Source organism: Cobetia sp. Dlab-2-AX (assembly GCF_024124625.1).
In the GTDB taxonomy this organism is placed as follows: Bacteria; Pseudomonadota; Gammaproteobacteria; order Pseudomonadales; family Halomonadaceae; genus Cobetia.
Window position 1 is genome coordinate 1 of record NZ_JAMXRV010000003.1, and the last position, 115343, is coordinate 115343.

The following is a 115343-nucleotide window of genomic DNA, read 5'->3' on the forward strand; positions in this document are numbered from 1 at the left end:
TTGCCCGTGAGGCTTGACCATATAACACCCAAGGGGTTTGCCCAGGCAAACCGCCGGGATTGCGACAGGATCGACGACATATCGGTCAGCATGATTCATATTGCGAGTCGCGAGGCCACAAGCCTCGTGACTCAGGCATCGCAAGATGCCACCGTTTCGCCTGACGACCATAGCGAGCGTGAACCACCCGATCCCATGCCGAACTCGGAAGTGAAACCGCTTAGCGCCGATGGTAGTGTGGAGTTTCTCCATGTGAGAGTAGGTCATCGTCAGGCACTTATCCCGAACCGCCCCTGTAGCCTTGCTGCAGGGGCGGTTCTCTTTGTGGTGAGAAAAGTTGCGCACAGCAAAGCAAGAGGCTTACGCGCTTCGTGAGGTGCCTGTCGCGCCCATGAACGGCCTGAGCGTTGTCACAGCCCCCATCACGTACATGCACGCTTGTAGAAGGCAGCGGCGAGGGGCTAGACTCCCCAGCCTTCTGTATTGGAGATGATGATGCAACCTCAAGAACTGTTGCTGTATTGCCGCCCTGGCTTCGAGGCCGACCTGGCCGCAGAAGTCAGTGAGAAAGCGGCGTATATCGGCACGCCGGGTTATCCGATTGCGGCACGCGACAGTGGCTTCGTGCGTTATGTGGTGACGGGTGAGGAGCCCGCCAACGCCCTGCATCGTGACATGCCGCTACAGGCGTTGGTCTTCGCTCGTCAGACCCTGGTGGCACTGGAGCCGCTGGTCGGCATGTCGCGGGAGAATCGTGTCTCGCCGATTCTGCAGCAGGTGGTCGACGCCGGCTGGAGCTTCGAGGAGATCCGCCACGAGATGCCGGATACCAATGATGGCAAGGCGCTGTCGGGGCTGGGCAAGGCCGTCGGTCGCCCGCTGGAATCCGCGCTCAAGAAGCGGGGTGCCCTGCGCCGCAAGGCCGGTGGTCGGGCGTTGCATGTCTTCTGGACGGATGGCGATGAAGTCCAGCTGGGCATGAGCTTCCCGGGCAACCGCAGCGAGTATGCCAATGGCATTCGTCACCTGCGTTCGCCGAGCCGTGCGCCCAGCCGCTCCACGCTCAAGCTGGAAGAGGCGTGGCACGAATTCGTGCCGCGCGATCAGTGGGAGCGTCGCATCGCCACTGGCATGCAGGCAGCGGATCTTGGTGCCGCCCCGGGTGGCTGGACCTTCCAGCTGGTCGAGAAGGGCATGTTCGTGTTCGCGATCGACAATGGTCCGATGAACCAGGACCTGATGGCGACAGGTCAGGTCGAGCATCTCAAGGAAGATGGTTTCACCTGGGAGCCGCCGCTGCGCCTGGATTGGCTGGTCTGCGATATCGTCGACAAGCCGATTCGTGTGACCGAGATGGTCGAGCGCTGGCTGAAGAAGCGCTGGTGCAACGAGGCCGTCTTCAATCTCAAGCTGCCGATGAAGCAGCGCTGGAAGGAAGTCTCTCGCTGCCTCGACTATCTGGCCGCCAGTCTCGAGCGCTCCAATGTCGGTGCCGAGATTCGCTGTCGTCATCTGTATCACGATCGTGAAGAGGTCACTGTGCACGTGCGTATCACGCACTGATTGGCTATAGGCTCGATCAGCACGCACGGGCGACATGCCCCATACAAGAACCCCACGGCCTGTACTGGCCGTGGGGTTCTTGTATGGGGAAGGAGGCGCCTGCTGCCTTCGCTCGCCGGAGAGGCGCGTTCAGGTATGCTCCAGCAGGATTATCCGCTCCGGTTGGGATAGCATGGGCGCCAGGCGCGCCATCATGTGATTTCTGGCCGGGCTGACCGACCATTCCTGCCACGCTCGCGCATCGCGCCATGAGGTGATCAGGATGCGGTGGCCCGCGCGGCCGGTTTCCATCAGGTTCTCGCCCGAGATGAAGCCCGGGACATGCGTGGCCTCGCGTACGACTTCACGCGAGGCCTGTTCGTAATCCTGTTCCAGTCCCGGCATGATATGCCGTTCGATCAGAACCTTGATCATGCCTGTCTCCCCTTTTTTGTACGTGCCGCCAGCCAGGGCGGCAGGATTGTCAGGAGTCTTCGATGACCGATATCACATTGCCCGAGGCCGATGCCGAACTGGAAACCAGTGGCCTGTATTGCCCGGAGCCTATCATGATGCTGCACAACAAGGTGCGTGAGCTTGCCTCGGGTGACCTGTTGCGGGTGGTGGCGACCGACCCTGCCACCACCCGTGATGTGCCCAAGTTCTGCGCCTTTCTTGGCCACACCCTGGAACTGAGCCACGAGACACCGGAACAGTTCCTGTATTACATCCGCATCAGTTGAGGCCTGTCCGCACCGCTGAGTCGTGGGTCATGACTGGCCCTCAGGCTTCGCGGTCATGGACCTCGACGCAGACCTGGTCGCTCTCGCCGGTCATCATCAGCGCGAGAGCCTCCAGCGTCGCCGGGTCCTGCTCGCGAATCTGATTGGCGATGGCGCGCTGGAAGAAATAGACCACATCATGCCGACTGCGCCCCGGGTACAGGCAGTCGTCGCCGGCCAGCACCGGTGTCTGGGTGACGCGAGTTTCATCGACCAGCAAGGCCTCGATGTTGCCATCGCTGTAGAGACGCCAACCGAAGACCTGCTTGAGCTGCCACTGTGACTCGCCGTTGGTCATGCACAGCGCATGGGTACCCAGCGTGTCCGGCAGTTGCTGCAGCAGCGTCGTCCTGTCCGAGACTTCATAGTCGTAATAGGCCGCTGCATGTTCGAGCTCGAACACCTTGTGGTCAGGCGCCAGCATGAAGACTTCGTCGGTTTCCGGGTCGCGATAGCCGACGAAATGCCCCTGCTGCGGGTCTTCCAGCTCGTGACAGGGCATCAGGCCCTCCATCCACGGCACCATGCCGACGACTTCACCATCCTCGCGCAGCCCCCAGGCCAGTACCGGAATGCTGTAATAGCTGTCCGGGTCGCTGTCGAGCTGATAGAGCATTTCCAATCCGTCGTGTTCCGGCGCCAGCCGGAGAATACGACGTCGTGCACGCATCCTGTCACGCATGACACTCAGGTCGATGACCTTGGCGGAGCGGGGGGAAGAAACTGGTACGCCCATGACGAACCCTCCTCAGCAGCTTGTCGATCGTCCTCGGCGTGTGCTGGTGCGTTCTCTCGCTTCTGCCATGTGTGTCGTCAGCGAGAGAGCACTGCCTTGAATAACCATTAGCACAGCCAGCGCCTTGACGGTAACCCCTCCTTGGACGAAATGACCGTCTATCGGCTTTGTCGTGTTTAAACGCAAAAGCCCCGCGTCACCCTGTCGGGTGTCGCGGGGCTTTCTCATCAAGGCGTTTCAGGTGGCTGTCAGACCAGCCTCCTGGCTGATATGCGCACGTTATTTGTCAGGCGTCACTGGCTCGCCAATACCTCGTCACGTACGCCACGGCGCGCGATGATCCACAGGCGCCAGCCCAGCAGCAGCGCTGCCACGGTCAGGCCTGCCACCATGCCGATCCAGTAGCCATAGACGCCCATCTGCTCGATGGGCCAGGGCGAGATCGGGAAGGCCTCACTGCCGACACCCAGCAGGTGTCCGCCTCCCAGCCCTACCACCCAGTAGGCGAACATGGTGATCAGCATGATGATGCGTGTGTCCTTGAAGCCGCGCAGTGCGCCTGCCATGGCGACCTGCAGGGAGTCCGAGACCTGATAGAGCATCGCCAGGGTGATCAGCGACATGGCCAGGGCCTGGACCTTGAGGTTGCTGGTATAGAGTGCCACGGCCGGCTCGGCCAGTACCCAGATCACGATGTCATTCACCAGCGCCACCACCAACGAGAAGGCCACGCCATTCCAGGCCACAAAACGTGCTTCACGCATGTCACCACGGCCGATGGTGTGGCCGACGCGCACGGTCAGGGCCATCGCCATCGACAGCGGCAGCATGAACAGCAGCGAGGTGAAGTTGAGCGCGACCTGGTGAGCCGCAACCTTGATCTCGCCGAAGCTGGCCACGAACAGGGCGATGACCGTGAACAGCGTGACCTCGAAGAAGATCGCGATACCGATCGGCAGGCCAACCTTGAGCAGTTCGCCCATCTGCTTGAAATGGGGGGCGCTGGGCTGGCACCACAACGCCACGGCGTGATACGCGCTGCTGTAACGCGTGTAGGCGAACATGCTCAGGCACATGATCCACATCGCAAGGCCGGTGGCGATACCGCAGCCGGCGGCGCCCATGGCCGGAATGTCGCCCAGCAGTCCCGGCAGGGTGATTCCCAGCAGGTCATCCACGCCCGCAGACCCGTAGATCAGCACGTAATTGAGCGGGACGTTCGATATCAGGCCGATCAGACTGATGATCAGTGCCGGGCGGGTATGGTTCATGCCGTCCGAGTAGGCGCGCAGAACCTGATAGAAGGCTGCGCCCGGCATGCCCCAGGCAATGGCCATCAGGTAGAGAGTCGCCTGCTCTGCCACGGCCTCAGGCACTTCCATCAGCGTGAAGATCGGCGCGGCCAGATACCACAGCGCAAGCCCGGACAGGCTGCCGAGCACCAGCGAGATCCACAGCGATTGATGCACGTTGCCACGTACCTCACCGCTGCGATTGCCTCCCATCAATTGCGCGACTACCGGTGTCAGGCCCATCAGGGTGCCCGCCATCAGCAGCAGCAGGGGCACCCACAGGCTGGAGCCCACCGACACGGCTGCCAGGTCCGTGGCCGAGGAACGCCCTGTCATCAGTACGTCCACGGCACTCATGCCTGCCTGAGCCAGCTGCGCGCCACAGATCGGCAGCGCCAGAGTGACCAGGCGTGAGGTTTCCGCTCTGATGCGGGGAATCAGTGGCGGAGGCGGAGAACCGGGGGCCGTCTGAGGCATGGAGGAGGGGGATGGGTCGGCGGGGGGCACGGCAGGCTCCTGCTAGTAATCGAGAATCATTCTTGCTTGGCGCGCCATCCTAGCAGATAAGCAGGTTTCATGAACGCAAGCTGATGAATTATCACGGCTATGAGTGACACTGTCAGCTGAAATGACGCGCTATAGGCTTGCCACGTACAATGAGCCATCCGGCAGAGCAGGTTTTCCTGCCGCCATCGAATGCTCCCACACTGCCAGCGCTTGCCGAGAATTGCCGTGTCGTCCCATGAGTCCCTAACTGCCGTCCATTCCTCTGATTCCGCCTGCGGGAGCCCTCGTCGTGCGCATGACCTCGCCACCTTGATGGCGTTGTTCGACGGCCTGTTCGGTGGCACCTTCAATACCTTGCTGCGTTGTGATCCCGAAGAGCCGCTCTATCTTCCGGCCGGCATGCAGGGAGAAGGCAGGCGAGTCCCGGAATCAGAGCTTGGCTATCACCGTGTCTATCTGGCACGTGGCTTCTTTTCCAGCGCACTGCATGAGATCAGCCATTGGTGCATCGCAGGCGCCAGACGGCGGCTCGAGGAAGATTACGGCTACTGGTATGCCCCGGATGGCCGCGACGCCGAGCAGCAGCGCGCCTTCGAGAGTGTCGAGGTTGCCCCCCAGGCGCTGGAGCTACTTTTCCACCGGGCGGTGGGCAAGCCGTTTCATGTCAGCGTCGACAATCTTGAGCTGGAGGTGGATCGAGACGCCTTCGCGCAACGTGTGATGCGGCGTGCCGCCGATATCGAGCAGCGCGCCCTGCCCGCACGTGCCGCTGCCTTCCGCCACGCGCTCGCCGGTGTCTGGCAGCAGGGGATGCCGCTTGAGCAGGCCATCGCCCATGCCATGCCCCTGTTGCCTACAGTGGGCGAGGACGGCCGACTGGCGTGATGCCTTCCTGCGCATGGCAGGCGGCAGTGTCGTCGCTGGCTGGGCTTGCCTCCCGGAACCCGCCTCCCGAAGCGGGATTGCATTATCTGCAAATCAGCGTTGCACTCACGTTGCAGGCGTCAGGGCTTTGTGATTAGAATGATTCGCATTGACACAATGGTTCCGCTTCTACTGGCCTGCAGGTCTGCCCATGGCAGTCCTCGTCAGGACAGGACACCTTGAACAGGGGTATTCGATGACTGCTGTATCCATGATTTCTGCATCCTCCGCTCGCAAGCTGTTGTTGAGTGCGCTGGTCGGCGTGACGGCTGTCACGGCCATGCCGGCGCAAGCCCAGGAAGAGGTGAACGTCTACTCCTATCGCCAGGCCTATCTGATCGAGCCGTTTCTCAAGGAGTTCACCGAGGAGACCGGCGTCAAGGTCAACGTGGTATTCGCCAAGCAAGGTCTGGCCGAGCGTCTCAAGCGTGAAGGCCGCAACACGCCGGCTGACGTCCTGCTGACGGTGGATATCGGTCGCCTGCAGGAATTGGTCGACGAAGAGCTGGTCAAGAGCGTCAATGACGACGTCATCGAAGCCAACCTGCCTGAGCAGTATCACGGCCCTGACAACCAGTGGTTCGGTATCACCACCCGTGCACGCGTACTCTACACCAGTGTCGATCGCCTCGAGGCCGGTCAGGTTGCAAGCTATGACGACCTGGCGGATCCGAGCCTCAAGGGCCGTGTCTGTTCACGAGCCGGTGATCACCCCTACAACGTGGCATTGATCGCCTCGCGTATCGCTCACAACGGCGAGGAAGCGACCCGCGAATGGCTGGAAGGTTTCAAGGACAACTTGGCGCGCAAGCCGCAGGGCGGGGACCGCGATCAGATCAAGGCGATTCGTGACAACGTCTGTGACGTGGCCATCGGCAACAGCTACTACTACGGCAAGATGCTCGACAATGACGAGCAGCGCCCGTGGGCCGAGAAGGCACGCATCGAATTCCCGGATCAGAACGGTGTCGGTACGCACATGAACATCTCCGGCATGGCGATGACCAAGTACGCGCCGCACGAAGAGAATGCGCTCAAGCTGATGCGCTTCTTGACCGAGAAGACCGCCCAGCACATGTATGCCGAGATCAATTTCGAGTATCCGGCCAACCCGGCTGCCGAAAGCTCGGAGCTGCTGACGTCCTGGGGCGAGTTCAAGCAGGATGACCTCTCGCTGACCGAGGTCGCCAAATATCGCAAGCGTGCTGCTCAGATGGTCAATGAAGTCGGCTTCAACCAGTAACGGCACTCACCGCTGGCATGAGCCATCGGGCGGGATGTCATGAACGAAGAGGGGCTGTCGCGATGCGACAGCCCCTCTTCGTTTGAGTGAACAATGTAAAATAGACGCAATTGCAGTTGGCAGGTCAGTGAGGAAGAACAGATGACGCAAGGCAAGCGGCTGTTGGCAAAGCGAGGTGCGAGTCTTGAAGAGGAAGCCTGCACGGCAACCAGCGCGACGGAGCTCGCCCTGGAGCACGTGACTCACGGCACGTCAGTCAGCGAAGATGCGGCGATAAGACGCCGTCAGCGGCGCCTGGGCACGCACATGGGATGGTTCGCGACGGCCTGGGGGGTCGCCGCGTTGGTGGTGATGCCGGTGCTGGCCGTCATCTGGCTGGCGTTGTTCGGCGATGATGGCAGTGACCAGGCCGGTGACGGCATCTGGCCGCACCTCGTCTCCACCGTGCTGCCTGACTATGTCATGACGAGTCTGGCGCTGGTGGCCGGCGTGGCGGTCCTCAGCGGCAGCATGGGCGTGGTCTCGGCGTGGCTGACCACCATGTATCAGTTCCCGCTGCGGCGTACCTTCGAGTGGTCGTTGCTGCTGCCGTTCGCGATTCCTGCCAACGTCATCGCCTACATCTACACCGATGTCTTCGAGTATGCCGGGCCCTTCCAGGGCGCGCTGCGTGCGCTGTTCGGCTGGGACTCGCCGCAGGATTACTACTTCCCCGAGATACGCAGTCTGGGCGGCGCCATCCTGATGCTGTCGCTGGTGCTGTTTCCGTATGTCTTCATGCTGGCGCGCTCGGCGTTTCTCGATCAATCACCTTCACTGCGCGATGCCAGCCGCACCCTGGGCTGCAATGGCTGGCAGAGCTTCTGGCGCGTGGCGCTGCCCAGTGCACGCCCGGCGATCGCCGTCGGTCTGGCGCTGGCGATGATGGAGGCGCTCAATGACTTCGGCACCGTCGATTACTTCGCGGTGCGTTCGCTGACTGCCGGCATCTTCAATGTGTGGCTCAACATGGGCAGCCTGCGCGGCGCGGCCCAGATCGCGCTGTGTCTGATGATCTTCGTGGTCACGCTGATCTGGCTGGAGCGACATGCCCGGCGCCGGCAGCGTCAGTTCGGCAAGGGCGATCGTTATCGTCGCTATCGTCGCCCGACATTGCATGGCTGGCGCGCCGGACTGGCGACGCTGGCCTGCCTGCTGCCGTTGCTCTTCGGCTTCCTGTTGCCGGTGGGCCTGTTGACGCGGCATGCCATTCGCTATTTCGAGGAGTCGTGGACGCCGGACTTTGCCGGTTACGCGCTCAATAGTCTGATGCTGTCGGTCAGTGCTGCCGTGTTGACGCTGATCATCGGGGTGCTGCTGGCCTACGCCAAGCGGCTGGATCGCACCGCCAGCGTACAGCAGGCGCTCAAGCTCTCGAGTCTCGGTTATGCCATGCCGGGCGCCGTGCTGGGGCTGGGCGTGCTGGTGCCGCTGTCCGGGTTCGACAATGCGCTGGACAGCTTCCTGCGCGCCAACTTCGGGTTCTCCAGCGGTCTGCTGCTGACGGGGACGATGGGCGCGATCATCATCGCCTATGTGGTGCGTTTCCTCGCCATCGCCGCGGGCTCCATCGAATCGAGTCTCGACAAGGTCACGCCCTCGATGGACATGGCGGCGCGCTCGCTGGGCGAGAACACCTTCTCGACACTGCGCCGGGTGCACCTGCCCTTGATCCGTCCCGGCTTGCTGACCGCGGCGCTGGTGGTCTTCGTTGATGCGATGAAGGAGCTGCCGGCCACCTTGCTGCTGCGGCCCTTCAACTTCGACACGCTCGCCACCCACGTCTATCAGTACGCCTCGGATGAAATGCTCGAGCAGGCGGCGTTGCCGGCGCTGGTGATCGTGGTGGTCGGCATCCTGCCGGTGATCGTGATCTCGCGCACCATCGTGGCCTCGCGCAGCGAGTCATGATGGCGACAGCGTCGTCATCAGCTTATTGCCAAACGGGAGTTGTTCCTTGTGTGGAGATCGCCTAGGGTGCAGCGCTCGACACTGACAGGACAATGCCGGAGATGGTTCGCACGATGCTCAAGCCTTACGTAGCCAAGATGCGGGGTGGTCCCCTGAAGCGGGGCAGGCCGCATGTTGCCGATGCCCTGTGGTCATGGCTCGGAGCCTTTCTGGGCATGGCGCTGATCGGCTGGCTGTCCTCGCACTATCTGGCGGTCAGCTCGCTGTTGCTGGTGGGGTCCTTCGGCGCGACCTCGGTGCTGCTCTACGGCGCGCCGCACAGCCCGCTGGCCCAGCCGCGCAATGTGCTGGGCGGCAACATGCTGTCGGCACTGGTCGGTGTCGCCTGCTATCACTGGCTGGGTGATGGCTGGCTGGCAGCGGCCATGGCGGTCTCGGTGTCACTGCTGGTCATGCAGCTGACGCACACCCTGCACCCGCCGGGCGGCGCCACCGCCCTGATCGCGGTGATCGGCGGTCAGCCGCTGCATGAGCTGGGCTACTGGTACGCCCTGTTGCCGGTGGGGCTGGGCTGCTTGGCGATGCTGGTGCTGGCGGTGTTGATCAACAATCTGGCGCGTCATCGCCGCTATCCGCTGCACTGGCATTGAGCCCATCGGATGCGCGCTTCTGCAGGCGATGGCGGAAGATGGTAGACTGGGCTATCGCCTGACGCGAGCGACTGGCAGCAGCCGGATGAGGTTCCTCTGACCGACTCCTTCTTCTCTGCGCCTGATACGCCTCGCTCCCTCTCCCGGCACGTGCCCGGCCAGGCGCCATTCCTTAATGATCGACCAGCACGTGGCCGGTCAGCCGAAGAGATATTGATGACTGAGACTACTGCCAATTCCGTCCCGGCGTTTGCCTCCCTGGGGCTGTCCGCTCCTGTCCTGAAAGCGATCGCCGAGATGGGCTATTCCACGCCGTCTCCCGTCCAGGCAGGTGCGATTCCTGCCGTGCTGGAAGGCCGCGATGTGATGGCTGCTGCGCGCACCGGTACCGGCAAGACCGCCGGTTTCGCTCTGCCGCTGGTCGAGCGCCTCGCGCAGAGCGCTCCCGCGGGTGCCCGCAGGATCAAGGCCCTGATCGTCACGCCTACGCGTGAGCTGGCCGCGCAGATCGACGAGAACGTTACCGCCTATTCCCGTCACCTGAAGCTGCGCAATGCCGTGGTATTCGGTGGCGTGAAGATCAACCCGCAGATCAGCCGCCTGGCCTCTGGCGTCGAGATCCTGACCGCCACGCCGGGCCGCCTGCTGGACCTGCACTCCCAGAAGGCCATCGACTTTTCCGATCTCGAGACGCTGGTGCTGGATGAAGCGGACCGCATGCTGGACATGGGCTTCATCCATGACATCCGTCGTCTGCTCAAGCTGCTGCCGACCAAGCGTCAGACGCTGCTGTTCTCCGCGACCTTCTCCGATGAGATCCGCAGCATGGCCAACAAGCTGCTGAATGACCCGGTGGCGGTGGAAGCCAGCCCGCGCAACACCACGGCCGAGAAGGTCGAGCAGCATATCCACACCGTAGAGAAGAGCCACAAGCCTTCGCTGCTCAAGCACCTGATCATCAAGGAAAACTGGCACCAGGTGCTGGTGTTCACCCGTACCAAGCACGGTGCCAACCGTCTGGCGACCAAGCTCGAGAAGTCCGGCATCAGTGCTGCGGCGATTCACGGCAACAAGAGCCAGAATGCGCGTACCAAGGCACTGGCCGGCTTCAAGAACGGCGAAGTACGAGTGCTGGTCGCGACGGACATCGCGGCGCGTGGTCTGGATATCGAGCAGCTGCCGCAGGTCGTGAACTACGAACTGCCCAACGTGCCGGAAGACTACGTGCACCGTATCGGGCGTACCGGCCGTGCTGGTGCCAGCGGGCGTGCCATCTCGCTGGTTTCCAGCGATGAGCGCAAGGAACTGGGCGGGATTGAGCGTCTGCTCAAGGGCAAGCTCAAGCGTGTCGAAGTGGGAGGTTTCGTGCCGGAAGTCGACGTCGAGCCGGAACGTGAACCGCGTCAGCCGCGTGGCGGCCAGCGCTCTGGCGACAAGCCGGCTGGTAAAGGACGCGGCAATGGCGGCCAGCGCTCTGGCGACAAGCCGGCTGGTAAAGGACGCGGCAATGGCGGCCAGCGCTCTGGCGACAAGTCGGCTGGTAAAGGACGTGGCAATGGCGGCCAGCGCTCTGGCGGTCAGCGCTCTGGCGGTCAGCGTCAGCAGGCCGCACGTGTCGATGATGACAACCGCGGCAACCGCGCACCGGTGCAGCGTGACGTGGATGGTAATCGTCTCGTGCCGCAACCGGAAGTGAACGGCAATCGCGCGCCGAATGCCGAGCGCCCGCGTCGTCGTTCCCGCGGCGGTCGCAATCGCTCAGGCGGCGGCAACGGTGGTAATCGCTCCAACGGTTGAGCCTTGACTGACAGTTTGAGTGTCTGAAGACGTTTGAGTGCGTAAAGAAAGAACGCCCCGACAACTTGCCGTTGTCGGGGCGTTTGCGTGTCGGGCCCTTGTCCGTCCGTCGCGAGACCGGGCGTGTGATCAGACGTCTTCTTGCCAGTCGATCTCGTAATCCGGCCCGGTGCCTTGAATGTCCTCCTCGCCTCGCACCCCGTCGCCGCGCAGGCGGGTATGGATGGCGAGCATCACCAGTACCTCGTTGTCGGGGCGGAACGGCTGCAGGCCCTGTTCGAACAGCATGTTGTTGCGCTCGCGCGCCCAGTCGCCCGGGGCAAGCTCGGGGTAGAGGCTCTCCGCCGGCGCGAACTCGATGAAAGGGTCCATGTTGTAGGCGTCGAACAGGCGGGCCAGTGCCTGCTCGTCATCCATGACGCCGGTGGTATAGAGCGTGGTCTGGTAGTAGTCCTGCTCCAGTTCCTTGAGCACATCGAGGGGGCTGACGCCGAAGCTGCGCAGGTCATCCAGGCTGTAGTCGCCCAGCTCCAGCATCTCGCCATCCAGCCATTCGTCATCCGGTTGAATCAGCACATGCTTCATCTGGCCATCGGGCAGCGCCCAGGCGATGGCCAGCGGCAGACTGGAGTCCTCGCCGGTCTCGACGGCGATGAAGGCGGGGAAGTCCCCTGTTTCGGGTTCATATTCGTGCATGGTGATGTCCAGAGCAGGGATGCGTGCAGGGAAAGTCGTGTATGCCGATTACAGGCGGAAGAAGCGGGTGGCAGTGACGGTGGTGGCCTGTGCGAGTTCTTCCATGTCGATACCGCGCAGCGCCGCGACCTCCGCCATGATCCACACCAGCAGCGAGGGTTCATGACGCCGTCCCTTGAGCTTGGCGGGCAGATTGCGCGGTACCAGATAGGGGCAATCGGTTTCCAGCATCAGGCGTTCGAGGGGAATCTCGCGGCACAGGCTGCGCAGGTGTTCGCCTCGGCGCTCATCACACAGCCAGCCGGTCAGACCGATGTGCAGGTCGAGATCCAGGTAGCCGTAGAGCGTCTCGCGCTCGCCGGTGAAGCAGTGCACGACGGCGTGACTGATATCGTCGCGCCAGTGCTTGAGCATCTCGAGCATCTGGCGACCGGCGTCGCGTTCATGCAGAAACAGCGGCAGGCCCGTCTCGGCGGCCAGCGTCAGCTGCGCTTCGAACGCTCGGGCCTGTTCGGCGGGCGTCGAGAAGTTGCGATTGAAGTCGAGGCCACATTCCCCCACCGCGACGACCTCCGGCTGCGCCAGTAGCTCCCGGATGCCGCGTTCGACGCCGTCGTTCCACTGGCTGGCATCATGCGGATGCACGCCGGCGGTGGCAGAAAGGCCGCGATAGCGTGCCGCCAGTGCCTGGGCCTCACGCGAGCCATCCAGGCTGGTGCCGGTCAGGATCTGCTGGCTGACGCCCGCCGCGCGTGCTCGCAGCAAGGTACCCTCGATGTCGCGCGCGTAGCTCTCATGCGTCAGGTTGACGCCGATGTCGACCAGCGCAGAGGGGCTGGCGAAGCGCAGCTCCGGTGCCAGCAGCGTCAGCGCGGCCGCGATTTCGGCCTCGCCGAGTTCAAGGTCGTCACACAAGGCGGCAAGCGTCTCGTCGGACAGCCGCTCGCTATCATAATAGGGCAGGGAGGCAGGATCGGCATGCGGGGGAAGCGCGGACATCGGACACCCTTGGGATCGCGGGGAGGGAGGAGACACGTGACAGTGCAAGGCCTGACAACAGCCCGTCGGCCTGGCACTAGATAGCGCTGCATGACAGGCGGGCCTTGGTAGCGCACGGCACGTGACGTGATTTCAAGCGGTCGGCCATTCTACCCAAGGCGCCGGCGTCTTTCAGCCCTTGCGGCGTCTTCCATCGCCTGCACGCTGCGCCTCGGGTAGAATGGCAGCATTCTCCAGCGCGCGTCGCTGGCGGCGGCCTGTCCGCCTGACTCCCACTTCCTCCGTGGCCTTCCCGGCCGTGGACCCGTCACGAGTTGCTGCTGCACATGGCATTGTTACGACTGGAAAATCTTCAGCTGGCCTACGGCCATCACGTCCTGCTCAACGGGGCGGATCTTGTCGTCGAGCGCGGCGAGCGTCTGGCGCTCGTCGGCCGCAACGGCACCGGCAAGTCGACCCTGCTCAAGCTGATCACCGGCGAATTCCAGGCAGATGCCGGTGAGCTGTGGAAGGCGCCGGGCCTCAAGATCGGCGTGCTCTCGCAGGACCTGCCGGCCGCCGAAGGTCGCACCATCTTCGATATCGTCGCTGAAGGCCTGCCGAAGGCGGGCGCGCTGCTGGCGGAGTACCATCATCTGATCAGCGACCCGGAGCCGGACCTCAAACGTCTCGAGCACGTGCAGGTCGCGCTGGAGAGCGTCGATGGCTGGCAGTTCCAGCAGCGTATCGATACCGTGCTGACCCGTCTGGGTCTGCCGGAAGACACCATGATGGAAGACCTGTCCGGCGGCTGGCGTCGTCGTGTCGCGCTGGCGCGTGCGCTGGTGTCCGACCCGGACCTGCTGCTGCTCGATGAGCCGACCAACCATCTGGATCTCGATACCATCGCCTGGCTGGAAGAGCAGGTCGCGGCCTTCTCTGGCGCCGTACTGTTCATCACCCACGACAGGGCTTTCCTGAAGCGCCTCGCGACCCAGATTCTGGAGCTGGACCGTGGCCGTCTCGGGCGTTACCCGGGCGATTACGCGGCCTACCAGGCTCAGAAGCAGCATGAGATGGATGTCGAGGCCAAGGAAAACGCCGAATTCGACAAGAAATTGGCTCAGGAAGAGACCTGGATCCGTCAGGGTATCAAGGCGCGCCGTACTCGTAACGAAGGCCGTGTGCGCGCACTGGAGAAGATGCGCCATGAGCGCGGTCAGCGGCGTGAGGTACAGGGGCGTGCGCGTATCGCCGTCGACTCCGCCGAGCGCAGCGGCAAGCGGGTCGTGGAGCTGGAAAACGTCAGCTATCGCTACGATGAGGCGCAGGAGCAGTGGGTCATCCGTGACCTGAGTGTCGAGATCCAGCGTGGCGACAAGGTCGGCCTGCTGGGCCGCAACGGCGCGGGCAAGACCACGCTGCTGCACATTCTGCTCGGTCAGCTGGAAGCCAGCGAAGGCAAGCGCATCGAAGGCACCAAGCTGCAGATCGCCTACTTCGATCAGCTGCGCAAGGGCCTGGACATGGAAGCCACCGTCTACGACAACGTGGCGCGCGGCAGCGATCGTGTCACCGTCGGTGGACGTGACATGCATGTGATGAGCTATCTGCAGAACTTCCTGTTCACGCCGGACCGCGCGCGTCAGCCGGTTCGCTCGCTGTCAGGGGGCGAGTCCAACCGCCTGCTGCTGGCACGTCTGTTCACCATGCCGGCCAACGTGCTGGTGCTCGATGAGCCGACCAACGACCTGGATGTCGAGACGTTGGAGCTGCTCGAGGAACTGTTGCTCGACTTCGACGGCACCGTGCTGCTGGTTTCCCACGACCGTGCCTTCATGGACAACGTGGTCACCAACATCCTCGCCTTCGAGGGCGACGGGGTCGTCAAGCCGTATGTCGGAGGCTACAGCGACTGGATACGTCAGGGCGGGCATCTGCCGCCGGCACCCTGGGAAGTCGAGCGCGAGCGCGAGGAAAAGCACCGTCGTGATGCCCAGGCAGAAGACGAGCGTCGCAAGCGTGAGGCCGCTCAGGCACAGCAGGCACCGAAGAAGGTCAAGCTGCCCTACAAGTTGCAGCGCGAGCTGGACCTGATTCCGACGACCATCGAGAAGCTGGAAGCGGAGGTCGCGACACTGGAAGCCGAGATCGCGGCGCCGGAGTTCTACACCGGGGATGCCAAGTTGGTGAAGAACACGTTGGAGAAGCTCAGCCACAAGCAGCAGGTGCTGGAAGAGACGATGGAACGCTGGATGGAGCTTGAGGCCATGCAGGAAGGCTGAAGCCGCAGGTGACGGTCATGCACGCGTACGGTCATGAACTACAGTCATGAACTACAGTCATGAGTGACGATGCTTGATGACCGTGCCGTGCAGAAAGCCCGTCAGCTGAACACACAAGAGGGCTGCCCATGGGCAGCCCTCTTGTCGTCCCTCACATGTCGTCGACGTGAGGTGTCGTCTGGCAGGAGGTGTCGTCTAGCCGGCCACCATCATTCCTCGCTGTCATCCGCGCCGACGCGCACCGCCAGCACGTCGCACTGGGCGCCGTGCAGGACACCCGTGGAGGTGGAACCCAGCAGCAGCGCAAAGCCATGACGACCATGCGAGCCGACCACGATCAGGTCCACGTCGTGTTCGGCCGCGAAGCGATGAATCTCGCTATCCGGCATGCCGACCACCACGTACTGGTCTTCGGCGGCGATATCATGAGGCGTGGCGATCTCGCTGAGTCGTTCACGGGCGTGGGAATCCAGCTGGTCCTGGATGCTGGTCAGGTCCATCGGGATATCACCGCCATAGGCAAAGCCCAGCGGTTCCAGCGTATGGATGATGGAAATCTTGGCGCCGTTGCGCTTGGCGATCGGCAGGGCCCGCTCCAGCACCAGATGGGAATCCTTGGTCAGGTCGACAGCGACCAGTACATGCTTGTATTCGTTGCTCATCCTGAGATCCTCCCGCAGAGGTTGGCCATTCGAGTGGCGTCGTGCACCTGCTTCCATGCTAGGCTTGCCGCCCCCTTGAACACAATGACTTACATCAACGTAATGGCAGTGCGTGATACGCAACACTGCGGGGTTGCATAGCCTATCCTGCGCTTTCACGCCACGTCCCGCTTGATGAAACCCTTGAATAGACAACCGATGGATAGACGATGACGACTGCGCTGATCATCATTTTTGTCGTGCTGGCGATGCTGTCGCCGCTGACCTGGCTACGCCCCAGCAAACGAGAGACGCGCACGTCACTGGTCCGCAAGGCGGTGATCGCCGATGGCATGCGGGTGGATCTCAAGGCGCCGCCTCTTTCTGACGCGCCCAAGGGCATCGTCGGTTACCGCCGCCCTTGGCCGACCGAACGCGATGTCACGCCCTTCATCCTCGTGCAGGATGAATGGGCCAGTGATGCCCTGCGTGAGGCGGTGCCGGGCTATCGCTGGCGCGAAGAGAGTCGCCTGGCGGACGATCCTGATGTCGCCGCGGCGCTGCAGCGCTTCACGCGCACGCTGCCGGAGGATGCCCTGATGCTGGAGTCGTCGCTCTCCGGTCTGACGCTGTGGTGGGGCGAGAGTCTGGATGTGGAGAGCTGCCACGACTGGCGGCGCGAATTCGAGGCCTTGCATGCGTTGTTGATCGACAAGGCGCCTATCTCGCACAAGCGTCGCCCGCTGGTGGGCACCGAGCCGAAGATGCCGGATGCCTGACACGGGCAGCCCTCCCGCCTGCAGAAAAAAGCCCCCATCGAGTGACTCGATGGGGGCTTTTTCATGTCCCGCTTGCGCTCATGTCATGCTGGCGCGGCCGGCCATTTTCGGTCGGCGTCTAGGCTCAGGCGCTCTCCGGCACCTTCTCGGAGATTTCCAGGCCATTGCGCTCCATGACACGCAGGCATTCGCAGAATTGATCGACCTGCGCTTCACTCAGACCGTTGAGCATCTCGATGCGAGTCTGCTCGGCGATGGCATCGATCTTCTCGATCAATGGCAGCGCCTTGCGGGTCAGGAAGATGCGCTTGGTGCGGCGGTCTTCCTCACAGGCACGGCGCTCGACCAGGCCCTGTTCGGTCAGTTGGTCCAGGGTGCGAACCAGCGACGGGGCTTCGATACCGATGGAGCGAGCCAGATCACATTGGGGCTGACCATCGCCCATGCGCCACAGGTGTACCAGCGTCATCCAGCGAGTCTGGGTCAGCCCTAGTGGGGACAGTCGCTGGTCCAGAATGGCGCGCCACAGGCGCGGCAGGCGGGAAAGCTTGAGTCCGATATCTTCATGCATGGATAGGTCGTCCGCTGAGTGCAAAGGTGAAGGGGCTTTTGTCATTGGCGCGCGCCCAGCATCACTCAAAAGTGAATGAGACTGATTCCTTATCTGCGCCGCCCTTCACATCAGCATGCTAGGCAGTCTGGATAATTACAAGCCTGCGAACGAATTTTACGTCCATGGTCGAGTAACTCAGCGTTCCTGCTTGCGGAGTGACTCGTGGTGGCGACTGTCACAAACCCGGAATCAGGTTGGTGATACGCCAGCCTGGGATGCCGGGGGGCTGGCTGATGGTGCTGTCGGCCAGGGTCGCCAGCTGCGGATCATCGCTGACCACGAAGCGCAGACTGCCGATGCGCTGTCCGTTCATCGTCTCGACATCGATGCGCCACTCGCCCTCGCTGCCCTGCGGGAAGGCCGTCTTGTGGGTCCAGGCGCGGTAGCCTTCGCTGCGCCCGCCGTTGATGTTCAGGGCGATGCGATCGACGACTTCGCCATCATGACGCCAGACGTGATAGACCTTCTCCGACAGGCCGCGCGGCGCACGGATGGCCGTGAAGGCGTAGAGGCCACGGGCGGAGAGTTGCGCAGGCGTCAGCTGCATCTCGCCACGCGGTGCGCGCGCCGCGGTATCGAAGTCCGGCGACAGGCTGCTGGCATTGATCCACAGCGTGGCGGGCGGAATCCAGGCGCGTGCCCCCCATGCGCCTACCCCGAGCATTACGCTGATGCCGATCATCGCCAGACCGCCGACCACCCCACGCGCGATGCGCAGGTTGGCGACGCTGGGCAGCGCGAACAGGCTCATGGCGGCACAGGCGGCCAGCAGGCTCTCACCTGTGGTCAGTTCCAGCAGCAGGGGCAGGGTGACCAGCACCACGACGAACACGCACAGGGCGTGGAAGCCGAAGTACAGCCAGCGATGACGCTCGGCCAGCCGGTAGTAGAAGGGGTCGAGAATCGACAGCAGGGTCGCGCCGCACAGCAGCAGCGTAAAGCCTGCCTGGCCGCTGGCCCAGTCGGTGGTCGCCAGGAAGAACGGCAGTGTGAAACACAGTGTCTCCTGCTGGATCAGCTGGGCCACGAAGGTCGCCAGCTTGCGGGGCAGGGCATTCTGACCGCGATGGCGGCGCAGGCGGCTCCACAGGCCTTCGGCGATCAGGATCAACCAGGCCAGCATCATGCCCAGCGCCAGCAGGCCGCCCAGCCATTGTTGACGGTTGACGAGAAAGAAACTGCAGATGCCGGCGGCGAAGCCGATCGGCGGCCATAGCCAGTGCCAGCGCTTGGTGCGTTCGACAAGGCCGGTCAGGCGTAGATACAGGGCGGTGAGAGTGCTACTCATGAAAGCATGATATCGATGAGGCCTTTGAAAGCCTGCTGGCGCGCGAGGAGGTGTCGCGGTCAGCCTGCGGGTTGGGAAAGCGTTCAGGGTAACGCGGCTGCCTTGTGCGGTGTAGCGTCGATCTTTGCCTACATCGGCTGTCGATAGCGTGCGCCAGTCAGCTCAGGCCAGTATACAGACGCCCTGTGACCTCCGACCTTTCGCTAATGTCCGCAGGCTTGATCTTTGTCCGTCACTGGCCCAAGCTGGCTATATTCAAACGCTTGTATGAAGCGCTGTGATGAGAGATGACTCTCACGCGGTGCCTCAGCCAGCGGCGAGTCCGGCGAGGCCGGTTGCCAGCGCCTTCATGGCCAACGCCCAAATGGCAGTGACCCTCGAGCGCCCGGCAGCCCCTTCACCTCTTTCTCTTGTGGAGATCCGTGGATGATCTATTCAGGCAAAACGCTAACCGTCGAGGCCAATCAGGACGCCATCGCCCTGTTGACCCTCGACCTTGAAGGCGAATCGGTCAACAAGCTGGCCAGCTACGTACTCAAGGAGCTGGGAGAGGCAGTCGAGGCCATCAAGGCGACGGCCGATCTCAAGGGGCTGGTCATCCGCTCCGCCAAGGAAGCGTTCGTGGTCGGTGCCGACATCACCGAGTTCCACCAGATGTTCGAGAAGGATGAAGCCTTCCTCATCGACATGAACATGAACATCCATGGCATCTTCAACGCCATCGAAGACCTGCCGTTCCCCACCGTCACTGCCATCAATGGACTGGCGCTGGGCGGTGGCTGCGAGATTACCCTGACCACCGATTTCCGGGTCATGGCCGACAGCGCCAAGATCGGCCTGCCGGAGACCAAGCTCGGCATCATCCCGGGCTGGGCGGGCTGTGTGCGTCTGCCGCGTCTGATCGGGGCTGACAACGCCATCGAGTGGATCTGTGGTGGCACCGAGAACCGTGCCGACAAGGCGCTGGCAGTGGGCGCCGTCGATGCCGTCCTGCCGGTGGCCGAGCTGGACGCGGCGGCACTCGATATTCTGGCGCGTGCCAATGCAGGCGAGCTGGACTATCAGGCGCGTCGTCTCGAGAAGACCTCGCCGCTCAAGCTCAATGCCATCGAGCAGATGATGGCCTTCGAGACCGCCAAGGGCTTCGTGGCCGGCAAGGCCGGTCCGCACTATCCGGCACCGGTGGAGGCCATCAAGGTCATCCAGAAGGGCGCGGGGGAATCGCGTGAGCGTGCCCAGGCCATCGAGGCCAAGACCTTCGCCAGGATGGCGCTGACCGACGTGGCCTTCAATCTGGTCGGCCTGTTCATGAACGATCAGGTGGTCAAGAAGAAGGCCAAGGGCTACGAGAAGCAGGCCAGTGAGATCAAGCAGGCCGCCGTGCTGGGTGCCGGCATCATGGGTGGCGGCATCGCCTATCAGAGCGCCAGCAAGGGCACGCCGATCCTGATGAAGGACATCAATGGCGAGGCCATCGAACTGGGTCTGAAGGAAGCACGCAAGCTGTTCGGCAAGGGCGTCGAGCGCGGCAAGCTGACCACCGAGAAGATGGCGCAGGGCCTGTCCAACATTCGCCCGACGTTGTCCTACGGTGACTTCGGCAATGTGGACCTGGTCGTCGAGGCGGTGGTCGAGAATCCCAAGGTCAAGGCCTCTGTGCTGGCCGAGCTCGAGGACAACGTCGCCGAAGACGCCATTCTGACCTCCAACACCTCGACCATCTCCATCACGCGACTGGCCGAATCGCTCAAGCGTCCCGAGAACTTCTGCGGCATGCACTTCTTCAACCCGGTGCACCGCATGCCGCTGGTCGAGGTCATCCGTGGCGAGAAGTCCAGCGATGCGGCCATTGCCGCGACCGTCGCCTATGCCCGCCAGATGGGCAAGACGCCGATCGTCGTCAACGACTGCCCGGGCTTTCTGGTCAACCGCGTGCTGTTCCCCTACTTCGGTGGCTTCAGCCTGCTGGTCGAGAAGGGCGCCGACTATCAGCGCGTCGACAAGGTGATGGAAAAGTTCGGCTGGCCGATGGGCCCGGCCTACCTGCTGGATGTGGTCGGCATGGATACCGCGGTGCACGCCAATGCGGTGATGGCGGAAGGCTTCCCGGACCGCATGGCGCGTGACGGCAAGACCGCCATCCAGGTGATGTATGACAACAAGCGCCTCGGCCAGAAGAACGCTCTGGGCTTCTACCGCTACGAGGAAGATCGCAAGGGCAAGCCGAAGAAGCTGGCGGATGATGAGGCTCAGGCGCTGGTGGCACAGGTCGTCAGCGAGACGCGCGAGTTCTCCGATGACGACATCATCGCGCGCATGATGGTGCCGCTGTGCATGGAAACCATCCGCTGCCTGGAAGACGACATCGTCGGCAGCCCGGCCGAGGCCGACATGGCCCTGATCTACGGCATCGGTTTCCCGCCATTCCGTGGTGGCGCACTGCGCTATGTCGATGCCATGGGCGTGGCCGAGTTCGTCGCGCTGGCCGATAGTCTGGCCGAAGAGCTGGGCCCGCTGTATCGCCCGACCGAGGCGCTACGCGAGCGCGCCAAGCGTGGCGACGCCTTCTACTCCTGAGCCTTTGATGGCTGAGCGCCCGAGTGGCCGCCAGCACTATCCGACCAGAATTTTCGGCCCTCGCGACAGCGAGGGCCATGAGGGAGCCAGACAATGAATCTGAATCCGAGAGATGTGGTAATCGTCGATGGCGTGCGTACCGCCATGGCCAAGGCCAAGAATGGCGCCTTCCGACACGTGCGTGCCGAGAACCTGTCCGCCGCGGTAATGCAGGCGCTGTTCGATCGCAATCCCGGCCTGGTGCCGGCCGAGGTCGACGACATCATCTGGGGCTGCGTCAACCAGACCCTGGAGCAGTCAATGAACATCGCGCGCAATGCCGCCATCATGACCGGCATTCCGCGCACCGTACCGGCGCAGACGGTCAACCGCCTGTGTGGTTCCTCGATGAGCGCCCTGCATATCGCCACCGCCAACATCAAGGCCGGCATGGGGGACTTCTATCTCATCGGCGGCGTCGAGCACATGGAGCACGTGCCGATGGCGCATGGGGTCGACGTCAATCCGGCGGCCAGCAAGCATGCGGCCAAGGCGGCAATGATGATGGGCCTGACCGCGGAACTGCTCGGCAAGATGCATGGCGTGAGTCGTGAGCAGCAGGATGAGTTCGGTGTGCGCTCCCACCAGCGAGCCCAGGCTGCCGCCGATGAAGGTCGCTTCGACAATGAGATCATCGGTGTCGAGGGCCATGATGCCGAGGGTCGGCGTGTCCTGGTGACCCGCGATGAGGTCATCCGTGGCGATGCCAGCATGGAGTCCATGGGCAATCTCAAGCCGGTCTTCGATCCCAAGGGCGGTACCGTGACAGCGGGCACCTCTTCCGCGCTGTCGGTGGGCGCCTCGGGCATGGCGGTGATGAGCGCCGAGCGAGCCGAAGCGCTGGGCCTCAAGCCCATCGCGCGAGTGCTGTCCACTGGCGTGGCAGGCTGTGACGCCTCCATCATGGGCTACGGGCCGGTGCCGGCCTCCAAACAGGCGCTCAAGGCAGCAGGCCTGACCATCGAGGACATCCAGACCGTCGAATTGAATGAGGCCTTCGCGGCGCAGTCGATTCCGGTGCTCAAGGACCTTGGCCTGCTGGAGCGCGTCGACACGGCGGTCAACCTCAACGGTGGCGCCATCGCACTGGGTCACCCGCTGGGCTGTTCCGGTTCGCGTATCTGCACCACGCTGCTCAACGTCATGAAGCAGCAGAACACTCGCCTGGGTCTGGCGACCATGTGCATCGGCATGGGCCAGGGCGTCGCGACCGTCTTCGAGCGACTCGACTGAACGTCAGCACCTTCGGTCAGCGTCTTCGATAAGCGATCAGGCCACGCCTGATACCAAAAGCGGCATGTCTTCGGACATGCCGCTTTTTCGTCGGCAGGCTTTTGTCTGGAAACGAGAGGGGCGGCGCAGTATCGTGGCAGTGGGCGATCGAGCGTCACGTCGCCCCGGGCTTGATGATTGAGGTTACGCGAGGGAGTCGCATCGATGGACTGGAATCATGTCGAGCAGGATCTGCCGCGCGCCACGCCGCCCAGACCCTTGCCACACCCCCTGACCTTCCGGTTGCCGGCGGGCAGTATTGATTGTCACCTTCACCTGTTTGGTGACCCGGTGCGTTACCCATTGGCGGCGGACAGAACCTATGACCCGGCGCCTGTGGGGCTCAGTGAAGCACTCGAGATGCATCATGCATTGGGCGCCAGCCACGGCGTGCTGATACAGCCCAGTGTCTATGGCTATGACAATCGCCTGCTGTGCGACAGCCTGCAGAGCTGTCGCGAGCGTGGGCTGGACTATCGTGGCGTGGCGGTTGTCACGCCCGACATCAGTGATGCCGAGCTTGAGCGACTCTCCGAGCTGGGAGTGTGTGGCGTTCGCCTCAACCTGATCTTCGCCGGCGGGTTGCGCTGGCGTGATGTGGTGCTGCTGGCGGACCGCCTGGCACGCTTCAAGTGGCACCTGGAATGTCTGATCGACGTCTCGACCTTCCGTGACATGGAAGCGCGCCTAGGTAGCTTGCCGGTGCCGGTGGTAATCGACCACATGGGCCATCTGGCGGCCACGCGTGGCCCGGAGTGCCCCGGCTTTGCCGCGCTGTGTCGACTGCTCAAGCAAGGGCGCACCTGGGTCAAGCTGTCGGCGCCTTACCGGCTGACCACGCGTGGTCGCTTGCCTTACTCCGATGTCACGGCGCTGGTGCGGGCGCTGGTGGCGGCCAATCCGGAGCGCGTCGTGTGGGGCAGTGACTGGCCGCATCCCTATATCGGCGTCGAGATGCCGGAAGAGGACACCCTGGCCGAGCTGATGCAGCGCTGGTTGCCGGAGCGCGAGATGCGCGAGAGGATATTCCGCGACAATCCGCGCAAGCTCTACGGCTACAAGGCATTCGTGAAGTCCAGGGCGGATACGGCGCACTGAGCGCAGATCGAATGTTCGCTTGAGACCCGCAGGCATGCCCCAATGGCAATGGCCCCCGTCAGTGAACTGGCGGGGGCTTGCGCATGGGATGATAGATGACTACAGCGTCTGGAAGGCCACGCGCGTGCCATGGGCCAGCAGGCTGGCATTGTCGGTCGGCGTCGTGGGCAGGCCGATCATCTCATCTTGCACTTCCGCCCAGGTCTGCACGCCGTGGGTCAGCCCCAGCGGCAACAGCAGGCGGCTGATCCACTGTGTGCCGGTGAAGCGCAGGGACTGGCCGTTGTCATCGACCAGGCGACTGATGCCAGCGGCGTGATGCAGGCGGACCACATGAAGCCCTTGATCCAGCGTCTGCACTTCCACTGTCAGGGTATTGCCTGCGGCGAGCCACCGTCGCAGAGTCTCGATATCGACGGCTTCGTCAAGTGTGCTGAAGGAAGTCTGCATGCGTTCTCCCTGGGGTCTGAATCACACCACCTTGTAGGCATGAGGTAGTTCGGCCAGTGGGCCGCGTCCGCCGGCGAGTGTCAGGGCGAGATCGACCATCCCGTCCCAGATGGGCAGCGTCATCCCGCCCTTGATCGCCATGTCGAGTCGCTGCGAGAACAGCAGCAGCTTGTGCAGGCGCTTGTGGGGCAGGCGGTTGAGTGCCTGTTGATAGAAGGGGCGACGCTTGTCGAAGATCATCGGCTTCTGCGCCTTGCAGGCATGCTCGAAGCTCTGGCCTTGATCGAGGTGCTGGCGCAGCGAGAGCAGGGTGCGCAGCTCGCGGGTCAGTGCCCACAGGATCACCGGCGGCTCGACGCCTTCTCCCCTGAGCCCGAGCACGATGCGGCCACTGCGCTCGACTTCCCCCTTCAGACACGCATCGGCCAGCGTGAAGACATCATAGCGGGCATTGTCCTCGACGCCCTGGACGATGGCATTGCCATCCAGGCGTGCGCCCGGCGGGTGCAGCAGCGCCAGCTTCTGAAGCTCCTGATCCGCGGCCAGCAGATTGCCCTCGATGCGCTCTGCCAGCAGGCGGGCGGCGTCCTGATTCAGCTCGAGGCCGTGACGACGGGCGCGATCGCGAATCCAGAAGCCGAGGCGGGAGTGGTCCACCGGCCAGACTGCGATGAAGACGCCGACCTTCTCCAATGCCTTGAACCACGCCGTCTGCTGCACCTTGCGATCGAGACGCGCTGCGGTGATCAGCAGGATGTCGCCATCCTTCTCGATGCGCTCGGCGTAGGCCTTGAGGACCTTGCTGCCTTCCTGGCCGGCACTCTGGGTGCCCAGGCGCAGCTCGATCAGCTTGCGCGAGGCGAACAGTGACATGCTGGCGGCAGACTCGGTCAAACGGCCCCACTGAAAGCCATTCTCGACATGCAGTACCTCGCGCTCCTCGACACCGGCGGCACGCGCCGCACGCCGGATGGCGTCGCAGCTTTCCTGATGAATCAGCGGCTCGTCACCGGCCACGATATAGACGGGAGACAGGCGCTTGTTGAGCTGCTCGTCGAGCTTGTCGGGATAGACCTTCATGAATGTCCTTCGATATTGCGCAGGCGAGGGCGGTGATGCCGGTGGACGATAGACGAACACGGCTCCGCGATGGTCGGTTGCCCGATGGCGCGGAGCCGTGCTGTCAGTACGCTCTGGCGTTGGACATCGCGCCGATCCAGAGGTGTCAGGGAGTGATCGAGCGCAGGCGCTCCAGCAGCTGACGGCTCAGGTCACGATTGACTTCCCCGGCCGCACGCTCGCGGAGGTCATCGGTGTTGAGCAGGTCATCATCGTTGGTATAGAAGAAGCTGCTGGCCTGCAGCTCCTGCTGGTTGGTCAGATAGGCCCCATCGGACTTGCGCTGCAGCGAGTAGGTCAGGCGATAGGTCAGTTCACGCTTGATGCTGCCGGCATCGCCGTAGGTGATCTGCTGCACGTTCTCACGGACCTTGCCCAGGTTGAGGGTCAGCGGGGCGCTGTCGCTCAACTGGACGTCGGCACGCTCGAGAGCGTCGCGCAGGGCGTCGTGGGTCTTGGTGATCGGTGCCTGGACGTCCAGCTCGGTGATGGCCATCGGCGCATCGTTCACGCCGCGCAGCTGGAAGCCGCAGCCGCTCAGTGTCAGCGCCAGGCCGACGCCGAGGGCGGCCAGCACACGACGGCGGCCGAGGCCGCGGGATGCACGCTCTGATGTGTCTGTTGAAACACTGGAAGACTTCGCTTGCGTCACCGTGACCTCCTGTCATGAACGGGTGTCATGAATATCTTGCGAGAGCGCTGCGTGGTGCCTGTCAGCATCACGCAGCGCACGGAATATGGCCGTCAGAGACCGACATTTTCTACTCGTCTGTCGGCCTCTGATGGGACCGGCGACTCGGGCCGCCGGTATCTTGCTCTGCCTGGTCGGGTTGCTATCAGTTGGCGACGATATTGACCAGCTTGCCCGGCACCACGATCACCTTGCGCACCGTCTTGCCATCGGTGTGCTTGGAGACATTGGCATCTGCCAGCGCAGCGGCTTCGATGGCGTCGCGATCGGCATCGGCGGCGAAGGACAGACGCGCACGCAGCTTGCCGTTGACCTGTACGACCAGCTCGATGCTGTCCTTCTTCATCGCATCAATATCAGCGACCGGCCAGCTGGCATCGATCACGGCTTCGTCGTGGCCCAGTGTCGCCCACAGCGAGTGGCTGGCATGCGGGATGATCGGTGACAGCAGCAGCACGCAGGCCTCGACGGCTTCACGGCTGACGGCCAGGCCCTGCTCGGAGGTGTCCTCGAAGCGGCTGATGGCGTTGACCAGCTCCATCACGGCCGCGATGGCGGTGTTGAAGGTGGTGCGGCGGCCGATGTCGTCGCTGCACTTGGCGATGGTCTCGTGTGTCTTGCGACGCAGCGCCTTCTGATCATCGTTCAGGGCAGTCACGTCCAGCGCGCCCGGAGTGCCGGCGGCGACATGCTCGTGAACCAGACGCCAGACGCGCTTGACGAAGCGGTGTGCGCCCTCGACACCGGAATCGGACCATTCCAGCGACTGCTCCGGCGGCGCGGCGAACATCATGAACAGGCGCACGGTGTCGGCACCGAAGCGGTCGATCATCGACTGCGGGTCCACGCCGTTGTTCTTGGACTTCGACATCTTCTCGGTGCCACCGATTTCCACCGGCAGACCATCGGACTTCAACACGGCCTTGACGGCGCGGCCCTTGCCGTCGGTCTCGACGTCCACGTCCAGCGGGTTGAACCAGTCGCGGCCGCCTTTCTCATTGATGCGGTAGTAGGTATCCGCGACCACCATGCCCTGGGTCAGCAGCTGCTTGAACGGTTCGTCGCTGTCGACCAGGCCGAAGTCACGCATCAGCTTGTGGAAGAAGCGCGAGTAGAGCAGGTGCAGGATGGCATGCTCGATGCCGCCGATGTAGTAGTCGACCGGCAGCCAGTAGTTGGCGCGTTCGTCCAGCATGGCATCGGCGTTGTCCGCACAGCAGAAGCGCGCGTAGTACCAGGAGGACTCCATGAAGGTGTCGAAGGTATCGGTCTCGCGCTGCCAGCCATCGCCCAGGTCACTGAAGGACGGCATCTTCTTGATCGGCGAGCCGCCGGAGGCGTCGAATTCGACTTCCAGCGGCAGAGCGACCGGCAGTTCGTCGTCGGTCAGCGGGATGGATTCTCCGTTGGGGCCATTCTTGACCGGGATCGGCGCGCCCCAGTAGCGCTGACGGGAAACACCCCAGTCGCGCAGGCGGAAGTTGGTCTTGACTTCACCACGGCCCTGTTCGACCAGGCGCGCTGCGATGGCATCGAAGGCACTCTCGAAGTCGAGGCCATCGAAGTCACCGGAGTTGATCAGCACGCCGTGATCGGTGAAGGCGGCGTCGCTGACGTCAGGCGCATTGCCGTCGGCATCGGCGATCACGGCTTCGATCGGCAGGTCGTACTTGGTGGCGAATTCGTGGTCACGCTCGTCGTGGGCCGGCACGGCCATCACGGCACCGGTGCCGTATTCCATCAGCACGAAGTTGGCGACGAAGACCGGCACTTCACGGCCGGTCAGCGGGTGGATGGCCTTGAAGCCGGTATCCATGCCGCGTTTTTCCATGGTCGCCATGTCGGCTTCGCTGGTGCCGCCACGCGCGCACTCGGCGTTGAACTCGGCAAGCTCCGCATTGTGCTCCGCCGCGGCCTTGGCCAGCGGGTGAGCGGCGGCGACGCCGACGTAGGTCACGCCCATCAGGGTGTCCGGACGGGTGGTGAAGACGGTCAGGGATTCCTGTACCTGGCTTGCCCTGGCGTCGAGGCCGAAGCTCAGCTCGACACCGCGCGACTTGCCGATCCAGTTGCGCTGCATGGTCTTGACCTGCTCCGGCCACTCGACCTTGTCGAGGTCGGCCAGCAACTCTTCGGCATAGTCGGTGATGCGCAGGAACCACTGCGGGATTTCCTTGCGCTCGATCAGCGCGCCGGAACGCCAGCCACGGCCGTCGATGACCTGCTCATTGGCGAGCACGGTCTGGTCCGCCGGGTCCCAGTTGACGATGGAACTCTTCTTGTAGACGACACCCTTCTCGACCAGCTTGGCGAAGAACCACTGCTCCCAGCGATAGTATTCCAGGTCGCAGGTGGCGAACTCACGGCTCCAGTCGTAGGCGAAGCCCAGTGCCTTGAGCTGATCGCGCATGTAGGCAATGTTCTCGTGGGTCCACTTGCCCGGCGCGACGTTGTTCTTCATCGCGGCGTTTTCCGCCGGCAGGCCGAAGGCGTCCCAGCCCATCGGCTGCATGACGTTCTTGCCCTGCATGCGCTGGAAGCGCGAGATCACGTCACCGATGGTGTAGTTGCGCACGTGCCCCATGTGCAGCTTGCCGCTGGGGTAGGGGAACATTGACAGGCAGTAGAACTTCTCGCGGTTGGCATCTTCCACCGCCTTGAAACACTGATTTTTCTCCCAGTACTGCTGGGCAGCCTGTTCGATCTGATCGGGAGCGTACTGTTGAGAAGTATCCTGTGAATCCATCGGGTCCGTCACTACCTTGGCATTGGCCGCTACCCGTCACCAGGGACAGGCAGGGCGTGAAGAGGTGGGCGGTCACATCGGGATGGGCCGCCACTGTCTGCGATGGGGTCAAGTCTACCCCAGACGCCAGGCCTCAGGTAGGGGAGGCGAGTGCCGTGGCGCCAGGCGTATGCGCTTCATGCTGCCAGTGCCACGCGCTTGATGCGTGTCAGGGAGTGGAAGCGTGTGGCTTGTGTCGCAACGCCAACACCACCATGCTGAAGGTAGAGCGCCATGCCCTCCCGCAGTACGGGAGAAGGTGAAGACACAAGGAGAGTCCATGAGCCAACCACGTGAACCCCGCGATCCCCATGAGCCGATCAGCGCCACGGAGCGTAATACGGCTGCCACGTCCTCGTACGACAGTGGCTTTGAAGATACGCCGATGCCCTCGCGCTCAGCCTCCAGTCAGTTGCAGGGCGAAGGTGAAGGACGTCTCGGCGATGCCTATGGGCGAATCCTTTCGCGTCTGGAAGACAGCAGTGGTGAGCTGTCGTGGGATGGCCTCAAGGCCGAGCTGGATGAGGCGGTCAAGTTCGAGGCCGAGGTCGAGGAATTCACGCTGGACGAGCTGGCGCTGCTGCGTGCCTGGGTCGAGCGTGACATGCGTGAATTCCGCCGCCACCTGGCGACCGGCGGAGAAGGGATCGCCAGCTGGCTGGGGATCGATCTCTCGGTGTTGTCGCGCAGTGTCAGTTCCGCGCTGATGTCGATCGCGGACCGCACCGTGGTGGACCGCGCCCACTTCGAGGAAGACCTCGAGGCCGCGCGCGCCGACTACACCAGCGGCGAGGTCATCGCGCCGGGGCTATTGCATTGCGTGCACTGTGAGTCGACCACCACGCTCACGCGCCCCAGCGTGCTGGAGCCCTGCCATGCCTGTGGACATCGTTTCTTCTCGCGTGGCGCGCCGCCCGTCACTCGTCAGCCCCCCACGACCGACGAGAGTGATCAGAGCTGATGGCGACACCGTCAGACTGGTTCGCCCCGGCGCATGCCACCTGGATCGCCGGTCAGCGCCACAAGGCATTGCAACAGCTGATCGAGCACTTCAACCAGCGCCCGCGCCCACGTGATGCGGGCCTCTTCAAGCAGATCTCCTATTACCTCTTTCTGCTTGCGGATTATCGCTCGGCCAGCCAGATTCTGGCCCAGGGGCATGTGGAGTGTCCGGCCGATGAAGAGATCGCGCTCAACCAGGTGGTGTGTCTGTCGCGTGCCAATGATGCCGCTGGCTCGCTGGCGGCCGGTGAGGCATTGGCCGCACGGGGCTGTCGCAATCCGGTGCTGTTCGACTCGCTGGCCAGCAGCGCGGCCAGGCTCAAGCGCCACGATGAGGCACGCGAGTATGGCAGTCGCGCCCTGGCGCTGAAGGATGAGCGGCATGGGAGCCTGCCGTTGGCGAAGGGCTGGCGACTGCCCGCTGACCCCCCCTCGGCAGTCGCGGCCGGCAAGACGCGAGTGCTGGCCTTCGGCCTCTGGGGCAAGGGGCCGCGCTACCTGAACGGCATGCTGCATAACCTGCTGTTGGCGCCGGTGCTGTATCCGGGGTGGCAGGTTCGGCTCTATCACGATGACAGCGTGCCCGATGACTTCCTGGCTCTGGCGCGGCAACTGGACGCCGAGCTGATCGAGCGTCCCGCCAGTGACACCCTGAGACAGCGGCTGTGTTGGCGCTTCGCGGTCGCCGATGACCCGACGGTGGGTTACTTCGTGGTCCGCGACTGCGACAGCGTCATCAGCCTGCGCGAAGTGCGCGCGGTGCAGATGTGGCTGACGTCCGGGCGCTTCTTCCATGTCATGCGTGACTGGTGGAGTCATACCGATCTGGTGCTGGCGGGGCTATGGGGCGGGGTGGCCGGAGTCCTGCCGCCACTCGAGACATTGTTGGCCCGGTGGCAGCCACAGCATGTCGAGACGCCGAATATCGATCAGTGGTTCATGAAGGAGTGCGTGTGGCGCTATCTGCGCGAAAGCCTGGTCAGCCACGACCGGTGTTACTCGCTGCAGATCAAGGGTCGTGACAGCCTGAAGTTCCCGGATGACTTGCTGGGAGAAGCGCCTGGCGGCACGGCGCATGTCGGCAGTGACGAGTGGACGCGCGATCGCGCCTTCCAGCGCCGCCAGCTGGGGCCATGGCTCAAGGAGGCCAGCTGGATGCGTGACAGCGACGACTGAGCGTAATCCTGCGATAAGCTCCCGATGAGCGGGTTATATAGACACACGAAGGGCTGCCCATGGGCAGCCCTTCGTGTGTCTTGCCAGCAGTCCTTCGCTTGCCTTGCCAGCAGTGCTGTCGGGTCTAGCGACCCACCAGCCAGCCGATCCATTCATGCAGTGCCCAACGTGACTGGGTCAGCGCGGAGCTGTTGGGGATCCAGGCATCGATGCCCAGTCCCGACACCGTGGTGTAGCCCACCGGCGCCGGGATGATGGTGCGGAAGCCCTGATTTTGGAAGTTGCGCATCGCGCGCGGCATGTGCCAGGCGCTGGTCACCAGCACGATCTTGTTGATGTCGTCCTGCTCGAGCATCTCGCGCGTGAAGAGCGCATTCTGCTGGGTGTTCTCGCTGCGGTTTTCCAGCCAGCGCGCCGGGTAGTCGAATTCATCGATCAGCGAGCGCTGCATCAGCTCGGCGAGGGTGCCGTCATCGGAAGACGATACCTTGCCACCGGTGAGCAGAATCGGCAGCTCCGCGTTGCGTGCCACGCGTACGCCTTCGTCCAGACGGCTGAGCGTCTCGCCATTGATGCGATCGCGACCCTGCAGCTCCGGGGCGTCGTAGTAGCGTCCGCCGGAAAGCACCACCACGGCCTGCGCCTGGATCCACTCTGCCGGTTCACTGGGTTGAATACGCTCCAGCCCTGACATCAGGCGCGTGGAGACGACCGGCGAGGACAGCAGCCACATGCCCAGAATGGCCACGACCATCATGGCGCGTGCCAGGCCCGGCCAGCGCTTGAGCACGAGCATGGCCAGAAACAGCAGCAGGAGAGGCCCGCCGGGCGGCAATACCAGGTCCTTGATGATGCCGAGTAACTCTGTGATGCCCATTGTGGTCTCGCTTGTGCAGAGGCAGTGCCGGGCATCGGCCCGGCAACGGGTAAGGTTGAGCGTTCAAGCGTCTGAGGCCCAGGGGGCGCAGGCGTTCTGGGGCTCAGGCATTATGGGTCTCAGGCGTCCTGCGGATGTTGACGGCGCGCCTTGAGGCATTCGTTGATGCCCAGCACGAGGCCCGGCGCCAGCAGCAGCCCGATCAGGATCCACACCGGCAGCAGGCCGTAGTGCATCCAGGGCGTCATGCCCAGTTGCAGGCGGATATCGCCAGTGACGGTGGCCTCCTCGAACTGGGGGCCTTGGGCGATGATCTCACCCTGCGGCGAGATGATCGCCGTGACGCCATTGCTGGTGGCTCGCAGCAGATAGCGGCCGTTTTCCAGCGCGCGCAGCTGGGCCATCTGCAGGTGCTGCAGCGGGCCGATGGAGTGACCGAACCAGGTGTCGTTGGAGACGGTCAGCAGCACGGTAGAGCTCAAGGCGCGCTGGCGGACCAGCTCCGGATAGACGATCTCGTAGCAGATCGCCACGCCGATACGCAGACCGCTGACCATCAGCGGCGGCTGCTGGCTGTCGCCTGACTGCATGCTCGACATCGGCAGGTCCAGGAAGCCGATGATGCCCCGCAACCAGCTTTCCAGCGGTACATACTCGCCGAAGGGCACCAGGTGCTCCTTGCGATACTGGGCCGAAGGGTCATCGATGGGAATCACGCTGTTGTAGAAGCGATTGTCGGCGTCACGCTCGACGATCCCGGTCATCAGACCGGTCTTGGGCGGCAGAGTGGCCTGGATGCGCTCGAGGAAGGGCTCGGCCTGGTCGCGCAGCATCGGCAGTGCCGTCTCCGGCCAGACGATCAGGTCGGCATCGTCCTGCACGGCGCGCGTCATCGCGGCGTAGGTATTGGCCGCACGGCGCTGACCTTCGGCGCTCCACTTGATCAACTGCGGCAGGTTGCCTTGCAGCAGAGCGACGCGCGCCGGCTGGCCGCCGGACTGTGTCCAGTCGGTCGGCAGCAGCAGCCCCGCGCTCCACAGCACGATCAGTGGCGCGATCGCCCACCAGCGGCGACGCAGGGCCAGATTCCACAGCAGCGCCCCGGACAGCGCGATGATCAGCGAGATACCGTAGACCCCAAGCACTGGCACCCAGCTGGCCAGCGGCGAGCCCACGGCACTGTTGCCCAGCAGCAGCCACGGGAAGCCGGTGAAGGCCCAGGTGCGGAACAGCTCGCTGAGCACGAACACCGCGGCGAATGACAGCACATCGAGCTTGCGTGAGCAGAAGCGCTGCCACAGACCCATCCACAGCATCGGGAACAGCGCCATGCAGGCCACGAACAGCATCGTCAGCAGCACCGCCAGCGGCATGCCGGTATAGCCATAATCATGAATCGAGACATAGACCCAGCTGGCCCCGCTGCCGAACAGGCCGACCCCGAACCACCAGGCGCGCAGGAAGCCACCACCTTCCATGCGCAGCGCCCCGTAGAGCAGGCCTGCGCCGATCGGGCCCAGCCACCACTGCTCGAAGGGGGCAAAGCTCAGGGTGACCAGTACCCCGGCAATGGTCGCCAGTACATTGGCCAGCAACGAGGCGCCCGGGAAGCTCCTCGCGCGGGGGGAATCTGACATGCCGCTCTCCTTGTAAAATGCCAGACACATCGGCGGATGTGTCTGGCATTGTCCTCTATCGGGTCAGCCTGTGGTCAGGCCATGAATCACTCGCCGCTGATGTGCGCACGATGCTCGGCCGAGGGCGGCGCGACACCGGTGGCATCTTCCAGACGGCATACCTGTACCTGACGAATGCGACGATTGTCCGCATTGAGCACCGTGAAACGCCAGCCGGCGAAATCGGTGGATTCCTGACGGCGCGGCATGTGGCCGAAGCGCTGGATCATCAGACCACCGATGGTGTCGAATTCCTCATCGGAGAAGTCGGTATCGAAGTGCTCGTTGAAGTCATCGATGGTGGTCAGCGCGCTGACGGCGAATTGACCATCGCCCAGCTCGCGAATGTCCTCATCCTCATCGGTGTCGTGCTCATCCTCGATATCCCCGACGATCTGCTCGAGGATATCCTCGATGGTGACAAGGCCTGCCGTGCCGCCGTACTCGTCGATGACCACCGCCATGTGGTTGCGGGTCTCGCGGAATTCCTTGAGCAGGCTGTTGAGGCGCTTGGATTCAGGGATGAACATCGCCGGACGGATCGCTTCGCGCAGATCGAAGCGCTTGCGCTCGCTGTCATTTTGCAGAATCAGCGGCAGCAGGTCCTTGGCCAGCAGGATGCCGAGCACCTCGTCGAGGTTCTCGTCGATGACGGGATAGCGGGAGTGAGCCGATTCGAGAATCAGCGGCAGGTACTCCTCCGGGCGCTGATCGACCTGAATGGCCTGCACCTGGGAGCGGGGGATCATCACCTCGCGCACCTGCTGGTCGCTGATTTCCAGCGCGCCTTCGATGATGGCGATGGCGTCCTGATCGAGGTTGAGGCGTGGGCCTACCTCAGCCAGAAACTGGAGCAGCTCGCTACGGGAGCTGGGTTCGTCGGTGTCGCTTGAGAAGGCGCCGAACAGCTTATCGAGCCAGGTTTTCGATTGGCTTCCCGATCGGTCTTCGCTCATGCGTTAGTTTCTCTTTTCCTCGGTGGCGATACCCCATCGTCGTGGCGGTATCGGGGCTGCCGATGCGCAGGGGCGCCGGCATCAGTGATTCTCTTCCCGGTAGGGGTCGGCGATGCCGAGCCCTGCCAGCACATGACGCTCGAGCGCTTCCATGCGTTCGGCTTCATCGTCCTCGATATGGTCATAGCCGAGCAAGTGCAAGGTGCCATGGACCAGCATGTGGGCGAAATGATGTTCCAGCGATTTGCCCTGTTCCCGCGCTTCGCGGGCGACGACATGCACGCTGATGATCAGGTCGCCCAGAAAGCGCTGCTCATCAGGGCTCTGCTCGTCAGCATCGCTCAACGTGTCTGACGCCAGCATGACATCGTCGATGTTGTGGCCGTCGAGATCTTCCTCTTCGCCAGCGTCCAGATCGCCCTCCGGCATGCTCGCAAGCGGCAGGCTGTCGTCCTCGACTTCCTCGGCGAAGCGCGCGGCCAGTTCCGGCGGCAGGGCGAAGTCGTCCAGATCCAGCGGCTCATGCGGGAAGGACAGCACATTGGTCGGGGAATCCTTGCCACGATAATCGCGATTGAGGCCCTGACTCTCGGCTTCTTCCACCAGTCGCACGGTCAGCTCGTACGGCGCCGCGGCGTCGCTGGCCTCGCGCTCGAGTGCGCCATCTTCCGCGGCGGCCAGCAGCGCAGCCGCCACCCAGGCTTCCAGCTGATGGCTGGCCGGCAGCGGCTGACCATCGAATTCACTCTCGCCGATGGCCAGTTGCAGGTCCACCATGACCGCAGGGGCTTCGCTCACTGGCTACCTCCCGGCGGGGTGCTGTCGGCGGGTGGTATGTTGCTCTGGGCATTGAGTGCTGCCATGCGGGCTTCACGCTCGGCTTGACGCTTCTCGCGACGCTCGCCTTCCTGCTGCTCCTCCGCGGCCTCGAAGGTGTCGTAGGCCTCGACGATGCGCTGCACCAGCGGGTGGCGCACGACGTCCTTGGCCAGGAAGCGCGTGATGCTGATCCCCGGGGTGTCCTTGAGCACTTCCAGCACATGGGCAAGGCCGGACTGAGTACCACGCGGCAGATCGACCTGCGAGACGTCACCAGTGATGACGGCGGTGGAGCCGAAACCGATGCGCGTCAAGAACATCTTCATCTGCTCACGCGTGGTGTTCTGGGACTCGTCGAGAATGATGTAGGCGTTGTTGAGCGTCCGGCCGCGCATGTAGGCCAGCGGCGCGATCTCGATGATCTGGCGCTCGATCATCTTGTTGACGTGTTCGAAGCCGAGCATCTCGTACAGGGCGTCGTAGAGCGGGCGCAGGTAGGGGTCGATCTTCTGGGCCAGGTCGCCGGGCAGGAAGCCGAGCTTCTCGCCGGCCTCGACCGCCGGACGCACCAGCAGGATACGTCGCACTTCGTTGTTGTTGAGCGCTTCCACGGCCGCCGCGACGGCAAGGTAGGTCTTGCCGGTACCGGCCGGGCCGATGCCGAAGTTGATGTCGTGATTGCGCATCTCGGTGACATAGCCCTGCTGATTGAAGCCGCGCGGGCGCACGACCACCTTTGGCGTGCGAATCACCACATCGCCGTAGGTGGCGCCCTGGTCTTCGGCGGCTTCGACCAGCGCCTCGACGCCGGATTCCTGCAGGAACAGATGCACGGTCTCGGCATCGACCTCACCGGCCCCTGTCTCGCGGTACAGGTGCTCGAGGACGTTGGCGGTCGCCTTGACGGCCGCGGCAGGACCCGCGATCTGGAAGTCGTTGCCGCGGTTGCGCAGGGTGACACCGAGCCGGGATTCGATCAGCTTGAGATGCTCGTCGCGCTGACCGGTCAGGCTGGCCAGACGCTGCGGGTCTGCCGGCTCAAGCGTCATGTTGAGAATGCGATTGGCTTGCTGTGACTGGTGGCTCAAGGCGTCGAATATCCTGATAGTGATGAGTGGCGAAGAGGCTTGGCGATGAGGGCCGCCACGGCGCATGACGGCGCCATTTCAGTGTCAATGGTGACGCGTTGCCGAAGTCTCAAGAGAGCTTAATGCGCGATGGCCGTACAGGGCAATTGTCCTGTACGGCCAGCGTGGCTATCTGCTTGATAGCGGGGGCTGATGGCGCCTCGTCAATGTCGGGAGTGACGAGCGATCAATAGCGGTAGGGCGAGCTGAGCTCACCGCGCAGCGAGTTGGGGTAGGCCTCGGTGATCTCGACATCCACCAGGTAGCCGATCAGCTCGGTCGGGTTGGCGGCGCGGAAGTTGACCACCCGATTGTTCTCGGTACGCCCTGACAGCAGGCCCGGGTCACGCGGCGAGAAGCCGGAGACCAGGATGCGCTGGGTGGTGCCGACCATCTTGCGACCGATCTGCATCGCCTGCTGGTTGATGCGGTCCTGCAGGATGAGCAGGCGCTCCTTCTTCACCTCTTCCGGGGTGTCGTCTTCCAGATTCGCCGCCGGAGTGCCCGGGCGTGCGGAGTAGATGAAGCTGAAGGAGTGATCGAAGCCGATCTGGCCGATCAGATCCATGGTATCCATGAAGTCCTGATCGGTCTCGCCCGGGAAGCCGACGATGAAGTCGGAGGAGAAGCTGATGTCCGGGCGCAGCGCGCGGATGCGTTCGAGCTTGTCGATGTAGAGGTCACGCTCATGGCCACGCTTCATCGCCGCCAGGATGCGGTTGGAACCCGACTGCACCGGCAGGTGCAGGTGACTGACCAGCTCCGGGATCTCACCGAAGGCCTCGATCAGCGAGTCCTTGAACTCCAGCGGATGCGAGGTGGTGAAGCGGATGCGGTCGATGCCCTCGACCTGCGCCACGCAGCTGATCAGTTCGGCGAGGTCGATCTCCTCACCCAGCTGATTGAGACCGGCGTAGGCGTTGACGTTCTGGCCCAGCAGGTTGATCTCGCGCACGCCCTGTTCGGCCAGGTGGATGACTTCATCCATCACCCTCTCGAAGGGGCGAGAGACTTCCTCGCCGCGGGTGTAGGGCACCACGCAGAAGGTGCAGTACTTGGAGCAGCCCTCCATCACCGAGACGAAGGCGCTGGCGCCGTCGCTCTTGGGCGCGGGCAGATTGTCGAACTTCTCGATCTCGGGGAAGGTCACATCGACGACGGAAATCTGCTTGAGGCTGTCGCGGCGGGTATCGAGCATCTTCGGCACGCGGTGCAGGGTCTGCGGGCCGAACACCATGTCCACATGCGGGGCACGCTTGCGCAGGTTGTCACCTTCCTGACTGGCCACGCAGCCGCCAACGCCGATCACCAGCTCCGGGTTCTTTTCCTTGAGCTTCTTCCAGCGTCCCAGCTGGTGGAACACCTTCTCCTGCGCCTTCTCGCGGATGGAGCAGGTGTTGAGCAGGATGACGTCTGCTTCGGATTCGTCGCTGGTGACTTCCATCTGATGCGATTCGCCGAGCAGATCCGCCATGCGCGCGGAGTCATACTCGTTCATCTGGCAGCCGTGAGTCTTGATGAAGAGTTTCTTCGCCATTGCCTTGTGTGAACGCTCTGAGCTGCGCACCCGGGCTTCGTGCGCCCGCGCCCGGGCACTTGGTGGCGGCGGGCAGCGTCAGCGGTCAGGAGAAGCGGGCGCGACTTGTAATGAATGAGCCCCGGCGCTGATGGCTGGCCGGGAATCGAGGGCACGACGATACCGTGCCAAGCGGCACGCTGATCGGATCGAGGCCAAAATCGGGACGGCACAGTATAGGAGTCTGCCGGCCATGCGGCCAGCCCTGTCGCATCGCTGTCAGCAATGAGGAGGATGCCTGCCAACCACCGGTTCAGCCTGATGGTGGCTGTGGTATCCTCATGAGAAAGCCCGCGCATGCCCTGACGCTACAACAGGGGCTTGGCATGTTTCATAGTTATCAGGCAGGTGTTGCGCGACGCACATCAGGCTGTCAATGGCTTGATTTGTTGAGGTTTTCATGCCGATAGCCCGGCTGCCTGAGCTGGTTAAAATTTGATCGATTTGTTGGCGGGGCAGGCAATTCGCCGTGCGCAGACCTGCCCCTTTGCGGTTGTCCCAAGACTTATCCACAGAAAGTGTGGATCTCTGAAGACACTGAAATGACAGTCTCGGATTTTTCTCGCGGCAATTTCGTTACCGTACGTCCTAGCGCGACAGCGATGCCAGGCAGGATGCCTTGCATTGCGCAACCTGGCAGACACCGCATGGGCAGACAGGGCGAGCCTTCCTTCGCCCAAAAGTGGTCGATCATGTTCGGCATGTGGGGACGCTGGATTCAGCACGTTTGCTCCTCGTGCCCACACGCCTGACACGGTCGGCTTACGCCCTTAGACAGCCATGAAGAACACGATATGACGCGATTCTCCATTACCAGCACCCCTTCATCTTTCGGTCTCCTGTCACCCCGATCGCCGTGTTCGACGCTTGCGCGCTCACTGCGCCGTGTGGTGCTGGGGGCTGGCGTCGCCGGAAGCCTGCTGCTGGGCGCTCCGCTGGCCAATGCAGCCACCGACCGCTGGGTCGCCGATGACCTCACCACCTTCGTGCGCAGTGGCCCTACGGATGGCTACCGCATCGTGGGCACGGTGGAAGCCGGCCAGCCCGTCGAGCTGCTCGAGGTCCAGAATGACTACAGCAAGATCCGCACTGCCAGCGGCGACGTGGTATGGATGCCCTCCGCTGACCTGCAGAACACCCAGAGCGTCAATGCCCGGGTGCCCGAGCTCAGCGCCAGGGTCAAGGAATTGACTGCCAAACTCGATGGCATCAATGAAGAGTGGGAAACCCGTGTCGAGGACATGAAGGCCGGCCTCGAGACGCGTCAGGCGCGTATCGAAGAGCTTGAGCAGGCCAACAACAGCCAGTCAGCCGAGCTTGCCCAGGCGCGCAGCAAGATGCAGGACATGGAAACCAAGCTCGATACCAAGAAGCAGGACCTGCTGATGCGCTACTTCATGTACGGCGGTGGCGTGGCGGGTGTCGGCCTGTTGGTTGGCCTGATCGTGCCGCACCTGCCGCGTCGCAAGAAGAAGCGTCACGGCTTCCTGTAAGGCATCCCGGTAACCGATAGCAGAGGGAGTGCGCCAGCTCATGTCGACACAAGACACGACGATGGACGCGACGCCGGCCAGTGACCCCTGGCTGGCGCGATGGCAGGAAGGGCGGATCGGCTTTCATCTGCCTGCCACACATTCGGCGCTGGAGCGCTGGTGGCCGCGGCTTGAGGTCGCGGCAGGCGCCAAGGTGCTGGTGCCGTTGTGTGGCAAGAGTCTCGACATGCGCTGGCTGGCGGCGCAGGGCTATCCGGTGCTGGGTATCGAGCTTGCCCGCCAGGCCTGCGAGCAGTTCGTCGCCGAAGGCGCTGGGGATGTCTCGCGCTATCGGCTGGAGCACTTCGAATGCTTCCGCCAGGGCATGGTCGAGTTGTGGTGCGGAGACTTCTTCCACTTCCATATCGATCATGTCGATCATCTGGACGCCTTCTATGATCGCGCCGCGCTGATCGCCTTGCCGCCGGCCACCCGGCAGCGCTATGCCTTCCATCTGGCGCAGCTGCTGCCCCCGGGCGCGCGTGGCCTGTTGATCAGTCTCGAGCGGCAGACGGAGCAGCATCAGGGCCCGCCATTCCATGTCGCCGAAGACGAGATTCGTCAGCTGTTGAGTGCCAACTTCACGCTTGAGGTGCTGGAGCGTCGCGCCCCGGATGAGCGCGGCCTGCGCGAGACGGTGTGGAGTCTGGTGCGCAAGGGACCGCGTCGCTGACGCCTCGGGGATGACCTTGTCAGTCAGGTACCGTCCTCTTGAAGGTTCAGTCCTCATGAAAAACGCCACCGCCGCCCAATGGGCGGCGGTGGCGTTTTCGTTGGTGACGAGCTGCTGATTGAGCTTACTGGTCGAGCTGGCGGATCAGCGTGGTGTCCTGGAAGGCGCGAGTCAGCGCATCCCCAATCACCTTTGAAACCATCTCGGTGTTCTTCTCCTGGCTCGGCTTGAGGGCATAGCCCTGGTCACGTGTCGCGGTGTAGCTGCCGGTATAGCGCTGCTTGCCGGACACGGCGACGGCCTTGATCACGCCATTGAGTGTCGCGGTATCGGTGATCAGGCCGCCACGCTTCACGCCATAGGCCAGCTCGGTCAGCGAGATGGTCAGCTCTGCTGCGCCCTGGTTGGCCTGCTCGGCGGATACCGGCACGAAGCCCATGCGGCGCAAGGCGCTGATGGTCTGGGCCTCAAGCTTGGGGGGCAGGTCGCCGGTCGGCACGACCAGATAGCTCGAGGCATTGGTGGCGCCATCGCGAGAACCGATGCGCTCTGACGGACGCTCATCGAGCACATCCACCACCACCTGCTGACCGTGGCCGACCACGCCCATCTCGCCGACCTGCGGATTGACGTACAGGCGCTGCGGGCTGGTGCCGCAAGCGCTGAGAAGTGCCGTCGTGGCGATCAGTGCCACGCTCATGCAGGTGGTGCGCAACTTGTGCATCATCATCGGGGTTCCTGGGCCTGAGGCCGGTTGTCATGGGAGTCATCTCGGCCATCCGTTGCCAATATCTCGCCTGCAGCGCGGGATGGCCGGAGCACAATGGCGCGAGTATAGGGCCAGAATGACGCCTGAGCGTAGTGGAAATTCAGGCTCACGGTTGTCACTTGATGGCGACATTCTCGAGAGTTCATGCGGGATCGACACGGCGCGCCAATGCCAGCAATCCCAGCAGGGGGCCTGGCAGGATGGCAAGCAGCAGCAGGCTGCCCTGTGAGGCGACCAGCGGAGTCAGCAGGGCGATCGAGACCAAAGACAGGCTGAAGCCGATGGCATTCATCACGGCCAATGCACTGGCTTGAAGCTCGACCGGCGTACCGCCTGCCGCGAGTGCCGAGAATTGCGGAGAATCGATCACGGCCATCAGGCTCCAGAGCGCCAGCAGGCCCAGCAGCAGACCATAGCTGGCGTCACCCTGCATGGCCGTGACGAAGAGCAGGGTGAGTATCACCGAGCCCGCCAGCCCCAGGCGAGCCACCCACAGACTACCGCGCGTGCGTGACAGCCAGCCTCCCACCACGCAGCCGGGCCCGCCCACCGCGATCACCAGGAAGCTATGCAGCGCCAGTTGCGTGGCCGATAGCGACAGATCATTGAGTCTGGCCATTGTCGTCAACAGCAGCGGTACCAGCGCCCATAGCGTATAGAGTTCCCACATGTGGCCGAAGTAGCCCAGGGCACCGCGCACGAAGCCGGGATGACGCCAGGCGGCCAGACCACGGGTGGCCCGCGCCAGCAAAGACGTCTTCGTCGAGGTCGTGACCCTTGCGGGAGGCGCGATGGCGGGCAGCAATGCGACCAGCCCGGCCCCTGCCACGGCCAGCAGTGATGCCATGCCGATGGCCGCTCCCCAGGGGAGCGAGAAGTGGCCACTGAGTTGCAGCGCGGCCAGGCCGTGCGGCAGTGCGGTTCCCAGTACCAGCATGCCCACCAGCCAGGCCAGTGCGGCACCGGCGCGGTCAGGCGCCGTGTGCACCATCAGCTTGAGGCCGATGGGGTAGATGCCGGCCAGGGCCAGTCCGGTCAGCACGCGCAGTCCGGAGGCGCTCAGCAGTCCCGGTGCGATCAGCAGAGCCAGATTGGTCAGCGCGCCCAGCACACAGGAGGCCATGAACAGATGGCGCGCCGCGAAGCGGTCTGCCAGTCCTGCCAGTCCCAGCGCCAGCGTACCGACGATGAAGCCGCCCTGTACCGAGGAGGTCAGTTGTCCGAGTGCCGCGGCGCTGTCGCTCGTGAAACTCCAGCTTTCCAGCATGGGGGCGAGTACGGCATTGGGGGTAAACCACAGGCTGGTGCCGAACAGCTGTGCCAGTGCGATCAAGGCGACCGGATAGCGGTTGGCCCATTGCCGCCAGCCAGAGATGGGGGGCGTGAGTGACTTGGTGGAGGACACGAGGGCACCTTGTAGGGCAGAGGGCATGATGGCGCAGCAAGACGCGAACGGGCGACACCGAAGTGTCGCCCGTCACAGATAGCCCGCCCCATCAATGGGGTCAAGGCGTCATTGATGGGGCAGCTCGGCAACGCGGTGCAGAGACTACCCCGTCGCAGCTATCGTCTACAGCCCCATGGCCGAAGAGGTGGAGCGGCGCGGGTCAGCACCGCCGTAGAAGGTGCCGTCGTCGATCATGATCGACTGGATGGCGCCCATGGCGTCCTTGGTCACCACCTTGTGGCCCATCGCCTCGAGCAGGCGGATGGTGTCCTTGCTGATGCCCGCCTCGATACGAATCTCGTCCGGCAGCCACTGGTGGTGGATGCGCGGTGCGCTGACCGCCGACTGGATGTTCATGCCGTGGTCGATCACGTTCATGATCACCTGCAGCGTAGTGGTGATGATGCGCGAGCCGCCGGGGCTACCGGTGACGAGGAAGTTCTTGCCATCCTTCATCACGATGGTCGGGCTCATGGAAGACAGCATGCGCTTGTTCGGCTCGATCTTGTTGGCGACGCCACCGATCAGGCCATAGGCGTTCGGTACGCCCGGCTTGGCGGAGAAGTCATCCATCTCGTTGTTGAGCAGGAAACCTGCGCCATCCACCACGATCCCGGAACCGTAGCTGAAGTTGATGGTGTAGGTGTTGGAAACGACCAGACCATTGCCATCGGCAATCGAGAAGTGGGTGGTCTGATTGGACTCATACGGCTGCGGCTTGCCGGGCTTGACCTCACTGGAGGGCGTTGCCTTGTTCATGTCGAACTGGGCGCGCAATTCCTTGGCGTAGTCCTTGGAGATGATGCCCGACAGCGGCACATCGACGAAGTCGGTGTCGCCAAGATACTCGGAGCGGTCGGCGTAGGCGCGGCGCATCGCCTCGGCCATCACGTGGAGGGTGGCGGCAGAGTTGAAGCCCATTGCCTGGATGTCGTCACCCTCGAGCATGTTGAGAATCTGAACGATGTGCGCGCCGCCGGAGGAGGGCGGGCTCATCGAGAAGATGTCATAGCCACGATAGGTGCCGTGGACCGGCTCGCGGATGGCCGGCTCGTAGGCCTTGAGGTCATCCAGCGTCATGATGCCGTCGTGGCGCTCCATCTCGGCGACGATCAGTCGGGCAGTCTCGCCCTCGTAGAACTCGCGCGCACCATTGGCGGCGATGCGCTTGAGGGTCGCGGCCAGTTCCGGCTGCTTGAACAGCTCACCCGCTTGATAGTTGCTGCCGTCAGGCTTGTAGAACACCTTGGCGGTGCTGTCCCACTTGGCCAGGCGGTCCTTGGCATCGCTCAAGCCCTTGGCGAAGCGCGTCGGAATCACGAAGCCGTCTTCGGCCAGCTTGATCGCCGGGGCGAGGGCCTGCTCGAGGCTCAGGGTGCCGTAGTCTTCCAGCGCCTTGGCAAGGCCTGCGACGGTGCCGGGCACGCCTGCCGCACGGTGGGTGAAGCGTGACCATTCGGAGACCGCCTCGCCATTCTCATCTTGGAACATCGTCTCGCTGGCCGCCGCCGGGGCCTTCTCGCGGTAGTCGATGGCCACCACTTCGCCGGTCTTCTCATCGGACACCAGCATGAAGCCGCCGCCACCGATATTGCCGGAACGCGGCTGGGTCACGGCCAGTGCGAAGCCTGCCACCACGGCAGCGTCGACGGCGTTGCCGCCATTGGCCAGCACATCGCGTGCGACCTGGGAGGCCAGATAGTGGCTGGTCGCGACCATGCCGTGCTTGCCTTCCTGGGGGTGGAAGCGCTCGCCTTCCAGAATCGCGGAAGATTCGGCGAAGGCAGCGGGAATCGCCGTCGGTAGCAGGCCGGCCAGCGGCAACAGTGTGGCGGCGGCGAGGGTCTTCAGCCGCTTGCGTGCGGCAAGGGAGGTGTCAAACATGAGTCGATTATTCCATTTATCGTTATTGGAGTTGCAGCATGGCAATGGTGTCGCGAGTGTCATGTGCTGTCGTGAGTCGTGTCGGCAAGTGTTGCCCTGACGAACTCTTTTACTATCAGTTGCTAATGCAGCAATTTCAACCACCTGATGGCAGGCCTGGTCTTGTCATGGCGAGTGCGAGCGACAGGGGGCTACCCCGAACGGTGTCACACAGCGCCTGTCTTTTGTGAGAGTGTGGCGTAAAATGCCCCTTCCACTTCTCGCTGGCGCCTGATGACATGTCTGAACTACTGCCGAATGACTTCAAGATTGCCCCGTCGATCCTGTCTGCCGACTTCGCCCGCCTGGGGCAGGAGGTCGAGGATGTGCTGGCCTCCGGGGCCGATATCGTCCACTTCGACGTGATGGACAATCATTACGTGCCCAACCTGACCATCGGGCCGATGGTGTGCAAGGCGCTGCGTGACTACGGCATCACCGCCGAGATCGACGCCCATCTGATGGTCACGCCGGTCGACCGCATGATCGGTGACTTCGCCGAGGCCGGTGCCAGCTACATCACCTTCCATCCGGAAGCCTCCGACCACGTCGACCGCTCGCTTCAGCTGATCCGTGATGCGGGCTGCAAGTCCGGTCTGGTATTCAATCCGGCCACGCCGCTGTCCTACCTCGACTACGTGATGGACAAGGTCGACATGATCCTGTTGATGAGCGTCAACCCGGGCTTCGGCGGCCAGTCGTTCATCCCCGGCACCCTCGACAAGCTGCGTGAAGCGCGTCGTCGCATCGATGCCTCCGGCTACAACATCCGTCTCGAGATCGATGGTGGCGTCAAGGTCGACAACATCGCCGAGATCGCGCGTGCCGGTGCCGACACCTTCGTGGCCGGTTCCGCCATCTTCAATGCGCGCAGTGACAGCGATGCCAACCGCTACGACAGCGTCTTGGCGAAGCTGCGTGCCGAGCTTGCCAGCGTGCGCAGCTGATCGCGTGGCGGATGACAGCACGCGGGCTTGCGAAGCAGCCGACAGCTCGGCTCACGCCGGGACGCTCAGCGAGTGGTCGCTGTACGTTCTCGAGACGGCCCAGGGGCGCCTCTACACCGGTATCAGTACCGATGTGGCGCGCCGTGTGAGCGAGCATGAGGGCGGCAAGCGCGGTGCACGAGCGCTGCGCGGCAAGGGGCCTTTGATGCTGTGTTATCAACAGGTGGTCGGCGACCGCTCGCGGGCGCTCAAGCTCGAATATCGCGTCAAGCAGCTGAGTGTGGCGGCCAAGCGCCGGCTGATCGCCGGTGAGATGACACTGGACAGCCTGCTCGACTGACGGTCTGCTGATTGAATGCTTGAAACGAAAACGCCCCCAGCGGTCTCCGCTGGGGGCGTTTTGTTGACTGGCGACCCTGCCGGGCAGGCTGTCCCAGTCTCAGTGCAGTTTCATCTTCGGACGCAGGTAACGGTTCAGGCCATCGACCACCACTGTCATGCCGGTCTTGACCACGCCGTGGATCGCCATCTGGTGCATGCGATACAGCGAGGCGTAGAAGAACTTGGCCAGGCGACCTTCGATGAACAGTGAACGCGCCGAGGCACCGCGCATCAGCGAGCCGACGGCGTCGAAGTGCGCCAGCGAGATCAGCGAGCCGTGGTCCTTGAACACGAAGTCCTTGAGCGGCTTGTTGGCCATCGCGGCGCGCAGATTCTTGACCATCAGGCTGGCCTGCTGGTGAGCGGCCTGGGCACGCGGCGGGACGCGCTTGTCATCCGGCTGCGGGCAGCTGGCGCAGTCACCGAGCGCAAAGATGAACTCATCATCGATGCTCTGCATGGTCTGGTGCACCTTGACCTGGTTGTTGCGCTCGGTGGACAGGCCCAGCTCGGACAGGAAGGCGGGCGCCCGGATACCGGCGGCCCAGACGCTCAGGTCGGCTTCGATCAGGGTGCCATCGGCCGTGGTGATACCGCGTGAGTCGGCGCAGGTCACCCGGGTATCGACGTGGATATCGACGCCCAGCCTGGTCAGCTCCTTGGCAACCGGCTTGCCGATGCGTTCCGGCAGGGCGGGCAGGATGCGCGGTGCGGCCTCGATCAGGTGGACCTTGACCTGGCGGTCTTCCAGCGAGGAGAAGCCGTAGCTGTGCAGCATCTTGGAGGCATCAAACAGCTCGGCGGAGAGTTCGACCCCGGTGGCGCCGGCGCCGATGATGGCGACGTTGAGCTGCTGGCGCTCACATTCCTTGCCGTTGGCGCTGAAGCGCAGGAAGGTGTCGAGCATGTCGCGGCGGAATTTCTCGGCCTGCTGCGGGCTGTCCAGGAAGTGGCAATGCTCGGCGACGCCTTCGGTGCCGAAATCATTGGACACGCTGCCCAGTGACAGTACCAGATAGTCATAGCTGAGCTGGCGGGCAGGCAGCAGCACGTTGCCCTTGGCATCGTGGATGGCGGCCAGGGTCAGCTGCTTCTCTTCACGCTCCAGGCTTTCCAGGGTGCCGCGCTGGAACTTGTAGCCGTGGGCCTTGGAATGGCCCTGGTAGGAGACTTCATCGAGACCGGAATCCAGCACGCCGGTGGCCACTTCGTGCAGCAGCGGTTTCCAGATGTGCGTGGAATTGCGGTCGATCAGAATGATCTCGGCTTTCTTCTTGCGGCCCAGCTTGTGGCCCAGTTTGGTGACGAGTTCCAGACCGCCGGCGCCTCCGCCAACGACTACGATGCGGGGAATGGCCATTGAGTGCTCCTGAGAGTGACAAGGTCGAAAAGGACAAGCAGAAACTGGCTGTCGCCGGAGCGTCGGGTCGCGCATTTTTTCGTTGTCACTGGCGCCACACCCGGAGGGACGGTCGACGGAATGGCGCTATGGTAACGTGGCCACTGGCGTGCTAATAGTGGCAAGGTGAAGGAATGTAATTTTTTTACGGATTTTTCCAACAAAACAGATGAAACCATGCGTTGCGTGGATGAATGACGGACGATTCTCATCCCGTGACAGCCGGATTCAGCGGGTGGTCTCAGGAGGCCAGGTGAGCGAAAAGACGGTGATGCAGACTTTTGAAGAGGCGCCTGTCCAGATGGCGCCTCATTCAGCTTCCACACCTTGCGATACCGCGCATGGCGGGGGGGCTCTCGGGGCCCGGCCCGAGCAGGCACAGGGCCTCGATCACGGACTGGCACATCCGGCGTTGCGGGGCATCGAGATGGTGGCCTTCGATCTGGATGGCACCCTCATCGACTCGGTGCCGGACCTCGCCCATGCGATCGACTGCATGCTTGAGCAAGAGGGGCTGACGGCGCTGGGGGAGGCGCGGGTACGCGACTTTGTCGGCAATGGATCGCGGGTGCTGGTGGAGCGCGCCCTGGCAGCACATGGCCTGGCGACCGATGACCTGGCGCGGGTCGAGCAGGCGCATCAGAGCTTCCTGGCACATTACGCCGCCGACCCCAGCTCGCGTACGCGACTCTATCCCGGGGTGCGGGAATGCCTGGAGGGTCTGCGCCAGGCCGGGATCCCGCTGGTGCTGATCACCAACAAGCCGGAGGCCTTCATCGAACCGTTGCTTTCGCACTTCGCGCTGAGCGAGCACTTCGCGCTGGCGCTGGGCGGCGACAGTCTGCCGACGCGCAAGCCGGACCCTGCGCCCCTGCTGTTCGCCGCCGAGCGGCTGGGAGTGCCGCCGCGTCAGGCCTTGATGGTCGGAGACTCGCGCCACGATATCGCGGCAGGCCGCGCCGCCGGCTTCCGCACCCTGGCGGTACCTTACGGCTACAACCATGGCGAGCCGATCTCGCGCAGCCATCCGGATTACCTCGTCGACTCGCTTGCCGAGCTTGTCGTGGCTGACTGAGTCTGGCAGACAGCGCTGCCGCCAGCGACACGCAATGATAGACTGAGCCCCAGACAAGCCGGCCTCGTGCCGGCAACGCACCCTCCGTGGAAGGAACTGCAGGTCATGATGACCCCACAACACTTCGCTGAACTGGCCGAAGCCGGTTACAACCGCATTCCCGTCACCCGTGACGTGCTGGCGGATCTCGACACGCCACTGTCTACCTATCTCAAGCTGGCCGACATGCCGTGGACCTTCCTGCTGGAGTCCGTGCAGGGTGGCGAGAAATGGGGGCGTTATTCCATCATCGGCCTGCCGTGTCGTGAGCGCATCGAGGTGCGTGGCCAGGTGATCTCGCATCTGACCAATGGCGAGCAGACCGGCATGACCGAGGTCGAGGACCCCCTCGACTGGATCGAGCAGTTCCAGACCCGTTTCCGTGTGCCGGTCATCGACGGTGCGCCGCGCTTCAATGGCGGTCTGGTCGGCTACTTCGGCTATGACACCGTGCGCTATATCGAACCGCGCCTGCGGGGTGTCGAGAAGCCGGACCCGCTGGGCGTGCCGGACATCCTGCTGATGGTCGCCGATGAGCTGGTGATCTTCGACAACCTGTCCGGGCGTCTGACGCTGTTGACCCACGCCGACCCGGCAATGCCGAACGCCTACGAGGCCGCTTGCGAGCGTCTCGAACGTCTCGAGATCCAGCTGCGCAGCGCGACGCTGAATACCGTCAGTCCCGGCACCGGCGGCGAGCCGGTCAAGGAGACCGACTTCACCTCCGGCTTCACCGAGGAAGGCTTCAAGGGCGCAGTGGATAAGATCAAGGAATACGTGCTGGCCGGTGATGTCATGCAGTGCGTGCCGTCCCAGCGCATGTCGATTCCCTATCGCGCCGCGCCGCTGGATCTCTACCGTGCACTGCGCAGTCTGAATCCCTCGCCCTACATGTTCTTCTTCAACCTGGATGACCACCACGTCATCGGCTCGTCGCCGGAGATTCTCTCGCGTCTCGAGGATGGCGAGGTCGCTGTGCGTCCGATCGCCGGGACTCGCGTGCGCGGCGCCACCGAAGAGGAAGACTTGGCGCTGGAGAAGGACCTGCTGTCAGACCCCAAGGAAGTCGCCGAGCACCTCATGTTGATCGACCTGGGCCGCAATGATGCCGGCCGCATCAGTCAGACCGGCAGCGTCAAGGTGACGGACCAGATGGTGGTGGAGCGCTATTCCCACGTCATGCACATCGTCTCCAACGTCACCGGCAAGCTGAAGGAAGGCCTGGGGCCGATGGATGTGCTGCGGGCCACCTTCCCGGCCGGTACCCTGTCCGGTGCGCCGAAGATTCGCGCCATGGAAATCATCGACGAGGTGGAGCCGGTCAAGCGTGGCATCTATTCCGGCGCGGTAGGCTATCTCTCCTGGCATGGCAACATGGATACCGCCATCGCGATCCGCACCGCGGTGCTCAAGGATCAGGTGCTGCACGTTCAGGCCGGTGCCGGTGTGGTCGCGGATTCCGTTCCGCAGTCCGAGTGGGATGAGACGCTCAACAAGGGGCGTGCTCTCTTCCGTGCCGTGGCGATGGCGGAGCGCGGTCTGGACAATCTGGACTGATCGACGCGCCGTGCATTTCGGGAGTGACTCGCCAGTGTGGGCGGGTCGTTCCCTGCAACGGCGCATGTGATTGACACTCCTGACAGCTCAACGCACTATTGACCCATGACGCTACGTAACCCGCACGACCTCATCCAGCAGTGGTGGCGCTCCTGACAAGGGGGCGGCTTTCGCATGTCTGAAGTTCGAGGACGTACGACCAGAAGAATGCCGCCGACCAGGGCGGCATTTTTGTTGCTGGACGGCGGGAACGACACCACAGAAGAGCGGGCAGGCCACTGAGTCACGGCGCAGGACCCGCTCCCGAGAATGGACACTGACCATGCAGACATTCACTTCCCAGGATGCCAGCACGCCACGCGTGCTGATGATCGACAACTTTGACAGCTTCACCTACAACATCGTCCAGTATCTGAGTGAGCTGGGCGCGGAAGTGCTGACCGTGCGCAATGATGCCATCACCCTCGAGCAGATCGAGGCGCTCGGCGCTTCACATCTGGTGCTGGGTCCGGGGCCGTGTACGCCCAACGAGGCCGGCATCACGCTGGAAACCATTCATCACTTCGCCGGCAAGCTGCCGATTCTGGGCGTGTGTCTCGGTCACCAGGCCATCGGTCAGGTCTATGGCGGCAAGGTGGTACGTGCCCCTCAGGTGATGCACGGCAAGACCTCCTCCGTGCGTCACGACAACAGCGGTGTCTTCGCCGCGCTGGCCGAGCCGCTGGAAGTCACGCGCTATCACTCGCTGGTGGTCGATCGCGAGAGCCTGCCCGAGTGTCTGATCGTCACCAGCTGGACGGATGACGAGGATGTCACGCCTCAGTTGATCATGGGCCTGCGCCATCGCGAGCTGGATGTCGAAGGCGTCCAGTTCCACCCCGAGTCGATCCTGACATTGCAGGGTCATGAGCTTCTGGCTAATTTCCTGCGCCGTGGCGAGGCTGCGAAAGCTGCTTGAGCGGGCGTTGATCGCAAGAGCTACATCCTATTTTTTCATGCGTCAGCCGCCGAGGCTGGCGCCTGCGGAGACACAACATGCAGATGCGTGAGGCGATTGGCGCCGTGATGCGCCGCCAGCACCTGAGCTACGACGACACTCATGCGGTCATGACGGCCATCATGACCGGCGAGGCGACCCAGGCGCAGATCGGGGCCTTGCTGATGGCGCTGTCGATGAAGGGCGAGACCGTCGATGAGCTGGCCGCCGCTGCCCAGGTGATGCGTGAGCTGATGACGCGCGTCACGGTGCGTGCCACTGATGCGGTGGATATCGTCGGCACCGGCGGTGATGGCGCCAACCTGTTCAATGTTTCCACGGCGGCAAGTTTCGTGGTGGCGGCCGCCGGTGGTCATGTGGCCAAGCATGGCAATCGCAGTGTCTCGTCATCGTCCGGCAGTGCCGACCTGCTTGAATCGGCCGGCATCCATCTGGCGCTGGACGTCGAGCAGGTCGCACGCTGCATCGATGATATCGGGGTCGGCTTCATGTTCGCACCCAATCATCACGCCGCCATGAAGCACGTGATCGGCCCGCGCCGCGAGATGGGTGTGCGTACCATGTTCAACATTCTCGGCCCGTTGACCAATCCGGCCGGCGCCACCCGTCAGGTGCTGGGGGTCTATGATCCGGCGCTGGTACCGCTGATGGCCGAGGTGCTCAAGCGCCTCGGGGCCGAGCATGTGCTGGTGGTGCACAGCGATGACGGCCTGGACGAGATCTCGCTGGCGGCATCGACGCTGGTCAATGAACTCAAGGATGGTGAGATCCGCGAATACCGTATCGCGCCGGAAGACTTCGGTCTCGCGCGCCAGTCGCTGGAAAGTCTGGCGGTGGAGACCTCGGATGCCAGCCTCAAGCTGGTGCAGCAGGCGCTGCGCGGAGATGAGGGCCCGGCCAGCGACATCGTGGCGCTCAATGCCGGCGCGGCTCTTTACGTGGCGGGCATCGCGGACAGTCTCAAGGAGGGGGTCAGCATTGCCGAGGACGTGCAGGCCAGCAAGCTGCCGTTCGAGAAGATGAAGGAGTTGGCAGATTTCACCCGTGTCTACGCCCAGGTCAATGATGAAGGAGCGACCCGCTGATGAGCACCGAGCAGACGACTGACAAGGCATTGCCGACCATCCTGGCCAGGATTCTGGCGCGCAAGGAAGAAGAGATCGCCGAGCGCAGCGCCGCGGTGAGCGAGGCGGACCTGCAGGCTCTGATCGAGAAACAGAGCGCGCCGCGCGGCTTCATCGCGGCGCTGACGTCGCGCATCGACCGTGGCGAGCCGGCCATCATCGCCGAGGTGAAGAAGGCGTCACCCTCCAAGGGCGTGATCCGTGAAGACTTCGTGCCCGCCGAGATCGCCGTAGCCTATGAGCAGGCCGGCGCCGCCTGCCTGTCGGTGCTCACCGATGCCGACTTCTTCCAGGGACATGAGGACTTCATGATCGAGGCGCGCGACGCCGTCTCGATTCCGGTGATTCGCAAGGACTTCATCATCCACCCGTATCAGGTGCTGGAAGCGCGTGCCATCGGCGCCGACTGCATCCTGTTGATCGTCGCGGCGCTGGACGACGCACGCCTGAGCGCTCTGTATCGTCAGGCGCGCGAGCTGAGCATGGATGTGCTGGTCGAGGTGCACGACGGCGAAGAGCTCAAGCGTGCACTGGCGCTGGGCATGGAGCTGGTCGGCATCAACAACCGTGACCTGCGTACCTTCGAGACGTCGCTGGAGACGACGCTGGACCTGCTGACCGACATGCCGCAGGGCGTGCGTGTGGTCACCGAATCCGGCATCCATACCCGTGACGATGTGGCGAAGATGCGCGACGGTGGTGTCCATGGCTTCCTGGTGGGAGAAGCCTTCATGCGCTTTGATGATCCGGGTGAAGGTCTGCGGGGATTGTTCTTCGCGGATTGATAGCCGGTGGTTTGTGTTATTTGTTATCTTATGGATAACAAAACCCCGCATGGTGATGCCATGCGGGGTTTTTCATGCCTGTCTGCTGACTTCTGTATCAAAGCCTGTGGCCGTCATCCTGCTGGAGGTCTATACCCGCCATCAGTCACAGGGTCAGGCGTCTGTCTTGACGCTCTCGCCCCCCTTGCGTGCCGAGAGCAGAGCCTCGGCAATTTCTTCGACCCCGGCGCCATGACTGTGGCGTGTCACCCAGCTGGGCTCCCAGCCCAGTGCCGCGCGGTGCTGGATGATATTGGCCACGCCTACGGTGTGACGGAAGGTCGCGAACATCGGCGCATCATTGGGCGCATCGCCGACGTACATCACCTCCTGCTCCAGCTGCATGCGGTCCAGGCCGAAGGTCTCGGTGAGGACTCGCACCGCCATGCGCGCCTTGTCGAACTCGCCCTGCCACGCATTGATGTGGATTGAGCTGGCGCGCGCCTGAATGCCAGCGGCCGTGAAGCCGGCGATGATGGCACGAATCTCGCTCTGGGCCAGCGGGCCTACCGCCTGACAGTGGTCCACCGCGACATCGGCAAATCGGAAGGGCTGGTCCTGGGCCAGTGCTGCGCGCGGGTGATTGAGCAGCAGCTGGCGAGCGACGGTCATGACATGGCGTTGACGAGCGCGCAGGCGCTGCTCGTCTTCCCACCAGGTGGTGAGGATGCGCTGCCCCTGGCGGCGAAAGGCAAAGGCACCGTTCTCACCGATCACGCTGGCGATCGGCCAGGCGCGCGCGATGTGATCACACCAGCCCGCACAGCCGCCCGTGACGGGAATGACCTTGATGCCGGCGGCATCCAGGCGTTCCAGTGCCGCCAGCGTCGATGCCGCGAGACGCCCCTCATGGGTGAGGGTGTCATCGATATCGGTCAACAGATAGCGGATACCCGACAGGGTGCTGGCAGGACAGTGAGCGAAGGCTTGCATGGTGATTCCAGAAATCCTCAGAAGGTAAGCGGGAGCGCGGCTGTCATCCGTCGTGTGTCCCTTCAGTATCGTCGATGCGTGACGGCTTGCGCGACGCGCCTCGGTTCAGGCGGTGAAGCGCACCGACAGGCTCTGCTGGCTGGCAGCCTCCAGCGCGCTGCGATAATCGGGCTGATGGGGCAGCTCATCGGTGACCAGCAGGTCGATCTCCTCGAGCGGGGCGATGCGGCACATGGCGGCGCGCCCCCATTTGCTGGCGTCGGCGACCAGGATCCTGCGCTGGGCGTGGCCGATCAGTGTACGACTGACCGCGGCTTCCTCCGGGTCGAAATCGAGCAGCCCACCGGTATCGAGACCACCACAGCCGAGGACCGCGATATCGACCTGATGACGCGCGAAGAAGGCCACGGTGGCACTGCCGACCACATCGAGATCCTGTGGGCGCAATTGTCCTTCCGCCAACTGGACAGCGACATCCGGATGGGTCGAGAGCGCTTGGGCCACCTGCAGATTGTTGGTGATCACGCGCAGGCCGCGCCGGGCAAGCAAGGCTTCGGCGACCGCTACCACGCTGGTGCCGATGCCCAGCGCCAGGGTGGCGCCATCGGGAATCTCGGCGACCACGCTGGCGGCCATGGCCTGCTTGGCGGTTCGTGCCAGCATGATGCGCTGGGTATGACCCAGGTTGTAACCGCCCGGTGGGCGCTCGATGCCGCCGTGGCGTCGACGCGCCAGCCCGCGCTCACACAGCACGGCCAGGTCACGCCGGATGGTCTGGGGCGTGACGTCGAAGGTATGGGCCAGCGGGTCGACCGCCAGCTGGCCCTCGCGGGCCAGTCGCTCGAGAATCTGTTGCTGGCGCCTCGTCAGTGCGTCATTGCTCGCGTGTTCGACGCTGCGACTGTCGCGCTCGATGCCCGGGCTCATGTCCGGGATAGCCCTTGCGTAGGGGTGTCGTTCGGCAGAGTGGGCTCGCGATCCTCCTCGCTGAAGATGGCCGGGTCATCGCTGATGACGGCATCCACACCCCAGGCCCAGCGCGGTGCGAAGGCCGCCGCATCATTGGGCGTGTAGCAGAGCAGCTTGTGGCCTCGGCTGGTGACGGCACTGGCCGCGGCGCGAGTCAGGGCGCGCCAGTCGGCATGCACGGAGCTTGCGTTCAGCTCATCGGCCAGGCTCTGCCAGTCATCGGGGATGTCATCGAAGAGCAGGCCGATATGCACCTGTGGGTCGCGTTGACGCGTCAGGCGCAGCGCCTGGGGGTCAAACGACGAGATGATCAGGTGCGAGGGGGGGAGATGGGCGCTGGCCATCGGAATGGCGGCATCGACCAGCGCCTGGGCATCGTGGCCGGGACTGAGTTTGAGCTCCAGATTCAGACGCATGTCCAGGCGCGCGATCAGCTCCAGCGCCTGCTTGAGCGAGGCCATCCGCTCACCGGCAAAGCACGCATTGAACCAGCTGCCGACATCGAAGGTCTGCACGCTGCCCCAATCGAGATTCTTGAGCTTGCCACGCCCATCCGAGCAGCGATTCACGCCGGCATCGTGCCAGATGACCGGTGTGCCGTCGCCCAGCAACTGCACGTCCAGCTCCACCCATTGAAAGCCGGCCTCATGCGCCGCCTGAATGGCGGCCAGGGTGTTTTCCGGCGCATAGGCCGACAGACCGCGATGCGCGATCGCCAGGGGCAGGGACAGAGCGTTGTCGGTTGAGCGTGATGAGTCAGCTGAATGTGACGATGAAGCCATGGTGAATCCTCACAGAAAGAATGGCATGTCTGCCCGCTACGCAGCTGCGGCATCGATCAGTCGAGACGGGACACTGAGGCACAGGCGCGAGACTGATCAGGGCAGGTCCCAAGCATTACCATCCAATGATGACGTTATCAGGGCAAGGGGGTCAGTTGGCCCGCGACGGGATGGCCGCGCCTGCTTGATGACAGCGCTTCACGACGACAGCGGTCATTCGATGGCCGCTGTCGCCTGCTCGCGGGTTGCCAGCCGCTTGCCATCGGCGCCGAACAGGTGGGCGCGCGCCGGAAGGATGGCCAGGCGCAGCGTCTGTTCTTCCGTGACGGCGTGCTCGCCATCCAGTCTCACTACCAGCGGCTCGCTCTGGCCATGCAGTCGGCAGTACGCGAGGGTGTCGGCGCCCAGCGGTTCGACCAGCTCGATGTGCGCCTCAAGCTCCGCGGCCCCTGCGGGCAGGGCATCGCCTGTCTCCAGCATCTGCAGGTGCTCGGGGCGAACGCCGAGGGTCAGCTCATCCCCCATGGTCAGGCCTTCGCCCCGCAGGGCGATGGTTGCGCCACACGGCAGTACGAGGCCTGTCTGTACCTGGGTGGCGCTCAGGAAGTTCATCGCCGGGGAACCGATGAAGCCGGCGACGAACTGACTGGCGGGCTGATCATAGAGCGCCATCGGCGTGCCGAACTGCTCGACATGGCCGCCGTTCATCACCACCAGGCGGTCCGCCAGGGTCATGGCTTCGGTCTGATCATGGGTCACGTAGATGGAAGTGACCTTGAGGCGCTTCTGCAGGCGGCGGATCTCGAGACGCATCTGCACGCGCAGCTTGGCGTCCAGATTCGAGAGTGGCTCATCGAACAGGAAGACCTGCGGCTTGCGCACGATGGCGCGCCCCATGGCGACACGTTGACGCTGGCCGCCGGAGAGCTGCTTGGGGCGGCGGTCGAGCAGTGCGGTCAGGCCCAGCAGTTCGGCGGCCTCGCTGACGCGCTGCTGGATCTCGTCCTTGGGCGTGCGCCGATTCCTGAGGCCGTAGGCCATGTTGTCGAACACGCTCATGTGCGGGTAGAGAGCGTAGTTCTGGAACACCATCGCGATATCGCGCTCGGCGGGTTCCAGGTCATTGACGCGTTGGCCGTTGATCTCCAGATCGCCCTCGGAGATGTCTTCCAGGCCTGCCAGGGTGCGCAGCAGGGTCGACTTGCCACAGCCGGACGGGCCGACGATGACGATCAATTCGCCTTCGCCGAACGCCAGATCGATGCCATGCAGGGCCTTGTAACCATTGGGGTACTGCTTCTTGAGCTGCTTGAGCGCCAGTGTTGCCATGAGTCGTGTATCCAGAGCGGTGGCGTGACGGGCAAGTCTGCCCATCACGGCGTAACGGAATCAGGGGCGGGCGAGGTGTCGCAGGTCGGAGCGCGAGATCACTTCTCGCTGTCCACCAGGCCCTTGATGAAGTAGCGCTGCATGAACAGGATCACCAGCACCGGTGGGCCCATGGCCAGCAGCGTGGTGGCGGTGACGTCCTGCCACGGCACCAGACCATCACCGGTGGTCAGCATGCGCTTGAGGCTGACGACGATGGTCAGGTAATCGGCATCGGTCGTGATCAACAGCGGCCACAGATACTGATTCCAGCCGTAGATGAACATGATCACGAACAGCGCCGCGATGTTGGTCTTCGACAGCGGCAGCAGGATGTCCTTGAGAAAGCGCCACGGCCCGGCGCCATCGATGCGCGCGGCCTCGACCAGTTCCGCCGGAATGGTCAGGTAGAACTGACGCAGCAGGAAGGTCGCGGTGGCGCTGGCGATCAGCGGCAGGATCAGGCCGGCGTAGCTGTCCAGCATGTTGAGGTCGGCCACTACCTTGAAAGTCGGCAGGATGCGCACCTCCACCGGCAGCATCAGGGTGATGAAGATCAGCCAGAAGCACAGCTTGCGGAAGCGGAACTCGAAGAACACGATCGCGTAGGCGGCCAGCACCGAGATGATGATCTTGCCGATGGCGATGCCCAGTGCCATCAGCATCGAGTTGAACAGCAGAGTCATCACGTCGGCGCCAAGACTGCTGACCGGGTCTGCCAGCAGATGACGGTAGTTGTCCAGGCCAGCCTCGCCGATCCAGACGGGGGCGACATTGGAATAGAGGTCACCCATCTCGTGGGTGCTGGCGCTGAAGGCGATCCAGACCGGCAGGAAGAACACTGCGCAGCCGACGATCAGCAGGGCATGGCTTGCGATATCAAGCCCGGGACGGTTGTAGCGCATCAGTACTGCACCTTCTTCTCGACATATCTGAACTGGATCAGCGTCAGCACGCCGACGATGACCATCAACAGCACGGATTGGGCAGCACTCGAACCCAGGTCCTGCCCGACGAAACCATCTTCATAGACCTTGTAGACCAGGGTGCGCGTCGAGCCGGCCGGGCCGCCCTGGGTGGTGGCATCGATGGTGCCGAAGGTCTCGAAGAAGGCGTAGACCACGTTCATCACCAGCAGGAAGAAGCTGGTCGGCGAGAGCAGCGGGAAGGTGATGGTCCAGAAGCGCCGCCAGGGGCCGGCGCGATCCATCGCGGCCGCTTCCAGCAGACTCTTGGGAATCGCCTGGAGACCGGCGAGGAAGAACACGAAGTTGTAGCTCATCTGCTTCCAGATCGAGGCCAGCACCACCAGCAACATGGCCTGATCGCCATTGAGCTTGTGGTTCCAGTCGATGCCGATGGCGGACAGCAGCTCCGGCAGGATGCCCAGCGTCGGGTCGAACAGGAACAGCCACAACACCCCGGCAACGGCGGGTGCCACGGCGTAGGGCCAGATCAGCAGGGTCTTGTAGGCATGTGCGCCGCGCAGTACGCGGTCCGCCAGCACGGCCAGTCCCAGCGCCAGTGCCATGGCACCGAAGGCCACCGCAAAGGAGAAATAGGTGGTCGTCCATAGTGTCGTGAGGTATTCAGGCTCGCTCAGCACGCTGACGAAGTTGCTCAGGCCGGTGAATTCCCGCGAGAGACCGAAGGCATCCTCGACATAGAAGGCCTGTTCGATGGCCTGGTAGGCCGGCCAGAAGAAGAACACGCCAACGATCAGCAGCTGGGGGGCCAGCAGTATCCAGGGCGTGATGGGGTGTCGATTGAAATGGGCCATGCAGCAGGGGTCTCGCAAGCAAGGAGGGGCTGGGTGGTGCCGTCGGTAGCACGGAGTCGGCAAGTCTCGGCCGTTCCTGCACCATCACGCCGTGAGAGAAGGGAAAGGACACCGGATGTCGGATGCGCTTTCCGCTCTCTGGCGATAGAGAATGGCGGGAGGGCGAGCCCGGCATGGGCCCGCCCCCGGTGTGGCGATGATCAGCCGTTGGCGCGTTCGAACTTCTCGAGCAGCGAATCACCACGCTTGACGGCGTTGTCCAGGCCGTCCTGCACGCTTTCCTTGCCGGAGAAGATCTTCTCCAGCTCTTCATTGATCACGTCACGAATCTGCACCATGTTGCCCAGGCGCAGCCCCTTGGAGTTCTCGGTCGGCGTCGCGGAGGTCATCTGGGTGATGGCGACGTCGGTACCCGGGTTCTCGGCGTAGAAGCCCTGTTCGCGCGTCAGCTCTGCCGCGGCAGTGGTGATCGGCAGATAGCCGGTGAACTGGTGCCAGTCGGCCTGCACTTCAGGCTTTGAGAGGTACTGGAAGAACTTGGCGACACCCTGGTACTCCTCATCGCTGTGACCGGACAGTACCCACAGCGACGCGCCGCCGATGATGGAGTTCTGTGGCGTTTCGATCACGTCGCTGTCATAGGGCAGTGGTGCGACGCCGAACTCGAAGCCCTTGGCGCTTTCCTTGACGCCGGCATAGCTGGCGGAAGAGCCCATCATCATCGCGCACTCGCCGGAGTAGAACTTGGGCGCCGCATCATCGAAGCGACCGCCGAACACGAAGCGCTTGTCGGCCTGCCAGTCATCGAGACGCTGGATGTGATCGACCACGGCGGTCGTGTTGAATTCAAGGCGGGTATCAGTGCCGGCGAAGCCATTGGCCTGGCTGGCGAAGGGCACGTCGTTGCGCGCCGAGAAGTTCTCGAGCATCACCCAGGACGGCCAGGTGGTGGTCAGACCACAGCTGGCGGCGCCGGAATCGACGACCTTCTTGAGCGCAGCGCCCATTTCCTGCCAGGTCTGCGGGAGGGACTCGACGCCCGCCTCGGCCAGCACGTCCTTGTTGTAGTAGGTCACCGGCGTCGAGGAGTTGAACGGCATCGACAGCATCTTGCCGTCGGTATCGGTGTAATAGCCGGTGACGGCAGACAGGTAGGCGTTAGGGTCGAAGGCGGTGCCTTCCTGCGGCGCGAAGTCTGCCATCAGCTGATACACCGGGACGATCGCGCCCTTGGCGCTCATCATGGTGGCGGTGCCGACCTCGAAGATCTGCACGATGTCCGGGCCCTTGCCGGCGCGGAAGGCGGCGATGGCGGAGGTCATGGTCTCGGAGTAGTTGCCCTTGAAGACCGGCTTGACGACGTAGTCGTCCTGGCTTGCATTGAAGTCGGCCGCGATCTCGTCGACCTTCTTGCCGAGCCCGCCCCCCATGGCGTGCCACCATTCCACCTCGGTGGCGGCGAGGGCGCTGGCGGAGGCGGAGGCGAAACCGATGGCCAGCGCGAGGCTGGCGAGGCGACGAGTCGCGGTGGCAGTCGTGCGGGTGCTTGCATGATGAGTCGGGCGGCGCATGGTCAAACTCCTGAGAGGTTCCCCTGGCCAGCTTCCGCACAAAGAAGAAGGACGCTGGCCGCTGACGATCGATGGCGACGATCAAGTGAACATTTTCTTGTTCTTTTGATGATCGTCCGAAAAGCGTAGACGACTCTATAGCGCCCGCTTTACAACTTTGTGACAGGAAGATGTTCATTCGAGCGAGGCTGAACTTGTGACTGAGCAGCCGCCGTGTGGCGCCGCCAGCTCGGCTCGGGCTGGCAAGCGAGGCGCCGGGGGTAACTCAAGGCCGAAATAAGCGGCCGGCGAGCGAGTGTGCTAGTCTTGCGCGCTGAAAATGCCTGTGGCGGAGAACGCGATGAAAGTGGTTGAAGTGAGTGCCGGTGCCCGACGTGATGCCTGTCTGGCGATGCTGTGCGCCGAAGTCCATGGCCGCGAAGGGGGTCTGGATGCGCTGGTGAGTTACGCCGGCGTGCGTGGGGTGTGGTTCGAGAATGAGATGGCGCGCCTGTTCGCGCTGGTCGACGATGCCGAGCGCATCCACTCTGCCGCGCTGCTGGTACTCGACGAGAACGCACGTGGCCTGAATCTGGCGCTGTGGGCGACGCCGACGGTGCATCGCGGTCACGACCACGGCATCGCGCTGGTCTCCCAGCTGGCCGATCACGGTCGCCTGCAGGTACGCATCACCGACAGTTCACTGGTCAGTGTGCTGCGTCGCGCCGGCATCAACGACTGGCTGGAGGCTGAGGCCGAAGGCGATCAGCCGCGCGAGCTGGTCGGCATGAATCCGGCGGCGCGTGTCGGCAATCTGGCAGCCCTCGACGCGCCGCTGCGCCTGGATCGCGAGCGCATCAAGCGCTCCTTCAAGGCGCGCCCGAAGGACTTCGAGGCCTACAAGAACGCCTTCGTGCGTGACCTGGAGCACTTCGCGCGTCATATCTGAGGATGAGATGACGCACGCGAATGGCATGCTCTGCCAAGACAAAGGCCCCGCTCATTGAGCGGGGCCTTTGTGGTTCTGCGATCAGTGATCAGTTCGAGCGTCGATCACGTGGGCGTCGCCAGTAGTGATCAGGCGGCGTCCTGCTGCGGGTTGGAGGCGGTGCCGTCACTCGCCATCGGCTTGCGCACGAAGGCGTCGAATTCGAAGTGGTCGACGGTCAGCATGTCGAGCACCTCGGCTTCGAAGACGCGCATGAAGTCGCCATCCTCTGCTGACAGGATGCCTGCCTCGACCGCCGCTTCGATACGTGCTTCCGGTGACAGGGCATCGGCCGGAATCTCGCCTTTGTGGTAGGCCTTGGCCAGCGCCTTGTAGATCGGCTCGGCGCGCGGATAGTCCTTGAGCAGCGCGTTGTAGCGGGCGAGGGCGTTGTCCTGCTGGCCTTCGTCCTGGGCGTCCCAAGTGTTGTCGGTCAGCTTGGCACGCAGTGCAGTGTCGGTGGAAACGGCACGGGCGACCTCGCGGGTCAGGCTGTCCCTGGGCATGGCGAACTGACGGCCACGCGGCAGGGCGATCACGCGCAGGGCAGTGCCCAGCGCACGGTTGGGCAGGTTGGCGAACAGCTCATCCAGTGCCTTTTCCGCGCGGTGCAGCAGCCACTGCATGCTGTAGTGGAACAGCGCCTCTTCGTGTTCGCAGGCCTCGGATTCGTGCCACTGCTTGAGCGTCAGTGACGCCAGGTAGAGGTTGGAGAGCACGTCGCCCAGGCGTGCCGACAGCATCTCGCGCGCCTTGAGGCTGGAGCCGAGGCTTGCCATGGCTGCATCGGCGGACAGCGAGAAGGCGGCGCTGAAGCGGTTGATGTGGCTGGTGTAGGGCGTGGCGATGGCGTCGAAGCCGGTGGCCTTGCCGCCGATGCCGAAGCTCTGGGTGAAGGCGCGTGCCGCGTTGCCGAAGATCAGGCCTGCATGGCGGAAGAAGGCCTTGTCGAAGGCGTTCAGGTCATCGGCGTCCTTGGCGGCCAGCTCTTCCAGCACGTAAGGATGGCAGCGGATCGCGCCCTGACCGAAGATCATCAGGTTGCGGGTCATGATGTTGGCGCCTTCCACCGTGATCGAGACCGGAGTGCCAGCGTAGGCCACGCCGATGTAGTTGCGCGGGCCAAGCGTCACGCCGCGTCCGCCGTGGATATCCATGCCATCGGCCAGCAGCGAGCGAGCCATCTCGGTCAGCTGACTCTTGAGGATGGCGGAAGGCACCGCCGGCTTGTGGCCGTTGTCGATCATGTTGGCGGTGTGCAGCACGGACGCCTGGCTGATGTAGTTCATCGCGGCCATGCGCGCCAGGGGCTCCTGAACGCCTTCCATCTCGGCCACCGGCAGATTGAACTGACGGCGGATGCGCGCAAAGCCGGCACTCCAGCCCAGCGCGTAGCGCGAGATGCCCGCAGAGCCGGACGGCAGGGTGATGCAGCGACCCACCGACAGACACTCGACCAGCATCTTCCAGCCCTGGCCGGCCATCTGCTCGCCACCGATCAGGTAGCTGAGCGGAATGAAGACATCCTTGCCGAAGATCGGGCCATTCATGAACGGCGCGCCGATCGGGTGGTGACGACGACCGATGTCCATGCCGTCGGTGTCACGCGGAATCAGGGCACAGGTGATGCCGATGTCTTCCACGTCACCCAGCAGGTGCTCGGGGTCGAACATGCGGAAGGCCAGGCCGACCACGGTGGCGACCGGCGCCAGGGTGATCCAGCGCTTCTCGAAGTTCAGGCGAATACCGACGACTTCCTCGCCATCATGCATGCCGCGACACACGATGCCGGTGTCCGGGATGGAAGTCGCATCACTGCCGGCACGCGGGCCGGTCAGACCGAAACACGGGATCTCGCGGCCATCGGCCAGACGCGGCAGGTAATAGTTCTTCTGTTCTTCGCTGCCGTACTTGAGCAGCAGCTCGCCCGGGCCGAGGGAGTTGGGCACGCCGACGGTGACCATCAGTGTCTCGTTGACCGAGAGTTTCTGCAGTACCAGTGACTGGGCCTTGGCCGAGAAGCCCAGGCCGCCATATTCCTTGGGAATGATCATGCCGAAGAACTTCTCGCGCTTGAGAAACTCCCACAGCGCTTCGGGCAGATCGGCACGCTCACGCGCGATCTCCCAGCTGTTGGTCATGCCGCAGGCGACAGAGCATTGATCGTCGATGAAGGCCTGCTCTTCGCTGGAGATGCCGTCGTTGCGCTGTGCGGTCAGGGTGTTCCACTGCGGCTTGCCGGAAAAGAGCTCGGCGTCCCAGAACACGGTGCCGGCTTCCAACGCCACCTTCTCGGTGTCCGAGACCTTGGGGGAGACCTTCTTGAACATCGCGAACAGACGCGGGCTGAGCCACTTGCTGCGCAGGGCCGGCAGGCCACATACCGCGACCAGTGCCGCGCCGATCAGCAGCAGGCAACCCAGCACCGGCGCGTCGACCGCCAGGCCGACGATGCCGATGATGGCGAGAACGCCGATGGCCGCGAGGGCCCCGGCTTCGCGTGCCATGACGGCCAACAGACCGGCAATGGCGACAAGGATGAGGATGAGCTGCGTCATGGCAGGATCTCCGGGTGGCGAGGGATGGTGTCTTTGCATGGTGTTACTACAGCGTAGCAGCCATGCGTTTAGAACGGTTGTTTGAATTGTCTTCAGCCTATCCCATGTTGCTCGACCCTGCAGTACGTCCAAGGTCTAAGGTGTGCGGATTCGTTCTCGAAAAGGACAGCCGCCCGGGGCAGGCAGTCGGAGAGCGCAAGACCGGGATGAGTGGCTGCTTCTGACAGGCATGAAAAAGGCCCCGCAATGCGGGGCCTTGGACGATCGATAGCGCTTGCGTGCGTGAGGCCAGACTACCTGTCGCAGGCGTTGACTCGCACGGATTCTGGCGTTGATCAGTGCTTGGTCATCGACCTGAACTCAGTCATTGATCGGTGCTCAGTCATTGATCGGTGCTCAGTCATTGATCGGTGCTCAGTCATTGATCAATGCTCAGCCATTGATCGGCGCGGAATCGATCTGGCGCTTGGCGGGCTGTTTGGCCGGTGTGCCCGGCTCGACCACGAAGTAATCGGCGTCGGACGGCGGCAGCGGCGCGCGGCCACGAATCTTGTCGGCCATCTTCTCGGCCAGCATGATCGTCGGCGCGTTCAGGTTGCCGGTGGGGATGACCGGGAACAGCGAGGCATCGACGACGCGCAGGTTGTCTAGGCCATGTACGCGACCGGCACCATCGACCACGGAGGTCTCGTCACTGCCCATGCGGCAGCTGCCACACGGGTGGTAGGCAGTCTCGGCATGGTTGCGCACGTACTCGTCGAGCTGCTCGTCTGTCTGGACATCAGCACCCGGCGCCAGTTCGCGGCCACGGTAATCATCCAGTGCCGGCTGAGCGATGATCTCGCGAGTCAGGCGAATGGCGGCGCGGAACTCTTCCCAGTCCCGCTCCTCGGCCATGTAGTTGAAGAAGATCGAGGGCGCGGCCTTGGGGTCGAGAGAGGTCAGTCGGACACGACCCTTGCTCTGGGAGCGCATGGAACCGACGTGTGCCTGGAAGCCGTGGCCCTGCACCGCGCTCTTGCCGTTGTAGCTGATCGCGATCGGCAGGAAGTGATACTGCAGGTTCGGCCAGGCTTCGTTGTCATCGCTGCGAATGAAGCCGGCGGCCTCGAACTGGTTGCTGGCACCCACACCAGTCCCCTTGAGCATCCACTCCAGGCCGATGGGCGGCTGGTTGTACCACTTGAGGGACGGGTAGAGCGAGATCGGCTTGGTGCACTCGTACTGGATGTAGAGCTCGAGGTGATCCTGCAGGTTCTCGCCCACGCCCGGCAGGTGGTGCACCATCTTCACGCCCAGCGGCTCGAGATGTTCACGGTTGCCGACGCCTGAGCGCTGCAGGATCTGCGGCGAGGCGATGGCGCCGGCGCACAGCAGCACTTCCTTGCGCGCACGCACGCGGTGGTCCTTGCCCTTGCGCTCGTACTTCACACCGACCGCCGTCTTGCCTTCAAACAGGATGACGTCGGTGGTGGCGCGCGTCTCGATGGTCACGTTGGGGCGCTTCTTGGCGGTATCCAGATAGCCGCGCGCGGTGGAGGCACGACGGCCTTCCCTAGTCACGAAGCGGTCCATCGGGCCGAAGCCCTCCTGCTGGTAGCCGTTGACGTCTTCGGTGGCCGGGTAGCCCGCCTCGATGCCTGCCGCGATGAAGGCATGATAGAGCTCGTTGTTGCCCTGCTTGGGCGTGGTGACAGACACCGGGCCGTCGCCGCCATGGTAGTCATTCGGGCCGATATCGCGTGTCTCGCACTTGCGGAAGTAGGGCAGACACTCACGATAGTTCCAGTCGGCCAGAATGGGGTCCTTGGCCCAGTTGTCGTAATCCAGCGCATTGCCGCGGATGTAGCACATGCCATTGATCAACGAGGAGCCACCCAGACCCTTGCCGCGGCCACATTCCATGCGACGGTTGTTCATGTGCGGCTCGGGATCGGTCTTGAAATCCCAGTTGTAGCGCTGACCCTGCAGCGGGTAGGCCAGGGCGGCGGGCATCTGGGTACGGAAGTCGAAGCGGTGGTCGCGGCCACCGGCTTCCAGCAACAGCACGCTGACGTCGGAATCTTCGCTCAGGCGGGTGGCCAGCACGTTGCCGGCACTGCCGGCACCGATGATGACGTAGTCGTATTCACGCTCGAATTGGCTCATGAAATCTCCTTTCGTATCAGATGCCACATGCGGGCGCAGGACGCCCCGTCGACGACGAGGGGTGGCCACTGCCGGGCGGATGGATACGGTGATGTGTCTGTGAAGAGTCGTCGGGGCACCGCATGACAGCAAGCTGCCATCGGGGGCTCAACGACTCATCGGGATTCGGGCACTGCGCGCGGCGCTGGCGAGCGACGCGGCGTGCAGCCGGCATGGCGAGTGTTCGACATGCCGGCAGGTGGGGCATCTGGCGCTTGGCCCGGTCTTGAGTTCCGGTACTTCAGCCTCTGGCGCCAGAGGGTGCTGCTGTCATCAGGCCTTATGGCCAGTGCTGGCTCAGAAGGCGGACTCGAACGGGCCCATCTCGATCAGCACGGACTTGGTCTGGGTGTAATGAGACAGCGTCTCGACACCGTTCTCGCGACCGATACCGGACTGCTTGTAGCCGCCGACCGGCATTTCGGACGGCGACTCGCCCCAGGTGTTGACCCAGCAGATGCCGGCTTCGAGCTGATGAATCACGCGATGCGCACGGTTCAGGCTCTCGGTGAACAGGCCAGCCGCCAGGCCATAGGTGGTGTCGTTGGCGCGACGGATGACTTCCTCTTCGCTGTCGAAGGACAGGATGGACATCACCGGACCGAAGATCTCTTCCTGCACGATGCGCATGTCATCGCTGCAGTCGGTGTAGACGGTCGGTGCGACCCAGGCGCCCTTGGCGAAGTCGCCTTCGCTCATGCGCTCACCGCCGACCAGCAGACGTGCGCCGTCCTGCTTGGCGATTTCCAGATAGGAGACGACCTTGTCCAGGTGCTCGAAGCTGACCAGTGGGCCGAAGGTGGTGGCGCGGTCCTGCGGGTCGCCGGCCTTGATGCGCGCGACTCGCTCGACGATCTTCGCCTCGAATGCCTCCTTGACGCTGGCTTCGACGAACACGCGGGTGCCGTTGGTGCACACCTGACCGGAGCTGTAGAAGTTGGCCATCATGGCGCCGTCGGCGGCACGGTCGAGATCGGAATCGGCGAACACCAGCAGCGGGGACTTGCCGCCCAGCTCCATGGTGACTTCCTTGAGGCTGGAAGAGGCGGACGCGGACATGACCTTCTTGCCGGTGCCGGCTTCCCCGGTGAAGGAGATCTTGGCGATATCCGGGTGCTCGGTGAGCATAACGCCGACGCGGGCATCGCCCTGCACGACGTTGAACACGCCGTCGGGCAGGCCGGCTTCGGTGAAGATCTCGGCCAGCTTCAGTGCGCTCAGCGGCGTGACTTCGCTGGGCTTGAAGACCATGGCGTTGCCGGCGGCGAGAGCCGGGGCAGACTTCCAGCAGGCGATCTGGATCGGGTAGTTCCAGGCACCGATGGCGCCGATGACGCCCAGCGGCTCCTTGCGGGTATAGACGAAGGCTTCCTGACGCAGCGGCGCCTGGCTGCCTTCGATGGCCGGCGCGAGGCCCGCGTAGTACTCGAGTGCATCGGCACCGGTGACGATGTCGACCGCTTCGGTCTCGGACAGCGGCTTGCCGGTGTCCAGCGTCTCGAGCAGTGCCAGTTCGTCGTTGCGCTCGCGCAGCAGATCGACGGCGCGACGCAGGATGCGTGAACGCTCCATGCCGGTCATCGCGGCCCACACCTTCTGCCCCTGCAGGGCGCTTTCGACGGCGGTATCGACGTCGGCACCGCTGGCCTGCTGGATCTCGGCGATGACTTCGCCGGTGGCCGGGTTGACGGTCTCGAAGGTCTCGCCGGAGGTAGCCTCGACCCGACGGCCACCGATGTAGAGGGTCTGGGTCGGGAAGCTTGCGTTGCCGTTAGCCATGCGTGCGCTCCTTTCTGGGTTCAGGGGAAGTGGGGGAGTCTGTCGCGTTCAGGGATGCTGTCATGTGACGTGTCAGCTGGTAGTCAGCATATTCGTAGGCGAGGCGGCGTGCGCGCTCGACATCGAGGCCGGTCGGGTCCAGCGTACCGCGCAACCACAGGCCGTCGATCAAGGCGGCCAGTCCGGCCGCGGCATCACGTGCCTCGTTCAGCGGCATGCAGCGGCGGAACAGGGCACACAGATTGGAGATCAGCCGCCTGTCGTTGACCCGCTGCAGGCGTTCCAGCGGAATGCGGTGCATGCTGGAGGCCCAGAAGGCCAGCCAGGTCTTGGACACGCTCTGACTGACCTGGCTGCGATCAAAGTTGCCGTCGATCACCGCACGCAAATGGCTGCGGACGTCATCATCTGCCAGTGCGGCGCGACGCTCACTGACGGCGCTGCGCAGGTCAGTGAGAATCTGGCGCATGGTGGCTTCCATCAAGCCATCCTTGCCGCCGAAATAGTGGCTGATGATGCCGGTGGACACACCTGCGTGACGGGCGATACGGGCCACGGTCGCATCGGCGAGTCCTGCCTCATCGATGGCTTGCATGGTGGCCTGGATCAACTGGCGGCGGCGGATAGGTTCCATTCCCACTTTGGGCATCAACGGAGTCCTTTTCGTATATCGGGTCGGTGTGACACTGGGTGTGGCCATGGTACTGGATCATCACCGGTTTGCCGCGAGCGCTGCACCATGCTGTCGTGTGCAAAGTTTTTATTGAACGTTCAATTAACAAAAAGTGTAGAGGCTGGTTCTCGATGCGTCAAGTTGAGGTAGGGCGGGGCAGCCAGGGGGCTGTCAACAGGCAGTCCGGGAGGGCATCAAAGGGGAGGCGGGCGAGGAATCGAGGTCAGGTGGCGGTCAGCGGCAGGCGGGCGTGAAAGATAGTGGGTTGGCGAGGCCGGTTGGTAAAAGCGCTACAGTGCGGTAGAACATGGAGGGGCAGCATGTCGATCTCAATGTAGGTTGAACGTTGCGCCGATGGTCGAGAGTTGACTGACAACGAACAATAAAACAAGGGGTTAGCATGAAACGATCACCTGGTAAGGTGCTGTTGGCATTGGGCGTCATCGCCGTGCCGGTCATGGCGAATCAGGCCCAGGCCGCCGTGACGGAAGAATGTCGCACGGTACGTTTCGCCGAAGTCGGCTGGACGGACATCACGGCTACCACCGCCCTGACGCGTGCCGTGCTGGAAGGGCTGGGCTATGAGACGACCTCTGACACCATCTCGGTGCCGATCGCCTATGCCGGCATGAAAAATGATGACTTCGACGTCTTCCTGGGTAACTGGATGCCCTCGATGGCCTCCATCAGTGACCCCTACATCGACAAGGGGCAGGTCGATCGCCCGCGCGCCAATCTCCAGGGCGCGAAATACACCCTGGCGGTGCCGCAGTATGTGCTGGATGCCGGCGTGACCTCGGTGGCGGACCTTGCCGACAATCTCGAGAAGTTCGACGGTCGCATCTACGGGATAGAGGCGGGTAACGACGGCAACATGATCATTGCCGACATGATCGATGACGACGCCTTCGGCATGGGCGAGTTCGAGATGATCGACTCCTCGGAAGCTGGCATGCTGGCGGAAGTGAAGTCGAAGATTGCCGCCGAGGAGTGGGTCGTGTTCCTCGGCTGGGAACCGCACCCGATGAATACCCGCTTCGAGATGGGCTATCTGGAAGGGGCCGATGATTACTTCGGGCCGAATCTGGGCGGTGCGACGGTGTATACCAACACCCGCGCGGGCTACAGCGAAGCATGCACCAACGTCGGGGCCCTGCTTGCCAATCTCGAGTTCACTCTGGAGATGGAAAATCAGTTGATGGGTGACATCATGGATGGCGGCGAAGACCCGGATGACGCGGCGGCCAGTTGGCTCAAGCAGAACCCGCAGGTGCTGGAGGCCTGGCTCGAGGGAGTCGAGACCGTGGAGGGCCAGCCTGGCCTTGCCGCGGTGAAGACATCGCTGGGGATCTGATCGGCCCGTCGGGCTCGTCTGTTGAGCTTTTGATAAAAAGTGCTTGCAATTCAGCAGCCTGACCTGCAATATACGCCTCGTCGTGTGGCTACATAGCTCAGCTGGTTAGAGCACATCACTCATAATGATGGGGTCCCCTGTTCAAATCAGGGTGTAGCCACCAGTGATTCCAAGGCCTGCATCCGTGCGGGCCTTGTCACATCTGGATGTCGCTTCGTGCGCTTTCGGAGGTGGATCCGGCAGGAGGAATCCAGCGAGTTCTGCGGTGGTCTGAATGGCCGAAGGTGGTTGACGCCACTGAGTATTTCCGTATAATTCGTCGCGTGTTCAAGGTTGTTCCTCGATAGCTCAGTTGGTAGAGCAAATGACTGTTAATCATTGGGTCACAGGTTCGAGTCCTGTTCGAGGAGCCAATAGCACATGCAGCATGCTTGAAATGTCAGCCTGATAGCATCCATGATGATGTCACTGACAGATGAATTTCCGGTCGTTCCTCGATAGCTCAGTTGGTAGAGCAAATGACTGTTAATCATTGGGTCACAGGTTCGAGTCCTGTTCGAGGAGCCAATCCAAGGCTTCCTGCCAATGCCGGAAATGACGCTGATAGATGAGTTCCTCGTCGTCAGCTTCGATATCGCCCTGATATCGATCGATATTTTGTTGTTCCTCGATAGCTCAGTTGGTAGAGCAAATGACTGTTAATCATTGGGTCACAGGTTCGAGTCCTGTTCGAGGAGCCAATATCACTTCCCTGCTTCCCCTCGTGTTCTCTGCTGGTGGCATCATCGCTGCCTGAGCTTTGCTTGTTGCTTTGCGCTTGAGCTCTGTTCGTAATCCTGGCTTGTCAGCCCTGCTCATCAATCCGTTCCTGCTCCTCCACCTGTCAGGTGTCTCGTGCTTTCTGCCTCGAGCGTGCTCTCGCGTCGCCAGCCGTCTGCTGTCGTTCTCTGCGCGCCTCTGCCTGACGTTGTGATGCTGGCCATTGTGTTTCTGCTGCTGCGTTTTCTGTCCTGTCGTTGCTTCGTATGTGTTGCTGCCTGTGCGTTGTTGTGCGCGCGTTGCTGCCTCGAGTGACCATCATGCTGCGTGCCACAGACTGTCTTTGTGGCATGAAAAAAGCCCCTGCGCTCGGTTTTGCATGAGAGCAGGGGCCTTGGCGGTCGACCAGCTTCGTCAAACGCGGTTCATGGTGCGAGTCACGAAAGTCTAGCGATCACCGGTGAGGTGGGCGTAGTCGAGCAGGATCTCGGCACTTTCCTGAAGCTGGGCCTGATCGATCGGGTCCTTGGCTTGCTTGTCGCTGCTGCCTTCTTCGATATCGGCTTCCTGCTGCGGGTCGCTCTCGGGGGAAGAGATGTGGTCGCTGGCGGCATCGAGTTCGGCAAAGCTTGTCAGTGGCTCGAGGTTGAGGGCGCGACGGCGCTTGTTTTCCAGTGCCAGCTGCTCGGCTTCCTGGGCATCCATCTCGCGTTTGCGCTGCTCACGATTGAGGCTGATGCTGGTCTGCTGCGCGCGCAATGCCTTTGACAGCGCGACTTCGCTCTTCAGGTAACTGAAGTTGGGCTCTTGCTCGACTCGGCTCTGGTGGCGGGCGCGCAAAGCGGCCAGATAGCGTGCCGGATCACCGTAGCGGCGATACTTCACCGGGCGTACCTGGTCCCAGGGCAGCGCGTAGTCGAGGCTGGATTCGCCGATCTCCTGCGGGTCGATGACGCTGGGGAAGGCGATGTCCGGCTTGACGCCCTTGTTCTGGGTCGAGTCGCCGGAGATGCGATAGAACTTGGCGCGGGTCAGCTTGATCTCGCCTTCGCTCAGCGAGGAGATGGTCTGCACCGTGCCCTTGCCGAAGGTCTGGCTGCCGAGCACCAAGCCACGACCGTAATCCTGGATCGCGCCAGCGAAGATCTCGGATGCCGAGGCGGAGAGGCGGTTGACCAGTACGGTCAGCGGGCCGTCATAGTGGGTGCCGGCATCGGTATCGCCATAGAGGCTGATGCGGCCGCGAGCGTCACGCACCTGCACGGTGGGGCCGCGATCGATGAACAGTCCGATCATCGAATTGGCTTCCTGCAGTGCGCCGCCGCCGTTGTTGCGCAGGTCGAGAATGATACCTTCCACCTGCTTGGCCTTGAGTTCGTCGATCAGGCGCGCCACGTCGCGGGTGGTGCTGCGGTAGTCGTCTTCGCCGGCCTGCCAAGCATCGAAGTCGACATAGAAGGCGGGCACATGGATGACGCCGATGCGGTGGGTGCCATCATCGCGCTTGACGTCGACGACCTTGGCGTTGGCGGCCTGGTCCTCGAGCTTGACGGTATCGCGGGTGATGTCCAGTTCACGCGTCTTGGTGACATCCAGCGACTGTGCCGGAATCACTTCCAGGCGCACCACGGAGCCCTTGGGGCCACGGATCAGGTCCACGACATCATCCAGGCGCATGCCGACCACGTTGGTCCACTCGCTGTCGCCCTGACCCTGGCCGACGGCCACGATGCGGTCGGCCGGCTTGAGCTCGCCATCCTTCTCGGCAGGGCCGCCAGGCACGAGGCTCGAGACCTTGACGTATTCACCTTCGGATTGCAGCAGGGCGCCGATGCCATCCAGCGACAGCTTCATCTGGATATCGAAGGATTCGCCCTGGCGCGGCGAGAAGTATTCACTGTGCGGGTCGATGCTTCCGGTCACGGCATGCATCACCAGCGTCAGGATATCTTCATCGTTGGTCTGCTTGATGCGCTTGAGCTGGTTGGAATAACGCTCGTTGAGCGTCTTGGCGATCTCGTCATCGCTCTTGTCGGACAGCGACATCGACAGCCAGGCATTCTTGAGGCGCTTGCGCCACAGCTCGTCGAGCTCCTGCTCGCTATCGGCCCACGGGCTGTCCTTGCGGTCCAGCGCCAGGCGATCATCGTTGTCGAAATCGAAGCTCGGTTTGGCATCCAGTGTCTTCACCAGCCAGGTGAGGCGTGCGGTGAGGCGTTGCTGATAGCGATCGTAGAGTCCATAGAGGCGCTCGAGGTCACCATCGACCATGGCGTCGTCGAAATCATGACGCAGGTCGCTGAACTCGCTGATGTCCGCATCCAGCAGATAGGCTTTCTGAGGGTCGAGAGTCTTGAGGTATTGCGTGAAGGCGCGGTTGGCCCAGTGGTCATCCAGGGTCACATCTTCGTAATGCCCATAGCGCAAAGACTCGGCAACTTCGCGAGCAGCCTGTGCATCGGCGTCAGTAGGGGTGACCGCGGCACTGGCAGGGCCGGCCATGGCAAGACACAGGGCAACGAATGCCGTGCGCCGGACGTTTGCGAACAGGCTCATCAATGAAGCACTCCCGATTCATGTACACTCTGCTCCCTGAACGACCTCCCCGCAGGAGGTCGAGCGGGCATTGTAGCAGTCTCACGCACCATACACAGTTGTCTGGCGTTGATGCGTTGGGGTTGTGAAAACTCTGTCAGCGCAGGGCTTTGGCTGGCATGCCGCGCTTTTGGGCGCCCCGCTGAGCGGTGACTGGATGGCAGTCATGTCATCGAAGGGTCGTCACAGGTTTTCCCCATCATGTTTCTTCTTATACAGTGCCTTGCCTATATCTTCGAGGACCAGACGCCATCATGACTCATGCGATTGCGGATTCCCGCGTTCCTGCACTGCTCGACTTCCTGTCTTCTTCTCCCACACCGTGGCACGCGACGGCTTCCATGGCGCAGCGTCTTGAACAGGCGGGCTATCGTCGCCTCAGCGAGATGTCTTCCTGGCAGCTGGTGCCCGGTGAGCGTGCCTATGTCACGCGCAATGATTCCTCGTTGATCGCCTTTCAGCTCCCGAAGGATGATACGTCGCTGAGCTCACTTCGGATGATCGGTGCGCACACCGATTCGCCCTGTCTGCGCCTGAAGCCCAATCCGGCACAGGCCAGTCAGGGCTGGTTGACGTTGGGCGTCGAGACCTATGGCGGCGTGTTGCTGAGCACCTGGTTCGATCGCGATCTGGGGCTTGCAGGCCGTGTTCAGGTGCGGCATGCGGACGGTCGTCGCGAGACGCTGCTGCTGACGGTCATGCGTCCGTTCGCCTGCGTGCCGAGCCTGGCGATCCATTTGGATCGTGACGTCAACAGCGGGCGTGCCATCAATGCCCAGACCCAGATGTCAGCCGTGGTCATGCAGCTGGGGGACGAGGCCGGGACGCCCGCGGAGGCCTTCAATATGATGTTGATCGATCTGATCGAGGAGCAGCACGGCGTGCGGGTCGCGGATGTCGTTGACTTCGAGCTGGGGCTGCATGACCTGCAGCCGGCGGCGCAGTCGGGGCTGAAGGGTGAGTTGATCACCAGTGCCCGCCTCGACAATCTGCTGTCCTGCTACGTCGGTCTCGAGGCGCTGCTGGAGGCCGATGGCAGTCAGGGGGCGCTGTTCGTCACCACCGATCATGAAGAGGTCGGCAGTGCCAGCGCCTGTGGTGCCCAGGGGCCTTTCCTGGCCGATGTGCTCAAGCGCATCAATCACTATGTCGGCTTGGACAGCGAAGAAGGCTATCAGTGCCTCGTGCAGCGCTCCTTGATGATTTCTTGCGATAATGCTCACGCCGTGCACCCCAATTTTGCGGACAAGCATGATGCGGGGCATGGGCCGAAGTTGAATGCCGGGCCGGTCATCAAGGTCAATGCCAATCAGCGTTACGCCACCAACAGCACCACGGCCGGGCTGTTCCGCGAGATGTGTCGTGAGCAGGATGTGCCGGTGCAGACCTTCGTCAGTCGTGCCGACATGGGCTGTGGCAGCACCATCGGGCCGATCACCGCCAGTGAGGTGGGGGTGCCGACCCTGGATGTGGGGCTGCCGCAGTGGGGCATGCACTCGATTCGTGAGACATCCGGCAGTGCCGATGTCGCCATGTTGATCAAGGTGCTGGTAGCCTTCTGCAATCGCGAGCAGGTGGACTGAGTCGAGCCGGAGTGTGCTGAGAGAGCAGGCGCGGAGTGTAAGAAGACAAGCTCGGAAAAAGGGCGGCCTGCGGGTCGCCCTTTTTGATGTCTGTGATCTGGCTCGAGGACAGCGGCGCAGGGTGCTGGATGCGCGAGCGGAGTGCGATCAAGGTCCGATCAAGTTTTGGCGCAGATCGCGCACAACGAAAAAGGCCTGACTGCAAGCAGTCAGGCCTTTCGAATCCTGGTTGGTGGCTACACCCTGATTTGAACAGGGGACCCCATCATTATGAGTGATGTGCTCTAACCAGCTGAGCTATGTAGCCGTCCAACGGAGGCGAATATTACGGATTGCTCGTGATGTTGTCAATGCATTAGCGCGAAAAAGTGGCAGGGAATTCATCGGGCTAGCGTCCAGGCCGCGCAGCGAGGGCATCAGATAGGCTGTCGGAGAAAGTGCCGGGGAGAGCCTCTCGCGAGATGGCGCGTGCGATGAGGTCGCCACTGGCGCAGGACAGCGTGAAGCCCAGACTGCCATGGCCGACGTTCAGCCACAGATTGTCAGGGCTGTTCGCTTGCCGGGGACGGCCGAGGATCGGCGGCCCCTTGGGCGTACTGGGGCGCAGTCCGGCCCAAGGAGTGGCCTGCGCGAAATCGCCGGCTTCGGGGAAGGTATCGCTGGCCAGCTTGCGCAGGGCGGCAATGCGCTGCTCATTCAGTTCGGGGTGAAAGCTGTCGCGTTCCCGCTGGCCGATATCCACCATCGCCGCGACGCGCAGCTGGCGTGATGCCGATGACTCCAGATCGGCGTAGACCACCTTGCGTGCCGAATCGGTGACGCTGATGCGTGGCGCGGCCGTCTCGGGGGTGTCAGCTGCCAGTGGCAGGGTGAGGCTATAGCCCTTGAGCGGCTGCAGGGCCAGGCGGATACCCAGGGGGTGTACCAGCTCGGCGGCATGATTGCCGGCCGCGATGACGACCTCTTCGACGGTATGGCGTTCTCGGCGGCCATCAAGGTGTCTGAGCTCGAGTTGCTCGATGCGGCCGTCGCGTGCGGTCAGCGGGGCGACGCGCGTATTGGCGATGCGCGTGTAGCGCCCGGAGGCCCGCAGCTTGCGTTCCAGCGCCTGGCAGAAGGCATGGCAATCCGCCGTCTCGTCCGAGGCGCTGAAGATGCCGCCCGACAGATGGGCTTGCTGGTGGGAAAGTGAGGGCTCCAGCGCGATGCATTGGCGTGCATCGAGTACCTGTTGGTCCTGCGGGGCGACGCGCGCGGCTGCCGCCTTGTCGAGCGCTTCGGGATCACGATGGATCACCAGCTTGCCGCGCTGCTGCCAGGCGAAGTCGCCGAGCGCATCATGAGTGCGCCACTCCGTCATCACCTGCTGGCTGTGCAGAGCCAGCGAGAGCATCTGCGCTGCACTGGCCTGATGCGTGCGGTGATTGCAGGCGGCCACAAATCGGGCCATCCAGCGCCATTGTGCGGGTTCCAGATTCGGGCGCAGTTTCAGCGGTGCCTCGTTGCCTGCCAGCAGCCACTTGATGGCCTGGCGGGGCACGCCGCTATCGGCCAGTGGTGCCACATAGCGATAGCTCAGCTGGCCGCCATTGGCGCGACTGGTCTCGCTGGCCACCTCGGCATGGGCATCGATCAGGGTCACACAGTGGCCGGCGCGCGCCAGAGCATGGGCACTGGCGAGGCCGATCACGCCGCCTCCGATGACAGTCACATGGCGTTGCATGCTGGGCTCCCGGGTCGTGAAGGTCGTGTTTCGTTGTGCTTGAGCTTGCCGGTCGCTTGCGTGAGTGACGAATGAAAAGGATGTGCCGCGTCATAACCCGAGGTTATGGGGTAACCTGATGCACAGGCGCTCAAGTGCGCCCTCAAGTTGGCCCTCTAGACAACCGGACAGGAAGATTGCGCATGCGGCTCAGGGACCTGGAGATCTTTCACGCCGTCCTGCAGGCGGGCAGCGTGACCGGCGCGGCGAGGTTGCTGCATATCTCCCAGCCGGCGGCGAGCAAGGCGCTGCAGCAGGTCGAGCGCCAATGGGGCATCACGCTGTTCACGCGTAGTGCAGGGCAGCTTCATCCCACCGAGGAGGCGCGCAAGCTGGAAGCGGCCAGCCAGGGAATGCTCGGTCAGCTGGACGATGTGAGGCGGCTGGTCGATGGCTTGCGTGAGGGCGAGGCACGCACGCTCAAGGTGGTGGCGACGCCTGCCATCGCCCAGCAATTGCTGCCGCAGGCGCTGGGGCAGTGGCGCCGGCGTCAGCCGCGAGTCAGCTGTGAGCTGGCGACCCAGCATACCCGCGAGATCGTCGATGCCCTGTTGCTGCATGAGGTCGATATCGCCTTTACGCTGAGTGCGCCGACGCATCCTGCACTGATGACGCGTCCGCTGGTGCGCATGCCGCTACTGGTGCTCGCGCCTGAAGGGTATTGGGCACAGGACTGTCAGCAGACGCCGATGACGGTGGCGGAGCTGGCCGGTCAGCGCCTGATCGCGCTGGGGGCGCACGATCCGCTGGCGCGGCGACTCGATGGTTTGCTGGCGAGCGTGGCGCAGGAAGCTTCAAGTACTTTGCCATCTTCGCCGCGTATCGTGACGCGGGTGCAGACCTATCCCCTGGCGGCGTCGCTGGTTCAGGCGGGGGAGGGGCTGGCGGTGGTCGATGCACTCACGGCGCATGCCGCCACCACGGAGCGCAGCTTGAGCGCACGTCAGCTGCCCCAGGCGGGTGAGCTGGTGCTGAGTGCCGTGTGGCGACGCGAGGCGGGGCGTTCGCGGTTGGCCCAGTCGCTGGCAGATCAGCTCGCCAGACAGGCCGCGCAGTGGCTGCAGGTGCCGCTGGCAGAGCCCTCTACGGTCTGAGCCCTTCGCTGGTTGAGCCCTCCGCTGGTTGATATCTTCACGCCTTGATCGGCGCCCCTGATTGAACAGTTTTCCGCACCACAACGCAGAACGGCCCTGACCTCGTGAGAGATCAGGGCCGTTCTGTCAGGACAGGCTGTCAGGGCGTCAGCTGGGCCCGGGCGTCGCCGGGCGCCGATGAGCCATCAGACATTGAAGCGGTAGTGCACCACGTCGCCATCCTTGAGGATGTAGTCCTTGCCTTCCAGGCGCCACTTGCCGGCATCCTTGGCGCCTTGCTCACCCTTGTAGGCGATGAAGTCGTCATAGGAGATGACTTCGGCTCGGATGAAGCCTTTCTGGAAGTCGGTGTGGATCACACCAGCGCCTTCCGGTGCAGTAGCGCCGATCTTGACGGTCCAGGCACGCACTTCCTTCACGCCAGCGGTGAAGTAGGTCTGCAGACCCAGCAGCTCGTAACCGGCGCGGATGACGCGGTCCAGGCCCGGCTCTTCCATGCCCAGTTCGTCGAGGAACATCTCGCGCTCTTCCTCGTCCAGCTCGGCGATCTCGGCTTCGATCTTGTTGCACACCGGCACGACGCTGGCGCCTTCGTTGGCGGCAATGCCGCGCACGATATCGAGGTAGGGATTGTTCTCGAAGCCTTCCTCGCTGACGTTGGCGATGTACATGGTCGGCTTGAGGGTCAGGAAGCCGAAGCCGCGCACGATCTTCAGGTCGTCATCGCTGAGGCCGAAGCTGCGCAGCGGCTGGCCTTCGGCCAGGTGCGGCTGGATGCGTTCCAGCACGGCCTTGGTGGCGATGGCTTCCTTGTCGCCGCCCTTGGCGACACGGGTCAGACGCTGGATGCTGCGCTCGACGCTGTCGAGATCGGCCAGGGCCAGCTCGATGTTGATGGTCTCGATGTCGGCGGCCGGGTCGACGTGGTTGGCGACGTGGATGACGTTGTCATCCTCGAAGCAACGCACCACGTGCGCGATGGCGTCGGTCTCACGGATGTTGGCCAGGAATTTGTTGCCCAGACCTTCGCCCTTGGAGGCACCCGCGACCAGACCCGCGATGTCGACGAATTCCATGGTGGTCGGAATCACCTTCTCCGGCTTGACGATCTCGGCCAGCGCGTTCAGGCGAGGGTCAGGCATCGGCACGATACCGGTGTTCGGCTCGATGGTGCAGAAGGGGAAGTTCTCGGCGTCAATGCCAGACTTGGTCAGTGCATTGAAGAGAGTGGACTTGCCGACGTTCGGCAGGCCGACGATGCCGCAATTGAAACCCATGGCGCTAGATCCTGGTGTGACGTATCGAATGGGGCGTGGCACTGGCAGTCGTCTCGACCAGCAGGCTCTGAGTGCACAGACACTGGGCATGCGGGGAAACGAGTGGGCAGGCACGGAATGAAGACAGGCGGGAAGTGTAAGGCCTCATGCAGCCGAGGTCATCCATTGGGCGCATGTCGCGCGACAAATGATGCCTTTTGCTGCTGATCGCGTGGCGAGACACGCATACGCAAGCGAGGTGATGCGCTGAGCGAATCACCGAAATTCGGAGAGGGGTGATACTGGATGATGCAGAGGTTCAGCTCTTGAAAGAATGCAGGCGATTCATGGCCCGTGCCCATTCGCCACTGATGGCGTCGGGGAGGGTCATCACCACTTCGTCGATGGCGTCGTCGATGGCCTGGCGTTCCGCCTTGCCGGGGCGTCCAAGCACGAAGTTGGTCACCAGCTTGGCATTGCCGGGGTGGCCGATGCCGATGCGGGCACGATGGAACGACTTGTCGTTGCCCAGTGCGCTGATGATGTCGCGCAATCCGTTGTGACCACCATGGCCGCCACCCTGCTTGTAACGAGCGGTGCCGGGGTCGATGTCGAGCTCATCGTGGGCGACGAGCAGTTCATCCGGGGCGAGCTTGTAGAAGTTGCACAATGCGGCCACGGCCTGACCGCTGCGATTCATGAACGTCGATGGGAACAGCAAATGCAGATCCTGACCGGCGAAGTGGACCTTCGCGTATTGGCCATGGAACTTGCGTTCCGGACGCAACGTGGTGTGACCGTGGCGCGCAAGAGCGTCAAGGAGCCAGACGCCGGCATTGTGACGGGTGTCTTCGTATTCGTTCCCCGGGTTACCGAGGCCGATGATCGCTTTCACTCGTGACATGCGCTGTCTGGCTCCTTGATCAGGCTGCGTTATTCTGCAGCAGGTGCTTCTTCGCCTTCAGCAGCATCTTCTGCGTCAGCAGAGATGTTCGGACGAGTGACGTTGACCACAGCGGTGTCGTGATCGGCACCGTGGGACAGGGCAACGGACTCGGCGCCTTCCGGCAGAGCGATGTCGGACAGGTGCAGGGTGTGGCCAACTTCCAGCTTGGACACGTCCAGCTCCAGGTATTCCGGCAGGGCTTCCGGCAGGCAGCTGATTTCGACGTCAGTCGCCAGGACGTGCAGGACGCCGTCCTGGTCCTTGACACCGACACAGGCTTCCTGACCAGTGATGTGCAGCGGCACGTTCATGGTCAGTTTGTGGGACGGATCGATGCGCAGGAAGTCGACGTGAGTCAGCAGCGGCTTGAACGGGTGACGCTGCAGGTCACGGATGACGACTTTCTCGGTCTTGCCCGCAACGTTCAGGGTGATGATGGAGGTGTAGAACGCCTCATCGTCAACCGCCTTGTACAGGCTCGGCTTGTCGATCATGACCGGAGTCGGAGCCTGGTCGGCACCGTAGATGATTCCCGGCACGAAGTCGTTCGTACGACGCAGGCGGCGGCTCGCACCTTTCCCCAGGTCTTCACGAACTTCAGCATTCAGTTTGAACTGTTTCATTTTTGCAGATACCTCAAGGGGCTAATGAGAATCCGGCAGCCCCCGCGACCAGAGCGCTACCGGATCCATGAGGCCGGCCCGGAGATTTCCGGGCCGGCCGCTTGTCGGCAGATGACGGATCATCTGCCGTTGTCAGTGCCTCTTCCCCGAGCAGCGGCGAGCGGTGCCCGCCGACAGGACTCAGTGGAACATGGCGCTGACGGATTCTTCATTGCTGACGCGACGGATCGCCTCGGCGATCAGGCCAGCGACTGTCAGCTGGCGGATCTTGCCGGAACGACGCGCGGCGTCGGACAGCGGGATGGTGTCGGCCACCACCACTTCGTCGAGGACGGAGTTGGTGATGTTGTCGACCGCCGGGCCAGACAGAATCGCGTGGGAGGCATAGGCCACGACGCGGTTGGCGCCATGATCCTTGAGTGCCTCGCCCGCCTTGCACAGGGTGCCGGCGGTATCGATCATGTCATCGACCAGCACGCAGGTGCGGTCCTTGATATCACCGATGATGTTCATCACCTGGGCCTGGTTGGCCTGGGGGCGACGCTTGTCGATGATGGCCAGCTCGCAGTTGAGCTGCTTGGCGATGGCACGGGCACGTACCACGCCGCCCACATCCGGGGAGACGACGATCAGGTTGTCATAGTTCTGACGTTCGATGTCGTCGAGCAGGATCGGTGAGCCATAGACGTTGTCCACCGGCACATCGAAGAAGCCCTGGATCTGATCGGCATGCAGGTCCATGGTCATGACGCGATTGACGCCAGCCTTGACCATCATGTCCGCGACCACCTTCGCCGAGATCGGCACGCGCGCAGAGCGCACGCGGCGGTCCTGACGGGCGTAACCGAAGTAGGGAACGACCGCAGTGATACGCGCCGCAGACGCACGACGCAACGCGTCCACCATCAGGATCAGCTCCATCAGGTTGTCGTTGGTCGGTGCGCAGGTGGACTGCATGATGAAGACGTCCTTGCCGCGGACGTTTTCGTTGATTTCTACCGCAATCTCGCCATCGCTGAACTGACCGACGGTTGCATGACCCAGGCGGGTATCGAGGGCTTCAGCTACCTTGCGGGCGAGAGCGGGATTGGCATTCCCCGCGAATACCATCAGTTTTGACACGCGCAGCCACCTTTGGAGTCTTGTGGGATCTCGGGAGTGGAGAATTCCGGGTTGACCGGGAACGGCCAGGATTGGCTGGGGTACCAGGATTCGAACCTGGGAATGTCGGTACCAGAAACCGGTGCCTTACCACTTGGCGATACCCCAGCAACGTTCACTTCAACCAGTTGCTGTGCTCAGGCCGATGCCAGAGCGGCATGTAGAGGGGAGATATTGCAACCGCGTGCCGAGAAGGCGTGCCACATCGGGCGCTCGAGTTCGAGTCGACCCAGCACCTCGCTGGCCTGTCGTGCGTCGTCAAACGCACAGAACACACAGGCGCCGGTGCCCGTCAGTCTGGCGGTGCCGAACTGGTCCAGCCAGTCCAGGGCGTCGGCGACTGCCGGGTACAAAGTGCGCACCACGACTTCACAGTCGTTGCGGCCCCCCTGCAGTGCGCGCGCCATACTAATCGCGAGGCTGGAACGTGTCAATTGTGGGTGGCCGAACACGGCCGGTGTCGCGACCTCGATACCGGGGTGGATCACCACGAACCATGGGGTGTCCAGCGGGGCTGGCACCAGGCGTTCGCCGATGCCTTCGGCCCAGGCGGCGAAGCCACGCACGAACACTGGCACATCCGCGCCAAGCGACAGCCCGAGCTCGGCAAGGGTATCTTCGCCAAGCTCCAGGCCCCAGAGTCTGTCCAGTGCCAGCAGGGTCGTGGCGGCATCGCTGCTGCCGCCACCCAGGCCGCCACCCATCGGCAGCACTTTCTCCAGCGTGATATCGACACCGGGCAATGCGGTGGGCGACGCGACCTTGCCCTGCGCGTGTGCGGCTTCTCGCAGCAGGCGCGCGGCGCGCACGATCAGATTGGCCTCTTCGGGCACACCTTCAATAGGCGGTGAGAGGCGGATTGCCTCATCGTCGCGCAGCGTGAAGCTGAGGCTGTCGCCGTGCTCGAGAAACTGGAACAGCGTCTGCAGCTCGTGATAGCCATCGGCACGCTGGCCCGTGATATGCAGCATGCGGTTGAGCTTGGCCGGGGCGGGCAGGGTGAGTGTCATGGTCGATGTGGATGTCGGAGTCGTCATGGCAGAAGGAGAAGGTGTCACGATCACAGCGCCTGCCACTGGTTGACGATGAGAGTGGCAGTGAGGTCGCCGTAATAGAGTTTCATCTTGCGCGGTAGCCACAGGCCTTCGGCGCGGGTCCAATCCTGATAGTCCACTTCCCAGCCGTCCTGGTAGAGGGTGGTCGGGAAGCCCAGTGCATCTGTCTCGAGGTCATGCTCGCCAGCGGCCGGTACGCCGCGCACCCAGTTGTCGAGGGCACCCAGCGGCAATGACCAGCCCAGTTGCGCCAGCATCAGGCTCTCGGCATCCGGGGCTTCGAAGTCACCCTCGGAGGAAGAGAGGCGCACGCCTTCGGCGTCGCGCACTAGAGTCGTGCGCCCCGCGCCCAGCGGGCCGGTGATCAGCATGTGGTAATCATCGCCGTCCTGCTGCCAGTCGAGGTTGGCGCTGTGGCCTTCCTCGGGGGTGCGAATGCCGACCTTGCCTGCCAGCTGCCAGTGGGTCAGGGCGGCAAGTTGCGTGTCCTGTTGCTGCCAGTCACCGTCACTGCGCGTCAGATCACCGGCATTGTCGCTGGCCATCTGGCTGGCGCAGCCGCTGAGTACCAGTGTCATGGCCAGCAGGGCTGGTCCGAGCAGGCGGCGTGCCTGGCTCAGCAGAGGAAGTGACAGGGAAAAAGTGATCATGACGCGAAAGCCTTCCGGATGGCGAGAAGATGAGGAGAGGTGAGTGAGGCTCCACTCACTGGCGGGTCAGGATAATGGACTCGCCAGTGGGCAGAAAGTGCCGGGTAGCGTGGCAGTGCTCTTCAGGGCGCGTCGACGACCGGGCGCAGTTCCGGAATGTGCTGGAACAGAGCTTCGAGCTCGCTGGCTTCTTCAAAGCGCTCGCTCAGCTCTACCGCCAGACCGCGGGCTTCATCCTCGCGGCCCAGCGCCCACAGCACCTCGATGAGATGGGCGCCGATCTCGGCATCCTGCTGCTGGGCCCAGGCGGCTTCCAGCGGTGCCAGCGCATTGTCGAGGTCGCCTGTCAGGTAGCGTCCCCAGCCGAGGCTGTCCAGGATGGCCGCGTCGTCGGGCGACAGCGCATGGGCGCGCTCGATCAGGGCCAACGCTTCCTCGAGGCGATCGGTCTCGACCAGCAGGGTGTAGCCGAGCGCGTTGTAGGCGCTGGCATTGTCGGGTTCCAGCGCGATGACTTCGCGCAGGTCTTTCTCCATGGCGTCCAGCTGATCATCTTCCAGGTGGCGAATGCCACGCAGGAACAGCAGGCTGCCCAGTTCGCTCTCCAGGTCGTTGCGCTTCTCGGCCTCCTGGGCGGCGATGGCTTGCGCAAGTGCCTTGCGACGCGTGGCAATGCTGCTGCTCAGCAGGGCCTCGGCCTCGGCATGCGCCCCCTGGGAGTCGAGCAGGTCGATCTCGAAGCTGAGCAGCGTCATGGCATGACGCGGATGACGCAGGCGTTCCACGGCCAGAAACTGACGGGCCTCGTCCGTGCGTTCATGTTCGACCAGCAACTGGGCGGCACGGGCGCGACTGGAGATGTAGCGCTCGCCGTCCGGCACCTGCCGGTAGTAGAGAATGGCGTTGTCGACATCGCCGCTGGACTCGGCGGCCAGCCCCAGCAGGGCGTAGGCGGCGTCCGGCACCGGGTCTTCATCGAGCAGCGGCAGCAGCAGGCGATGGGCGTCCTCGGGCGAATCGGCATCAAGATAGAGACTGGCCAGTGCCAGACGCAGACGTGGCGCGCTGGGATGGCGGGCAATGAGGCTATCGATGCGCTCGCGTGCCGCGTCCAGATCGCCGCTGGCCAGTTCGGTCTGCGCGGCGCTCAGGATCAGGCGGCTGTCATCGGGGGCAATCTCAAGGCCTCGGGACACCGCTCGCCGAGCTGCCTCAAGACGCCCCGCGCTGCGTTCGATCTCGCTGCGCGCCAGCCAGAGCTCTGCCAATGTGGCGTGAGCGCTTTCCAGGCGCACCAGGCGTGCACGCGCCGCGGTCTCATTGCCCAGCGCAGACTCGAACAGTGCCGCGGCAATCTCGGGCATCGGCTGCTCGGGATACTGGGCGATATGCGTCTCCAGCATCGCCAGCAGGGGTTCGAGCTCGGCGCCGGCATCGATCGCCTGCTCGGCCAGGGTCGCCAGATTGCCATTGCCGCCACTGGCGGTGAGTATCAGGCGCTGTTCGAGCGCGGCCTGCCAGTCGCCTCGCTCGACAGCCAGGCGGGCGCGGATGATGCCGGGCTCGCTGGCGGACTCATCGAGTTGCTGCCAGCGTTCGGCGGCGCGCTCCAGCAGGGCCGGGTTGTCGGCGAAACGAGCCGCGAGCACGGCGCGTCGCGCCAGTTCCGGGTCATCGAAGTGACGGCTGGCGGCCAGATAGCCATTGGCGGCGCGGGGATAGTCACCGCGCTGTCCGGCGAGTTCGGCGCTCAACAGCTGATTGAGGCTGTCTGCATCCAGGCCCTGCTGGATGGGCGGCGCCGTGGCCAGCGGGTCGGGCTGCGCCCTCAGGGGCGCGGAGTCGCTCATCGACTGACAGCCGGTCATGCCCAGCAGCAACCCGCCCACGACGCAGGACTTCCACCCGCCGCGCGGGCGACGAGGGGCATCAAGAGAGGCGAGAGTGTGCGGGGGGCTATGTTCAGCGGCAGTCGAAGCGTGCATGCAACCTCGCGTTTGTCAGTGTGGGCAGAATGGGGAACAGGGCGATCGAGCCGCAGGCCGGGTCATGTGCGTAGCATGGCGCTGACGAAGCCATCGTGTCTCGCAGCATAACGGCTGGCGGCGAAGGGGGATAGCGTTGCCGACGCAAGGAAGTGGCATGACCCACCGGACACCTCGTATGCCGACAGATACGTCGCGCGGGCTGATAGCGATAGCCTGCCAGCATCATGGAAAATCCTCATCGGCTGCGACATGCTGCGGGGTCGCGTGGTGCAGACGCTGTGATAGAATGAGCGCGCTAATATTACGATCTCAGCCGCTTCGGCAGCCCTATGTGCCTTTATGTCAGCCGCCCTTGTCCCCATTTGTGTCGACAGGTGTAAAGGCACCGAGCCTGCGCGGATTACCTGCTGTCCTGGCCTTGGCCTCGCGGCAGGCCAGCACCGAGAGCCGCCTGACATTGACGCCGATTCCTGCCGGCCAGACCCTGACGACTGACTCCATGACCCTTCTTGCCCTTGGCATCAATCACCGCACCGCCGCCGTTGACGTGCGTGAGCGCGTTGCTTTCACGCCTGCGCAGCTCGATGCCGCGCTGGGCGAATTGAAGCGCCTGCCGGCGGTTTCCGAAGCGGCGGTGCTGTCGACCTGCAATCGTACCGAGCTGTACTGCGTGACCAGCGATGGCGCCAAGTCGGTGCTCGAGTGGCTGGGGCGTTTTCATCGCCTGCCGGTGGAGGAGCTGTCGCGTTGCAGCTATCAGCACCTGGGAGAGGAGGCGGTACGCCACCTGATCCGTGTCGCGGTGGGGCTGGACTCGATGGTGCTGGGCGAGCCGCAGATTCTGGGCCAACTCAAGGACGCCTATCAGTTCGCGCGCAACTCGGTGGGGCTGGGCGGTGAGCTCGAGCAGCTCTTCCAGCATATCTTCCAGGTCGCCAAGCAGGTACGTACCGAGACCGGTATCGGCGAGAACCCCGTCTCGGTGGCCTACGCCGCCGTCAGCATGGCCAGCCACATCTTCGATGACTTCTCGCGGGCCAATGCCTTGTTGATCGGCGCCGGCGAGACCATCGAACTCGTCGCGCGCCATCTCAAGGAAGCGGGCATCGCCAACCTGTGCATCGCCAACCGCACCGTGTCGCGCGCCGAGCGTCTGGCCGATGAGCTGGGCGGGACTGCCATCGGCCTGGAAGGTATTCCGCATGCCCTCGAGAATGCCGATATCGTGATAGCCTCCACCGCTTCCCAATTGCCGATTCTCGGCAAGGGCATGGTGGAACGCGCGCTCAAGAAGCGCCGCTACAAGCCGGTGTTCATGGTCGACATCGCCGTACCGCGCGATATCGAGCCGCAGGTCGGAGACCTCGACGACGTCTTCCTCTATACGGTCGATGACCTGCAGGAGGTGATCGACGAGAATCGTCGCCACCGTGAGTTGGCCGCTGCCCAGGCAGAAGAGTTGATTCGCCAGGGCGTCAACGCCTGGTCGCACCGCAAGCGGGTGCGCAGTGGCGGCGAAGTCATCAAGCGCTATCGCAGCCATGGCGAGCAACTGCGCGCCGAATGCGAGGCGCAGGCGCTGGCGGAGCTCGATCAGGGACGCGACCCCCAGGAAGTGGTCGCGCAGTTGGCGCGCCAGCTGGCCAATCGCTTCATGCATCACCCGACACTGGCACTGCGCCAGGCCTCGGGAGACGATCGCCAGGATATTCTTCAGACGGCCCAGACGCTTCTGCTCGCGCCGGCTGATTCATCACAGGACCCTTCATGAAAGACAGCCTCATCACCAAGCTCGACACCTTCCATGACCGCTTCGAGGAGATCTCCGCACTGTTGTCGGAGCCCGAAGTGATCGGGGACCAGGCCAGGTTCCGCGACCTGTCGCGGGAGTATGCCGAGCTTGAGCCATTGATCGAGGCATGGCGCCGTCATCGCGGCCTGAACGAAGATCGTGACGCCGCGCTGGAGATGGCGGAGGACAGTGACCCCGAGATGCGCGACATGGCGCGTGAGGAAGTCCGCGATGCCGATGCGGCGCTCGAGACGCTGGAAGCCGAGATTACCCAGCTGCTGATTCCGCGTGACCCGGATGACGGTGCCAACGTCTTCCTCGAGGTGCGCGCCGGCACGGGCGGTGACGAGGCGGCGCTGTTCGCCGGTGACCTGTTCAAGATGTACTCGCGCTACGCCGAGCTCAAGGGCTGGCAGGTCGAGACCGTCAGCGCCAGTCACGGCGAGCACGGCGGCTTCAAGGAAGTCATCGCCCGCGTGAAGGGCGAGGGCGTCTACTCGCGCCTCAAGTTCGAGTCCGGCGCGCACCGCGTGCAGCGCGTGCCCGCCACCGAATCCCAGGGGCGTATCCATACCTCGGCCTGCACCGTGGCGGTGATGCCCGAGGCCGATGAAGTCGGTGACGTCGACATCAATCCGGCCGACCTGCGCGTGGACACCTATCGCAGCTCCGGCGCCGGTGGTCAGCACGTCAACACCACCGATTCCGCGATTCGCATCACCCACCTGCCCACCGGTGTGGTGGTGGAGTGTCAGGATGAGCGCAGCCAGCACAAGAACCGTGCGCGCGCCATGTCACTGCTGGCGGCGCGCCTCAAGCAGGCCGCGGTGGACACCCAGGCACAGGCCACCTCCGATGCCCGTCGCAAGCTGGTCGGCTCCGGTGATCGCTCCGAGCGCATCCGTACCTACAACTTCCCGCAGGGGCGTCTGACTGACCACCGCATCAACCTGACGCTCTACAAGCTCAATGAAGTGATCGCCGGCCAGCTGGACGAAGTGATCGAGCCGCTGGTGGTGGAATACCAGGCCGATCAGCTGACCGCACTGCAGGAGCAATAAGGTGAGAATCGATGTCACCCTGGCAGCCGCGACTGCCCGTCTGAGCGAGGCGGGCAGCGATTCTCCGCGTCTGGATGCCGAGTTGCTGCTGGGCGAGGTAATGGGACGAGAGCGCACCTGGTTCTACACCTGGGGCGATCGGGATCTCGAGAGCGAGGCCGGTGCCGAGGGTGTGGCACGTTTCGAGGCGCTGTTGGCGCGCCGGGCCGAGGGCCATCCCGTGGCGCATCTGCTCGGGCGGCGTGAATTCTATGGCCTGACGCTGGCCTGTTCACCGGCCACGCTGATTCCGCGCCCGGACACCGAGGTGATGGTGGAGTGCGCGCTGGAACTGGCCGAGGCCACCAGCGGCAAGCTGCTGGATCTCGGTACCGGCACCGGTGCCATCGCGCTGGCCTTTGCGCGTCACCGCCCGCAGTGGCAGGTGTTGGGCGTCGATCTCATCGAGGAAGCCGTGCAGCTTGCACGTGGCAATGCCGAGCGTCTGGCGATCGCCAATGCCGAATTCCGCCAAAGTGACTGGTTCAGTGGCGTCACCGAGACCGGCTTTGCGCTGATTACCGCCAACCCCCCTTATCTGGCCGATGATGACCCGCATCTCGTGCTGGGCGATGTGCGCTTCGAGCCGCGCTCGGCGCTGGTCGCGGCCGAGGCAGGGCTGGCGGACTTTCTGCATCTGATCGCCACTGCGCCGCAGCACCTGGCCGCAGGCGGCCACCTGATGCTGGAGCATGGCCTCACCCAGGGCAATGAAGTGCGCGAGGCACTGCGTGCCGGCGGCTTCGTTGACGTCGAGACCCTGGAAGACCTGGGCGGGCGCGAACGCATCACGCTGGGCAAGCTGGCCTGATGCTCGCCGGGCACCGTCTAGCGGTGCCCGTGTTAGTGGTGCCCGTGTAGTGGCGCCCGTGGGTGTTTCCCGCTGACACCCTCGGCGCCTGGCATCCCTGTAGTGCATTCCACCGTTTTCTGTGGAGTCTGCGTGGAATCCTCGTCACAGTACCGCCAGTGAAGGCGTATCCCCTGTTGGTCGGGTATGATAGTAATGATCCTGCATGATTGGCATGGTCGTCTGATAACTCCCTTGTTATCCGACGGCCTGACTGCACGGAAGCCAGGAGCACGGATGATCCTGCTGCAAGTCACCCTGCTGGGAAAACTATTACAATGAAAGCAAAATCACGCACTCTGGACCGCATCGACCTCAAGATTCTGCGTTGCCTGCAAGAGAATGCTCGCATCTCCTATGTCGACCTCGCCTCGGAAGTCGGCCTTTCCACCACGCCGTGCCTGGAGCGTGTCAAACGCCTCGAGCGTGCCGGCGTCATCCGCGGTTACAAGGCGGTGCTCGACCCCAAGGCGCTCAAGGCCAACCTGCTGGTCTTCGTCGAGATCAGTCTCGAGACACAGTCGCCGTCGGTGTTCGATGAATTCCGCCGCGCCGTCTCCAAGCTGCCGCAGATCCAGGAGTGTCATCTGGTCTCCGGTCAGTTCGACTACATCCTCAAGTGCCGGATTCCGGAAATGTCCGCCTATCGTCAGCTGCTCGGCGATGTGGTGCTGACGCTGCCCGGCGTCAAGGAATCCAAGAGTTATGTGGTGATGGAGGAGGTCAAGGAGCAGTTCTCGCTGCATGTGCCCGATATCGAGGAGCTGGACGCCAAGTAATGGCAAGTCACGTTGTTGCCAGACAGGGCTCGTGGCTTCTCACTTCATTTACCGACAGGCGGCTTTTCTCCCATGCAAGATTCGCAATTGCTGCGCTACTCGCGCCAGATCCTGCTCCCTCAGGTCGACATCGCCGGGCAGCAGCGCCTGTTGGCGGCGCGGGTGCTGGTGATCGGGGCGGGTGGTCTGGGCTGCCCGGCAGCGCTCTATCTGGCAGCTGCGGGCATCGGCACCTTGGTGGTGGCCGATGATGACCACGTCGAGCTGTCCAATCTGCAGCGTCAGATCGCCCATGGTGACGCCGACATCGATCAGCCCAAGGCGCAATCACTCGCCGCCTCGCTGTTGGCGATCAATCCCGATACCGAGGTGATCGCATTGTCAGAGCGCCTGCAGGAGGAAGCGCTGGCCGAGCAGGTGGCCGCCGCAGACGTGGTGCTCGATTGCACCGATCGCTTCAGCTCGCGCTTCCCGATCAACGCCGCCTGCGTGGCAGCGGGCACCCCGCTGGTGTCCGGCGCCGCGATACGCTTCTCCGGCCAGCTGGCGGTGTTTGATCGCCGTGAGCCACAGGCGCCGTGTTACGGCTGCCTGTATCCGCCGGATGAGCTGGGCGATGAAGAGTTGACCTGCGCTGAAAGTGGTGTCATCGCGCCGCTGGTCGGCATCATCGGCGCCTTCCAGGCGCTGGAAGCGCTCAAGCTGATCAGCGGTGCTGGCAGCGTGCATCGCGGCCTGGCCACCTTCGATGGCCTGAGCGGTGAATGGCGGCGCATGGGCCTCAAGCGCGACCCCGGCTGTCAGGTGTGTGGCGGTTCGTGAGCCTGCATGGGCGGCTGTTGATTGTCGTTCGATAGAGCATGAAAAAGCCCCCAGCGTCGTGATGACGGTGGGGGCTTTTTTCATTCAGCGGCTGATGGACAGGCTCAGCTGAGGCTATCCAGCTTGTCTTTCAGCACCTTGTTGACCTGTTGCGGATTGGCGGTGCCGCGCGAGGCCTTCATCACCTGACCGACGAAGAAGCCGATCATCTTGCCACGCTTGTCCGGCTCGGCTTCCTGATACTGTGTCACCTGGGCCGGGTTGTCGGCGATCACCTGATCGACCACGGCTTCGATGGCACCGGTGTCGGTGACCTGCTTGAGGCCGCGTGACTCGATGATCTCGTCGGCGTTTTCGCCTTCGCCATCCCACAGCGCGGCGAATACCTGCTTGGCGGCCTTGCCGTTGATGGTCTCGTCGACGATGCGCTTGATCAGGCCACCCAGCTGAGCCGCGGAGACCGGGCTGACGGCGATGTCGAGGTTTTCCTTGTTGAGACGACCGGTCAGCTCACCTTGCACCCAGTTGGCGGCCTGCTTGGCGTCGCCGCAGACATCCTTCACTTCCTCGAAGAAGTCGGCCATTTCGCGGCTGGCGGACAGCACGCCGGCGTCATAGGCGGACAGGCCCAGTTCGCTTTCGAAACGCGCGCGTTTCTCGGCCGGCAGTTCCGGCAGGGTCTGGCGCAGGTGTTCGATGTAGGCCTCGTCCACTTCCACCGGCAGCAGATCCGGGCACGGGAAGTAGCGGTAATCGTTGGCTTCTTCCTTGGTACGCATGCTGCGCGTCTCGTCGGCGTCCGGATCATACAGGCGGGTTTCCTGCACGACCTTGCCGCCGTCCTCGATCAGCTCGATCTGACGCTCCACCTCGAAGTGGATGGCGCGCTCGATGAAGCGGAAGGAGTTGACGTTCTTGATCTCCGCGCGGGTGCCGAAGGCTTCCTGCCCCTTGGGGCGCACCGAGACGTTGACGTCGCAACGCAGCGAGCCTTCGGCCATGTTGCCGTCAGAGATGCCGAGATACGTCACGATGGCGTGGATCGCTTTCACGTAGGCCACCGCTTCCTTGGCGGAACGCATGTCCGGCTCGGAGACGATTTCCAGCAGTGGTGTGCCGGCACGGTTGAGGTCGATGCCGGTCATGCCCTGGAAGTCTTCGTGCAGCGACTTGCCGGCGTCTTCCTCGAGGTGGGCATGGTGGATGCGGATCGACTTGCGCGTGCCATCTTCCAGAAGGATCTCGAGCTCACCCGGACCGACGATGGGCTGATCCATCTGGCTGGTCTGGTAGCCCTTGGGCAGATCCGGATAGAAGTAGTTCTTGCGTTCGAACACCGAACGGCCGGCCACGGCGGCATTGACGGCGAGGCCGAAGCGCACGGCCATGGCCACGGCCTGCTCGTTGAGCACCGGCAGGGTGCCCGGCAGGCCGAGGTCCACGGCGCTGGCCTGGGTGTTGGGCTCGGCACCGTAGGTGGTGGAAGAGCCGGAGAAGATCTTTGACTGGGTGGCGAGCTGAGCGTGAACCTCAAGCCCGATTACGACTTCCCATTGCATCAGGCTTGCTCCTGTCCGAATTCCGGGCGCTGGCGGTGCCAGTCGGTGATTTGCTGGAACTGGTGCGCGACGCCCAGCAGGGTCTGCTCACCGAAGTGCGGGCCGAGGATCTGCAGACCCACCGGACGCTTGCCTGCCAGGCCGGCCGGCACGCTGATGCCCGGAATGCCCGCCAGGTTGATGGCGATGGTGTAGAGATCCTGCAGGTACATGGACAGCGGGTCCTTGTGCGCGCCGAGATCGAACGCCGGGGTCGGTGCCGCCGGGCCCATCAGCACATCGACCTGATCGAAGGCATCGAGGAAGTCCTGGCGGATCAGGCGACGCACCTTCTGGGCCTTGATGTAGTAGGCATCGAAGAAGCCTTCTGAAAGGGTGTGCGTGCCGATGATGATGCGGCGCTTCACCTCGTCGCCGAAGCCTTCCTCGCGGGTGCGCTTGTAGAGGTCTTCCAGGTCTTGCGGGTCATTGCAGCGATGGCCGAAGCGCACGCCGTCATAACGCGACAGGTTGGAGGAGGCTTCGGCCGGCGCGATCACGTAGTAGGTCGGGATGGCCAGGTGGGTATGCGGCAGCGAGATTTCCTGCACGCTGGCACCGGCATCCTCGAAGACCTTGATCGCGGCACGCACGGAGGCTTCGACTTCCTCGGACAGGCCTTCGCCGAAGTATTCCTTCGGCAGGCCGATCTTCAGGCCCTTGAGGTTGTAGTCCAGTCCTTCGACGTAATCCGGCACGCCACGCACCACGCTGGTGGAGTCGCGCGGGTCGGCGCCGGCGATCACGTTCATCAGGCGCGCGCAGTCTTCGGCGGAGCGAGCCATCGGGCCGCCCTGATCGAGGCTGGAGGCGTAGGCGATCATGCCGTAACGCGAGACGCGGCCGTAGGTCGGCTTGAGGCCGGTGATGCCACAGAAGGCGGCCGGCTGGCGGATGGAACCGCCGGTGTCGGTGCCCAGCGCGGCCGGTGCGAGGCCTGCGGCGACGGCGGCGGCACTGCCGCCGGAGCTGCCACCCGGTACGGCGGACAGATCCCACGGGTTCCTGACGGCACCGTAGTGGCTGTTCTCGTTCGAGGAGCCCATCGCGAACTCATCGAGGTTGGTCTTGCCGAGAATCACCACGCCCTCGGCCTTGAGCTTCTCGATCACGGCGGCGTCGTAGGGCGAGACGAAGTTGTCGAGCATCTTCGAGCCGCAGCTGGTGCGCACACCTTCGGTGCAGAAGATGTCCTTGATGGCCATCGGGACGCCGGTCAGCGCGGCGGCATTGCCGGCGGCACGGCGTGCATCGGCGGCATCCGCATCACGCAGCGCTTCTTCGCGGCACAGGGTGATGTAGCTGTTGAGCTCGCCATCGAGGCGTTCGATGCGGGCCAGGAAGGCTTCCGTCAGCTCGCGACTGGTGTATTCGCCGGCCTCCAGGCCTTGCGCCAGCTCACTGAGCGTCTTGTCATGTAGTGCAATGGACGATGACATGTTCGATTCCATCAGTGCAGACGATGCGCTGGGCATCGTCCGCAGAAATTCCGGGGCGGACGGGGCGTGCCGCGTGACGTGGTATCCGATGGCAGCCGATCACGATGTGTGAGCGATCTGCCAGCGAGATCACTCGACGACGCGCGGAACCAGATACAGACCCTGCTCTGTGGCCGGGGCTACCTGCTGAAAACGCTCGCGCTGATTCGATTCGGTGACTTCGTCCGCGCGCAGGCGTTGCGTGGCTTCCAGCGGGTGTGCCAGCGGTGCGACGCCGTCGGTATCGACCTGTTGCAGCTGGTCGACCATGGCGAGAATCCGGTCGAGATCCTCGACGTAGGCTTCGGCATCCTGCGAGGCAAGACCCAGGCGTGCGAGGTGAGCGGCACGCAGCACATCTGAATGTTCAAGGGCCATTGAAGTTTCCCTGTCTTGGCTTCGAGAGGCTTGAGGTGACGGCAGGAGTCGGAGACGACCACGCGGAATCGGACTGGCGCCACGAGCGCGAAAGGCCGAATTCGAAAATCGTGGTGTCCCGGCAAACCCGATGCCCGTTACCCTGTAGAACAGCGCGCTTTGCAGCGATGGAGCAATCTGTCGCCGAATGCGCCGTCACAGTGTGATTCGGCGTGAAATGTACCACATCTGCGTCGCTCTGGCAGGCGTGTCAGCTTGCCGCCATGGGGTGGCAATGGTACCGTTCGCGTCTGCACAGGGTTCCGGTCTGGACTAGGTGATCAACTTCCATGTTTAAACGTTTACGTGGGCTGTTCTCGAGCGATCTGTCGATCGATCTGGGTACTGCCAACACGCTTATTTATGTGCGCGGTCGCGGTATCGTGCTCGACGAGCCCTCAGTCGTGGCCATTCGCCAGTCCGGGAATGCCCGCAGTGTGGCGGCCGTCGGTGCCGATGCCAAGCGCATGCTGGGGCGCACCCCCGGCAATATCACGGCCATCCGTCCGATGAAGGACGGCGTCATCGCCGACTTCACCGTTACCGAACAGATGCTCCAGCATTTCATCCGCAAGGTGCATCAGAGCACCTTCCTGACACCCAGCCCTCGTGTGCTGGTGTGCGTGCCGTGCATGTCGACCCAGGTCGAGCGTCGCGCCATCAAGGAATCGGCCGAAGGGGCCGGCGCGCGTGAGGTCTACCTGATCGAGGAGCCGATGGCTGCCGCGATCGGTGCGGGTCTGCCGGTGGAAGAGGCGATGGGCTCCATGGTGGTCGATATCGGTGGTGGTACCACTGAAATCGCCATCATCTCGCTCAACGGCGTGGTCTATTCCGAATCCGTGCGTATCGGCGGTGACCGCTTCGACGAAGCCATCACCTCCTATGTGCGTCGCCATTACGGCAGCTTGATCGGTGAGGCGACGGCCGAGCGCATCAAGGAAGAGATCGGTTGTGCCTACCCGGGTGGCGAGCTGCGCGAGATCGACGTGCGCGGCCGCAATCTGGCCGAGGGTATTCCGCGTTCCTTCACGCTCAACTCCCACGAGATTCTCGATGCGCTGCAGGAACCGCTGGCGGCCATCGTCTCGGTGGTCAAGAGCGCGCTTGAGCAGTCTCCGCCGGAACTGGCCTCCGACATCGCCGAGCGCGGCCTGGTACTGACCGGTGGTGGGGCGCTGCTGCGTGACATCGACAAGCTGATCGCGGAAGAGACGGGGCTGCCGGTGATCATCGCCGAAGACCCGCTGACCTGCGTGGCGCGTGGCGGTGGCAAGGCGCTGGAAATGATCGATCAGCACACCTTCGAGCTGCTGTCGAGCGATTGACCTCGTCCGGGGCCGGGCATGCTGTGTGCTGTACGGCTGGTCCCGGCCTGTCGGAGGAAGTGCTATCAAACCCCTGTTCACGCGTGGCCCCGTGCCCGGCTATCGCATGCTGTTGTGCGCGGTGCTGTCACTCACGCTGATGTTTGCCGAAGATCGCTTCAGCTGGATGGTCGATGTGCGCGCCAGCATGGCGACGCTGGTGTCGCCCGTGCAGTGGGTCGTCAGCTTGCCGACGGAAGGCATCAGCTGGGGCGCCCTGGTGTTTGCCGATCAGCAGGAGTTGGCCGACGAGAATCGCGCGCTGCGCGAACAGCTGCTCAACCTGTCCAGCCGTGTGCAACGCATGGCGAGCCTGACTTCCGAGAATACGCGTCTGCGCGAATTGCTCAATGCCGGACAGCGCAGCGATATCCCCTATATCACCTCCCAGTTGTTGACCCTCGATGCTGACCCGTTCTCCCACCGCATGGTGGTGGACCGCGGTGAGCAGGACGGCGTGCGCATCGGCCTGCCGGTACTCGATGCCTATGGTCTCGTCGGGCAGGTCATCTCCACCTCGGCCTACAACAGTCGCGTGCTGATGATCAGTGATGCCAGCCATGCGGTGCCGGTGGAGATCAATCGCAATGGCCTGCGCTTCATCGCCCAGGGCAGTGGCAAGATCGACCAGGTCGATGTGCTGCATGTGCCGGATACCGCCGACATTCGTGTCGGGGATCTGCTGGTGACTTCCGGACTGGCGCTGCGCTTTCCGCGCGGCTTGCCGGTGGCACGTGTCACCGAGGTCTACCATGATCCCGGCAAGCCGTTCGCCCGCGTGAGTGCCGAGCCCATCGCGCAGCTGGAGCGTTCGCGCAACTTCCTGATCCAGATGCCGCCGCCGGTGGACACCGACAACCTGTATGTCGATGACAGCCTCGATGAGTTGCCGCGCGACAACCTGGCGGCGCCCAGACCCGAGGGTGACGACGCCGCACAAGGCTCCGCCGAGGATGCGGCAGACGCACAGGCACCCACCGATGCTGCCGGGGAGAACAACTGATGGCCTTTCGTCCCCAGACCACCTTGCTGTGCTGGTTCTCGCTGCTGCTGGCGCTGTGTCTGCAGGTCATGCCATTGCCGGATGTATGGCTGATCTGGCGGCCCCAGTGGCTGGGTCTGATGCTGGTCTACTGGTGCATCGTCTCGCCGCAGAGTGTCGGAGTCTTCCACGGCTTCCTGTTCGGGCTGGCGCTGGATGTCCTGCAGGGCGCACCGCTGGGGCACAACGCCCTGGTACTGTCGCTGACGGCCTTCATGGGTGTGCTGCTCTATCAGCGTATTCGCGCCTACTCGCTGTTGCAGCAGGCGTTGCTGGTGATCGTGGTGCTGGGCATCGCGCAGTTGCTGGATCAATGGCTGCGCAGCCTGTTCGGTGCCGGCCCCGTCAGCCTGTCGTTCCTGCTCTCGGCGGTCATCGGCGGCGCGCTGTGGCCGTGGCTCTATACCCTGCTGCAGATGCTGCGTCGGCGGGTCGCGGCCTGAGTGCCACTGGCACGTCGATAGCGTTTCTTGTGAGCTTCCAAAAGCCGCCTACGGGCGGCTTTCTGGTACTTGTCAGCCATCAACGCCTGTCAGTCATGTTTCTCCGCGAGGTCTTCCATGTCATCCCGTTCAAGTTCATCCGCTTCCAGGCCATCCACACCTGATACCGACAGCCCCACTTCCTCACTCTTTGCAAACTCTGACGCCGCGGGGCAGCGCAACGTGATGTTTCAGGGCATTGCTCAACAGGGCATTGCTCAACAGGGTTCTGATCAACAGGACGCTGCTCATCCGGGATTGATTCTGGCCTCGGGGTCGCCGCGTCGTCGTGACCTGCTGGCCAGTATCGGCATCCAATGTGAGGTGGCGCCGGTGGATATCGATGAGACGCCGCAGGCCAATGAGTCGCCGGAGCATTACGTGCTGCGTCTGGCGCGAGAGAAGTCGCAGGCCGGTTTCGCGGCCCTGGCGCAGCGGACGGCAGGCCAGACGGCGGGGTGGCGAGTACTCGGCGCGGATACCGCGCTGGCACTGGATGGACGCACTCTCGGCAAGCCGCGCGACGAGTTGGACGCGCGCGAGATGCTGCTCAGCCTCTCGGGGCGCAGTCATCAGGTGCTCAGTGGTGTGGCGCTGTGTCATGGCGACGCCGGGCGCGACATCCGCTGCGCGAGCGAGCTGGTCGAGAGCCGCGTGACCTTCCGCACCATCACCCCAGAGGAGGCCGCGCGCTACTGGGCGACCGGTGAGCCCGCTGACAAGGCAGGTGGTTACGCCATCCAGGGGCTCGGCGCCGTCTTCGTCAGTCATCTTGAGGGCAGTTACAGCGCCGTGGTCGGGCTGCCGCTGCATGAGACTGCACAGCTCTTGAGCAAGGCGGGCGTTCAGCCGTGGCAACCGCTCTGACGGGCGATGTTCCACGCTGCATCCGTCGGGCGTCGAGTCAGCGCACCAGCGTTATCACGAAGAACCATGGCTTGCATGCGTGGCACAAAATACCCGTTGCAGGAAATCCTTAGTCGATAGATCACAGCCGGGGGCTCCCTAGCTATGTCATAATCGCAAGCAACGACTTTACAAGGACTTGCGCTATGAGCGGCGAGGTATTGATCAATCTGACACCGATGGAGACCCGCGTGGCGGTAGTCGAGAACGGTGTCCTGCAGGAAGCCTTCATCGAACGCAGCGGGCGACGCGGCATCGTCGGCAACATCTACCGTGGCAAGGTGGTGAGAGTATTGCCCGGCATGCAGGCGGCCTTCATCGATATCGGTCTCGAACGGGCGGCCTTCATCCATGCCCAGGAAGTCATGCCGGCGCATACGCCGCATGATGAGCAGCTTTCGATCCGCGAGCTGCTCAGCGAAGGCCAGCCACTGGTGGTGCAGGTCACCAAGGACCCCATCGGCACCAAGGGCGCCCGGCTGACCACGCATCTGTCGGTGCCGTCACGCTATCTGGTCTACATGCCGGACTCGCCGCATACCGGCGTGTCGCAGCGCATCGAGAGCGATGTCGAGCGTGACCGCCTCAAGGAGATGACCGAGCAGTGCCTGACGGAGCTTGATCCGGAGGCGCCCGGCGGCTTCATCCTGCGCACCGCCGCCGAGGGCATCAGCGAGGCGGAACTCAAACAGGACATGCATTTCCTGCTGCGCCTGTGGCGCAAGGTCAGTGAACGTCGCCTCACCGCTGCCGTGCCCAGCGTCATCTACGATGATCTGCCACTGTTCATGCGCACGCTGCGCGATGTGATGCGCGACGAGATCGAGCGCGTGCGCATCGATTCCCGCGAGAACTATCTGCGTCTCAAGGAATTCTCCAGCGAATTCATGCCGGACATGGAAGGGCGCATCGAGTATTACCCTGGCGAGCGACCGATCTTCGATCTGTTCAGTGTCGAGGATGAGCTGCACAAGGCGATGGGTCGCAAGGTGCAGCTCAAGAGTGGTGGCTATCTGGTGATCGACCAGACCGAGGCGATGACCACCATCGACGTCAACACCGGTGGTTTCGTCGGCCACCGCAACCTCGAAGAGACCATCTTCAAGACCAATCTCGAGGCGGCGACCGCCATCGCGCGCCAGCTGCGGCTGCGCAATCTCGGCGGCATCATCATCATTGACTTCATCGACATGGAAGAGGCCGAGCATCAGCGCCAGGTGCTGCGGGTGCTCGAGAAGTCGCTGGAGCGTGACCACGCCAAGAACAAGATGACCGGTGTGACCGAGCTGGGCCTGGTGCAGCTGACGCGCAAGCGCACGCGCGAGAGTCTGGAGCAGGTGCTGTGCGAGGCCTGCCCGACCTGTCAGGGGCGCGGCACCCTCAAGACGCCGGAGACGGTCTGCTACGAGATCTTCCGCGAGATCATGCGCGAAGAGCGCGCCTACAGCCCGGATACCTACATGGTGCTGGCCTCACAGAACGTGGTCGATCGCCTGCTGGACGAGGAATCCGCGGCCGTGGCGGACCTCGAGAGCTTCATCGGCAAGACCATCCGTTTCCAGGTCGAGGCGCATTACACCCAGGAGCAGTACGATATTGTGCTCATGTGATCTGTCAGCCACCGAGCCTGCGATGAAGCCGGGAGTCGCGTTATCCACATCGTGAGTCTGTCCTGTTCGGAGAACCATCAGTGACCCGTTCTACCTCACCAGAGGCGGCACGTTCCACCTCGCAAGAGGCGGTGCAGGAGGGCGTCGACGACACCCCGTCTTCGCCAGCTGCGGTGCCAGCGCCACCCTCGCGTGGGCGGCGCTGGGCGCGCGGGCTGCTGATGGCGCTCGCGGTACTGCTGGCGTTGCTGGCCATCCTGATCGGGGGCCTGCGCTGGTGGTTGACCACGCTGGATTCGCGCAGTGAGTCCATCAGTGACTTCATCGCCACCCAGACCCACTCCAATGTGGGGATGTCATCGCTTGAGGGCCGAATGGATCACCTTGATCCGGCCATCGAGCTGTCCGGTCTGAACCTCTTTCGTCCCGACGAGATGCAGGCGGCGCCGCTGTTGAGCGTGTCCCATCTGGAAACCCGTCTCGATGTGCTCTCCTCCCTGCGCCATCTGGCGCCTGTCTTTGATCGCGCCACTGCCACCGGCGTCATCGTGCACCTGTACCAGCGTGAAGATGGCAGCTGGGGCTGGCCGGGGCCGCCGCGTCCTCCCGAAGCGCTCGAACCCGAAGGGCAGGTGAGCCTTGCGCAGACGGAGCAGGGGCTGGCGCTGCTGGCGCGTCAACGAGTGCGGCTCGAGGATGTGCGTCTGGTGCTGCATGGTCGCAACGATACCCTCAACCTGAATGCCGCCGAACTGTTGCTGTCGGGAGAAGGCGATCGCGCGCATCTGGAAGGCCAGTTGCGGGTCGGGGAATCGCCTCAGGCCGGAGTCAGCGCCGTACTGGAAGTGCTGCCGGGAGATGACGGCCTCGCCGACTACTCGGCCCAGCTGCAGGTGGAGCTGGACGCCGGTGCGCTGGCGAGTGTCGGTCGCCTGATGAGCGAGCGCGACAGCCTGATGCTGCGCGACGCCGATGGCAACGCGACGCTGTGGGCGCGCTGGCGTGACGCACGACTGGAAGATGCTCGCCTGCGTCTCGATCTCAATCGCCTGACGCTGGATCACCATGGCGCCCAGCTGGCGCTCAAGGACATTCATGCGCGTGGCCAGTGGCTGCGCGACCTGGCGGGCAGTGATCGCTGGCAGGCTTGGCTCAATCAGATCTCGGTCGGCGCCACGCAACTCGATGACGCCCCGGCGGCCGGCGCTCCGGTGGCCGGCACTCCGGCGGCCGGCGCCCCGGTGGCAGGCAGTGACGGCCAGACGCCGCAAACGGCGTCATCGCCAGAAGCCTCCACGGCGCTTGCCAGCCTGCCCGAGCGTATATCGCTGTCGGGGGATCTCGCCGATGGCAGCGTGTCGCTGGTCACCAGCAGTTTCGATCTGGAAAAGGTGGCGCGCTGGCGCAATGTGCTGGCGCTCGGCGAACTTGGGGATGTGCTCGAGTCTCTCGATCCGCGAGGCACGGCCAACGGCCTCTCCCTGTCGCTGGCCGGGATCGGGCTCGATGCCCCGCTGACCATGACGCTGGCGCTGGGGCTCACCGGCGCCGAGGTGGAACCCTGGCAGGGCGCCCCGGGACTCGGCCCCCTGGCGGCCTGGGTCACCGCGCACAGTCTTGAGGAGGGCGGCATCGCGAGCCGGATCGCGTTTCGTGGTGACCCGGGGATGCGCTTCCACTTTCCCGAAGTCTTCGGCGACGGCTGGCAGCTCGAGGCCGCCGACGGAGTGGTCGAGGTCAAGGTCGATGACAGTGGCAGCAGCGTCACGGGGCATGACCTGCATATCCAGCGCGACGGCGCCGATGTGACGGGCGGCTTCGGCCTGCAGATTCCCGCTCAGGACCATGATCGCTTCCAGCTGGATCTCGAGATGCGCGATGTGAACGCCCGCAGTATACCGCTGGCCTCCTGGTTGCCGATGAAGGTGCTGGACCCGGCGCTGAGTGAGTGGTTGACGCGCGATGTCGCGGGGCAGGTCCCCGAGGGCAGCCTGCATCTCACCCAGGTGTGGGATGATGACAATGGCGAGGATGGCTATGGACCCGGCGATTCGCTGGACCTTGAGCTGGCCATCGAAGACGGGCGACTCGGTTACGCCGAGGGCTGGCCTGCGCTGGAGGGCGTGAAGGGCAACCTCGCGCTGCATGACAATGCGTTGAGTGCCACGGTCGCGGCGGCGCGCTCTCAGCCGGCCACGGCGCTGGGCGGTGCAGCACCTCTGTCGGTGCGTCAGGCCGATGTCGGCATGCAGGACAATACCTTGAGTATCCAGGGGGATGTGACCGGCAGCGTCGAGGCGCTGTTCGATCTGATCTCGCATGCGCCGCTCGAGGATACCGCTGCGTTGATCGCCGAGTGGCAGGGCAAGGGCTCGGTGGCTGCGTCCATGGATATCCGCGTGCCCCTGGAGGACGCCGAGCAGACGCGCATCACGGCGGCGGGCAAGGTGGGCGAGCGCCAGGCGGCGACGCTGGTCTTTCCGGGGCCGGGCATCGAGGTTGATGACATTCGCGGGCCGCTCGAGTTCGTGCATGACCCTTCCCGCCCCGAGGGGCGTCGTGAGCAGTTGACCGGCAACCTCTCCGGCAAGCTGTTCGGCGGTGCGGTCAAGGCGGCGCTCAACATCGGGCAGGAAGATTCAAGCAGCAAGGGCGCGATCACCTTCGATGGCAAGGCGCCATTGGCACCGGTGCTGGGCTGGCTGGGCACGCCCGAGCACCTGATCGGCGATGCCGCCGAGAACACTCGGGCCGCCTTGCAGGACGGCGAGACGCCGCGTGCGCTGGGCGGCGAGTTCAACTATCAGGCGCGCCTGATGCTGCCCGATGACGGCGCCACTCTGGCGCTCTCGAGTGACCTCAAGGGAGTCGCCATCAATCTGCCGGCACCCTTTGGCAAGACGCGAGAGGAGGCGGCCCCACTGGCGGTGGATATCGGTCTCGCGGAGGGTGGCGGTGATGTGCGTCTCGACAATCGCGCCCGGGCACGCTGGAAAGGCGGCAATACGCGTGATGATGGCAGCACGGTGCCGATGACGGGGCAGTTGTGGCTGGAGCGTTGGCCGAGCGACCCGCAGTGGCCTACCCAGACCGGCTGGGACATCGCCTGGCGCACACCGACCCTTGCCCCCGAGCTCTGGAAGCCGTGGGCGGGAGCGCTCTCCGGTGAGGGCAGCGCGAGTGATGAGGGCGGCGCGAGTGGTGAGAACAGCGCGAGTAGAGAGGGCAACGACACGGAGCAGAGCGACCCCCTGCGTGCCTTGTCACGCCTGCGCGTTGCCACCGATTGCCTGATGATCCAGTCCCGGTGTGCGGGGCCGATGACGCTGGAGGCCGCGCCACGCCAGAGCTCGCAGCAGCAAGGACTGGGGCTGGCCGCGACGCTGGATGGTCAGCTCGCCAGTGGTGAGCTGGTGTGGCAGTCAGGTGCCGCGCGACCGCTGATTCTGGACCTGGACACTCTGAATCTCGACGCCCTGTGGCCCGCGGATGCCGAGCAGGAGACGCAGACTGCCAGTGTGCCAGGCAACTTTACCGAGGCTATCGATGTCGGCATCGAGCCGACGCCGTATCCCGCCGAGCTTGCCGACCTGCCCGCGGGCAGTCTGCGTCTGGCACACCTCATCTGGCGCGATCAGCAGCTGGGGCCGATCAGTGCCGACTGGACCGCCGACAGCCAGCAGCTGGTGGTGTTGCCGCTCTCCATCACGCTGGGCAGAATCACCGCAGTGGGCAATATCACCTGGGAGGATGCCGGCGCCAACAGTCTGACGCGCGCTCGCCTGTCCGCCGATGGCAGTGACCTGGGCGGGCTGCTCGAGCGCCTCTCCCAACCGCGCGGCATCGAGGCGGACCGCGCCCGGGCCGAGGTCAAGCTGGCCTGGCCCGGTGCGCCGCAGGACTTTGCCCTGTCACGCTCCAATGGTCGCGTCGAGATCAAGCTGGATGACGGACGCTTCCTGAATCTGGGCTCGACCTCCGCCCGCCTGCTGGGGCTGGTCAATGTGGATAACCTGCTGCGCCGGCTGTCGCTGGACTTTTCTGATGTCACCGACAAGGGGACGGCCTTCGACAAGGTGCGCGGCGCAGCGACGCTCTTCGATGGGCGGCTGGAAAGCGATGGCCCCTTGCGTATCGAGGCGCCGTCCACCACCGTGACACTCAACGGTCAGGTCGATCTGCTTCGCGGTACCCTTGATCAACGCATGGCCATCACGGTGCCGGTCAGCCAGAACCTTCCGCTGGCCGCCGTGCTGGCAGGCGCGCCCGCCGTGGGCGGGGCGCTGTTCGTGGCCGACAAGATCTTCGGCCGCTTCATCGACAAGGTGACGCAAATTCACTATCGGGTATCAGGCCCCTGGGGCGACCCGAACATTACTCTGGAAAGTGCCGAATGACGCAAAATGCGAGTTCCGGTCGCGTGCTCGACGATGCCGCGGCCCTGTTGCTGACCCCGGGCGGGCTCAGCCTGGATGATCTGGATGCTGGCCTGGCACATGCCATGGGCCCGGGCACCGACTATGCCGACCTCTACTTCCAGCGTATCTGGCAGGAGAGCTGGGTGCTGGAAGACGGCGTCGTCAAGGACGCCAGCTATAACATCGATGGCGGCGTGGGCGTACGCTCACTGGCGGGGGAGAAGACCGGCTTCGCGTACTCCAATCAGATCGATGCCGCCGCGCTTGCCGATACCGGTCGTACTGCGGCGGGTATCTCGCGCAGCGGCAGCAGCGGTACGGTCGCAAGCTCGATCATCACCCAGGCGCCGTCCTTCTATGCAGGCATCGACCCGCTGAATGGCCTGAGCGCTGAGGACAAGGTCGCGATGCTCAAGGAGGCGGATCGCATCGCGCGCAGCCTCGACCCTTCCATCAGTCAGGTATCGGCCTCGCTGTCGGCGCTTTACGAGGTGGTGATGGTGCGTGCCAGTGATGGCACCTTGGCGGCCGACCTGCGCCCGCTGGTGCGTTTCAACATCAGCGTGATCGCGGTGCGCAATGGGCGTCGCGAGCGTGGCAGCGCCGGTGGTGGCGGTCGCTTCCCGCTGACTCGCCTGCGCGACGACAATGTCGCCGAGCGTTACGCGCGCGAAGCCGTGCGTCAGGCGCTGGTCAATCTCGAGGCCGTCGATGCGCCGGCCGGTCAGATGCCGGTGGTGCTGGGCAATGGCTGGCCGGGCGTGCTGCTGCACGAGGCCGTCGGTCATGGTCTGGAAGGTGATTTCAACCGCAAGGGCAGCTCTGCCTTCTCCGGTCGCATGGGCGAGCAGGTCGCGGCGCGTGGCGTCACCGTGGTCGACGATGCGACCCTGGCCGATCGCCGAGGCTCGCTGTCCGTCGATGATGAAGGCACCCCGGGCCAGTACACGCCGCTGATCGAGGACGGCATTCTCACCGGCTACATGCAGGACAAGCTGAATGCTCGCCTGATGGGCATGGCACCGACGGGCAACGCGCGTCGCGAGTCCTTCGCCCATCTGCCGATGCCGCGCATGACCAATACCTACATGCTGGGCGGCGAACGTGACCCGCAGGAGATCATCAAGAGCGTCAAGCGCGGGCTCTACGCGGTCAGCTTCGGCGGCGGTCAGGTGGATATCACCTCCGGGCGCTTCGTGTTCTCGGCCAGTGAGGCCTACCTGATCGAGGATGGCAAGGTGACCACGCCGGTCAAGGGTGCGACCCTGATCGGCAATGGCCCGGAATCCATGGGGCGCGTCTCGATGATCGGCAACGATCTCGAGCTGGATACCGGGGTCGGCGTGTGTGGCAAGGACGGCCAGTCCGTGCCGGTCGGCGTCGGCCAGCCGACCCTGAAGCTCGACGAATTGACGGTGGGAGGCACCCAGTCGTGAGCCGATGAGGCTGAACGACAGGGAGCAGACATGACGACGCCGCCGTGGCAGGGCCGCAGCGGCGTCGATGAAGCGGGAAATGCCAGAATCAGAGATCGAGTTCGGCACGCAGCAGCTTGAAGAGCTTCTTGGCGCTGTTGGGCTGCTTGCCGGCATCACGTTCGGCACGTGAGTTGCGGATCAGCTGACGCAGTGCCTGGCGGTCCACCTCGGGGTGGTCCTCGACGAAGATCACGAAGGCTTCGTCATCCTCGATCAGGCGGTCACGCCAGCGCTCCAGGCGCTGGAAGGAGGCATCACGACGGATGCTCTGCTGTTCCATGTTCTGGAAGACGGCATTGATGGCCTCGAGGTCTTCCTTGCGCATCAGCTTGCCGACGTACTGCATGTGACGACGCAGGCCCTCGTGACTGCGAATGCGACCGCATTCATCGATGGCGGCCAGCATGTCATCGGAGAGCGGAAACTTGGCGCGCTGCCCGGCCGGCATGTCGATGATCTTCTTGCCCAGTGCCTGAAGTTCGATCATTTCACGCTTCATCTGGGATTTGCTGGGACGCTCGACGAGCTCCTCAGATCTTTCTTTACGCATGCCAATTCCAACGAGTCGGGGAAATTTGCGGCAGTATAGCATTGCCAGCGCCCCGTCTCCTCAGAAGGAGAACAACATGAGCCAGGCCTTTGATGCCGTTGCTCAGCAACAACTGCTCGAGCGTCGCGTCAGCGAAGCGCTCGAGCTGGCCCGCAGCCTGGGCGCCGATGCCTGTGAGGTCGGCGCCAGCGTCGATCAGGGCGTCAGCATCTCGGTGCGCGACGGTGAGGTGGAAACCGTCGAGCTGTCACGCGATCAGGGCATCGGCGTGACGGTCTATCTCGGCAACCGCAAGGGCAGTGCGACCTCGTCCGATGCCGGCAGCGACTCGATCCGCGCCGCGGTCGAGAAGGCGGTCTCCATCGCGCACTATACCGGCGAAGACAGCTTTGCCGGGCTGGCGCCGGCCGAACTGATGGCCACCGACTTCCCTGACCTCAAGGCGCATCATCCCTGGGCGATCAGCGTCGATGAAGCGACCGACCTGGCACTGGCCTGTGAGCGTGCCGGGCTGGAAGTGGAAGGCATCGCGCAGTCCGAAGGCGCCAGCTTCTCCAGTGGCGAAGGCGTGCAGGTCTATGGCAACAGCCATGGGTTCCTGGCCAGCCAGTGCGGCAGTCGTCACTCGATGTCATGCATGCTGATCGCCAAGGATGCACAGGGCATGCAGCGTGACTATGACTACACCAGCGTGCGCAATCCGGCAGACCTGCGTTCCCCCGAGTCGGTGGGGCGTGAAGCTGCTCGCCGCACGCTGGCGCGTCTGAATGCGCGCAAGGTGGCGACGGGTCGCATGCCGGTGATGTTCGACCCGCAAATGTCGGCCGGTCTGATCGGTCACTACCTGTCTGCCATCGCCGGCGGCTCGCTGTACCGTGAGTCCAGCTTCCTGTGCGATAGCCTGGGCCAGCCGCTGTTCCCCGACTGGTTCACGCTGGGCGAGAAGCCGCGGGAAGTCGGTGGCATGTCCAGCGCCGCCTTCGACAACGATGGCGTCGCGACGCGTGACAATGTCTACTTTGCCAACGGCAAGGTGCAGAGTTACATGCTGAGCGCCTACAGTGCCCGTCGCTTGAACATGCAGACCACCGGCAACGCTGGCGGCGCGCGCAACGTGCGCATCACCGCGCCGCTGACCTCGCTCGATGAGATGCTCAAGCAGATGGGGACCGGCGTGCTGGTGACCGAGCTGATGGGCCAGGGCGTCAACGGTGTCACTGGTGACTACTCGCGTGGCGCCTCCGGTTTCTGGGTCGAGAACGGCGAGATCCAGCATGCGGTCGAGGAATTCACCATTGCCGGCAATCTACGCGACATGGCGGCCAATCTGCTGGCGGTCGGTGATGATGTCGATACGCGTGGCAGCATCCACAGTGGTAGCTGGCTGATCGATGGCATGACCGTCGCGGGCATGTCCGAAGGAGAAGATGATGAGCTGGAAGGCTGATCGCTGACGCTTCTGTCTCGTGCGACAGGCGACAAACAACACGGCCGCTCCCTCGGGAGCGGCCGTGTTGTTTCTGGGGTAATCACTAATACCCGCACCCGTCGGGGATTACAGATAGAGCCAGGTCGCCAGCCCCAGGAAGGCCATGAAGCCGATCACGTCGGTCACGGTGGTCAATATCACGCTGCCGGAAAGGGCAGGGTCGATATTGAGCTTCTTGAGCAGTACCGGCAACAGTGTGCCCGTCACGGCGGCGATCAACAGGTTGATCATGATCGCGGCGCCGATGATTGCCCCCAGCTGGACATCCCCGAACCATACGATGGCGATGCCTGCCACCACCACGGCCCATAACAGGCCGTTGAGTCCCGCGACGATGACTTCGCGCTTGAGTAGCCAGCTGACATTGCCACTCTTGACGTGCCCCAGCGCGATACCACGGATCAGGACGGTGAGTGCCTGAGAGCCCGCGATGCCCCCCATGCTGGCGACAATGGGCATCAGCACGGCCAGCGCGGTGATCTTCTGGATGGTGCCTTCGAACATGCCGATCACGGCGGAGGCCATGAAGGCGGTCAGCAGGTTGATACCGAGCCAGACGGCGCGGCGCCACGAGGTCCGTATCACGGGAGAGAAGGTGTCTTCGTCCTCATCCATCCCCGCCATCGACATCACCTGGTGCTCGGCGTCGCCACGGATGACATCGACCACGTCATCGATGGTGATGCGACCCAGCAGGTTGCCATCGCCGCCGACCACGGGCGCCGAGATCAGATCGTGCTTCTCGAATAGCGAAGCGACTTCGTTCTCCGGCATCAGGGCCGGGATCACCACGCTGTCGGTGTCCATCACTTCGCGCACCGTGACGCCGGGGTCCGAGACCAGCAGGCGGTTGATGGGCAGCGCACCGATGAATTCATCGCGTCGTGAGACGACCAGCAGGGTATCGGTGGAGTCGGGCAGGCGCTCGTGGCGGCGAATGTAGCGCAGCACCACGTCCAGGGTGATGTCCGGACGAATGGTGATGGTGTCCGTGTTCATCAGGCCGCCGGCGGTATCCTCCGGGAAGGACAGTACCGTTTCGACGCGCAGACGCTCCTGCGCCTCCATGGAGTCGAGGACTTCGAGAATCACCGTATTCGGCAGGCGCTGCAGGATGTCGGCGACATCATCCGGTTCCAGGTTCTCGGTAGCGGCGAGAACGTCGACGGCGTCCATGTCCTTGAGGAAGTCGGTCTGGATGTCTTCGCCAAGGTATTGAAGGACATCGCCCTGTAGCTCGGCATCGACCAGCTCCCAGAGCAGATTACGCTCCTTGGGGGGCGAGGATTCGAGCAGGTGGGCCACGTCCACCGGCGCGAGGCCGCGATTGAGCATGCGTCTTGCCTGTTCCAGCTCGCCGCTTTCCAGCGCCTGTGACAGGCGATCAAGTCTTGGCTTGAGTTTTCGAGACGTCTTGCTCATCTGTCGGCTTCCCCTGTCGACATGAAGGACAGTGCTGATTCTACCATTGGCTCAGGGGGGCGCGTCGACAAAAGAGAACAGCGTTTCTTATCGAAAGGACAATCCGCGTTCCGGCCACTGGCGCAAAAGCAGCGTTGCATGGCTGTCAAGCGCAAGGATAGGTGCAGGGAAAGGGGGGAGGGTAGGTGAAAGGATAGGTGCAAGATCAGGTGCCAGGCATCCCACGCGAGCCGTTGATGGTGTCGCCAGGGGGGGCTGCCAGAGGGGGGGAGCTGGCCGATAAGCGAGCGGGCCGAAAAGATAGTTGACCAAGAAGCGAGCTGGCTGAGGAAGGAAGGCTGAGCGCATAGCGCAAATGTACAGCGCTGTCAGTGGCGGTTATTCGTCTTCCTCGAAACGCGCCTCGAACAGCGCCTCGATGGCCAGCATCGCCTCATCGGCCTGTTCGCCCTCGACATCGATCAACAGCTTGGTGCCGCAGGGTGCGGCAAGCATCAGCAACGCCATGACATTGGCTGCATTGGCGCGTCGCTCGCCATGGCTGACCATCACCGTCGCGCAATAGGGCGCACAGCAATTGACCAGCTTGGTGGCTGCGCGGGCGTGCAGCCCGCGACGGTTGGTCAGCGTCAGCTCACGAGAGGCCATCGCGACTCTCCTCGGTGCTGGTGTCTGAGTCGCTTTCGCCTGTGGTATCGACATGACTCAGTGCGGTATGAATACCCAGTTCACGATGGCGTAGACGCACCTCCGGCAGGCGCTCGGCGAAGTAGCTCGCCAGCTGCTCGCACAGGTAGACGCTGCGATGTTGGCCGCCGGTGCAGCCCACGGACACCGTCAGGTAGCTGCGATTGCTGTCCTGATAGGCGGGCAGCCAGCGTTCCAGCCAGCCGGCGATATCGTCATGCATCGCCTGGACGGTGGGGTAGCGCCGCAGGAATTCGGCCACGCTGTCATCGCGACCGGTATCGCCGCGCAGGTTGATGTCCCAGTACGGGTTGGGCAGGCAGCGGACATCGAACACCATGTCGGCGTCGGTCGGCACGCCATGCTTGAAGCCGAAGGATTCAAAGGTCAGCGTCAGGTGGCGAGAGCTGTGCTGGGCGACCTGCTCGGTGATCCGGGAGCGCAGATCGTGCACGCTCAGGTTGGTCGAGTCGATGACCAGATCGGCCTTCTGGCGAATGGGAGCGAGCGTCTTCTGCTCGATCTCGATGGCCTCGGCCAGGGTGTGGTCGTTGTCGCGCGTCAGAGGGTGACGACGACGGGTCGCCGAGTAGCGTTCCAGCAGCACGCGCGAATCGGTGGTCAGGTAGACGACCTGCACGTCCATGCCGCTCTGGCGGACGTTGTCGAGCAATTCGGGGAAGCGGGTCAAGGCTTCCGGCAGGTTGCGGGCATCGATGGAGACCGCGATACGTCGGCGTGCCGGACTGTCCTGTTCGAGCTGGTCGACCAGTGGCGCCAGCAGCATGCCGGGCAGATTGTCGATGGCATAGTAGCCAATGTCTTCCAGCGCCTGGAGAGCGATGGATTTCCCGGAGCCGGAGCGGCCGCTGATGATCACGATCTTCATGAAGTGCTCTCCAAGGGCGAGGTCAACGTCGAAAGAATGCAGGGGTGGGGCAGAAGGCTGCCCGCTATCAGTGCGCTGTACGTCGGCCGATGGGAGGCCAGCAAGACGAAAGCCCGGACGATGTCCGGGCCTGTGATTCAGCGCGCCGGTAATTCGGCGATGGCTTGGGTCAATGCCTCAAAGAGTGCACGCTGGCTGTCTGCCTGGCGCAGGGCCGAGCGATTGGTCGGGGAATTGAGCAATTCCGCGACCTGCCCGAGCAGCGTCAGATGGGTTTCATCCGCTTCCTCAGGCACCAGCAGCACGAACAGCAGATCGATGGGTTCTCCGTCGATGGCATCGAAGTCGATGGGTTCACCGAGCTTCAGAAACGCAGCGATTGGCGTCTTGCAATGCGGGCTACGTGCATGGGGCACGGCCACACCGTGGCCGATGCCGGTCGATCCCAGTCTCTCGCGCCCGATCAGGCGCGAGAAGACTTCCTGGCTATCCAGGCTGGGAATGTTCTGTGCGATGAAGGTGCTGAAGAATTCAAGCACCCGCTTCTTGCTCCCCCCGGGGACACCGTAAAGGGTGCGCTCGGGGGGGAGGATCTGATCAAGTGTCATGGCTGAAGGTCAACGGGTCCCGGTGCCCTGAGCACGAGCCTGGGACTTTTCCTTGTGTTTGACCAGCTGGCGATCCAGCTTGTCGGCGAGCGCGTCGATGGCAGCGTACATGTTGGGGTCTTCTGCCAGGGCGTGGAGGTCAGCGCCTGCTGCGTGCAAGGTGCAGGCAGCCTGCTGGCGCTCCTTCTCGATCGACAGTGTCACCTGAACATTGGTGATGTTGTCGTAATGCCGTTCGAGGCGGGCGAGCTTCTCGTTGACGTAATCGCGGAGAGGATCGGTAAGTTCCACATGATGCCCGGTAATATTCACTTGCATGGACACGCTCCTTTATCCAGCGGGTTGCCATTCAATTGTAACCCTTTTTGACTACGAGCAAACCCTGATCGGACGCTCTGCAACAGGCTTGACGGCCGCCGTCTGGCGATGTTTTCGCGCCCTTGCCAGCGGCGTCAGATGTCGTGAGCGTCTGTACCGACAATGCCCAAGCTTTGCGCAAAGATCAACGCTGCGCTGCATCGTGGCTCAGTGCTTGTCTTCAACTCAATGAAGGGTAGCGGAATGGACTTCAAGGTCACGCTTGAAGGGTGGTGCATGAAAGGCGCGCAAGAAGGCGGGTTTTCGTCGCCAATCCCTGCATGTACGCCGCCTTTCAGGCGCCTGGGTTGCGTGGAGCAAGCAGCGTGCCGGAAGGATCACCGAGTGTCATCCCGGTGCAATACGGCCAAAAGTGACTTTAAAAACATGCGATTGACGGTAAATGATGCTGCCGGAATGATGGATTTTTGCCAACATCCTGCGCGCCGTCATGGGCCATGATGGGTCATTGACGAGTGGTTGACGGCATGACAGGGCGCGCAACAGGCGCGCCGGTGTCAGTAATGTCAGAGGCTGGTGAGAGAGAAAACCAGCGTCTGAGGTTGGCGGCGGCTGCCATTGTGGAGGTGAAAGCAGGGCATGGCAGCTGCAGGTGATGCCTCAGGCCAGACGCTTGCGCTCGCTGGAGGATGGGATGCCCATCGCTTCGCGATACTTGGCCACGGTACGGCGTGCGACCTCGATGCCATCGCTGGCGAGCAGATCGACCAGGCGTGAGTCGGAGAGAGGCTTGCGAGCCGGTTCTTCCGCAATCAGCTTGCGGATGCGGGCACGAATGGCGGTGCTTGAGTGGGCGTCGCCACTGCCGCTGCCACCGACCTGGCTCGAGAAGAAGAACTTGAGCTCGAAGACGCCGCGCGGGGTGTGGATGTATTTCTGGGTCGTGACCCGCGAGATGGTCGATTCGTGCATCTCGACCACTTCGGCGATGTTGGCCAGAATCAGTGGCTTCATGCCTTCCTCGCCTTGCTCGAGGAAGTCGATCTGGCGCGCCATGATCTCGCGGCCGACCTTGAGCAGGGTGTCATTGCGTGATGACAGGCTCTTCATCAGCCAGCGCGCTTCCTGCAGGTTGTCCTTGAGGAAGGTGTTGTCGGCGGACTTGTCGGCACGCTTTATCAGTGCGGCGTATTCCGGCTGGATGCGCAGCTTGGGCAGCGCTTCCGGGTTGAGCTCGACCTGCCAGCCGTGGCGGGTATAACGCACCAGCAGATCAGGGATCACGTAATCGCTGGCGGGCTCGCCCCAGGCGGATGCCGGACGCGGATCGAGCGCGCGCACCAGGCGGATGACGTGGTCCAGCTCGTCATCGTCAAGGCTCAGTCGGCGCTTGAGCAGCTTGCGGTCATCGTTGCCCAGTGCCTCGAGGAATTGACGTACCAGGCGACGCGCCTGCGCCAGCAGCGGCAGATCATCCGGCAGCAGCGCCAGTTGCAGCAGCAGGCACTCGCGCAGGTCGCGGGCGAAGACGCCGGTCGGGTCGAACTGCTGCAGACGCAGCAGTACCTGCTCGAGCTCGGAGGCCTTGAGACCGGGCAGGCCCTGGCCGCGCAGACCATCGACCAGCTCATCGAGTGACAGGCTCAGGTAACCGGCACCGTCGACGGCATCGATCAGGCTCTCCGCCATCTGGCGTTCACGGCCATCGAGGTCGGTCATCGCCAGCTGCCAGCGCAGGTGGTCCTGCAGGCTCTCGACACTGGTATTGCGATCGAAGTCCGGCCCTTCTTCGCTCCCGCTGCCACTGCCGGAGCTGGTCAGGCTACCGGCGTGGTCCTGGTAGAGGTCCGACCAGTCACTGTCGAGGGGGTATTCCTCGGGAATCTCGCTTGAGGAGTCGGCAGTGGAGATCTCGCTCGTATCCTGTGTCTCGATGACATCCAGCGACTCGTAGTCCTCGTCGAGCTCCAACATCGGGTTGGACTCGAGGGCTTGCTGAATCTCCTGACGCAGATCGAGCGTCGACAGCTGCAGCAGCTGGATCGCTTGCTGAAGCTGCGGCGTCATGGTCAGCGAGGTGCCGAGGCGGAGTTGCAGGGTGGGTTTCATGGAGTCAGTCAATTCACGGCAAAGGAACGTGCTTACTACGCTATACCGTGACTCGGGGCACTGACAAGTGGTTGCTGTGAATATTCAAGCAACTTGCATGCCATGTTTCCACCAAGGTGGTATGGACGTCATGCATGCGTCTGATGTCAGACATGAAAAAGCCGCTACGCGATAAAATCACGCAGCGGCTTTTGAAGCTTTCGCCTCCGGTGGGCTCAGCGCAGCCGCTGACCCTAGAGCGTGAACTCGTGGCCCAGGTAGACGTCGCGCACCTGCTGGTTGGCCAGGATGGAGTCCGCGTCACCGTGGGCGATGATCTGGCCATCGCCGACGATATAGGCGGTGTCACAAATATCGAGTGTCTCGCGCACGTTGTGGTCGGTGATCAGCACGCCGATGCCACGATCGCGCAGTTGGCGCACGATGCTCTTGATCTCGCCCACCGAGATGGGATCGACGCCGGCGAAGGGCTCATCGAGCAGCACGAAGTCCGGCTCGGTGGCCAGAGCGCGGGCGATCTCGACCCGTCGACGCTCGCCACCGGACAGGCTCATGCCGGCGCTGGCGCGGATATGCGTGATGCTGAATTCCTCGAGCAACTCTTCAAGGCGTGCCTTGCGGCCATTGCGATCCAGGTCCTTGCGGGTCTCCAGAATCGCCATGATGTTGTCGGCTACCGACAGCTTGCGGAAGATCGACGCCTCCTGAGGCAGATAGCCGATGCCGGCGCGTGCACGCTGATGCATGGCGGCAGCGGAGAGGTCCTTGTCGTCGATGGAGACGTTGCCGGCATCGGCGCGCACCAGCCCGACGATCATGTAGAACGAGGTCGTCTTGCCGGCGCCGTTGGGGCCCAGCAGGCCGACGATGTCACCCTGACGGATCTCAAGCGAGATGTCCTTGACCACCTTGCGGCCCTTGTAGGCCTTGGCCAGATGGCGAGCGCTCAACGTACGCGGAGTAGCAGCAGTCATGACTCAGTTTTCCTTGCTGGCATTGGCGCCGCGCGGCGTCAGAGTCATGTGTACGCGACCGCCTTCGGTCTGCTGTGCCGTCTTGCTGTTGTTGGCGTTCACCTGGCGCTTGTCGAGGAAGTACTCCACGTAGCCGCCTTCGAAGGTGTCATCGCCTTTCTCGAGGCGCGCATTGCCGACCAGCTCCACGCGGCGCTCCAGCGCATGGTAGCGGATGGTGTCGGCCCAGCCCTTGACCAGCTTCTCGTCGGGTGCGGGTTGCTGTTCCAGGTAGGCACGCTTGCCGGTGGCCTTGACCAGCGAGATCTCGCCGCTGCCGGCGCGGCTGATATCGACGCGGCTGGCATCGAGCTTCATGCTGCCCTGGCGCATCTCCACCTGGCCGGTATAGGTGGCGGTACCGGCCTTGTCATCGAGAGACAGGGCATCCGCGGCGATGTTGATCGGCTGGCTGGCATCGCTGTCCAGCGCCATGGCGGCCGGGGCGAAGGTAGACATGCCCAGTGCCAGGCAGAGCGCCATGACACCGCTGTTGAGGGTCTGGCGACAGGCCGTCAAGGGCTTGCGAGTCGTGGAAGTCATGGTGGCTCCTTGGCATGACGGGGTCGCCGCCCGAGCAATGATGCCATCGAGCGGCAGGGAAGAAGGTGTTGCGGCGCGGGTCATGGCGCGACGGCCAGCCCGGCGGGTTCATTCACCGCTGGCAGGCGCTGCCTCGAAGGTGCTGTTGACGCGCCCCTCATCGGTAGTGGTGCTCTCGGTGCCCGAGTCTATGCGCTCGGCTTCCTTGCTGGCCTCGCTCTGGCCCGCACCGGGTTGCAGGACGCTGCGGACGCGGCCCTGCAGCACGGCGGAATCCCGGGAGAGGTCGGCGCTGAAGCTGTCGCTTTCGACATGCTGGCCATTCTGGGTGATCACGACCGGCACGTCACTCCAGGCGCGATTCTGATCACGGCTGTAGTGCAGGACATCGGTATCGAGGGTCCAGCGGTCATCGGGCTGGCGCAGTCTGGCATTGCCCTCGAGAGTGAAGGTGTCGCCGCCGGCGCTCAACACGCCACTGTCACCCGTGGCATACCAGCGGCGGTCTTCACTGTCGTTGGTGCGAATCTTCGGGGTCTGCGCCCGGGTCACG

At 63.4% G+C, this 115343-nt stretch carries 96 protein-coding genes, 6 tRNA genes and 1 rRNA gene (1 of these 103 running past the window's edge); 45 read left to right on the forward strand and 58 right to left on the reverse strand.

Translation table 11 applies throughout. The features are described 5' to 3' along the window. Positions 1 to 159 precede the first annotated feature (159 nt). Both rrf and rlmM read left to right on the forward strand, forming a co-directional pair. Positions 160 to 275: ribosomal RNA gene (gene rrf / locus NH396_RS05655) — 5S ribosomal RNA — on the forward strand. Between the two features lie 214 nt (positions 276 to 489). Then, entirely contained in the window at positions 490 to 1563 is a 1074-nt protein-coding gene (gene rlmM / locus NH396_RS05660; protein WP_176676220.1) for a 23S rRNA (cytidine(2498)-2'-O)-methyltransferase RlmM, read from the forward strand. A 129-nt stretch (positions 1564 to 1692) separates the two neighbouring features. On the opposite strand, the gene NH396_RS05665 is transcribed toward rlmM, so the two are convergent. Further along, complete coding sequence (locus NH396_RS05665) at positions 1693 to 1977, reverse strand: antibiotic biosynthesis monooxygenase (protein ID WP_176676221.1); 285 nt, start codon at positions 1975 to 1977, stop codon at positions 1693 to 1695. A gap of 62 nt (positions 1978 to 2039) precedes the next feature. Between NH396_RS05665 and tusA the strand changes: the two genes are divergently transcribed. After that, positions 2040 to 2285: a sulfurtransferase TusA gene (gene tusA, locus NH396_RS05670; protein ID WP_054555155.1), complete on the forward strand. Its 246-nt coding sequence runs from the start codon at positions 2040 to 2042 to the stop codon at positions 2283 to 2285. A 40-nt stretch (positions 2286 to 2325) separates the two neighbouring features. Here the strand turns inward: tusA and NH396_RS05675 are convergent, their stop codons facing one another. After that, on the reverse strand, positions 2326 to 3060 hold the full coding sequence (locus tag NH396_RS05675; RefSeq protein WP_175090610.1) for a hypothetical protein: 735 nt from the start codon (positions 3058 to 3060) through the stop codon (positions 2326 to 2328). Between the two features lie 293 nt (positions 3061 to 3353). After that, positions 3354 to 4829 (reverse strand): MATE family efflux transporter, encoded by a 1476-nt coding sequence (locus tag NH396_RS05680; protein ID WP_176678257.1) that lies wholly within the window; start codon positions 4827 to 4829, stop codon positions 3354 to 3356. Between the two features lie 342 nt (positions 4830 to 5171). On the opposite strand from NH396_RS05680, the gene NH396_RS05685 reads away from it, so the two are divergent. The 5 genes from NH396_RS05685 to NH396_RS05705 all read left to right on the forward strand — a co-directional run bounded on the left by NH396_RS05685 (position 5172) and on the right by NH396_RS05705 (position 11423). Continuing rightward, positions 5172 to 5744: an elongation factor P hydroxylase gene (locus tag NH396_RS05685; protein WP_253062225.1), complete on the forward strand. Its 573-nt coding sequence runs from the start codon at positions 5172 to 5174 to the stop codon at positions 5742 to 5744. 235 nt (positions 5745 to 5979) lie between these two features. Beyond that, a complete protein-coding gene (locus NH396_RS05690; protein WP_253062227.1) occupies positions 5980 to 7026 on the forward strand; it encodes a Fe(3+) ABC transporter substrate-binding protein in 1047 nt (348 codons plus the stop codon). Between the two features lie 141 nt (positions 7027 to 7167). Continuing rightward, complete coding sequence (locus NH396_RS05695) at positions 7168 to 8976, forward strand: iron ABC transporter permease (protein WP_253062229.1); 1809 nt, start codon at positions 7168 to 7170, stop codon at positions 8974 to 8976. A gap of 113 nt (positions 8977 to 9089) precedes the next feature. Then, positions 9090 to 9626: an HPP family protein gene (locus tag NH396_RS05700; RefSeq protein WP_176676223.1), complete on the forward strand. Its 537-nt coding sequence runs from the start codon at positions 9090 to 9092 to the stop codon at positions 9624 to 9626. A gap of 216 nt (positions 9627 to 9842) precedes the next feature. Then, positions 9843 to 11423: a DEAD/DEAH box helicase gene (locus NH396_RS05705; RefSeq protein WP_253062231.1), complete on the forward strand. Its 1581-nt coding sequence runs from the start codon at positions 9843 to 9845 to the stop codon at positions 11421 to 11423. Positions 11424 to 11552: 129 nt separating this feature from the next. Here the strand turns inward: NH396_RS05705 and NH396_RS05710 are convergent, their stop codons facing one another. Both NH396_RS05710 and NH396_RS05715 read right to left on the reverse strand, forming a co-directional pair. Then, positions 11553 to 12119: a hypothetical protein gene (locus NH396_RS05710; RefSeq protein ID WP_253062233.1), complete on the reverse strand. Its 567-nt coding sequence runs from the start codon at positions 12117 to 12119 to the stop codon at positions 11553 to 11555. Between the two features lie 48 nt (positions 12120 to 12167). Continuing rightward, entirely contained in the window at positions 12168 to 13118 is a 951-nt protein-coding gene (locus NH396_RS05715; RefSeq protein WP_176676225.1) for a TatD family hydrolase, read from the reverse strand. A gap of 326 nt (positions 13119 to 13444) precedes the next feature. Here NH396_RS05715 and NH396_RS05720 point away from each other — a divergent pair, with 326 nt between their 5' ends. After that, positions 13445 to 15382, forward strand: coding sequence for an ATP-binding cassette domain-containing protein (locus NH396_RS05720; protein ID WP_176676226.1), 1938 nt, complete (start codon positions 13445 to 13447; stop codon positions 15380 to 15382). A gap of 209 nt (positions 15383 to 15591) precedes the next feature. Here the strand turns inward: NH396_RS05720 and NH396_RS05725 are convergent, their stop codons facing one another. Beyond that, positions 15592 to 16044, reverse strand: coding sequence for a universal stress protein (locus NH396_RS05725; RefSeq protein WP_175090604.1), 453 nt, complete (start codon positions 16042 to 16044; stop codon positions 15592 to 15594). 209 nt (positions 16045 to 16253) lie between these two features. On the opposite strand from NH396_RS05725, the gene NH396_RS05730 reads away from it, so the two are divergent. Continuing rightward, positions 16254 to 16802 carry a preprotein translocase subunit YajC gene (locus tag NH396_RS05730; RefSeq protein WP_176676227.1) on the forward strand — a complete coding sequence of 183 codons (549 nt, stop codon included), beginning with the start codon at positions 16254 to 16256 and terminating at the stop codon, positions 16800 to 16802. Between the two features lie 124 nt (positions 16803 to 16926). Here the strand turns inward: NH396_RS05730 and slyA are convergent, their stop codons facing one another. Together slyA and NH396_RS05740 are read right to left on the reverse strand one after the other, a co-directional pair. Beyond that, entirely contained in the window at positions 16927 to 17373 is a 447-nt protein-coding gene (slyA, locus tag NH396_RS05735; RefSeq protein WP_176676228.1) for a transcriptional regulator SlyA, read from the reverse strand. 217 nt (positions 17374 to 17590) lie between these two features. Continuing rightward, on the reverse strand, positions 17591 to 18703 hold the full coding sequence (locus NH396_RS05740) for a DUF5924 family protein (protein WP_176676229.1): 1113 nt from the start codon (positions 18701 to 18703) through the stop codon (positions 17591 to 17593). A 426-nt stretch (positions 18704 to 19129) separates the two neighbouring features. Between NH396_RS05740 and fadB the strand changes: the two genes are divergently transcribed. From fadB to NH396_RS05755, 3 genes are all read left to right on the forward strand, one after another. Continuing rightward, entirely contained in the window at positions 19130 to 21280 is a 2151-nt protein-coding gene (gene fadB, locus NH396_RS05745; protein WP_176676230.1) for a fatty acid oxidation complex subunit alpha FadB, read from the forward strand. 93 nt (positions 21281 to 21373) lie between these two features. After that, the gene (gene fadA, locus NH396_RS05750; protein WP_176676231.1) at positions 21374 to 22552 is read left to right on the forward strand and encodes an acetyl-CoA C-acyltransferase FadA; all 1179 of its coding nucleotides are present in this window, start codon (positions 21374 to 21376) and stop codon (positions 22550 to 22552) included. 204 nt (positions 22553 to 22756) lie between these two features. Continuing rightward, entirely contained in the window at positions 22757 to 23689 is a 933-nt protein-coding gene (locus NH396_RS05755) for an amidohydrolase family protein (protein WP_176676232.1), read from the forward strand. Between the two features lie 99 nt (positions 23690 to 23788). Here the strand turns inward: NH396_RS05755 and NH396_RS05760 are convergent, their stop codons facing one another. The 5 genes from NH396_RS05760 to NH396_RS17015 all read right to left on the reverse strand — a co-directional run bounded on the left by NH396_RS05760 (position 23789) and on the right by NH396_RS17015 (position 29003). Next, positions 23789 to 24139, reverse strand: a complete 351-nt coding sequence (locus NH396_RS05760) for a DUF6482 family protein (RefSeq protein ID WP_176676233.1) — start codon at positions 24137 to 24139, stop codon at positions 23789 to 23791. A gap of 21 nt (positions 24140 to 24160) precedes the next feature. Beyond that, positions 24161 to 25219 (reverse strand): DNA polymerase III subunit delta, encoded by a 1059-nt coding sequence (gene holA, locus NH396_RS05765; RefSeq protein ID WP_176676234.1) that lies wholly within the window; start codon positions 25217 to 25219, stop codon positions 24161 to 24163. A gap of 145 nt (positions 25220 to 25364) precedes the next feature. After that, positions 25365 to 25910: an LPS assembly lipoprotein LptE gene (lptE, locus tag NH396_RS05770; protein ID WP_176676235.1), complete on the reverse strand. Its 546-nt coding sequence runs from the start codon at positions 25908 to 25910 to the stop codon at positions 25365 to 25367. Positions 25911 to 26094: 184 nt separating this feature from the next. Next, entirely contained in the window at positions 26095 to 28695 is a 2601-nt protein-coding gene (gene leuS, locus NH396_RS05775; RefSeq protein WP_176676236.1) for a leucine--tRNA ligase, read from the reverse strand. A 176-nt stretch (positions 28696 to 28871) separates the two neighbouring features. After that, positions 28872 to 29003 (reverse strand): hypothetical protein, encoded by a 132-nt coding sequence (locus NH396_RS17015; RefSeq protein WP_282627795.1) that lies wholly within the window; start codon positions 29001 to 29003, stop codon positions 28872 to 28874. An 11-nt stretch (positions 29004 to 29014) separates the two neighbouring features. Between NH396_RS17015 and NH396_RS05780 the strand changes: the two genes are divergently transcribed. Both NH396_RS05780 and NH396_RS05785 read left to right on the forward strand, forming a co-directional pair. Next, positions 29015 to 29695: a zinc ribbon-containing protein gene (locus tag NH396_RS05780; RefSeq protein ID WP_306424388.1), complete on the forward strand. Its 681-nt coding sequence runs from the start codon at positions 29015 to 29017 to the stop codon at positions 29693 to 29695. Further along, complete coding sequence (locus tag NH396_RS05785) at positions 29695 to 30912, forward strand: tetratricopeptide repeat protein (RefSeq protein ID WP_176676237.1); 1218 nt, start codon at positions 29695 to 29697, stop codon at positions 30910 to 30912. The genes NH396_RS05780 and NH396_RS05785 overlap by 1 nt, the downstream gene beginning before the upstream one ends. Positions 30913 to 31036: 124 nt before the next feature. On the opposite strand, the gene NH396_RS05790 is transcribed toward NH396_RS05785, so the two are convergent. The 6 genes from NH396_RS05790 to miaB all read right to left on the reverse strand — a co-directional run bounded on the left by NH396_RS05790 (position 31037) and on the right by miaB (position 37904). After that, positions 31037 to 31789 (reverse strand): YdcF family protein, encoded by a 753-nt coding sequence (locus tag NH396_RS05790; protein ID WP_043335281.1) that lies wholly within the window; start codon positions 31787 to 31789, stop codon positions 31037 to 31039. A gap of 119 nt (positions 31790 to 31908) precedes the next feature. Then, positions 31909 to 33426, reverse strand: a complete 1518-nt coding sequence (gene lnt, locus NH396_RS05795; RefSeq protein ID WP_176676238.1) for an apolipoprotein N-acyltransferase — start codon at positions 33424 to 33426, stop codon at positions 31909 to 31911. Between the two features lie 86 nt (positions 33427 to 33512). Further along, positions 33513 to 34421, reverse strand: coding sequence for a transporter associated domain-containing protein (locus NH396_RS05800; protein WP_176676239.1), 909 nt, complete (start codon positions 34419 to 34421; stop codon positions 33513 to 33515). Between the two features lie 81 nt (positions 34422 to 34502). Beyond that, positions 34503 to 35198: an rRNA maturation RNase YbeY gene (gene ybeY / locus NH396_RS05805; protein ID WP_253062732.1), complete on the reverse strand. Its 696-nt coding sequence runs from the start codon at positions 35196 to 35198 to the stop codon at positions 34503 to 34505. A 17-nt stretch (positions 35199 to 35215) separates the two neighbouring features. Then, a complete protein-coding gene (locus tag NH396_RS05810) occupies positions 35216 to 36328 on the reverse strand; it encodes a PhoH family protein (protein ID WP_176676241.1) in 1113 nt (370 codons plus the stop codon). Between the two features lie 226 nt (positions 36329 to 36554). Further along, on the reverse strand, positions 36555 to 37904 hold the full coding sequence (gene miaB, locus NH396_RS05815) for a tRNA (N6-isopentenyl adenosine(37)-C2)-methylthiotransferase MiaB (protein WP_176678260.1): 1350 nt from the start codon (positions 37902 to 37904) through the stop codon (positions 36555 to 36557). Positions 37905 to 38737: 833 nt separating this feature from the next. Between miaB and NH396_RS05820 the strand changes: the two genes are divergently transcribed. Together NH396_RS05820 and tmpT are read left to right on the forward strand one after the other, a co-directional pair. Continuing rightward, entirely contained in the window at positions 38738 to 39436 is a 699-nt protein-coding gene (locus NH396_RS05820) for a TIGR04211 family SH3 domain-containing protein (protein WP_176676242.1), read from the forward strand. 40 nt (positions 39437 to 39476) lie between these two features. Next, complete coding sequence (gene tmpT, locus NH396_RS05825; RefSeq protein ID WP_253062236.1) at positions 39477 to 40148, forward strand: thiopurine S-methyltransferase; 672 nt, start codon at positions 39477 to 39479, stop codon at positions 40146 to 40148. Between the two features lie 124 nt (positions 40149 to 40272). On the opposite strand, the gene NH396_RS05830 is transcribed toward tmpT, so the two are convergent. From NH396_RS05830 to ggt, 3 genes are all read right to left on the reverse strand, one after another. Beyond that, the gene (locus NH396_RS05830) at positions 40273 to 40878 is read right to left on the reverse strand and encodes a YajG family lipoprotein (RefSeq protein ID WP_253062238.1); all 606 of its coding nucleotides are present in this window, start codon (positions 40876 to 40878) and stop codon (positions 40273 to 40275) included. A 181-nt stretch (positions 40879 to 41059) separates the two neighbouring features. Next, a complete protein-coding gene (locus NH396_RS05835; RefSeq protein ID WP_253062240.1) occupies positions 41060 to 42322 on the reverse strand; it encodes an MFS transporter in 1263 nt (420 codons plus the stop codon). 165 nt (positions 42323 to 42487) lie between these two features. Beyond that, positions 42488 to 44248, reverse strand: a complete 1761-nt coding sequence (gene ggt / locus NH396_RS05840) for a gamma-glutamyltransferase (protein ID WP_253062242.1) — start codon at positions 44246 to 44248, stop codon at positions 42488 to 42490. Positions 44249 to 44526: 278 nt separating this feature from the next. Here ggt and rpe point away from each other — a divergent pair, with 278 nt between their 5' ends. Together rpe and NH396_RS05850 are read left to right on the forward strand one after the other, a co-directional pair. Further along, positions 44527 to 45234, forward strand: coding sequence for a ribulose-phosphate 3-epimerase (gene rpe, locus NH396_RS05845; protein WP_176676246.1), 708 nt, complete (start codon positions 44527 to 44529; stop codon positions 45232 to 45234). Between the two features lie 4 nt (positions 45235 to 45238). Continuing rightward, the gene (locus tag NH396_RS05850) at positions 45239 to 45574 is read left to right on the forward strand and encodes a GIY-YIG nuclease family protein (RefSeq protein ID WP_366071518.1); all 336 of its coding nucleotides are present in this window, start codon (positions 45239 to 45241) and stop codon (positions 45572 to 45574) included. A 99-nt stretch (positions 45575 to 45673) separates the two neighbouring features. Here the strand turns inward: NH396_RS05850 and NH396_RS05855 are convergent, their stop codons facing one another. Beyond that, positions 45674 to 46975, reverse strand: a complete 1302-nt coding sequence (locus NH396_RS05855) for an NAD(P)/FAD-dependent oxidoreductase (RefSeq protein WP_175090585.1) — start codon at positions 46973 to 46975, stop codon at positions 45674 to 45676. 466 nt (positions 46976 to 47441) lie between these two features. Here NH396_RS05855 and NH396_RS05860 point away from each other — a divergent pair, with 466 nt between their 5' ends. From NH396_RS05860 to trpC, 5 genes are all read left to right on the forward strand, one after another. Continuing rightward, complete coding sequence (locus tag NH396_RS05860) at positions 47442 to 48089, forward strand: phosphoglycolate phosphatase (RefSeq protein ID WP_253062736.1); 648 nt, start codon at positions 47442 to 47444, stop codon at positions 48087 to 48089. A gap of 108 nt (positions 48090 to 48197) precedes the next feature. Next, entirely contained in the window at positions 48198 to 49685 is a 1488-nt protein-coding gene (gene trpE / locus NH396_RS05865; protein ID WP_176678263.1) for an anthranilate synthase component I, read from the forward strand. A gap of 322 nt (positions 49686 to 50007) precedes the next feature. Continuing rightward, positions 50008 to 50643, forward strand: a complete 636-nt coding sequence (locus tag NH396_RS05870; RefSeq protein WP_253062244.1) for an aminodeoxychorismate/anthranilate synthase component II — start codon at positions 50008 to 50010, stop codon at positions 50641 to 50643. A gap of 77 nt (positions 50644 to 50720) precedes the next feature. Next, a complete protein-coding gene (gene trpD / locus NH396_RS05875) occupies positions 50721 to 51767 on the forward strand; it encodes an anthranilate phosphoribosyltransferase (RefSeq protein WP_176676248.1) in 1047 nt (348 codons plus the stop codon). Continuing rightward, on the forward strand, positions 51767 to 52591 hold the full coding sequence (gene trpC / locus NH396_RS05880; RefSeq protein ID WP_176676249.1) for an indole-3-glycerol phosphate synthase TrpC: 825 nt from the start codon (positions 51767 to 51769) through the stop codon (positions 52589 to 52591). The genes trpD and trpC overlap by 1 nt, the downstream gene beginning before the upstream one ends. 153 nt (positions 52592 to 52744) lie before the next feature. Here trpC and NH396_RS05885 read toward each other — a convergent pair whose 3' ends face one another. The 7 genes from NH396_RS05885 to ugpB all read right to left on the reverse strand — a co-directional run bounded on the left by NH396_RS05885 (position 52745) and on the right by ugpB (position 60033). Beyond that, the gene (locus NH396_RS05885) at positions 52745 to 53563 is read right to left on the reverse strand and encodes an HAD-IIB family hydrolase (protein WP_176676250.1); all 819 of its coding nucleotides are present in this window, start codon (positions 53561 to 53563) and stop codon (positions 52745 to 52747) included. Positions 53564 to 53668: 105 nt separating this feature from the next. Further along, positions 53669 to 54490, reverse strand: coding sequence for a DeoR/GlpR family DNA-binding transcription regulator (locus NH396_RS05890; protein WP_176676251.1), 822 nt, complete (start codon positions 54488 to 54490; stop codon positions 53669 to 53671). Continuing rightward, positions 54487 to 55314 (reverse strand): glycerophosphoryl diester phosphodiesterase, encoded by an 828-nt coding sequence (locus tag NH396_RS05895; RefSeq protein ID WP_176676252.1) that lies wholly within the window; start codon positions 55312 to 55314, stop codon positions 54487 to 54489. The genes NH396_RS05890 and NH396_RS05895 overlap by 4 nt, the downstream gene beginning before the upstream one ends. Before the next feature lie 213 nt (positions 55315 to 55527). Then, on the reverse strand, positions 55528 to 56643 hold the full coding sequence (locus NH396_RS05900; RefSeq protein WP_253062246.1) for a sn-glycerol-3-phosphate import ATP-binding protein UgpC: 1116 nt from the start codon (positions 56641 to 56643) through the stop codon (positions 55528 to 55530). A gap of 98 nt (positions 56644 to 56741) precedes the next feature. Further along, the gene (gene ugpE, locus NH396_RS05905; protein WP_175090578.1) at positions 56742 to 57587 is read right to left on the reverse strand and encodes a sn-glycerol-3-phosphate ABC transporter permease UgpE; all 846 of its coding nucleotides are present in this window, start codon (positions 57585 to 57587) and stop codon (positions 56742 to 56744) included. Beyond that, positions 57587 to 58462, reverse strand: a complete 876-nt coding sequence (ugpA, locus tag NH396_RS05910; protein WP_175090577.1) for a sn-glycerol-3-phosphate ABC transporter permease UgpA — start codon at positions 58460 to 58462, stop codon at positions 57587 to 57589. Before ugpA ends, ugpE begins: the two co-directional genes overlap by 1 nt. 200 nt (positions 58463 to 58662) lie before the next feature. Continuing rightward, entirely contained in the window at positions 58663 to 60033 is a 1371-nt protein-coding gene (gene ugpB / locus NH396_RS05915) for a sn-glycerol-3-phosphate ABC transporter substrate-binding protein UgpB (RefSeq protein WP_176676254.1), read from the reverse strand. A gap of 340 nt (positions 60034 to 60373) precedes the next feature. On the opposite strand from ugpB, the gene NH396_RS05920 reads away from it, so the two are divergent. Then, positions 60374 to 60961, forward strand: coding sequence for a hypothetical protein (locus tag NH396_RS05920; protein WP_176676255.1), 588 nt, complete (start codon positions 60374 to 60376; stop codon positions 60959 to 60961). 128 nt (positions 60962 to 61089) lie between these two features. Here NH396_RS05920 and NH396_RS05925 read toward each other — a convergent pair whose 3' ends face one another. The 4 genes from NH396_RS05925 to betI form a co-directional block, all read right to left on the reverse strand. Continuing rightward, the gene (locus NH396_RS05925) at positions 61090 to 63558 is read right to left on the reverse strand and encodes an acyl-CoA dehydrogenase (RefSeq protein ID WP_176676256.1); all 2469 of its coding nucleotides are present in this window, start codon (positions 63556 to 63558) and stop codon (positions 61090 to 61092) included. Between the two features lie 432 nt (positions 63559 to 63990). After that, positions 63991 to 65706 carry a choline dehydrogenase gene (betA, locus tag NH396_RS05930; protein WP_176676257.1) on the reverse strand — a complete coding sequence of 572 codons (1716 nt, stop codon included), beginning with the start codon at positions 65704 to 65706 and terminating at the stop codon, positions 63991 to 63993. Between the two features lie 336 nt (positions 65707 to 66042). After that, positions 66043 to 67524, reverse strand: coding sequence for a betaine-aldehyde dehydrogenase (gene betB, locus NH396_RS05935; protein WP_176676258.1), 1482 nt, complete (start codon positions 67522 to 67524; stop codon positions 66043 to 66045). Beyond that, the gene (gene betI / locus NH396_RS05940) at positions 67517 to 68173 is read right to left on the reverse strand and encodes a transcriptional regulator BetI (protein ID WP_176676259.1); all 657 of its coding nucleotides are present in this window, start codon (positions 68171 to 68173) and stop codon (positions 67517 to 67519) included. Before betI ends, betB begins: the two co-directional genes overlap by 8 nt. A 481-nt stretch (positions 68174 to 68654) precedes the next feature. On the opposite strand from betI, the gene NH396_RS05945 reads away from it, so the two are divergent. From NH396_RS05945 to NH396_RS05965, 5 genes are all read left to right on the forward strand, one after another. Further along, positions 68655 to 69551 carry a choline ABC transporter substrate-binding protein gene (locus NH396_RS05945; RefSeq protein WP_253062738.1) on the forward strand — a complete coding sequence of 299 codons (897 nt, stop codon included), beginning with the start codon at positions 68655 to 68657 and terminating at the stop codon, positions 69549 to 69551. An 86-nt stretch (positions 69552 to 69637) separates the two neighbouring features. Further along, a tRNA-Met gene (locus tag NH396_RS05950) sits at positions 69638 to 69714 on the forward strand. 174 nt (positions 69715 to 69888) lie between these two features. After that, positions 69889 to 69964: transfer RNA gene (locus NH396_RS05955), tRNA-Asn, on the forward strand. A 78-nt stretch (positions 69965 to 70042) separates the two neighbouring features. Then, positions 70043 to 70118, forward strand: a tRNA-Asn gene (locus NH396_RS05960). Between the two features lie 97 nt (positions 70119 to 70215). Next, positions 70216 to 70291, forward strand: a tRNA-Asn gene (locus NH396_RS05965). Positions 70292 to 70757: 466 nt separating this feature from the next. On the opposite strand, the gene NH396_RS05970 is transcribed toward NH396_RS05965, so the two are convergent. Next, positions 70758 to 72866 carry a carboxy terminal-processing peptidase gene (locus tag NH396_RS05970; RefSeq protein WP_176676261.1) on the reverse strand — a complete coding sequence of 703 codons (2109 nt, stop codon included), beginning with the start codon at positions 72864 to 72866 and terminating at the stop codon, positions 70758 to 70760. Positions 72867 to 73159: 293 nt separating this feature from the next. On the opposite strand from NH396_RS05970, the gene NH396_RS05975 reads away from it, so the two are divergent. Continuing rightward, complete coding sequence (locus tag NH396_RS05975; RefSeq protein WP_176676262.1) at positions 73160 to 74488, forward strand: M18 family aminopeptidase; 1329 nt, start codon at positions 73160 to 73162, stop codon at positions 74486 to 74488. A gap of 230 nt (positions 74489 to 74718) precedes the next feature. On the opposite strand, the gene NH396_RS05980 is transcribed toward NH396_RS05975, so the two are convergent. Together NH396_RS05980 and NH396_RS05985 are read right to left on the reverse strand one after the other, a co-directional pair. Then, positions 74719 to 74795: transfer RNA gene (locus NH396_RS05980), tRNA-Met, on the reverse strand. Positions 74796 to 74876: 81 nt separating this feature from the next. Then, positions 74877 to 76211 carry a D-amino acid dehydrogenase gene (locus NH396_RS05985; protein WP_176676263.1) on the reverse strand — a complete coding sequence of 445 codons (1335 nt, stop codon included), beginning with the start codon at positions 76209 to 76211 and terminating at the stop codon, positions 74877 to 74879. Positions 76212 to 76393: 182 nt separating this feature from the next. On the opposite strand from NH396_RS05985, the gene NH396_RS05990 reads away from it, so the two are divergent. Further along, positions 76394 to 77344, forward strand: a complete 951-nt coding sequence (locus NH396_RS05990) for a LysR substrate-binding domain-containing protein (RefSeq protein ID WP_176676264.1) — start codon at positions 76394 to 76396, stop codon at positions 77342 to 77344. A gap of 185 nt (positions 77345 to 77529) precedes the next feature. On the opposite strand, the gene ychF is transcribed toward NH396_RS05990, so the two are convergent. The 8 genes from ychF to NH396_RS06030 all read right to left on the reverse strand — a co-directional run bounded on the left by ychF (position 77530) and on the right by NH396_RS06030 (position 85020). Next, a complete protein-coding gene (gene ychF, locus NH396_RS05995) occupies positions 77530 to 78621 on the reverse strand; it encodes a redox-regulated ATPase YchF (protein WP_175088361.1) in 1092 nt (363 codons plus the stop codon). 298 nt (positions 78622 to 78919) lie between these two features. After that, positions 78920 to 79504 (reverse strand): aminoacyl-tRNA hydrolase, encoded by a 585-nt coding sequence (gene pth / locus NH396_RS06000; RefSeq protein WP_043335900.1) that lies wholly within the window; start codon positions 79502 to 79504, stop codon positions 78920 to 78922. Positions 79505 to 79533: 29 nt separating this feature from the next. Continuing rightward, positions 79534 to 80169, reverse strand: a complete 636-nt coding sequence (locus NH396_RS06005; RefSeq protein ID WP_253062248.1) for a 50S ribosomal protein L25/general stress protein Ctc — start codon at positions 80167 to 80169, stop codon at positions 79534 to 79536. 180 nt (positions 80170 to 80349) lie between these two features. Beyond that, positions 80350 to 81291: a ribose-phosphate pyrophosphokinase gene (locus NH396_RS06010; RefSeq protein ID WP_172978614.1), complete on the reverse strand. Its 942-nt coding sequence runs from the start codon at positions 81289 to 81291 to the stop codon at positions 80350 to 80352. Positions 81292 to 81363: 72 nt separating this feature from the next. Further along, a tRNA-Gln gene (locus tag NH396_RS06015) sits at positions 81364 to 81438 on the reverse strand. A gap of 29 nt (positions 81439 to 81467) precedes the next feature. Further along, positions 81468 to 82340: a 4-(cytidine 5'-diphospho)-2-C-methyl-D-erythritol kinase gene (ispE, locus tag NH396_RS06020; protein WP_176678265.1), complete on the reverse strand. Its 873-nt coding sequence runs from the start codon at positions 82338 to 82340 to the stop codon at positions 81468 to 81470. Between the two features lie 50 nt (positions 82341 to 82390). Continuing rightward, on the reverse strand, positions 82391 to 83035 hold the full coding sequence (gene lolB / locus NH396_RS06025; protein WP_176676266.1) for a lipoprotein insertase outer membrane protein LolB: 645 nt from the start codon (positions 83033 to 83035) through the stop codon (positions 82391 to 82393). 122 nt (positions 83036 to 83157) lie between these two features. Further along, positions 83158 to 85020, reverse strand: a complete 1863-nt coding sequence (locus NH396_RS06030; protein WP_253062250.1) for a tetratricopeptide repeat protein — start codon at positions 85018 to 85020, stop codon at positions 83158 to 83160. A 502-nt stretch (positions 85021 to 85522) separates the two neighbouring features. Between NH396_RS06030 and hemA the strand changes: the two genes are divergently transcribed. The 5 genes from hemA (at position 85523) to moeB (ending at position 90366) form a co-directional block, all read left to right on the forward strand. Further along, positions 85523 to 86794, forward strand: coding sequence for a glutamyl-tRNA reductase (hemA, locus tag NH396_RS06035; RefSeq protein ID WP_176676268.1), 1272 nt, complete (start codon positions 85523 to 85525; stop codon positions 86792 to 86794). Further along, positions 86791 to 87876 carry a peptide chain release factor 1 gene (gene prfA, locus NH396_RS06040; RefSeq protein ID WP_176676269.1) on the forward strand — a complete coding sequence of 362 codons (1086 nt, stop codon included), beginning with the start codon at positions 86791 to 86793 and terminating at the stop codon, positions 87874 to 87876. The genes hemA and prfA overlap by 4 nt, the downstream gene beginning before the upstream one ends. Position 87877: 1 nt before the next feature. Further along, complete coding sequence (gene prmC, locus NH396_RS06045) at positions 87878 to 88726, forward strand: peptide chain release factor N(5)-glutamine methyltransferase (RefSeq protein WP_176676270.1); 849 nt, start codon at positions 87878 to 87880, stop codon at positions 88724 to 88726. A 317-nt stretch (positions 88727 to 89043) separates the two neighbouring features. Then, positions 89044 to 89544, forward strand: a complete 501-nt coding sequence (locus NH396_RS06050; RefSeq protein WP_176676271.1) for an Lrp/AsnC ligand binding domain-containing protein — start codon at positions 89044 to 89046, stop codon at positions 89542 to 89544. A 72-nt stretch (positions 89545 to 89616) separates the two neighbouring features. Next, positions 89617 to 90366 (forward strand): molybdopterin-synthase adenylyltransferase MoeB, encoded by a 750-nt coding sequence (gene moeB / locus NH396_RS06055; protein ID WP_176676272.1) that lies wholly within the window; start codon positions 89617 to 89619, stop codon positions 90364 to 90366. 104 nt (positions 90367 to 90470) lie between these two features. Here the strand turns inward: moeB and gatB are convergent, their stop codons facing one another. From gatB to gatC, 3 genes are all read right to left on the reverse strand, one after another. Continuing rightward, positions 90471 to 91925, reverse strand: coding sequence for an Asp-tRNA(Asn)/Glu-tRNA(Gln) amidotransferase subunit GatB (gene gatB / locus NH396_RS06060; protein WP_176676273.1), 1455 nt, complete (start codon positions 91923 to 91925; stop codon positions 90471 to 90473). Beyond that, on the reverse strand, positions 91925 to 93403 hold the full coding sequence (gatA, locus tag NH396_RS06065) for an Asp-tRNA(Asn)/Glu-tRNA(Gln) amidotransferase subunit GatA (protein WP_176676274.1): 1479 nt from the start codon (positions 93401 to 93403) through the stop codon (positions 91925 to 91927). The genes gatB and gatA overlap by 1 nt, the downstream gene beginning before the upstream one ends. A gap of 129 nt (positions 93404 to 93532) precedes the next feature. Further along, entirely contained in the window at positions 93533 to 93820 is a 288-nt protein-coding gene (gatC, locus tag NH396_RS06070; RefSeq protein ID WP_054555110.1) for an Asp-tRNA(Asn)/Glu-tRNA(Gln) amidotransferase subunit GatC, read from the reverse strand. A gap of 329 nt (positions 93821 to 94149) precedes the next feature. On the opposite strand from gatC, the gene NH396_RS06075 reads away from it, so the two are divergent. The 7 genes from NH396_RS06075 (at position 94150) to tldD (ending at position 105120) form a co-directional block, all read left to right on the forward strand. Next, positions 94150 to 95187, forward strand: a complete 1038-nt coding sequence (locus NH396_RS06075; protein ID WP_043332576.1) for a rod shape-determining protein — start codon at positions 94150 to 94152, stop codon at positions 95185 to 95187. A gap of 64 nt (positions 95188 to 95251) precedes the next feature. Further along, entirely contained in the window at positions 95252 to 96229 is a 978-nt protein-coding gene (gene mreC, locus NH396_RS06080; protein WP_366071643.1) for a rod shape-determining protein MreC, read from the forward strand. Next, positions 96229 to 96711 (forward strand): rod shape-determining protein MreD, encoded by a 483-nt coding sequence (mreD, locus tag NH396_RS06085; protein WP_043332574.1) that lies wholly within the window; start codon positions 96229 to 96231, stop codon positions 96709 to 96711. The genes mreC and mreD overlap by 1 nt, the downstream gene beginning before the upstream one ends. A gap of 225 nt (positions 96712 to 96936) precedes the next feature. After that, the gene (locus NH396_RS06090; RefSeq protein WP_176678267.1) at positions 96937 to 97617 is read left to right on the forward strand and encodes a Maf family protein; all 681 of its coding nucleotides are present in this window, start codon (positions 96937 to 96939) and stop codon (positions 97615 to 97617) included. A 185-nt stretch (positions 97618 to 97802) separates the two neighbouring features. Next, positions 97803 to 99266 (forward strand): ribonuclease G, encoded by a 1464-nt coding sequence (gene rng / locus NH396_RS06095; protein WP_176676275.1) that lies wholly within the window; start codon positions 97803 to 97805, stop codon positions 99264 to 99266. A gap of 80 nt (positions 99267 to 99346) precedes the next feature. Further along, positions 99347 to 103663 carry an AsmA-like C-terminal region-containing protein gene (locus NH396_RS17150; protein ID WP_176676276.1) on the forward strand — a complete coding sequence of 1439 codons (4317 nt, stop codon included), beginning with the start codon at positions 99347 to 99349 and terminating at the stop codon, positions 103661 to 103663. Further along, positions 103660 to 105120, forward strand: a complete 1461-nt coding sequence (gene tldD, locus NH396_RS06105; RefSeq protein ID WP_176676277.1) for a metalloprotease TldD — start codon at positions 103660 to 103662, stop codon at positions 105118 to 105120. The genes NH396_RS17150 and tldD overlap by 4 nt, the downstream gene beginning before the upstream one ends. Positions 105121 to 105208: 88 nt before the next feature. Here the strand turns inward: tldD and yjgA are convergent, their stop codons facing one another. Further along, positions 105209 to 105712 (reverse strand): ribosome biogenesis factor YjgA, encoded by a 504-nt coding sequence (yjgA, locus tag NH396_RS06110; RefSeq protein ID WP_176676278.1) that lies wholly within the window; start codon positions 105710 to 105712, stop codon positions 105209 to 105211. Positions 105713 to 105788: 76 nt separating this feature from the next. On the opposite strand from yjgA, the gene pmbA reads away from it, so the two are divergent. Then, positions 105789 to 107159 carry a metalloprotease PmbA gene (gene pmbA / locus NH396_RS06115; protein WP_176676279.1) on the forward strand — a complete coding sequence of 457 codons (1371 nt, stop codon included), beginning with the start codon at positions 105789 to 105791 and terminating at the stop codon, positions 107157 to 107159. 108 nt (positions 107160 to 107267) lie between these two features. Here pmbA and mgtE read toward each other — a convergent pair whose 3' ends face one another. The 9 genes from mgtE to lptC form a co-directional block, all read right to left on the reverse strand. Next, a complete protein-coding gene (gene mgtE / locus NH396_RS06120; protein ID WP_176676280.1) occupies positions 107268 to 108623 on the reverse strand; it encodes a magnesium transporter in 1356 nt (451 codons plus the stop codon). A gap of 378 nt (positions 108624 to 109001) precedes the next feature. Then, the gene (locus NH396_RS06125; protein ID WP_176676281.1) at positions 109002 to 109271 is read right to left on the reverse strand and encodes an HPr family phosphocarrier protein; all 270 of its coding nucleotides are present in this window, start codon (positions 109269 to 109271) and stop codon (positions 109002 to 109004) included. Then, complete coding sequence (gene rapZ / locus NH396_RS06130) at positions 109258 to 110199, reverse strand: RNase adapter RapZ (protein WP_176676282.1); 942 nt, start codon at positions 110197 to 110199, stop codon at positions 109258 to 109260. Before rapZ ends, NH396_RS06125 begins: the two co-directional genes overlap by 14 nt. A gap of 137 nt (positions 110200 to 110336) precedes the next feature. Then, positions 110337 to 110807: a PTS sugar transporter subunit IIA gene (locus NH396_RS06135; protein ID WP_043332557.1), complete on the reverse strand. Its 471-nt coding sequence runs from the start codon at positions 110805 to 110807 to the stop codon at positions 110337 to 110339. Between the two features lie 9 nt (positions 110808 to 110816). Further along, positions 110817 to 111125 (reverse strand): ribosome-associated translation inhibitor RaiA, encoded by a 309-nt coding sequence (gene raiA / locus NH396_RS06140; protein WP_175088343.1) that lies wholly within the window; start codon positions 111123 to 111125, stop codon positions 110817 to 110819. Between the two features lie 660 nt (positions 111126 to 111785). Continuing rightward, on the reverse strand, positions 111786 to 113234 hold the full coding sequence (locus tag NH396_RS06145) for an RNA polymerase factor sigma-54 (RefSeq protein WP_253062252.1): 1449 nt from the start codon (positions 113232 to 113234) through the stop codon (positions 111786 to 111788). A 233-nt stretch (positions 113235 to 113467) separates the two neighbouring features. Next, a complete protein-coding gene (gene lptB / locus NH396_RS06150; protein ID WP_043332551.1) occupies positions 113468 to 114208 on the reverse strand; it encodes an LPS export ABC transporter ATP-binding protein in 741 nt (246 codons plus the stop codon). Between the two features lie 3 nt (positions 114209 to 114211). Next, positions 114212 to 114790, reverse strand: coding sequence for a lipopolysaccharide transport periplasmic protein LptA (gene lptA / locus NH396_RS06155; protein WP_225347607.1), 579 nt, complete (start codon positions 114788 to 114790; stop codon positions 114212 to 114214). 108 nt (positions 114791 to 114898) lie between these two features. Further along, on the reverse strand, positions 114899 to 115343 hold the 3' portion of the coding sequence (lptC, locus tag NH396_RS06160) for an LPS export ABC transporter periplasmic protein LptC (protein WP_176676284.1). It continues 239 nt past the right edge of the window; 445 of the gene's 684 nt are visible here — the last part of the coding sequence; its start codon lies off the right edge, out of view; it ends in the stop codon at positions 114899 to 114901.

Excerpts from the sequence above, each read along its gene's own strand:
- rlmM (WP_176676220.1), top strand. The coding sequence starts at position 490 with ATGATGATGCAACCTCAAGAACTGTTGCTGTATTGCCGCCCTGGCTTC.
- NH396_RS05665 (WP_176676221.1), bottom strand. The coding sequence starts at position 1,977 with ATGATCAAGGTTCTGATCGAACGGCATATCATGCCGGGACTGGAACAG.
- tusA (WP_054555155.1), top strand. The coding sequence starts at position 2,040 with ATGACCGATATCACATTGCCCGAGGCCGATGCCGAACTGGAAACCAGT.
- NH396_RS05675 (WP_175090610.1), bottom strand. The coding sequence starts at position 3,060 with ATGGGCGTACCAGTTTCTTCCCCCCGCTCCGCCAAGGTCATCGACCTG.
- NH396_RS05680 (WP_176678257.1), bottom strand. The coding sequence starts at position 4,829 with ATGCCTCAGACGGCCCCCGGTTCTCCGCCTCCGCCACTGATTCCCCGC.
- NH396_RS05685 (WP_253062225.1), top strand. The coding sequence starts at position 5,172 with ATGGCGTTGTTCGACGGCCTGTTCGGTGGCACCTTCAATACCTTGCTG.
- NH396_RS05690 (WP_253062227.1), top strand. The coding sequence starts at position 5,980 with ATGACTGCTGTATCCATGATTTCTGCATCCTCCGCTCGCAAGCTGTTG.
- NH396_RS05695 (WP_253062229.1), top strand. The coding sequence starts at position 7,168 with ATGACGCAAGGCAAGCGGCTGTTGGCAAAGCGAGGTGCGAGTCTTGAA.
- NH396_RS05700 (WP_176676223.1), top strand. The coding sequence starts at position 9,090 with ATGCTCAAGCCTTACGTAGCCAAGATGCGGGGTGGTCCCCTGAAGCGG.
- NH396_RS05705 (WP_253062231.1), top strand. The coding sequence starts at position 9,843 with ATGACTGAGACTACTGCCAATTCCGTCCCGGCGTTTGCCTCCCTGGGG.
- NH396_RS05710 (WP_253062233.1), bottom strand. The coding sequence starts at position 12,119 with ATGCACGAATATGAACCCGAAACAGGGGACTTCCCCGCCTTCATCGCC.
- NH396_RS05715 (WP_176676225.1), bottom strand. The coding sequence starts at position 13,118 with ATGTCCGCGCTTCCCCCGCATGCCGATCCTGCCTCCCTGCCCTATTAT.
- NH396_RS05720 (WP_176676226.1), top strand. The coding sequence starts at position 13,445 with ATGGCATTGTTACGACTGGAAAATCTTCAGCTGGCCTACGGCCATCAC.
- NH396_RS05725 (WP_175090604.1), bottom strand. The coding sequence starts at position 16,044 with ATGAGCAACGAATACAAGCATGTACTGGTCGCTGTCGACCTGACCAAG.
- NH396_RS05730 (WP_176676227.1), top strand. The coding sequence starts at position 16,254 with ATGACGACTGCGCTGATCATCATTTTTGTCGTGCTGGCGATGCTGTCG.
- slyA (WP_176676228.1), bottom strand. The coding sequence starts at position 17,373 with ATGCATGAAGATATCGGACTCAAGCTTTCCCGCCTGCCGCGCCTGTGG.
- NH396_RS05740 (WP_176676229.1), bottom strand. The coding sequence starts at position 18,703 with ATGAGTAGCACTCTCACCGCCCTGTATCTACGCCTGACCGGCCTTGTC.
- fadB (WP_176676230.1), top strand. The coding sequence starts at position 19,130 with ATGATCTATTCAGGCAAAACGCTAACCGTCGAGGCCAATCAGGACGCC.
- fadA (WP_176676231.1), top strand. The coding sequence starts at position 21,374 with ATGAATCTGAATCCGAGAGATGTGGTAATCGTCGATGGCGTGCGTACC.
- NH396_RS05755 (WP_176676232.1), top strand. The coding sequence starts at position 22,757 with ATGGACTGGAATCATGTCGAGCAGGATCTGCCGCGCGCCACGCCGCCC.
- NH396_RS05760 (WP_176676233.1), bottom strand. The coding sequence starts at position 24,139 with ATGCAGACTTCCTTCAGCACACTTGACGAAGCCGTCGATATCGAGACT.
- holA (WP_176676234.1), bottom strand. The coding sequence starts at position 25,219 with ATGAAGGTCTATCCCGACAAGCTCGACGAGCAGCTCAACAAGCGCCTG.
- leuS (WP_176676236.1), bottom strand. The coding sequence starts at position 28,695 with ATGGATTCACAGGATACTTCTCAACAGTACGCTCCCGATCAGATCGAA.
- NH396_RS05780 (WP_306424388.1), top strand. The coding sequence starts at position 29,015 with ATGAGCCAACCACGTGAACCCCGCGATCCCCATGAGCCGATCAGCGCC.
- NH396_RS05785 (WP_176676237.1), top strand. The coding sequence starts at position 29,695 with ATGGCGACACCGTCAGACTGGTTCGCCCCGGCGCATGCCACCTGGATC.
- NH396_RS05790 (WP_043335281.1), bottom strand. The coding sequence starts at position 31,789 with ATGGGCATCACAGAGTTACTCGGCATCATCAAGGACCTGGTATTGCCG.
- lnt (WP_176676238.1), bottom strand. The coding sequence starts at position 33,426 with ATGTCAGATTCCCCCCGCGCGAGGAGCTTCCCGGGCGCCTCGTTGCTG.
- NH396_RS05800 (WP_176676239.1), bottom strand. The coding sequence starts at position 34,421 with ATGAGCGAAGACCGATCGGGAAGCCAATCGAAAACCTGGCTCGATAAG.
- ybeY (WP_253062732.1), bottom strand. The coding sequence starts at position 35,198 with ATGGTGGACCTGCAACTGGCCATCGGCGAGAGTGAATTCGATGGTCAG.
- miaB (WP_176678260.1), bottom strand. The coding sequence starts at position 37,904 with ATGGCGAAGAAACTCTTCATCAAGACTCACGGCTGCCAGATGAACGAG.
- NH396_RS05820 (WP_176676242.1), top strand. The coding sequence starts at position 38,738 with ATGACGCGATTCTCCATTACCAGCACCCCTTCATCTTTCGGTCTCCTG.
- tmpT (WP_253062236.1), top strand. The coding sequence starts at position 39,477 with ATGTCGACACAAGACACGACGATGGACGCGACGCCGGCCAGTGACCCC.
- NH396_RS05830 (WP_253062238.1), bottom strand. The coding sequence starts at position 40,878 with ATGATGATGCACAAGTTGCGCACCACCTGCATGAGCGTGGCACTGATC.
- ggt (WP_253062242.1), bottom strand. The coding sequence starts at position 44,248 with ATGTTTGACACCTCCCTTGCCGCACGCAAGCGGCTGAAGACCCTCGCC.
- rpe (WP_176676246.1), top strand. The coding sequence starts at position 44,527 with ATGTCTGAACTACTGCCGAATGACTTCAAGATTGCCCCGTCGATCCTG.
- NH396_RS05855 (WP_175090585.1), bottom strand. The coding sequence starts at position 46,975 with ATGGCCATTCCCCGCATCGTAGTCGTTGGCGGAGGCGCCGGCGGTCTG.
- NH396_RS05860 (WP_253062736.1), top strand. The coding sequence starts at position 47,442 with ATGGTGGCCTTCGATCTGGATGGCACCCTCATCGACTCGGTGCCGGAC.
- trpE (WP_176678263.1), top strand. The coding sequence starts at position 48,198 with ATGACCCCACAACACTTCGCTGAACTGGCCGAAGCCGGTTACAACCGC.
- NH396_RS05870 (WP_253062244.1), top strand. The coding sequence starts at position 50,008 with ATGCAGACATTCACTTCCCAGGATGCCAGCACGCCACGCGTGCTGATG.
- trpD (WP_176676248.1), top strand. The coding sequence starts at position 50,721 with ATGCAGATGCGTGAGGCGATTGGCGCCGTGATGCGCCGCCAGCACCTG.
- trpC (WP_176676249.1), top strand. The coding sequence starts at position 51,767 with ATGAGCACCGAGCAGACGACTGACAAGGCATTGCCGACCATCCTGGCC.
- NH396_RS05885 (WP_176676250.1), bottom strand. The coding sequence starts at position 53,563 with ATGCAAGCCTTCGCTCACTGTCCTGCCAGCACCCTGTCGGGTATCCGC.
- NH396_RS05890 (WP_176676251.1), bottom strand. The coding sequence starts at position 54,490 with ATGAGCCCGGGCATCGAGCGCGACAGTCGCAGCGTCGAACACGCGAGC.
- NH396_RS05895 (WP_176676252.1), bottom strand. The coding sequence starts at position 55,314 with ATGGCTTCATCGTCACATTCAGCTGACTCATCACGCTCAACCGACAAC.
- NH396_RS05900 (WP_253062246.1), bottom strand. The coding sequence starts at position 56,643 with ATGGCAACACTGGCGCTCAAGCAGCTCAAGAAGCAGTACCCCAATGGT.
- ugpE (WP_175090578.1), bottom strand. The coding sequence starts at position 57,587 with ATGCGCTACAACCGTCCCGGGCTTGATATCGCAAGCCATGCCCTGCTG.
- ugpA (WP_175090577.1), bottom strand. The coding sequence starts at position 58,462 with ATGGCCCATTTCAATCGACACCCCATCACGCCCTGGATACTGCTGGCC.
- ugpB (WP_176676254.1), bottom strand. The coding sequence starts at position 60,033 with ATGCGCCGCCCGACTCATCATGCAAGCACCCGCACGACTGCCACCGCG.
- NH396_RS05920 (WP_176676255.1), top strand. The coding sequence starts at position 60,374 with ATGAAAGTGGTTGAAGTGAGTGCCGGTGCCCGACGTGATGCCTGTCTG.
- NH396_RS05925 (WP_176676256.1), bottom strand. The coding sequence starts at position 63,558 with ATGACGCAGCTCATCCTCATCCTTGTCGCCATTGCCGGTCTGTTGGCC.
- betA (WP_176676257.1), bottom strand. The coding sequence starts at position 65,706 with ATGAGCCAATTCGAGCGTGAATACGACTACGTCATCATCGGTGCCGGC.
- betB (WP_176676258.1), bottom strand. The coding sequence starts at position 67,524 with ATGGCTAACGGCAACGCAAGCTTCCCGACCCAGACCCTCTACATCGGT.
- betI (WP_176676259.1), bottom strand. The coding sequence starts at position 68,173 with ATGCCCAAAGTGGGAATGGAACCTATCCGCCGCCGCCAGTTGATCCAG.
- NH396_RS05945 (WP_253062738.1), top strand. The coding sequence starts at position 68,655 with ATGGCGAATCAGGCCCAGGCCGCCGTGACGGAAGAATGTCGCACGGTA.
- NH396_RS05970 (WP_176676261.1), bottom strand. The coding sequence starts at position 72,866 with ATGAGCCTGTTCGCAAACGTCCGGCGCACGGCATTCGTTGCCCTGTGT.
- NH396_RS05975 (WP_176676262.1), top strand. The coding sequence starts at position 73,160 with ATGACTCATGCGATTGCGGATTCCCGCGTTCCTGCACTGCTCGACTTC.
- NH396_RS05985 (WP_176676263.1), bottom strand. The coding sequence starts at position 76,211 with ATGCAACGCCATGTGACTGTCATCGGAGGCGGCGTGATCGGCCTCGCC.
- NH396_RS05990 (WP_176676264.1), top strand. The coding sequence starts at position 76,394 with ATGCGGCTCAGGGACCTGGAGATCTTTCACGCCGTCCTGCAGGCGGGC.
- ychF (WP_175088361.1), bottom strand. The coding sequence starts at position 78,621 with ATGGGTTTCAATTGCGGCATCGTCGGCCTGCCGAACGTCGGCAAGTCC.
- pth (WP_043335900.1), bottom strand. The coding sequence starts at position 79,504 with ATGTCACGAGTGAAAGCGATCATCGGCCTCGGTAACCCGGGGAACGAA.
- NH396_RS06005 (WP_253062248.1), bottom strand. The coding sequence starts at position 80,169 with ATGAAACAGTTCAAACTGAATGCTGAAGTTCGTGAAGACCTGGGGAAA.
- ispE (WP_176678265.1), bottom strand. The coding sequence starts at position 82,340 with ATGACACTCACCCTGCCCGCCCCGGCCAAGCTCAACCGCATGCTGCAT.
- lolB (WP_176676266.1), bottom strand. The coding sequence starts at position 83,035 with ATGATCACTTTTTCCCTGTCACTTCCTCTGCTGAGCCAGGCACGCCGC.
- NH396_RS06030 (WP_253062250.1), bottom strand. The coding sequence starts at position 85,020 with ATGCACGCTTCGACTGCCGCTGAACATAGCCCCCCGCACACTCTCGCC.
- hemA (WP_176676268.1), top strand. The coding sequence starts at position 85,523 with ATGACCCTTCTTGCCCTTGGCATCAATCACCGCACCGCCGCCGTTGAC.
- prfA (WP_176676269.1), top strand. The coding sequence starts at position 86,791 with ATGAAAGACAGCCTCATCACCAAGCTCGACACCTTCCATGACCGCTTC.
- NH396_RS06050 (WP_176676271.1), top strand. The coding sequence starts at position 89,044 with ATGAAAGCAAAATCACGCACTCTGGACCGCATCGACCTCAAGATTCTG.
- moeB (WP_176676272.1), top strand. The coding sequence starts at position 89,617 with ATGCAAGATTCGCAATTGCTGCGCTACTCGCGCCAGATCCTGCTCCCT.
- gatB (WP_176676273.1), bottom strand. The coding sequence starts at position 91,925 with ATGCAATGGGAAGTCGTAATCGGGCTTGAGGTTCACGCTCAGCTCGCC.
- gatA (WP_176676274.1), bottom strand. The coding sequence starts at position 93,403 with ATGTCATCGTCCATTGCACTACATGACAAGACGCTCAGTGAGCTGGCG.
- gatC (WP_054555110.1), bottom strand. The coding sequence starts at position 93,820 with ATGGCCCTTGAACATTCAGATGTGCTGCGTGCCGCTCACCTCGCACGC.
- NH396_RS06075 (WP_043332576.1), top strand. The coding sequence starts at position 94,150 with ATGTTTAAACGTTTACGTGGGCTGTTCTCGAGCGATCTGTCGATCGAT.
- mreD (WP_043332574.1), top strand. The coding sequence starts at position 96,229 with ATGGCCTTTCGTCCCCAGACCACCTTGCTGTGCTGGTTCTCGCTGCTG.
- NH396_RS06090 (WP_176678267.1), top strand. The coding sequence starts at position 96,937 with ATGTTTCAGGGCATTGCTCAACAGGGCATTGCTCAACAGGGTTCTGAT.
- rng (WP_176676275.1), top strand. The coding sequence starts at position 97,803 with ATGAGCGGCGAGGTATTGATCAATCTGACACCGATGGAGACCCGCGTG.
- tldD (WP_176676277.1), top strand. The coding sequence starts at position 103,660 with ATGACGCAAAATGCGAGTTCCGGTCGCGTGCTCGACGATGCCGCGGCC.
- yjgA (WP_176676278.1), bottom strand. The coding sequence starts at position 105,712 with ATGCGTAAAGAAAGATCTGAGGAGCTCGTCGAGCGTCCCAGCAAATCC.
- pmbA (WP_176676279.1), top strand. The coding sequence starts at position 105,789 with ATGAGCCAGGCCTTTGATGCCGTTGCTCAGCAACAACTGCTCGAGCGT.
- mgtE (WP_176676280.1), bottom strand. The coding sequence starts at position 108,623 with ATGAGCAAGACGTCTCGAAAACTCAAGCCAAGACTTGATCGCCTGTCA.
- NH396_RS06125 (WP_176676281.1), bottom strand. The coding sequence starts at position 109,271 with ATGGCCTCTCGTGAGCTGACGCTGACCAACCGTCGCGGGCTGCACGCC.
- rapZ (WP_176676282.1), bottom strand. The coding sequence starts at position 110,199 with ATGAAGATCGTGATCATCAGCGGCCGCTCCGGCTCCGGGAAATCCATC.
- NH396_RS06135 (WP_043332557.1), bottom strand. The coding sequence starts at position 110,807 with ATGACACTTGATCAGATCCTCCCCCCCGAGCGCACCCTTTACGGTGTC.
- raiA (WP_175088343.1), bottom strand. The coding sequence starts at position 111,125 with ATGCAAGTGAATATTACCGGGCATCATGTGGAACTTACCGATCCTCTC.
- NH396_RS06145 (WP_253062252.1), bottom strand. The coding sequence starts at position 113,234 with ATGAAACCCACCCTGCAACTCCGCCTCGGCACCTCGCTGACCATGACG.
- lptB (WP_043332551.1), bottom strand. The coding sequence starts at position 114,208 with ATGACTGCTGCTACTCCGCGTACGTTGAGCGCTCGCCATCTGGCCAAG.
- lptA (WP_225347607.1), bottom strand. The coding sequence starts at position 114,790 with ATGACTTCCACGACTCGCAAGCCCTTGACGGCCTGTCGCCAGACCCTC.